The organism is Arthrobacter sp. 2MCAF15 (genome assembly GCF_052115605.1).
In the GTDB taxonomy this organism is placed as follows: domain Bacteria; phylum Actinomycetota; class Actinomycetes; order Actinomycetales; family Micrococcaceae; genus Arthrobacter.
On the sequence record NZ_JBFRGZ010000005.1, the window covers coordinates 56,106 to 171,448 of the forward strand.

The 115,343-nt window shown below is 65.9% G+C and carries 100 protein-coding genes, 2 tRNA genes, 2 pseudogenes and 1 riboswitch (2 of these 105 cut by a window edge); of the genes and pseudogenes, 74 read left to right on the forward strand and 30 right to left on the reverse strand.

Annotation, left to right across the window (positions count from 1 at the left end; all coding sequences use genetic code 11):
- From AB4089_RS07915 to AB4089_RS07935, 5 genes are all read left to right on the forward strand, one after another.
- On the forward strand, positions 1-47 hold the end of the coding sequence (locus AB4089_RS07915) for an ATP-dependent Clp protease proteolytic subunit (RefSeq protein ID WP_441408880.1). 589 nt of this gene lie to the left of the window's left edge; 47 of the gene's 636 nt are visible here — the last part of the coding sequence; the start codon falls outside the window, past its left edge; its stop codon occupies positions 45-47.
- 38 nt (positions 48-85) lie between these two features.
- The gene (locus AB4089_RS07920; RefSeq protein ID WP_026266422.1) at positions 86-745 is read left to right on the forward strand and encodes an ATP-dependent Clp protease proteolytic subunit; all 660 of its coding nucleotides are present in this window, start codon (positions 86-88) and stop codon (positions 743-745) included.
- 132 nt (positions 746-877) lie between these two features.
- Positions 878-2,158 (forward strand): ATP-dependent Clp protease ATP-binding subunit ClpX, encoded by a 1,281-nt coding sequence (clpX, locus tag AB4089_RS07925; RefSeq protein WP_229993382.1) that lies wholly within the window; start codon positions 878-880, stop codon positions 2,156-2,158.
- A gap of 170 nt (positions 2,159-2,328) precedes the next feature.
- Complete coding sequence (locus AB4089_RS07930) at positions 2,329-2,946, forward strand: mycothiol-dependent nitroreductase Rv2466c family protein (RefSeq protein WP_441408744.1); 618 nt, start codon at positions 2,329-2,331, stop codon at positions 2,944-2,946.
- A gap of 529 nt (positions 2,947-3,475) precedes the next feature.
- Positions 3,476-3,769 carry a putative quinol monooxygenase gene (locus AB4089_RS07935; RefSeq protein ID WP_441408745.1) on the forward strand — a complete coding sequence of 98 codons (294 nt, stop codon included), beginning with the start codon at positions 3,476-3,478 and terminating at the stop codon, positions 3,767-3,769.
- An 88-nt stretch (positions 3,770-3,857) separates the two neighbouring features.
- On the opposite strand, the gene valS is transcribed toward AB4089_RS07935, so the two are convergent.
- Positions 3,858-6,476, reverse strand: coding sequence for a valine--tRNA ligase (gene valS / locus AB4089_RS07940; protein WP_441408746.1), 2,619 nt, complete (start codon positions 6,474-6,476; stop codon positions 3,858-3,860).
- A gap of 95 nt (positions 6,477-6,571) precedes the next feature.
- Between valS and AB4089_RS07945 the strand changes: the two genes are divergently transcribed.
- Positions 6,572-7,372, forward strand: a complete 801-nt coding sequence (locus AB4089_RS07945) for an SDR family oxidoreductase (protein ID WP_441408747.1) — start codon at positions 6,572-6,574, stop codon at positions 7,370-7,372.
- Between the two features lie 10 nt (positions 7,373-7,382).
- On the opposite strand, the gene AB4089_RS07950 is transcribed toward AB4089_RS07945, so the two are convergent.
- The gene (locus tag AB4089_RS07950; RefSeq protein ID WP_441408748.1) at positions 7,383-8,483 is read right to left on the reverse strand and encodes an endonuclease/exonuclease/phosphatase family protein; all 1,101 of its coding nucleotides are present in this window, start codon (positions 8,481-8,483) and stop codon (positions 7,383-7,385) included.
- A gap of 410 nt (positions 8,484-8,893) precedes the next feature.
- Here AB4089_RS07950 and ileS point away from each other — a divergent pair, with 410 nt between their 5' ends.
- From ileS to ndk, 4 genes are read left to right on the forward strand one after another with little or no spacing between them, the layout of a single operon-like run.
- A complete protein-coding gene (gene ileS / locus AB4089_RS07955; RefSeq protein WP_441408749.1) occupies positions 8,894-12,235 on the forward strand; it encodes an isoleucine--tRNA ligase in 3,342 nt (1,113 codons plus the stop codon).
- A 3-nt stretch (positions 12,236-12,238) separates the two neighbouring features.
- Positions 12,239-13,597, forward strand: a complete 1,359-nt coding sequence (locus AB4089_RS07960) for a bifunctional folylpolyglutamate synthase/dihydrofolate synthase (protein ID WP_441408750.1) — start codon at positions 12,239-12,241, stop codon at positions 13,595-13,597.
- Between the two features lie 3 nt (positions 13,598-13,600).
- Positions 13,601-14,071, forward strand: a complete 471-nt coding sequence (locus AB4089_RS07965; RefSeq protein ID WP_441408751.1) for a DUF4233 domain-containing protein — start codon at positions 13,601-13,603, stop codon at positions 14,069-14,071.
- Between the two features lie 51 nt (positions 14,072-14,122).
- Positions 14,123-14,536, forward strand: coding sequence for a nucleoside-diphosphate kinase (gene ndk, locus AB4089_RS07970; RefSeq protein ID WP_441408752.1), 414 nt, complete (start codon positions 14,123-14,125; stop codon positions 14,534-14,536).
- A gap of 128 nt (positions 14,537-14,664) precedes the next feature.
- Here the strand turns inward: ndk and AB4089_RS07975 are convergent, their stop codons facing one another.
- The gene (locus AB4089_RS07975) at positions 14,665-15,336 is read right to left on the reverse strand and encodes a vitamin K epoxide reductase family protein (RefSeq protein ID WP_441408753.1); all 672 of its coding nucleotides are present in this window, start codon (positions 15,334-15,336) and stop codon (positions 14,665-14,667) included.
- 478 nt (positions 15,337-15,814) lie between these two features.
- On the opposite strand from AB4089_RS07975, the gene AB4089_RS07980 reads away from it, so the two are divergent.
- The 20 genes from AB4089_RS07980 to AB4089_RS08075 all read left to right on the forward strand — a co-directional run bounded on the left by AB4089_RS07980 (position 15,815) and on the right by AB4089_RS08075 (position 36,407).
- A complete protein-coding gene (locus tag AB4089_RS07980; protein ID WP_441408754.1) occupies positions 15,815-19,069 on the forward strand; it encodes an Rne/Rng family ribonuclease in 3,255 nt (1,084 codons plus the stop codon).
- A gap of 144 nt (positions 19,070-19,213) precedes the next feature.
- Positions 19,214-19,311, forward strand: a riboswitch (TPP riboswitch).
- The gene (locus tag AB4089_RS07985) at positions 19,294-20,928 is read left to right on the forward strand and encodes a bifunctional hydroxymethylpyrimidine kinase/phosphomethylpyrimidine kinase (protein ID WP_441408755.1); all 1,635 of its coding nucleotides are present in this window, start codon (positions 19,294-19,296) and stop codon (positions 20,926-20,928) included. Its footprint overlaps the riboswitch before it by 18 nt.
- Positions 20,929-21,297: 369 nt before the next feature.
- Complete coding sequence (gene rplU / locus AB4089_RS07990) at positions 21,298-21,606, forward strand: 50S ribosomal protein L21 (RefSeq protein ID WP_018773353.1); 309 nt, start codon at positions 21,298-21,300, stop codon at positions 21,604-21,606.
- Positions 21,607-21,667: 61 nt separating this feature from the next.
- A complete protein-coding gene (gene rpmA / locus AB4089_RS07995) occupies positions 21,668-21,931 on the forward strand; it encodes a 50S ribosomal protein L27 (protein WP_009372867.1) in 264 nt (87 codons plus the stop codon).
- Between the two features lie 116 nt (positions 21,932-22,047).
- Positions 22,048-23,637 (forward strand): GTPase ObgE, encoded by a 1,590-nt coding sequence (gene obgE, locus AB4089_RS08000; RefSeq protein WP_441408756.1) that lies wholly within the window; start codon positions 22,048-22,050, stop codon positions 23,635-23,637.
- Positions 23,627-24,814: a glutamate 5-kinase gene (gene proB, locus AB4089_RS08005; RefSeq protein ID WP_441408757.1), complete on the forward strand. Its 1,188-nt coding sequence runs from the start codon at positions 23,627-23,629 to the stop codon at positions 24,812-24,814. The genes obgE and proB overlap by 11 nt, the downstream gene beginning before the upstream one ends.
- Positions 24,815-24,840: 26 nt before the next feature.
- The gene (locus AB4089_RS08010) at positions 24,841-26,214 is read left to right on the forward strand and encodes a glutamate-5-semialdehyde dehydrogenase (RefSeq protein ID WP_441408758.1); all 1,374 of its coding nucleotides are present in this window, start codon (positions 24,841-24,843) and stop codon (positions 26,212-26,214) included.
- Positions 26,215-26,294: 80 nt separating this feature from the next.
- Positions 26,295-26,534, forward strand: coding sequence for a hypothetical protein (locus AB4089_RS08015; RefSeq protein ID WP_441408759.1), 240 nt, complete (start codon positions 26,295-26,297; stop codon positions 26,532-26,534).
- 55 nt (positions 26,535-26,589) lie between these two features.
- Complete coding sequence (gene nadD / locus AB4089_RS08020; RefSeq protein ID WP_441408881.1) at positions 26,590-27,270, forward strand: nicotinate-nucleotide adenylyltransferase; 681 nt, start codon at positions 26,590-26,592, stop codon at positions 27,268-27,270.
- 7 nt (positions 27,271-27,277) lie between these two features.
- Positions 27,278-28,546, forward strand: a complete 1,269-nt coding sequence (locus AB4089_RS08025; RefSeq protein WP_441408760.1) for a hypothetical protein — start codon at positions 27,278-27,280, stop codon at positions 28,544-28,546.
- A gap of 181 nt (positions 28,547-28,727) precedes the next feature.
- Positions 28,728-29,129 (forward strand): ribosome silencing factor, encoded by a 402-nt coding sequence (gene rsfS / locus AB4089_RS08030; protein ID WP_441408761.1) that lies wholly within the window; start codon positions 28,728-28,730, stop codon positions 29,127-29,129.
- Positions 29,130-29,283: 154 nt separating this feature from the next.
- Positions 29,284-29,356, forward strand: a tRNA-Ala gene (locus tag AB4089_RS08035).
- A 208-nt stretch (positions 29,357-29,564) separates the two neighbouring features.
- Positions 29,565-29,640: transfer RNA gene (locus AB4089_RS08040), tRNA-Ala, on the forward strand.
- A gap of 220 nt (positions 29,641-29,860) precedes the next feature.
- Positions 29,861-30,682 (forward strand): amino acid ABC transporter substrate-binding protein, encoded by an 822-nt coding sequence (locus AB4089_RS08045; protein ID WP_441408762.1) that lies wholly within the window; start codon positions 29,861-29,863, stop codon positions 30,680-30,682.
- Positions 30,683-30,718: 36 nt separating this feature from the next.
- Positions 30,719-31,384 (forward strand): amino acid ABC transporter permease, encoded by a 666-nt coding sequence (locus AB4089_RS08050; protein ID WP_441408763.1) that lies wholly within the window; start codon positions 30,719-30,721, stop codon positions 31,382-31,384.
- Positions 31,371-32,198, forward strand: a complete 828-nt coding sequence (locus AB4089_RS08055) for an amino acid ABC transporter ATP-binding protein (RefSeq protein WP_441408764.1) — start codon at positions 31,371-31,373, stop codon at positions 32,196-32,198. The genes AB4089_RS08050 and AB4089_RS08055 overlap by 14 nt, the downstream gene beginning before the upstream one ends.
- A 59-nt stretch (positions 32,199-32,257) precedes the next feature.
- On the forward strand, positions 32,258-32,638 hold the full coding sequence (locus AB4089_RS08060) for a zinc ribbon domain-containing protein YjdM (protein WP_441408765.1): 381 nt from the start codon (positions 32,258-32,260) through the stop codon (positions 32,636-32,638).
- 14 nt (positions 32,639-32,652) lie between these two features.
- On the forward strand, positions 32,653-33,786 hold the full coding sequence (locus tag AB4089_RS08065) for an NAD(P)-binding domain-containing protein (RefSeq protein WP_441408766.1): 1,134 nt from the start codon (positions 32,653-32,655) through the stop codon (positions 33,784-33,786).
- Positions 33,787-33,887: 101 nt separating this feature from the next.
- On the forward strand, positions 33,888-35,048 hold the full coding sequence (locus AB4089_RS08070; protein WP_441408767.1) for a class I SAM-dependent methyltransferase: 1,161 nt from the start codon (positions 33,888-33,890) through the stop codon (positions 35,046-35,048).
- A 156-nt stretch (positions 35,049-35,204) separates the two neighbouring features.
- Entirely contained in the window at positions 35,205-36,407 is a 1,203-nt protein-coding gene (locus tag AB4089_RS08075; RefSeq protein ID WP_441408768.1) for an ROK family transcriptional regulator, read from the forward strand.
- Positions 36,408-36,444: 37 nt separating this feature from the next.
- Here AB4089_RS08075 and AB4089_RS08080 read toward each other — a convergent pair whose 3' ends face one another.
- Positions 36,445-36,642 (reverse strand): hypothetical protein, encoded by a 198-nt coding sequence (locus AB4089_RS08080; RefSeq protein ID WP_441408769.1) that lies wholly within the window; start codon positions 36,640-36,642, stop codon positions 36,445-36,447.
- Positions 36,643-37,083: 441 nt separating this feature from the next.
- On the opposite strand from AB4089_RS08080, the gene AB4089_RS08085 reads away from it, so the two are divergent.
- Positions 37,084-38,100, forward strand: coding sequence for a methylenetetrahydrofolate reductase (locus AB4089_RS08085; protein WP_441408770.1), 1,017 nt, complete (start codon positions 37,084-37,086; stop codon positions 38,098-38,100).
- A gap of 46 nt (positions 38,101-38,146) precedes the next feature.
- Positions 38,147-40,480, forward strand: a complete 2,334-nt coding sequence (gene metE / locus AB4089_RS08090; RefSeq protein WP_441408771.1) for a 5-methyltetrahydropteroyltriglutamate--homocysteine S-methyltransferase — start codon at positions 38,147-38,149, stop codon at positions 40,478-40,480.
- 157 nt (positions 40,481-40,637) lie between these two features.
- On the opposite strand, the gene AB4089_RS08095 is transcribed toward metE, so the two are convergent.
- The gene (locus tag AB4089_RS08095) at positions 40,638-41,144 is read right to left on the reverse strand and encodes a DUF2004 domain-containing protein (RefSeq protein WP_441408772.1); all 507 of its coding nucleotides are present in this window, start codon (positions 41,142-41,144) and stop codon (positions 40,638-40,640) included.
- Positions 41,145-41,242: 98 nt separating this feature from the next.
- Here AB4089_RS08095 and AB4089_RS08100 point away from each other — a divergent pair, with 98 nt between their 5' ends.
- A complete protein-coding gene (locus tag AB4089_RS08100; RefSeq protein WP_441408773.1) occupies positions 41,243-42,637 on the forward strand; it encodes an aldehyde dehydrogenase family protein in 1,395 nt (464 codons plus the stop codon).
- On the opposite strand, the gene AB4089_RS08105 is transcribed toward AB4089_RS08100, so the two are convergent.
- Complete coding sequence (locus AB4089_RS08105) at positions 42,634-42,855, reverse strand: hypothetical protein (RefSeq protein WP_441408774.1); 222 nt, start codon at positions 42,853-42,855, stop codon at positions 42,634-42,636. The two genes, AB4089_RS08100 and AB4089_RS08105, sit on opposite strands and share 4 nt — an antisense overlap.
- 85 nt (positions 42,856-42,940) lie before the next feature.
- A complete protein-coding gene (locus AB4089_RS08110) occupies positions 42,941-43,861 on the reverse strand; it encodes a LysR family transcriptional regulator (RefSeq protein ID WP_441408775.1) in 921 nt (306 codons plus the stop codon).
- Positions 43,862-44,059: 198 nt separating this feature from the next.
- Between AB4089_RS08110 and AB4089_RS08115 the strand changes: the two genes are divergently transcribed.
- From AB4089_RS08115 to nrdF, 8 genes are all read left to right on the forward strand, one after another.
- On the forward strand, positions 44,060-45,469 hold the full coding sequence (locus AB4089_RS08115; protein ID WP_441408776.1) for an NAD(P)/FAD-dependent oxidoreductase: 1,410 nt from the start codon (positions 44,060-44,062) through the stop codon (positions 45,467-45,469).
- Complete coding sequence (locus AB4089_RS08120) at positions 45,466-46,230, forward strand: DUF1365 domain-containing protein (RefSeq protein WP_441408777.1); 765 nt, start codon at positions 45,466-45,468, stop codon at positions 46,228-46,230. The genes AB4089_RS08115 and AB4089_RS08120 overlap by 4 nt, the downstream gene beginning before the upstream one ends.
- A 2-nt stretch (positions 46,231-46,232) precedes the next feature.
- Entirely contained in the window at positions 46,233-47,729 is a 1,497-nt protein-coding gene (locus AB4089_RS08125; protein WP_441408882.1) for a class I SAM-dependent methyltransferase, read from the forward strand.
- A complete protein-coding gene (locus tag AB4089_RS08130) occupies positions 47,726-48,964 on the forward strand; it encodes a class I SAM-dependent methyltransferase (RefSeq protein ID WP_441408778.1) in 1,239 nt (412 codons plus the stop codon). Before AB4089_RS08125 ends, AB4089_RS08130 begins: the two co-directional genes overlap by 4 nt.
- Before the next feature lie 455 nt (positions 48,965-49,419).
- Positions 49,420-49,665 carry a glutaredoxin-like protein NrdH gene (gene nrdH / locus AB4089_RS08135; RefSeq protein ID WP_018773329.1) on the forward strand — a complete coding sequence of 82 codons (246 nt, stop codon included), beginning with the start codon at positions 49,420-49,422 and terminating at the stop codon, positions 49,663-49,665.
- A gap of 63 nt (positions 49,666-49,728) precedes the next feature.
- Entirely contained in the window at positions 49,729-50,235 is a 507-nt protein-coding gene (nrdI, locus tag AB4089_RS08140; protein ID WP_441408779.1) for a class Ib ribonucleoside-diphosphate reductase assembly flavoprotein NrdI, read from the forward strand.
- Positions 50,236-50,303: 68 nt separating this feature from the next.
- A complete protein-coding gene (gene nrdE / locus AB4089_RS08145; RefSeq protein WP_377985181.1) occupies positions 50,304-52,424 on the forward strand; it encodes a class 1b ribonucleoside-diphosphate reductase subunit alpha in 2,121 nt (706 codons plus the stop codon).
- Between the two features lie 99 nt (positions 52,425-52,523).
- Positions 52,524-53,498 carry a class 1b ribonucleoside-diphosphate reductase subunit beta gene (gene nrdF, locus AB4089_RS08150; protein WP_441408780.1) on the forward strand — a complete coding sequence of 325 codons (975 nt, stop codon included), beginning with the start codon at positions 52,524-52,526 and terminating at the stop codon, positions 53,496-53,498.
- A 201-nt stretch (positions 53,499-53,699) separates the two neighbouring features.
- On the opposite strand, the gene AB4089_RS08155 is transcribed toward nrdF, so the two are convergent.
- A complete protein-coding gene (locus tag AB4089_RS08155) occupies positions 53,700-54,125 on the reverse strand; it encodes an acyl-CoA thioesterase (RefSeq protein WP_441408781.1) in 426 nt (141 codons plus the stop codon).
- A 441-nt stretch (positions 54,126-54,566) separates the two neighbouring features.
- On the opposite strand from AB4089_RS08155, the gene AB4089_RS08160 reads away from it, so the two are divergent.
- Both AB4089_RS08160 and AB4089_RS08165 read left to right on the forward strand, forming a co-directional pair.
- On the forward strand, positions 54,567-55,205 hold the full coding sequence (locus AB4089_RS08160; RefSeq protein WP_441408782.1) for a DinB family protein: 639 nt from the start codon (positions 54,567-54,569) through the stop codon (positions 55,203-55,205).
- Between the two features lie 250 nt (positions 55,206-55,455).
- Positions 55,456-56,478: an LLM class flavin-dependent oxidoreductase gene (locus tag AB4089_RS08165; RefSeq protein ID WP_441408783.1), complete on the forward strand. Its 1,023-nt coding sequence runs from the start codon at positions 55,456-55,458 to the stop codon at positions 56,476-56,478.
- Positions 56,479-56,565: 87 nt separating this feature from the next.
- On the opposite strand, the gene AB4089_RS08170 is transcribed toward AB4089_RS08165, so the two are convergent.
- From AB4089_RS08170 to AB4089_RS08180, 3 genes are all read right to left on the reverse strand, one after another.
- A complete protein-coding gene (locus tag AB4089_RS08170) occupies positions 56,566-57,129 on the reverse strand; it encodes a DoxX family protein (protein WP_441408784.1) in 564 nt (187 codons plus the stop codon).
- A 419-nt stretch (positions 57,130-57,548) separates the two neighbouring features.
- Positions 57,549-59,156, reverse strand: coding sequence for a phospholipase D family protein (locus AB4089_RS08175; protein WP_441408785.1), 1,608 nt, complete (start codon positions 59,154-59,156; stop codon positions 57,549-57,551).
- Positions 59,157-59,373: 217 nt separating this feature from the next.
- A complete protein-coding gene (locus AB4089_RS08180) occupies positions 59,374-60,741 on the reverse strand; it encodes an alpha/beta hydrolase (protein WP_441408786.1) in 1,368 nt (455 codons plus the stop codon).
- Positions 60,742-61,086: 345 nt separating this feature from the next.
- On the opposite strand from AB4089_RS08180, the gene AB4089_RS08185 reads away from it, so the two are divergent.
- Entirely contained in the window at positions 61,087-63,600 is a 2,514-nt protein-coding gene (locus tag AB4089_RS08185; protein WP_441408787.1) for a bifunctional lysylphosphatidylglycerol flippase/synthetase MprF, read from the forward strand.
- A gap of 37 nt (positions 63,601-63,637) precedes the next feature.
- On the opposite strand, the gene AB4089_RS08190 is transcribed toward AB4089_RS08185, so the two are convergent.
- Entirely contained in the window at positions 63,638-64,807 is a 1,170-nt protein-coding gene (locus AB4089_RS08190) for an alkaline phosphatase family protein (RefSeq protein WP_441408788.1), read from the reverse strand.
- A gap of 867 nt (positions 64,808-65,674) precedes the next feature.
- Between AB4089_RS08190 and ggt the strand changes: the two genes are divergently transcribed.
- Entirely contained in the window at positions 65,675-67,504 is a 1,830-nt protein-coding gene (gene ggt, locus AB4089_RS08195; protein WP_441408789.1) for a gamma-glutamyltransferase, read from the forward strand.
- A 32-nt stretch (positions 67,505-67,536) separates the two neighbouring features.
- On the opposite strand, the gene AB4089_RS08200 is transcribed toward ggt, so the two are convergent.
- On the reverse strand, positions 67,537-68,745 hold the full coding sequence (locus tag AB4089_RS08200) for a serine hydrolase domain-containing protein (protein ID WP_441408790.1): 1,209 nt from the start codon (positions 68,743-68,745) through the stop codon (positions 67,537-67,539).
- A 370-nt stretch (positions 68,746-69,115) separates the two neighbouring features.
- Here AB4089_RS08200 and AB4089_RS08205 point away from each other — a divergent pair, with 370 nt between their 5' ends.
- The 5 genes from AB4089_RS08205 to AB4089_RS08225 all read left to right on the forward strand — a co-directional run bounded on the left by AB4089_RS08205 (position 69,116) and on the right by AB4089_RS08225 (position 75,273).
- A complete protein-coding gene (locus AB4089_RS08205) occupies positions 69,116-69,505 on the forward strand; it encodes a hypothetical protein (RefSeq protein WP_441408791.1) in 390 nt (129 codons plus the stop codon).
- Between the two features lie 139 nt (positions 69,506-69,644).
- Positions 69,645-70,106 carry a phage tail protein gene (locus tag AB4089_RS08210; protein ID WP_441408792.1) on the forward strand — a complete coding sequence of 154 codons (462 nt, stop codon included), beginning with the start codon at positions 69,645-69,647 and terminating at the stop codon, positions 70,104-70,106.
- Between the two features lie 226 nt (positions 70,107-70,332).
- Positions 70,333-71,328 (forward strand): patatin-like phospholipase family protein, encoded by a 996-nt coding sequence (locus tag AB4089_RS08215; protein WP_441408793.1) that lies wholly within the window; start codon positions 70,333-70,335, stop codon positions 71,326-71,328.
- A gap of 422 nt (positions 71,329-71,750) precedes the next feature.
- Positions 71,751-73,862, forward strand: coding sequence for a chloride channel protein (locus AB4089_RS08220; RefSeq protein WP_441408794.1), 2,112 nt, complete (start codon positions 71,751-71,753; stop codon positions 73,860-73,862).
- Positions 73,863-73,893: 31 nt separating this feature from the next.
- Entirely contained in the window at positions 73,894-75,273 is a 1,380-nt protein-coding gene (locus tag AB4089_RS08225) for a glutamate decarboxylase (protein ID WP_441408795.1), read from the forward strand.
- A gap of 799 nt (positions 75,274-76,072) precedes the next feature.
- On the opposite strand, the gene AB4089_RS08230 is transcribed toward AB4089_RS08225, so the two are convergent.
- Positions 76,073-76,696 carry a DUF2087 domain-containing protein gene (locus AB4089_RS08230; protein WP_441408796.1) on the reverse strand — a complete coding sequence of 208 codons (624 nt, stop codon included), beginning with the start codon at positions 76,694-76,696 and terminating at the stop codon, positions 76,073-76,075.
- A gap of 558 nt (positions 76,697-77,254) precedes the next feature.
- Here AB4089_RS08230 and AB4089_RS08235 point away from each other — a divergent pair.
- The 8 genes from AB4089_RS08235 to AB4089_RS08270 all read left to right on the forward strand — a co-directional run bounded on the left by AB4089_RS08235 (position 77,255) and on the right by AB4089_RS08270 (position 87,115).
- Positions 77,255-78,853 carry a glycoside hydrolase family 68 protein gene (locus AB4089_RS08235; RefSeq protein WP_441408797.1) on the forward strand — a complete coding sequence of 533 codons (1,599 nt, stop codon included), beginning with the start codon at positions 77,255-77,257 and terminating at the stop codon, positions 78,851-78,853.
- Positions 78,854-78,970: 117 nt separating this feature from the next.
- Positions 78,971-80,929 carry a glycoside hydrolase family 32 protein gene (locus AB4089_RS08240; protein ID WP_441408798.1) on the forward strand — a complete coding sequence of 653 codons (1,959 nt, stop codon included), beginning with the start codon at positions 78,971-78,973 and terminating at the stop codon, positions 80,927-80,929.
- Positions 80,930-81,048: 119 nt separating this feature from the next.
- Positions 81,049-82,485 (forward strand): glycoside hydrolase, encoded by a 1,437-nt coding sequence (locus AB4089_RS08245; RefSeq protein ID WP_441408799.1) that lies wholly within the window; start codon positions 81,049-81,051, stop codon positions 82,483-82,485.
- 71 nt (positions 82,486-82,556) lie between these two features.
- On the forward strand, positions 82,557-83,888 hold the full coding sequence (locus AB4089_RS08250) for an ABC transporter substrate-binding protein (protein ID WP_441408800.1): 1,332 nt from the start codon (positions 82,557-82,559) through the stop codon (positions 83,886-83,888).
- 43 nt (positions 83,889-83,931) lie between these two features.
- Complete coding sequence (locus AB4089_RS08255; protein WP_441408801.1) at positions 83,932-84,813, forward strand: carbohydrate ABC transporter permease; 882 nt, start codon at positions 83,932-83,934, stop codon at positions 84,811-84,813.
- Positions 84,810-85,715, forward strand: coding sequence for a carbohydrate ABC transporter permease (locus AB4089_RS08260; RefSeq protein ID WP_441408802.1), 906 nt, complete (start codon positions 84,810-84,812; stop codon positions 85,713-85,715). Before AB4089_RS08255 ends, AB4089_RS08260 begins: the two co-directional genes overlap by 4 nt.
- Before the next feature lie 38 nt (positions 85,716-85,753).
- Positions 85,754-86,830: a LacI family DNA-binding transcriptional regulator gene (locus tag AB4089_RS08265; protein ID WP_441408803.1), complete on the forward strand. Its 1,077-nt coding sequence runs from the start codon at positions 85,754-85,756 to the stop codon at positions 86,828-86,830.
- A gap of 15 nt (positions 86,831-86,845) precedes the next feature.
- Entirely contained in the window at positions 86,846-87,115 is a 270-nt protein-coding gene (locus AB4089_RS08270; protein ID WP_441408804.1) for a hypothetical protein, read from the forward strand.
- A gap of 135 nt (positions 87,116-87,250) precedes the next feature.
- Here the strand turns inward: AB4089_RS08270 and AB4089_RS08275 are convergent, their stop codons facing one another.
- Entirely contained in the window at positions 87,251-87,553 is a 303-nt protein-coding gene (locus tag AB4089_RS08275) for a DUF4193 domain-containing protein (protein ID WP_441408805.1), read from the reverse strand.
- Positions 87,554-87,717: 164 nt separating this feature from the next.
- Here AB4089_RS08275 and AB4089_RS08280 point away from each other — a divergent pair, with 164 nt between their 5' ends.
- Together AB4089_RS08280 and AB4089_RS08285 are read left to right on the forward strand one after the other, a co-directional pair.
- Complete coding sequence (locus AB4089_RS08280; RefSeq protein WP_441408806.1) at positions 87,718-88,098, forward strand: DUF7793 family protein; 381 nt, start codon at positions 87,718-87,720, stop codon at positions 88,096-88,098.
- Positions 88,099-88,277: 179 nt separating this feature from the next.
- Positions 88,278-88,664: a hypothetical protein gene (locus AB4089_RS08285; RefSeq protein ID WP_441408807.1), complete on the forward strand. Its 387-nt coding sequence runs from the start codon at positions 88,278-88,280 to the stop codon at positions 88,662-88,664.
- A gap of 77 nt (positions 88,665-88,741) precedes the next feature.
- On the opposite strand, the gene AB4089_RS08290 is transcribed toward AB4089_RS08285, so the two are convergent.
- The gene (locus AB4089_RS08290; RefSeq protein WP_441408808.1) at positions 88,742-89,152 is read right to left on the reverse strand and encodes a hypothetical protein; all 411 of its coding nucleotides are present in this window, start codon (positions 89,150-89,152) and stop codon (positions 88,742-88,744) included.
- A gap of 203 nt (positions 89,153-89,355) precedes the next feature.
- Between AB4089_RS08290 and AB4089_RS08295 the strand changes: the two genes are divergently transcribed.
- The 4 genes and pseudogenes from AB4089_RS08295 to AB4089_RS08310 all read left to right on the forward strand — a co-directional run bounded on the left by AB4089_RS08295 (position 89,356) and on the right by AB4089_RS08310 (position 90,665).
- Complete coding sequence (locus AB4089_RS08295; RefSeq protein WP_441408809.1) at positions 89,356-89,544, forward strand: hypothetical protein; 189 nt, start codon at positions 89,356-89,358, stop codon at positions 89,542-89,544.
- A gap of 127 nt (positions 89,545-89,671) precedes the next feature.
- Positions 89,672-89,905, forward strand: a pseudogene (locus AB4089_RS08300) (LLM class flavin-dependent oxidoreductase); the annotation flags it as partial.
- Complete coding sequence (locus tag AB4089_RS08305; RefSeq protein WP_441408886.1) at positions 89,889-90,119, forward strand: hypothetical protein; 231 nt, start codon at positions 89,889-89,891, stop codon at positions 90,117-90,119. The pseudogene AB4089_RS08300 and the gene AB4089_RS08305, both read left to right, overlap by 17 nt.
- 159 nt (positions 90,120-90,278) lie before the next feature.
- On the forward strand, positions 90,279-90,665 hold the full coding sequence (locus AB4089_RS08310; protein ID WP_441408810.1) for a nuclear transport factor 2 family protein: 387 nt from the start codon (positions 90,279-90,281) through the stop codon (positions 90,663-90,665).
- Between the two features lie 59 nt (positions 90,666-90,724).
- Here the strand turns inward: AB4089_RS08310 and AB4089_RS08315 are convergent, their stop codons facing one another.
- The 7 genes from AB4089_RS08315 to AB4089_RS08345 form a co-directional block, all read right to left on the reverse strand.
- Complete coding sequence (locus AB4089_RS08315) at positions 90,725-91,273, reverse strand: hypothetical protein (protein ID WP_441408811.1); 549 nt, start codon at positions 91,271-91,273, stop codon at positions 90,725-90,727.
- Positions 91,274-91,275: 2 nt separating this feature from the next.
- Positions 91,276-91,881: a hypothetical protein gene (locus AB4089_RS08320; protein WP_441408812.1), complete on the reverse strand. Its 606-nt coding sequence runs from the start codon at positions 91,879-91,881 to the stop codon at positions 91,276-91,278.
- A 77-nt stretch (positions 91,882-91,958) separates the two neighbouring features.
- Positions 91,959-94,160: a transglycosylase domain-containing protein gene (locus tag AB4089_RS08325; RefSeq protein WP_441408813.1), complete on the reverse strand. Its 2,202-nt coding sequence runs from the start codon at positions 94,158-94,160 to the stop codon at positions 91,959-91,961.
- 14 nt (positions 94,161-94,174) lie between these two features.
- On the reverse strand, positions 94,175-94,681 hold the full coding sequence (locus tag AB4089_RS08330) for an LURP-one-related/scramblase family protein (RefSeq protein ID WP_441408814.1): 507 nt from the start codon (positions 94,679-94,681) through the stop codon (positions 94,175-94,177).
- 84 nt (positions 94,682-94,765) lie between these two features.
- Entirely contained in the window at positions 94,766-95,569 is an 804-nt protein-coding gene (locus AB4089_RS08335) for a MetQ/NlpA family ABC transporter substrate-binding protein (protein WP_441408815.1), read from the reverse strand.
- 62 nt (positions 95,570-95,631) lie between these two features.
- Positions 95,632-96,333, reverse strand: a complete 702-nt coding sequence (locus AB4089_RS08340; protein ID WP_390205968.1) for a methionine ABC transporter permease — start codon at positions 96,331-96,333, stop codon at positions 95,632-95,634.
- Positions 96,330-97,310 carry a methionine ABC transporter ATP-binding protein gene (locus AB4089_RS08345; protein WP_441408816.1) on the reverse strand — a complete coding sequence of 327 codons (981 nt, stop codon included), beginning with the start codon at positions 97,308-97,310 and terminating at the stop codon, positions 96,330-96,332. The genes AB4089_RS08340 and AB4089_RS08345 overlap by 4 nt, the downstream gene beginning before the upstream one ends.
- Positions 97,311-97,674: 364 nt before the next feature.
- On the opposite strand from AB4089_RS08345, the gene AB4089_RS08350 reads away from it, so the two are divergent.
- The gene (locus tag AB4089_RS08350) at positions 97,675-98,283 is read left to right on the forward strand and encodes a TetR/AcrR family transcriptional regulator (RefSeq protein WP_441408817.1); all 609 of its coding nucleotides are present in this window, start codon (positions 97,675-97,677) and stop codon (positions 98,281-98,283) included.
- Here AB4089_RS08350 and AB4089_RS08355 read toward each other — a convergent pair.
- A complete protein-coding gene (locus AB4089_RS08355; RefSeq protein ID WP_441408818.1) occupies positions 98,280-99,311 on the reverse strand; it encodes an alpha/beta fold hydrolase in 1,032 nt (343 codons plus the stop codon). The two genes, AB4089_RS08350 and AB4089_RS08355, sit on opposite strands and share 4 nt — an antisense overlap.
- Before the next feature lie 173 nt (positions 99,312-99,484).
- Between AB4089_RS08355 and AB4089_RS08360 the strand changes: the two genes are divergently transcribed.
- Positions 99,485-100,825 carry a hypothetical protein gene (locus AB4089_RS08360; RefSeq protein WP_441408819.1) on the forward strand — a complete coding sequence of 447 codons (1,341 nt, stop codon included), beginning with the start codon at positions 99,485-99,487 and terminating at the stop codon, positions 100,823-100,825.
- 21 nt (positions 100,826-100,846) lie between these two features.
- On the opposite strand, the gene AB4089_RS08365 is transcribed toward AB4089_RS08360, so the two are convergent.
- A complete protein-coding gene (locus AB4089_RS08365) occupies positions 100,847-100,999 on the reverse strand; it encodes a hypothetical protein (RefSeq protein ID WP_441408820.1) in 153 nt (50 codons plus the stop codon).
- A gap of 154 nt (positions 101,000-101,153) precedes the next feature.
- Here AB4089_RS08365 and AB4089_RS08370 point away from each other — a divergent pair, with 154 nt between their 5' ends.
- Complete coding sequence (locus tag AB4089_RS08370; protein ID WP_441408821.1) at positions 101,154-101,669, forward strand: mycothiol transferase; 516 nt, start codon at positions 101,154-101,156, stop codon at positions 101,667-101,669.
- A 159-nt stretch (positions 101,670-101,828) separates the two neighbouring features.
- Positions 101,829-102,662 (forward strand): annotated as a pseudogene (locus AB4089_RS08375) (aminotransferase class V-fold PLP-dependent enzyme); the annotation flags it as partial.
- A gap of 182 nt (positions 102,663-102,844) precedes the next feature.
- Here the strand turns inward: AB4089_RS08375 and AB4089_RS08380 are convergent.
- On the reverse strand, positions 102,845-103,537 hold the full coding sequence (locus tag AB4089_RS08380) for a maleylpyruvate isomerase family mycothiol-dependent enzyme (protein ID WP_441408883.1): 693 nt from the start codon (positions 103,535-103,537) through the stop codon (positions 102,845-102,847).
- 115 nt (positions 103,538-103,652) lie between these two features.
- Between AB4089_RS08380 and AB4089_RS08385 the strand changes: the two genes are divergently transcribed.
- The 4 genes from AB4089_RS08385 (at position 103,653) to AB4089_RS08400 (ending at position 110,393) form a co-directional block, all read left to right on the forward strand.
- Positions 103,653-104,342 carry a nuclease-related domain-containing protein gene (locus tag AB4089_RS08385; protein ID WP_441408822.1) on the forward strand — a complete coding sequence of 230 codons (690 nt, stop codon included), beginning with the start codon at positions 103,653-103,655 and terminating at the stop codon, positions 104,340-104,342.
- Positions 104,343-104,956: 614 nt separating this feature from the next.
- Entirely contained in the window at positions 104,957-108,370 is a 3,414-nt protein-coding gene (locus AB4089_RS08390; RefSeq protein ID WP_441408823.1) for a choice-of-anchor D domain-containing protein, read from the forward strand.
- 199 nt (positions 108,371-108,569) lie between these two features.
- The gene (locus AB4089_RS08395; protein ID WP_441408824.1) at positions 108,570-109,541 is read left to right on the forward strand and encodes a dienelactone hydrolase family protein; all 972 of its coding nucleotides are present in this window, start codon (positions 108,570-108,572) and stop codon (positions 109,539-109,541) included.
- 54 nt (positions 109,542-109,595) lie between these two features.
- Positions 109,596-110,393, forward strand: a complete 798-nt coding sequence (locus AB4089_RS08400; RefSeq protein WP_441408825.1) for a glycoside hydrolase family 16 protein — start codon at positions 109,596-109,598, stop codon at positions 110,391-110,393.
- 9 nt (positions 110,394-110,402) lie between these two features.
- On the opposite strand, the gene AB4089_RS08405 is transcribed toward AB4089_RS08400, so the two are convergent.
- Complete coding sequence (locus AB4089_RS08405; protein ID WP_441408826.1) at positions 110,403-110,723, reverse strand: hypothetical protein; 321 nt, start codon at positions 110,721-110,723, stop codon at positions 110,403-110,405.
- 283 nt (positions 110,724-111,006) lie between these two features.
- On the opposite strand from AB4089_RS08405, the gene AB4089_RS08410 reads away from it, so the two are divergent.
- A complete protein-coding gene (locus AB4089_RS08410) occupies positions 111,007-111,660 on the forward strand; it encodes an aspartate/glutamate racemase family protein (RefSeq protein WP_441408827.1) in 654 nt (217 codons plus the stop codon).
- Between the two features lie 90 nt (positions 111,661-111,750).
- On the opposite strand, the gene AB4089_RS08415 is transcribed toward AB4089_RS08410, so the two are convergent.
- The 3 genes from AB4089_RS08415 to AB4089_RS08425 form a co-directional block, all read right to left on the reverse strand.
- The gene (locus tag AB4089_RS08415; protein ID WP_441408828.1) at positions 111,751-112,848 is read right to left on the reverse strand and encodes a glycoside hydrolase family 16 protein; all 1,098 of its coding nucleotides are present in this window, start codon (positions 112,846-112,848) and stop codon (positions 111,751-111,753) included.
- Between the two features lie 305 nt (positions 112,849-113,153).
- On the reverse strand, positions 113,154-113,951 hold the full coding sequence (locus AB4089_RS08420; RefSeq protein WP_441408884.1) for an esterase/lipase family protein: 798 nt from the start codon (positions 113,949-113,951) through the stop codon (positions 113,154-113,156).
- Between the two features lie 336 nt (positions 113,952-114,287).
- Entirely contained in the window at positions 114,288-114,905 is a 618-nt protein-coding gene (locus AB4089_RS08425) for a DUF4430 domain-containing protein (protein ID WP_441408829.1), read from the reverse strand.
- A gap of 125 nt (positions 114,906-115,030) precedes the next feature.
- Here AB4089_RS08425 and AB4089_RS08430 point away from each other — a divergent pair, with 125 nt between their 5' ends.
- Positions 115,031-115,343: the beginning of a DNA alkylation repair protein gene (locus tag AB4089_RS08430; RefSeq protein ID WP_441408830.1), read on the forward strand. It continues 386 nt past the right edge of the window; 313 of the gene's 699 nt are visible here — the first part of the coding sequence; it begins with the start codon at positions 115,031-115,033; the stop codon falls past the right edge of the window.

The following is a 115,343-nucleotide window of genomic DNA, read 5'->3' on the forward strand; positions in this document are numbered from 1 at the left end:
CCAACGGCTCCGGCAACAGCGGCGCTGCGACAGCCACCGAGAACTGACCGGCACGTAGACAGTAATGAATTCAGGAGCAATGAACATGAACTACAACTTCGGTTCGACTGCCGGCAACCTGCCGAGCAGCCGCTACGTGCTGCCCCAGTTCGAAGAGCGCACGCCCTACGGCTTCAAGCGCCAGGACCCGTACACCAAGCTGTTCGAGGACCGCATCATCTTCCTGGGCGTCCAGGTCGACGACGCCTCGGCGGACGACGTCATGGCCCAGCTGCTGGTGCTCGAGTCCACCGACCCGGACCGCGACATCACGCTCTACATCAACTCTCCGGGTGGCTCGTTCACCGCCATGACCGCGATCTACGACACCATGACGTACATCCGGCCGGAGATCCAGACCGTCTGCCTCGGCCAGGCGGCCAGCGCAGCAGCCGTGCTGCTCGCTGCCGGCACGCCGGGCAAGCGACTGGCACTGCCGAACGCCCGTGTCCTGATCCACCAGCCTTCACTCTCCGGTGGACAGGGCGGGCAGGCCTCCGACCTGGAGATCCAGGCCGCCGAGGTCATGCGCATGCGCTCCTGGCTCGAGGACACGCTGGCCAAGCACTCCGGCCGGACGCCGGAACAGGTCAACAACGACATCGAGCGGGACAAGATCCTCACCGCCGCCGAGGCCATGCAGTACGGCCTGATCGACCAGGTCCTGGATTCCCGCAAGATCAAGCCCCAGGCGATCGCGCGCTAACCAGCAATTCGCGACGCGCCGGTGCGGCACTTTACTTGGCCGCACCGGCGTCCGCTTTCCACCCAACGGGCCCAAAGTGACCTAGAGTGGAACATGTCACAGCCAGCAGCAAGCTACTAAAGGGGTTCACACATGGCTCGGATTGGCGAGAGCACTGATCTGCTGAAGTGTTCTTTCTGCGGAAAGAGCCAGAAGCAGGTTCGCAAGCTCATTGCCGGGCCCGGCGTCTACATCTGCGACGAGTGCATCGAACTCTGCAACGAGATCATCGAAGAGGAACTCGCGGAAGTAGCTGACCTGGGCAGTTTCGAACTGCCCAAGCCCCGCGAGATCTTTGACTTCCTGCAGGAATATGTGATCGGCCAGGAACCCGCCAAGCGGTCGCTCGCCGTCGCGGTCTACAACCACTACAAGCGGATCCAGGCCGGCCACGCCCCGAAGAGCGGCAGCCTCGCGGACGGCGTGCACCACGACGACGTCGAAATCGCCAAGTCCAACATCCTGCTGATCGGCCCCACCGGCTGCGGCAAAACCTATCTGGCCCAGACCCTGGCCCGCCGCCTCAACGTCCCGTTCGCCGTGGCCGACGCCACGGCCCTGACCGAGGCCGGCTACGTCGGCGAAGACGTCGAGAACATCCTCCTCAAGCTCATCCAGGCCGCCGACTACGACGTCAAGAAGGCCGAGCAGGGCATCATCTACATCGACGAGATCGACAAGATCTCACGCAAGAGCGAAAACCCGTCCATCACCCGGGACGTCTCGGGCGAGGGCGTGCAGCAGGCGCTCCTGAAAATCCTCGAGGGCACGGTGGCCTCCGTCCCCCCGCAGGGCGGCCGCAAACACCCGCACCAGGAATTCATCCAGATCGACACCACCAACGTGCTGTTCATCGTGGCCGGCGCCTTCGCCGGGCTCGAGGACATCATCGGTTCTCGTTCCGGACGCAAAGGCATCGGCTTCGGCGCGCCCCTCAACGAGGTCAAGAACACCACGGATTCCTACGGCGAGGTCATGCCCGAGGACCTGCTCAAGTTCGGGCTGATCCCGGAATTCATCGGCCGACTGCCGGTCATCACCACGGTCTCGAACCTGGACCGGGCAGCGCTCATCCAGATCCTGTCCACGCCCAAGAACGCCCTCGTCAAGCAGTACCAGAAGATGTTCCAGCTCGACGGCGTCGAACTCATCTTCGAGGACGAGGCACTGAACACTATCGCCGACCAGGCGCTGGAGCGGGGCACAGGGGCGCGCGGGCTACGCGCCATCATGGAGGAAGTCCTTCTTCCGGTCATGTTCGACCTCCCCAGCCGCGACGACGTCGCGAGCGTCGTGATCACCGAAGAGGTCGTGACCAAGAAGGCCGCGCCCACGATGATCGCCCACGACGTCAAGCGCCGCAAGTCCGCCTGACCGTCCTGAAGCCCGGAATAAATCAGGCCCAGCGATGGCTGTCATCTTTGGCGCGCTCTGCGTCTGATGTACGACTGGCATCTGACCTGACCTGATCTCATCCGACCTGCTTGCCGCAGCCCGCTTTCCCGCAGACTTCCATCCCGCAGACTTCCATAAGGAGAACACCTGTGCCTGAAACCCTGACCAATAAAGCCGACTTCTGGTTCGACCCCATGTGCCCCTTCGCCTGGGTCACCTCCCGTTGGATCGGCGAAGTCGAAGAAGTCCGCGACATCCAGACCGAGTGGCACGTGATGAGCCTTGCCGTACTCAATGAGGGCCGCGAGGAACTGCCCGAGCAGTACAAGGAGTTCATGAAGAAGGCGTGGGCTCCGGTCCGCGTCATCATTGCCGCCTCGGAACAGCATGGCGCGGAGTACATCAAGCCGCTCTACGACTCCATGGGCACCAAAATCCACAACGAAGGCAACAAGGACATTGACGAGGTCATCGCCAAGTCCCTGGCCGAGGCAGGACTGCCCGCCGAACTGGCCGCCGCCGGCCAAAGCGATGAATTCGACGCCCAGCTGCGCACCAGCCACGAGGCCGGCATCTCCCTGGTCGGACAGGACGTGGGCACCCCGGTGGTGGCATTCAACGGCACGGCCTTCTTCGGCCCGGTCCTGACCCGCATCCCTCGCGGTGAGGACGCCGGGAAGATCTGGGACGCCACGGTGACCCTGGCATCCTTCCCGTACTTCTTCGAAATCAAGCGCAGCCGGACCGAAAGCCCGGCCTTCAACTAAGCCTCCGGGCACCGCGCGGATACCTCCAGGAGCCCCCAAAAGAATTACTCTGATGTAGTTCTTCCGGGGCTCTTGTGCATGGCAAACAGGGGGATAACAATGGAACTTACCCACTTCGAAAGAAGAGGGACGCAGGAACCAAAGATTCAGTGACACTCATCCGACGCAGCCTTCGGCAAAGTCAGATGATGGCTACCAGTGACGAGGTAGGAAGACCTGGAAATCCAAGGATCCCGCCAGATTGTCTAAGACGTCACGTGACAATCGAAAAGTCGAAGCCCCACCAACGGCTAACGCTGATGGGGCTTCCCCTTTGCCCAAAATCTGGTCAGGGTCCAAAAACTGGTCAGAGGGTGTGGGGTCCTGACCTGGCAGCGACAGGCGAGCACCCCGGCCTGCGGATCAGGGCCGAAGGAACAAGCCCGATTGCACCGCTGTTGCTTCCAATGGCAGGGCCGCGGTTCCGTGATGTCCATACATCCGGCCGGTGCTGTCCTGTGTCCTGTCCGCCCGCGACCATTGGAGCGCCATGCCTATCACTGCCCACCTTGATTTGAACCTTAAAGCGGAATCCCTGCCCACGGCGCCTGACGTGCTCCGCGACATCCTCTCCGATACACGGGCGTTTGACGGCTGCCTCGGCGTCCATGTGCTGGTCGACACCAATGATCCGGCGCACTTTCTTGTGGTGGAGCAGTGGGCATCACTGGAGCACGATTCCGCCTACCGCGCGTGGCGGGCAGGGCCCGGCGCGAGCGGGCTGGGAGAGCTCCTGGCCGCCCCGCCCGTGCTGACGCGCTTCGAGACCTCCTTCGAGATCTAGGGCGCCCGGAAGGCAAAGACCCGAAAACAAAAGGGGCCTCCGCCCGGCCTGAGCCGGGCGGAGGCCCCCACGTGGTTGTCGCAGCCTGCTAGGACTGCGCCGGCGGCTCGGCCGGTGCCAGCACGACGTCGCTGACGGTCAGTTCGCCCTCGCCGGCAACCAGCGCCAGTTCCCGTGCGTTGGCGGCGGCCTTGAGGTCGGCGAGGCCGGCCTTCAGCTGCGTGGTGAGGGATTCCGAGGCCGTGATCGTCGCGGACAGCACCTCGGTGCGCTGCTTGACCTTGGCCTCGGACTTGGCCTTGCGGATGCCGCTGAGCGCGGTGCCGACCGTGGCGAGGAGGGTCGTATCGCCGTCGACCGCGATGGCGGACGGCCACTGGGCGCGGTGCACGGAACCGGTGCGCCACCAGCTCCAGACTTCCTCCGCGGCGAACGGCAGGAACGGCGCGAAGAGCCGCAGGAGGGTGTCCAGGCTCGTCGCGAGGGCGGCCAGCACGGACGCCTGCTGCTCCTCGCCGGCCGCACCATAGGCGCGGTCCTTGATGAGCTCCACGTAGTCGTCCGTGAAGTTCCAGAAGAAGCTCTCGGTGATCTGCAGGGCCCGGGCGTAGTCATAGCCCTCGAACGCCTTGGTGGCCTGCGCCACGACGTCGGCGAGCTGGGCCAGGACAGCCCGGTCCAGCGGGTTGCTCAGCACCGAAAGGTCACCGGAAACCACCGAGTCCTCGGTGGCGCCCAGGTTCAGGACAAACTTGGAGGCGTTGAGCAGCTTGATCGCCAGGCGGCGGCCGATCTTCATCTGGGCGATCTCGTAGGCCGTGTCCGCGCCGAGCCTGGCCGAGGCAGCCCAGTAGCGGACTGCGTCGGAGCCGTACTCGTCGAGCACATCCGTGGGCACAATGACGTTGCCCTTGGACTTGGACATCTTCTTCCGGTCCGGGTCCAGGATCCAGCCGGAGATGGCCGCGTGCTTCCACGGCGCCGTCTTCTGCAGCGCGTCGGCGCGGACGGCGGAGGAGAACAGCCACGTACGGATGATGTCGTGCCCCTGCGGGCGGACGTCGAACGGGTAGACCTTGGCGAAGAGCGCCTCGTCGGTGCTCCAGCCGCCCACAATCTGCGGCGTCAGCGAGGACGTTGCCCACGTGTCGAGAACGTCCGCGTCGCCGGTGAAGCCGCCCGGCACATCGCGCTGGGCTTCCTCGTATCCGGGAGCCGCATCCGCCGCGGGGTCCACGGGGAGCTGCGCGTCGGACGGGACGATCGGGGCGTCGTATACGGGGTTGCCGTCGGCATCCAGCGGGTACCAGACCGGCACCGGCACGCCGAAGAAGCGCTGGCGGGACACGAGCCAGTCGCCGTTGAGCCCCGAGATCCAGTTCTCGTAGCGGGAGCGCATGAAGGACGGGTGGAACTCGATCTCGTTGCCGCGGCCGATCAGCCGTTCGCGGCGGTCCTCGTCGCGGCCGCCGTTGCGGATGTACCACTGGCGGGAGGTGACGACCTCGAGGGGCTTGTCACCCTTCTCGAAGAAGTTCACCGGGTGCATGATCTTCTTCGGTTCGCCGTCGAGCAGGTCCGCGGCGGCCAGGAGCTCCACCACGCCCTCCTTGGCGCTGAACACCGTCTTGCCGGCGATGGCCGCGAAGTTGGCGCGGCCTTCTTCGGTGGTGATCCACTCCGGGGTCTCGCCGAGGATGCGGCCGTCACGGCCCACGATCGCGCGGGTCGGCAGCTGCAGCTCGCGCCACCACGTGACGTCGGTAAGGTCGCCGAACGTGCAGACCATGGCGACGCCGGAGCCCTTGTCCGCCTTGGCGAGCGGGTGCGCCTTGACCTCTACCTCGACGCCGAACAGGGGAGAGGTGACCTTCTTGCCGAACAGCGGCTTGTAGCGCTCGTCGTCGGGGTTCGCCACCAGCGCGGCGCAGGCGGCCAGTAGTTCGGGGCGGGTGGTCTCGATGTAAATCTTCTCGCCGTCTTCGGTGAAGAACGGGTAGCGGTAGTAGGCGCCCGCGACTTCGCGGTCCTCAAGCTCGGCCTGGGCCACCGCCGTGCGGAAGGTGACATCCCACAGGGTGGGCGCCTCGGCCATGTAGGCGTCGCCGGCGGCCAGGTTGGCCAGGAAGGCGCGCTGGGAGATAGCGCGGGACTTATCATCGATGGTCCGGTAGGTCAGGTCCCAGTCCACGGACAGGCCCAGGGTCTGGAAGAGGTGCTCGAAGACCTTCTCGTCCTCGACCGCGAGCTCTTCGCACAGCTCGATGAAGTTCCGCCGGGAAATGACGTCGAAGTCGCGCTGGTTCTTGGCGGGCTCCGCCGGGGGCCGGTAAGCGGCGTCGTAGGCGATCGCCGGATCGCAGCGCACGCCGTAGTAGTTCTGCACGCGGCGCTCGGTGGGCAGGCCGTTGTCGTCCCAGCCCATGGGGTAGAAGACGTTCTTGCCGGTCATGCGCTGGTAGCGCGCCAGGACGTCGGTCTGCGTGTAGGAGAACATGTGTCCGACGTGGAGGGATCCCGACGCCGTGGGCGGGGGAGTGTCGATCGAGTAGACCTGTTCCCGCGTGGTGTCCTGGTTGAACTTGTAGGTCCCTTCGTCAAGCCAGCGCTGCGTGAGCGTGTTTTCCAGCCCCTCCAGGGCGGGCTTGTCCGGAACGTTGATGGGGGCGGTGGTGGGCGTGTCTGTACCCTGTTTGTCTTCAGCCATGGGCTCAATTCTCCATTATTTCTACCCTCGAATACACCGGACCGTACTTTGGGCACGCGGCGCGGGGTCCCCGTCGTTGCCGCTAGGGTGGTGCCATGACTGAGGGAACCGATAACGCAGGAACTGCAAATACGGCAGCAGCCGACGCAAAAACAGCAAAAGCAGCACTGGTCACCGGCGCGAGCACCGGAATCGGCGAGGCCACAGTGCGGGCACTTCGCAGCGAAGGCTGGACCGTGTTCGCCGTCGCCCGCCGTGCCGACCGGCTCGAGGCGCTCGCCGCCGAAACCGGCGCCGTCGCGCTTCCGGCCGATGTGACCGACGACGCCGACGTGGCCCGCCTGCTCGATGAGGTGACGCGGGCCGGCGGCATCGACACGCTGATCAACATCGCCGGCGGAGCCCGCGGTGCCGACAGGATCGCCGGTGCCAAGACCGAGGACTGGGAATGGATGTTCCAGGTCAACGTGCTGGGCAGCATGAAGCTGATCCGGGCGTTCCTGCCGATGCTGCGTGCCGGCGGCGAGGGAACCGTGCTGAACCTGACCTCCACCGCCGGGCTCGGGGCCTACGAGGGCGGCGGCGGCTACAACGCGGCCAAGTTCGCCCAGCACGCCCTGACCGGGGCGCTGCGGCTCGAAGAGGCCGAGCACAACGTCCGCGTGATCGAAGTGGCCCCCGGCCTGGTCCAGACCGAGGAATTCGCCCTGAACCGCCTCGGCGACCAGGACGCGGCGGCCAAGGTCTACGCCGGCGTCGAGAAGCCGCTCACCGCCGAGGACGTCGCGGACGTGGTCCGTTACGCCGTCGTCGCGCCGCACCACATCAACCTGGACCAGATCGTGATCCGCCCGGTGGCGCAGGCGGCCAATTACAAGCTGATCCGCAAAGCCTGACGCCGGGCGCTCAGCCACCGGCCGGTGCGTAGAGCGTGGCGAGGACCGCCGCATGGTCCGACCCGGCGACCTGCAGCACGGTGTAGCCACGGCTGCGCACCTGCGGGCCGGTCACGATGTGGTCAATCACCACGCCCGGCAGCGGCGGGCCGGCCATGGGCCACGTCGGCACCAGACGGGCCAGGGCCGCGGCGCCGGCGTCAACGAGGGGTCCGTCCGGGCCGTCCCCGTCGGAACCTGCTCCGGCGGCCCCCGCCAGTATCTGGCGGAACTCGGCGTGGTCGAGCGTGGCATTGAAGTCGCCCAGGAGCAGCACGTTGCCGGGACGGGCGGCAACGCGGCCCAGGGCGGCCAGTTCGCTGCGCCACTGCCCTGCCCGGCCCCACACGGGAGCCTTGGTGTGCACGTTGGTGACGTTAAGGGATACGGCCCGGCCGCCGGCGTCGAGCTCCAGCTGCACCGTGGGCATGTGGAAGGCGGAACCGTCCACGGAATCCACCGGACGGAGCGGGCGCGAGGAGTACACGGCCCCGCCGCCCGCGCCGTCCCTCGTGCGGCTGATCCGGTATGGAAGCAGCGTGCCCAGCCCCGCCTCATCCATCCGGCTTTCCAGGGCCAGGGAGAGCTCCTGGACGGCAAGGAGCCCGACGCCGTTCTCGCGCACCAGCCGCACCACCTCCGCGGCGTCCGCCTGGCCCTTCCAGGCGTTGAGGCTCATGACTGTCAGTTCGGCCGCCGGCAGCGCTCCGCCGCCCCGGACGCTGCCTTGTGCGGCGCCCTGTGCGGTGCCCTGTCCGGTGGACTGCTCCTGCGGCGGGTCCGCCTGCCGCGCCAGGAGGCGGTCGGCCACGCGGTCGGGCGGGAACAGCCACAGCAGCTGCAGGGCCAGGAGGGCGCCGGCCGGGACGGCCAGCCAGGGACGGCGCGCGCGCAGCGCCAGCACGACGGCAGCGCCGGCGGGGAGCACGAACCAGGGCGTGAAGGCCACGAGCTGCACCACAGGGGCCGGCCATGGCACCGGGACCGCCCGGAAGATGGACACTGCCGCGACGGGTGCGGCGCACAGCGCAGAAGAGAGCTGCCAGCGGTGGCTCGAGCTGCGGCTCTTCACTGATCGGCCTGCGGCGGCCCAGGGGCGGTCATGGCACGAGTCTATGCAGTCGGGCCGCCGGCGTCGCCCCTCCCGGCAGAGTTTGCCGCGCTGTGAAACGCCGTATTTTCTCCGGTACCATCGTCTTAGCAGCTTTGACCCGGCCATCACCGGTGAGCTTCCGGAAGAACGCCCCCGCGAGGCATGCGATCGCTTAGCTTGAAATCGCTGGGGCCAGTAGAACCGGACGGGTAAGCCCGTCACAGCAGTAATGAGCGGCCGACGCCGGTGCAGCCCTTTCTTGAAAAGGCGCACCCCGGTGGCGGTAAGTGAGGTGGTACCGCGGTGCCGGTGTTGTCGAAAGACAGTGCAGGGCCGTCCTCGCATCCTGAATGAATACATGTGTTCGCCGCTCAACCCAGGATGTCGAGATGACTTATTACCCCAAGGCCTCCGCCGCACCCGCAGGCGCCGGTTCCACCAAAGCAGGCGTGTCCGCCTCCGTGAAGTTCCCGGAGATCGAAGAGCGCATCCTCAAATACTGGGACCAGGACGGCACCTTCCAGGCCAGCATCGACCAGCGGGACTCTGACCTTCCTGGCGGGAAGCCCGGCAGCAACGAATTCGTCTTCTACGACGGCCCGCCCTTCGCCAACGGCCTGCCCCACTACGGCCACCTCCTGACCGGCTACGCCAAAGACCTCGTGGGCCGCTATCAGACCCAGCGCGGCCGCCGCGTCGAGCGGCGCTTCGGCTGGGACACGCACGGCCTGCCCGCCGAGCTGGAAGCCATGAAGCAGCTGGGCATGACGGACAAGACCCAGATCGAGGCCATGGGCATCGACAAGTTCAACGACGCCTGCCGTGCCTCCGTCATGAAGTACGCCGACGAGTGGAAGAGCTACGTCACCCGCCAGGCGCGCTGGGTGGACTTCGAGAACGATTACAAGACCCTCAACGTCGAGTACATGGAGTCCGTGTTGTGGGCCTTCAAGCAGCTGCACGAAAAGGGCCTGACCTACAACGGCTACCGTGTGCTGCCTTACTGCTGGAAGGACGAGACGCCTCTTTCCAACCATGAGCTGCGCATGGACGACGACGTCTACAAGAATCGCCAGGACCAGACCGTCACGGTGACCTTCCCGATCACAGCGGGGGAGTCGGAGCTGTCCAAGCAGCTCGCCGGGGTGCAGGCGCTCGCCTGGACCACCACGCCCTGGACGCTGCCCACCAACGCGGCGCTCGCCGTCGGGCCTTCCATCACCTACGTGGTCCTGCCAGCCGGACCGCACGGGATCAAGGCCGCCGCTGCCGAGGCACCGGTCACGGGCAGCTTCCTGCTCGCCGCGGACCTCCTGGGCGCCTACGCCAAGGACCTCGGCTACGGCGATGGCGCCGAGGGAGTCGCCGCCGCGGAAGCCGCCATCACCTCCCGCCACACCGGCGCCGAGCTCGACGGACTGGCCTACGAGCCGCTCTGGGACTACTTCAACGACAACGAGAAGTACGGCAACCAGAACGCTTGGCGCTTCCTCGAGGCCGACTACGTCACCACCACCGACGGCACCGGCATCGTCCACCAGTCGCCCGCCTACGGTGAGGACGACCAGAAAATCTGTGAAGAGGCCGGGATCCCCGTGGTCCTCTCCGTGGACGAGGGCGCCAAATTCCTGCCGCTGTTCAGCCACGGCCCGCTGGCCGAAATCGCCGGGCTGCAGGTGTTCGAGGCCAACAAGCCCATCACCCAGGTGCTCCGCGCCCAGGGCCGGCTGGTCCGCCAGGCCAGCTACGAGCACAGCTACCCGCACTGCTGGCGCTGCCGCAACCCGCTGATCTACCGCGCCGTGTCCTCCTGGTACGTCGAGGTCACCAAGTTCAAGGACCGCATGTCCGAACTGAACCAGGACATCAACTGGATCCCGGGCAACGTCAAGGACGGCCAGTTCGGCAAGTGGCTCGCCAACGCCCGCGACTGGTCCATTAGCCGCAACCGCTACTGGGGCAGCCCCATCCCGGTCTGGCAGTCCACCGACCCCGACTACCCTCGCACCGACGTCTACGGCTCCCTGGCCGAGATCGAGGCCGACTTCGGCCGCCTGCCGCTGAACAAGGCCGGCGAGGTGGACCTGCACCGGCCGTTCATCGACGATCTCATCCGCCCGAACCCGGATGACCCCCGCACCCCGGAAGAGGGCCAGTCCGTCATGCGCCGGGTCGAGGACGTCCTGGACGTCTGGTTCGACTCCGGCTCCATGCCCTACGGCCAGGTGCACTACCCGTTCCAGAACGAGGAATGGTTCGACACCCACAACCCGGCGGACTTCATCGTCGAGTACATCGGCCAGACCCGCGGCTGGTTCTACATGCTGCACATCCTCTCCACCGCGCTGTTCGACCGGCCGGCCTTCCGCAACGTCATCAGCCACGGCATCGTGCTGGGCTCGGACGGGCAGAAGATGTCCAAGAGCCTGCGCAACTACCCGGACGTCTCCGAGGTCCTGGACCGCGACGGCTCCGACGCCATGCGCTGGTTCCTGATGTCCAGCCCCATCCTGCGCGGCGGCAACCTCGTGGTCACCGAGCAGGGAATCCGCGACGGCGTCCGCCAGGTCATCCTGCCGCTGTGGAACGTGTTCAGCTTCTTCACTCTGTACACGAACGCTGCTGCTAACGGGAACGGCTATGACGCGAAGCTCCGCTACGACGGCTACGCCGACACCCTGGACCAGTACCTCATGGCCAACACGGGCGACCTCGTCCGGAACATGACCGCCCAGCTGGACGGCTACGACATCTCCGGCGCCTGCGACGAGCTGCGCAGCTACCTGGACATGCTCACCAACTGGTACGTCCGCCGCAGCCGGCAGCGCTTCTTCGACGAGAACGTCGACGCCTTCGACGCGCTCTACACCGCGCTGGAGGCCGTCTGCCGCGTGGCCGCGTCCCTGCTGCCGCTGATCTCCGAGGAGATCTGGCGCGGCCTCACCGGCGGCCGTTCCGTGCACCTGGCCGACTGGCCGGACGCCGAGCTGTTCCCGGCCAACGCCGAACTGGTCGAGGCGATGGACCGTGTCCAGCAGATCTGCTCCACCGGCTCCTCGCTGCGCAAGGCAGCGAACCTGCGCGTGCGCCTGCCGCTGCAGGAACTCACAGTCGTGGCACCCGGCGCGGACGCGCTGGGAGGCTTCGCCGCCGTCGTCGCCGATGAACTGAACCTGCGTTCGGTCCGCCTGCTCGACGCCGAGAGCGCCTCCCCGGGGGAGTTCGGCATCGAGCAGAAGCTCGTGGTCAACGCCCGCGCCGCCGGCCCGCGCCTGGGCAAGAACGTCCAGCAGGCCATCAAGGGCTCCAAGTCCGGCGACTGGTCGGTCAGCGAAGCGGGGGTGGTCACTGCCGGCGGCCTCGAGCTCGAACCGCAGGAGTACACGCTGGAAACCGTCGTGGCCGAAGCCGCGGAAGGGGCAGGATCCCGCGCTGCGGCTGTCCTGCCCGGTGGCGGGTTCGTGGTCCTCAACACCGAGGTCACCCCCGAACTCGAGGCCGAAGGGACGGCGCGTGACATGGTCCGCGCCATCCAGCAGGCCCGCAAGGACGCCGGACTCAATGTCAGCGACCGGATCAGCACCTCCGTCACAGCCAAACCGGACGTCGTCGAAGCGCTGCTGGCCAACGCCGAGCTCGTCAAGACCGAAACCCTCACCATCGAGCTGGAAACCGTGACGGCCGACGTCAAGGACCCGCAGGTCAGTGTTGCTAAGAAAGTTGGGGCCTAAGCCATGACCGACGAATTCTCCGTAGAGAGCGTCTACGCCGAGCTGCTGGGCCGGGCGCCGGAAAACAAGATGGAACCAAGGCTCGCCCCGCTGTTCCGTGCCATGGAAATCCTGGGGGAGCCGAACAAGGCGTTCCCGATCATCCACGTCACCGGCACCAACGGCAAGACCTCCACGGCCCGGATGATCGAGGCCGGGCTGCGCGCCCACGGCCTGAGCACCGGCCGCTACACGAGCCCGCACCTGTCCAAGGTCACCGAGCGGATCAGCATCGACGGCGCCCCGGTGCCGGACGAGACGTTCGTCCGGATCTGGGACGAGATCCGGCCCTACCTGCAGATCGTGGACAGCGAACTCGAAGCCGCGGGCCAGCCGCGGCTGACCTACTTCGAGTGCCTGACCATCCTGGGCTTCGCGGTCTTCGCCGACCAGCCGGTCAATGTCGCCGTGATCGAGGTGGGCCTGGGCGGCATCACCGACGCCACGAACGTCGGCGACGGCCAGGTAGCCGTGATTACCCCGATCTCCCTGGACCACACCGACCTGCTCGGCGACACCACCGGTGACATCGCCTACGAGAAGGCCGGCATCRTCAAGCCCGGCGGCTTCCTGGTCAGCGCGGCGCAGCCCGTCGACGCGGCCCAGGTCCTGCTGGAGAAGGCCAAGGAGGTCAACGTCCCGTTCCGCTTCGAGGGCGTGGAGTTCGGCGTCGAAGCCCGCACCGTCGCCGTGGGCGGCCAGATGGTCACCATCCAGGGCCTTGCCGGCCGCTACGAGGACCTGCTGGTGCCGCTGCACGGCGCCCACCAGGCCGAGAACGCCGCCGTCGCGATTGCCGCCCTGGAAGCGTTCTTCGGCGGGGAAAAGCCGATCGACGCCGAGATCCTGCAGGAAGCCTTCGCCTCCGTCACGTCCCCGGGACGGCTCGAGGTGGTCCGCACGTCGCCGACCATCATCGTGGACGCGGCCCACAACCCCGAAGGCATCCGGGTTTCCGCCGAGGCCATCCACGAGGCCTTCAACTTCACCAAGCTGGTGGTGGTGGTGGGCGTCCTGCGTGAAAAGGACGCCGAGGAAATCCTCCGCCAGCTCAAGGAATCCCTGGGCGGCCTCGCCACCGAATACTGCTTCACCGAGTCCAACTCGCCCCGGGCCGTCCCGGCCGAGGACCTCGCCGAGATCGCTGTTGACCTTGGCTTCGGCGAGGACAACATCCACGTCGCGGCGAAGCTTGACGACGCCCTCGAATGGGCCGTGGAACGCGCCGAAGCCGACGACGAACTCGCCGGCGGGGTCCTGGTGACCGGCTCCATCACGCTCGTCGCGGACGCCCGGATCCTGCTCGGAAAGGCGGATGCGTAAGCGATGGCAAAACTCACCAAAGCCCAGCGCGAGTGGCGCCCGGGCATGCCCAAAAAGCGGCGGTCCACGAAAGTCATGTTCGCCTCCACAGTCCTGCTGCTGGAAGCATTCGTGGTGCTCTTCGGGACGCTGGCCGTCTTTGGGCTGCACCGCAACGAATACCCGGCCGGACTGGTCTTCTCCGTGGGGATTGGCCTGTGCCTGGTGTTCATCTTCACCTGCGCCGTCCTCTCCAAGCCCTGGGGAGTGGCCCTGGGCTGGGTCCTGCAGGTCGTCCTGATCCTGGCCGGCCTCGTGGAACCAGCCATGTACCTGGTCGGCGCCCTCTTTGCCGTGTCCTGGTGGTACGGGATCCGGACCGGCATCCGGATTGACCGGGAAGCCACCCAGCGGGAACGCGAGCAGGCTGAATGGGACGCGGCCCACCCCGCTGGCTCCGGRCCGGAACAAACGCCCGGCACCGCGASCCCCTAGCCCGCACCCCTTAGACTTGATCCGAATCCCACCCAACACATTGGAGCAACTGTGAGCATTGAGCGCACCCTCGTCCTGATCAAGCCCGATGGCGTCGCCCGCAACCTGTCCGGCGCCATCCTGAGCCGGATCGAAGCCAAGGGCTACACCCTGGCCGAGCTCAAGAAGGTGGACGCGAGCCGCGAGCTGCTGGAACAGCACTACGAGGAGCACATCGGCAAGCCGTTCTACGAGCCGCTGGTTGAGTTCATGCTCAGCGGCCCGGTGGTTGCCGCGATCTTCGAAGGACACCGCGTGATCGAGGGCTTCCGCGTCCTCGCCGGCACCACGGACCCGACGACGGCGGCGCCCGGCACCATCCGCGGCGACTTCGGCCGCGACTGGGGCCTGAAGGTACAGCAGAACCTGGTCCACGGCTCGGACTCAGTGGAGTCCGCCGAGCGCGAGATGAAGATCTGGTTCTAACGCCCAGGCGACAGATCGAAAAAACAGATAAGGCCAATGTTCACTGCGAACATTGGCCTTATCTGTTATCTGGATGCGTCTGGTGCCTTGTGTCTGGGTGCGTTGCGTCTGGGTGGGTTGCGGGGCGCCTAGTATCCGGAGGTCCCGATGAAGACCTGGATGAAGGCGAAGAAGATCGTGGCGATCACGGCGACGTACAGCAGCGCCGTGATGATCCAGCCGGAGTCGCCGAGGACCTTGGTGGGGCCCGCCGGCAGCGCGATCACGCCGTGGGAAATGTTGCGGACGCTCACCCAGACGAACAAGGGGATCATCACGGCCCAGACCACCATGCAGAACGGGCAGAGGATGTGGATGGAATACAGGGCCTGGGACCAGAGCCAGACCACGAAGGCGAAGCCCAGCGTCACGCCGGCCTGAAGCCCCAGCCAGTACCACCGGGCGAATTTTGCGCCGGCCAGGATGCCCATGGCTGTGGTGATGATCACGGCGAAGGCAACGATGCCGATGAACATGTTCGGGAAGCCGAACACCGAACTCTGCGGTGTCTGCATGACCTGGCCACAGGAGATCCACGGGTTCACGTCGCAGACCGTGACGTGGTTCGGATCCTTCAGGACTTCCAGCTTCTCCAGCACCAGGGCCCCGGACGCGAGCCAGCCGATGGCGCCGGTGATCAGCAGGAGCCAGGCGAACGGACGGTCGCGGGTCATCGGGGGGAGGGACCGGTCCGCAGGAGCCGGACCGGAGCCTGGCTGGTGCACGGTCGCGTCGCCGGCGGTGCTGGAGATGCTGGGCATGGAATATGAGTCCCTCTAGTCGTGGTGGTCGAGTGCTTCTGGCCCGATTGTAACGCCGCAGACTGGACAGTGCCGGAGAACAGCCCGGCCGCCGCTCCCCGCGGCGGCCGAAGCACTTCCGGGCTTGCCTACGCCAGCTTTGACGCCTCCTGTGAGACAATGATCGTGGCTGGAACCCGATCCACATCCGGATTCCGGTCCGGCGATTTTGTTTCAAGACCGCCAATGATGAGCAGGGAGCTGCGGATCCTCTGATTCCAGCTGTCCCGCAATGCCATTGGACGGCACCTGGTTGTGGCATGTAGGTCAACGGGTTCCAAGACAATCTCGCCGGCCTTCCAGGGCTGCCGCACCCCACTGCCGGTGCGAACCTGAGGGTATTCAATTGACTTCTGTCAATGCCTGCGGGTGTTGACGCATATTTGCCCCAACGGGCGCCGAATGTGGCGGCGCATCAGGGGCAGGAGTGTCGCCACATATGGATAATGACCAGGTTGTAACCGGTAACGAAGACGTAGTAGCCGGGGAAGTAGAACTAACTGCGGAAGCAGAAGGAACTGCGGAAGCAGAGGCTCCGGTAGCGCCGAAGAGGGCCGTCCGGACCCGCCGGAAGGCCCCCGTACCAAAGATGGACGCCGCAGCTGCCGCGGAGGCGGTGGCTGAAGCCGCAGCCCTGGCCGAGGCAGCCGGCTCGGATGAGCCCGTCGCCGCTCGCGGCAAAGCAGCCGGCGCCAAAACCCCCGAGGCCGCTGCTGCCGAAGCTGCTGCTCCCGAAACTGCAGTCAAGGCGCCCGCACGGCGCACCCGTGCCCGCAAGAGCGTGGCCGCCCCGGAACCGCTCCCTGCCTTCGCCGAAGAGCCCGAGGCCAGCGCGACGGCCGCCGCAGAGGCTCCCGCCGCAGAAGCTTCTGAGGCATCGTCCGCAGCCGAGAAGGCAGCAGAGAAGCCGGTCCGTCGCCGGGCCAGCCGTGCAAAGGCCGCACCGAAAACCGAAGAAGTACCCGCAATAGCCGTTCCGGCCGAAGAAGCCGCCCCGGCTGAAGCTCAGCAGGCCGAAGCCACCGCCGAGACCACGGCGGAAACCCAGCCCGCCGTGGCCGCGCCCGAAGAAACCCCCGCCGATGGGCCGCAGGTCCGGCCCGAGGAAAGCCCGGCCGCCTCGCTGTTCATGGAACCCGGTGCCCTGACGTCCGTGATCTTCCAGGCCCCCGACCTCAGCACCGTGGTGCGCCCGGCCCCCGTTGCCGCAGCGGAGCCCGAAGACGAGGAAGGCGACGAGGACGAGGACGCCGGCAGCCGGCGTCGACGCCGCAGCCGCGGCCGGCGCGGGCGTACCCGCACCTCCGGCGAGTCCGAGACGGATTCAGAAGGCACCGACGAAGAGGGCGAGGAAGGCTCCGAGGCAACCCTCGAAGACGGCGTGACCTCCCGTCGCCGTCGTCGCCGCCGCCGCGGTGACCAGGATCTGGAACTGACCGGCGGGGAAGGCGACGACCCGCCCAACACGGTGACCCGGGTCCGCGCGCCGCGGGCCATGGCCGAGGCGCCGGTGAACAACCGCGTCACCTCCGTCAAGGGCTCCACCCGCCTGGAAGCCAAGAAGCAGCGCCGCCGCGAATCCCGCGACACCGGCCGCCGCCGCACCGTCATCACCGAGGCCGAGTTCCTGGCCCGCCGCGAGTCCGTGGACCGGCAGATGATCGTCCGCCAGCGCGACGACAGAATTCAGATCGGTGTCCTCGAAGACGGCGTCCTGGCCGAGCATTTCGTGTCCAAGACCCAGCAGGATTCCCTGATCGGCAACGTCTACCTGGGCAAGGTCCAGAACGTTCTCCCGTCCATGGAAGCCGCTTTCGTGGACATCGGCCGCGGCCGCAACGCTGTGCTGTACGCCGGCGAAGTGAACTGGGAGTCCGTCAACCTCGAAGGCAAGCAGCGCCGGATCGAGAACGCGCTCAAGTCCGGCGACTCCGTACTGGTCCAGGTCACCAAGGACCCGGTCGGCCACAAGGGCGCCCGCCTCACCAGCCAGATCTCGCTGCCCGGACGCTACCTCGTGTACGTGCCCGGCGGTTCCATGACCGGCATCTCCCGCAAGCTGYCCGACGTCGAACGCAACCGCCTCAAGCGGATCCTCAAGGACCGCCTGCCCGAGGACGCGGGCGTCATTGTCCGCACCGCGGCCGAGGGCGCCTCCGAGGAAGAGCTCACCCACGACATCAACCGGCTCCGCGCGCAGTGGGAAGGCATCGAGAGCCAGTCGACGTCCACCAAGATCCTCGCCCCCGAGCTGCTCTACGGCGAACCTGACCTGACCATCAAGGTGGTCCGCGACGTCTTCAACGAGGACTTCTCCAAGCTGATCGTCTCCGGCGAGGAAGCCTGGGACACCATCGAGGCCTACGTCACCTACGTGGCTCCGGACCTGGTGGGCCGGCTCGAGAAGTGGACCAAGGACACGGACATCTTTGCGGCCTGGCGCATCGACGAGCAGATCCACAAGGCCCTGGACCGCAAGGTCTTCCTGCCCTCTGGCGGGTCCCTCGTGATCGACCGCACCGAAGCCATGACCGTGGTGGACGTCAACACCGGCAAGTTCACCGGCTCCGGCGGCAACCTCGAGGAAACCGTCACCAAGAACAACCTGGAAGCGGCCGAGGAAGTCGTCCGGCAGCTGCGCCTGCGCGACATCGGCGGCATCATCGTGATCGACTTCATCGACATGGTGCTCGAATCCAACCGCGACCTCGTGCTGCGCCGCATGGTGGAGTGCCTGGGCCGGGACCGGACCAAGCACCAGGTGGCTGAGGTGACCTCGCTGGGCCTCGTGCAGATGACCCGCAAGCGGATGGGCACCGGCCTGCTGGAAGTCTTCGGTGAGCAGTGCGAAGCGTGCGCGGGCCGCGGCATCGTCACCCATGACGAGCCCGTGGAACACCGCCGCGCCAACACGGTCGCCGCGGAGCACTATGTGCCGCGCACCGAGGCGGCCCAGCCGGCTGCCCGCACCGAGCGCAAGAGCCGCCGCCGCGGCAGGGGAGGCCAGGGCCCGGAGTCCGCGCCGTCCACGCCCGCGGCCGTCCACGCCGAGCCCACCGAGGCTGAACGCCACGCCAAGGCTGAAGCCACCCGGGCCGCGCTGGCGAACATTGCCGCCGCCGCGCACGCCGCGCACCTGCACGACGGGGAGGCAGCCGCGGCCAGCGACGCCGGGGCCCGGCAGGCCGCCGTCGACGCCGTGACGCATCTCGCCGCCGCGGACGAGGCAGCCGGACGTCCCGCGACCGTCCTGACGTTTGGCGGCGAGCAGGTTGCCCTGCCCTTCGTCGAGCACGCCGAGGACACCCAGGCACCGGCCTTGACCCTGGACCTGCTGACCGAGGCCTTCGCCAACCTGGGCGAGGCCGACGCCGGCAAGCAGGCCGACAGGCAGGATGCAGCCCAGGCACCGGCGGCCCCCGAGGCGCCGTCAGCCTTGCCCGCCGCGGAAGCCCCGGCTTCACCGGCAGCGGACACGACGACTCGTGGCCGCCGCGGACGCCGCAACCGCAGCGCCAGCCGCGCCCAGGGCGCAGCCAACGAGACCTCCGTGGAACACCGCGAGGCCACACGTCCGGCCGCGGCAGGGTCGGTTCACGAGGCCAAGGCGCCCGCCGCGGCCCAGCGGGCGTCCATCCCTGCCGGCAACGAGCCGATCATCCTCGGCGTCGGGGTACCGGCCTCGGAGCTGTAGCCATCCGCGGCTGATCACGTCCCCGGCCGGTCACTTCGACTGGTTGGGTTGCGGGTCCGGGCCGAGCGGGCGTAACAATACGTCCGCTCGGCCCGGGCCCGCACGTGCGTTAACGGGGCAGCCCGGTGGCAACGGCTAGGCTGGAACACTGACACGGGGTGCCGCGCATCGGGCCGGCTGAGATCCAGACCCGTTGAACCTGTCCGGTTAGCACCGGCGAAGGGATGTCTGACTTGTCCGCGAAATCCAATCCGTCCAAATTGCCGCCCAGTGATCTTCAGCCGGGCAGTTTTCTGCCCGGCGGTTTCTTGCCCTCTGGGGTCCGCCCGTCCGCGCCGCCGCGCATTCCCCGCGTGCTGGCGATTGCGGGCTCCGATCCGTCCGGCGGGGCCGGGATCCAGGCCGACCTAAAAAGCATCGCGGCGAATGGCGGTTACGGCATGGCCGCCATCACGGCCCTGACCGCCCAAAACACCCAGGGCGTGCGCGCCGTCCACGTACCCCCGGCGGCGTTCCTCACGGCCCAGCTGGACGCCATCAGCGAGGACATCGACATTGACGCCGTCAAGATCGGCATGCTCGGCGACGCCGGTGTGATCGACGCCGTCCGCACCTGGCTGGAGAAGGTGCGCCCCGCCGTCGTCGTCCTGGACCCAGTGATGGTCGCCACGAGCGGTGACCGGCTCCTGCAGGAATCGGCCGAGGCCGCCCTGCAGGCCCTCCTGCCGCTGGCGGACCTCATCACCCCGAACCTCGCCGAACTCGGCATCCTGCTCAAGGAACCCGTCGCGGCCGACTGGGCCGAGGCCCTGGCGCAGGGCAAACGGCTGGCCGCACTGACCGGCGCCACCGTCCTGGTCAAGGGCGGACACCTCCAGGGCGGGCTCGCGCACGACGACGCCGGCTGCCCGGATGCGCTGGTCAACACCGGGGGCCTGCTCGGCACCGAAACGGTGGTGGTGCCGGGGGCGCGGATCGCCACGCGCAACAGCCACGGCACAGGCTGCTCCCTGTCCTCGGCCATGGCCACCGTGCAGGCCCGGGTGGGGGACTGGGAAGCGGCGCTGCGGGAGGTCAAGCCGTGGCTGCTGGGCGCACTCCGCGAAGCCTCGGTCCTGGACGTCGGCACCGGCAACGGCCCGGTCCATCACTTCCACCACGTCGGCCACGCTCATGTGGGCGACGCTGACGCGGGCCACGCTCCGGGGGAGGGCGAGTTCGCCGCGGCCCTGCACGCGGGGGCCACCGCCGATCTTGACGCCATCTACGCCCTGGACTTCATCCGCGGCCTGGCCGACGGGACCTTGCCCGAGCACGAGTTCGCCTACTACCTCGCCCAGGACGCCATCTACCTCAACGGCTACTCCCGGGTCCTGGCCCGCGCCGCCGCGATCGCCCCCACCGAGGCCGAGCAGCTGTTCTGGGCGAGGTCCGCGCAGACCTGCCTGGAAGTCGAGTCCGAGCTGCACCGTACCTGGCTCAGCACCCGCCCCACGGCGGCCACCCTGGGCCCGGTAACGAAGTCCTACGTCGATCACCTGTTGGCCGCCTCGGTGTCCGGCAGCTACGGGGTCCTCGTGGCAGCGGCCCTCCCATGCTTCTGGCTCTACGCCGAGGTCGGCTCCACGCTGCACCGGGAGTTCCTTGCCGGCGGCGCACCCGCCGGGCATCCCTACGCCGACTGGCTGCGGACCTACGCCGATGAGGACTTCGCCGCGGCCACCCGGCAGGCCATCGCGTACACGGACACGGCGGCCCGGCAGGCATCCGGGGGCGAGCGGGAAGCCATGGCCCTGGCCTTCCGGCAGTCCTCACGCTACGAAGTGGACTTCTTCGACGCGCCGCGGCTGCACGCCTGACGCGAGCTGGCCTGTGCAGCCGCTAGGATGGTGGGGCACGGTTCCGGAAGTCGTTGCGGCAACACAACATCAAGAACGCAGAGTCTAGGCGTTGTGGCGCCTGTCACGGACTGCCCCCGGAACCAGCCTCATTTGCGGCCGAAGGCAAAATTAGCGTATTCTAGATCTTCGGTGCTTACGCCAACACTTGGGTTATGACCCTGAGAACTGTCCGTTTGGAATTTCAACTGGATTTGTTCCGGGGATAGCTCATGGGTTCCCCCGGGGAATCCACCGGCGTTGAGGCACAGCGTGAGCCGGTCCAAACAATTTGGCCCCAGGTTCCGCACGCAAATCTAGTAATAAACGTCGAGAGAAGTGAGTTCCCCAGTGGTGTACGCGATTGTCCGCGCAGGCGGCCGCCAAGAGAAGGTTTCCGTTGGAGACTTCGTTACCCTGAACCGCGTCCCCGGTGGAGCCGGCAGCACCTTTGAGTTGCCCGCACTGCTCCTGGTGGACGGTGACAAAGTCACGTCTGCTGCTGCGGACCTGGCCAAGGTAACGGTTACGGCTGAGATCCTCGAAGACCTCCGTGGTCCGAAGATCGTCATCCAGAAGTTCAAGAACAAGACCGGTTACAAGAAGCGCCAGGGTCACCGTCAGGAATTGACCAAGGTCAAGATCACCGGTATCAAGTAACCCTTCGTTACTGTTCAGGTTCCAGCAGATTTCCCAGAATTTTTGAAGGCAGGCATTTCAAATGGCACATAAAAAAGGCGCGAGTTCCACTCGCAACGGTCGTGACTCCAACGCCCAGTACCTCGGCGTCAAGCGCTTCGGTGGCCAGGTAGTTTCCGCAGGCGAGATCATCGTCCGCCAGCGCGGCACCCACTTCCACCCGGGCGCCGGCGTCGGCCGCGGCGGGGACGACACCCTGTTCGCCCTGACCCCCGGTGCTGTCGAGTTCGGCACCCGCCGTGGTCGTCGCGTTGTGAACATCGTGGCTGCTGCAGCTGCAGAGTAGCAATAAGTTCTAAATCGGTGGAGCGGGCCATTAGGTCCGCTCCACCGGTGTTTTAACCGCATTACAATCATCTTGGGCCTCTTGGGGGTCCGGGGAACAGCACTGAGGAGATTTACGTGGCGAGCTTTGTAGACCGGGTAGTACTGCACGTATCCGGCGGTACCGGCGGCCACGGCTGTGTCTCCGTTCACCGGGAGAAGTTCAAGCCCCTCGGCGGTCCCGACGGCGGCAACGGCGGCAACGGCGGCGACGTCATCCTGCGCGTCGACTCGCAGACCACCACCCTGCTCGACTACCACCACGCCCCCCACCGGCACGCCACCAACGGCGGCCCCGGCATGGGTGACTGGCGCGGCGGCAAGAACGGCGAAACCCTGATCCTTCCGGTGCCTGTGGGCACCGTGGTGAAGTCCAAGTCCGGCGAAGTCCTCGCCGACCTCGTGGGCGAAGGCGACGAATACATCGCCGCGGCCGGCGGCATCGGTGGCCTCGGCAACGCGGCACTGTCCTCCCAGAAGCGCCGCGCCCCCGGCTTCGCGCTGCTCGGCATCGAGGGCGAATCCAGCGACGTCGTCCTGGAACTGAAGTCCATCGCTGACATCGCGCTCGTCGGCTTCCCCTCCGCCGGCAAGTCGAGCCTGATCGCCGCGATGTCGGCCGCCCGGCCCAAGATCGCCGACTACCCCTTCACCACCCTGATCCCGAACCTGGGCGTCGTCCAGGCCGGCGAGATCCGCTTCACCATTGCCGACGTCCCGGGCCTGATCGAGGGCGCCAGCGAGGGCAAGGGCCTGGGCCACCACTTCCTGCGCCACGTAGAGCGCTGCGCCGCACTCGTGCACGTGCTGGACTGCGGCACGCTCGAATCGGACCGCGATCCCCTCTCCGACCTCTCCATCATCGAGGCCGAGCTGGAGAAGTACGCCGTGGACATGAGCTACAGCGGCGCCGACGGCGAAGTCGTTCCGCTGAACCACCGCCCCCGGCTGGTCGCCCTGAACAAGGTGGACCTGCCCGACGGCAAGGACATGGCCGAGTTCGTCCGTCCGGAACTGGAATCCCGCGGCTACAAGGTCTTCGAAATCTCCGCGACGAGCCACGAGGGCCTCCGCCAGCTCGGCTTCGCCATGGCCGAAATCGTCCAGGCCGCCCGCGACGTCGTCGCCGCGACCCCGCCGAAGGTGGCGGCCCCCGTACTGCGCCCCCGCGCCGTCAACGAGACCGGCTTCAGCATCCGCCGCGAGGAAAAGGGCCTCGAGCCGCTCTTCCGCGTCCAGGGCGAGAAGCCCGTGCGCTGGGTCAAGCAGACCGACTTCACCAACGAGGAAGCGATCGGCTACCTCGCCGACCGACTGGCCAAGCTGGGCGTCGAGAATGAGCTGTTCAAACAGGGCGCCAAGCCCGGCGACATGGTGGTCATCGGCGATGACGACGGCGTCGTCTTCGACTGGGAGCCGACCATGATGGCCGGCGCCGAACTGCTCGCCTCGCCGCGCGGCACCGACGTGCGCTTCGCCGACATCGGCGACCGCCCGACGCGTGGCCAGAAGCGCGACGAACAGCAGGAGCGCCGCGACGCCAAGGCAGCCGCCCGCGCCGAGCTCGAAGCCGAACGCAAAGCCGGCATCTGGACCGAATCCGTCAGCGGCCGCCGGGCGCGGCAGCCGCTCAAGGAGAGTGGACTGGGCGCAGAAGATGACGAGTAAGACCGTCGTCGAGCACCGGTTACAGCCGCTCAAGGCCCAAAGCATCAGCGCCCACACCCGCAGCGCCCCCGACCGCACCGCGCTGTCCGGGGCCCGCCGGATCGTCGTCAAAGTCGGCTCGTCCTCGCTGACCTCCATCAAAGGCGGAATCTCCGACGAGGCCCTGACCGGCCTCGCGGACGCGCTGGCGCACAAACGCAACGCCGGCACGGAAATCATCCTGGTGTCCTCCGGCGCGATCGCCGCCGGCCTGGCCCCGCTGGGGCTGGAGAAGCGCCCCCGCGACCTCGCCACCCAGCAGGCCGCGGCGAGCGTCGGCCAGGGCCTGCTGATGGCCCGCTACACCCACGCCTTCGGGGCGCACGGGGTCACCGTCAGCCAGGTGCTCCTGACCGCGGATGACTTCATGCGCCGCAGCCAGCACACCAACGCGTTCCGCGCCCTGGACCGCCTGCTTAACCTCGGCGTCGTCCCGGTGGTCAACGAAAACGACACCGTGGCCACCCACGAGATCCGCTTTGGCGACAACGACCGCCTCGCGGCCCTTGTGGCCCACCTGGTCCGCGCCGACGCGCTCGTGCTGCTCTCCGACGTCGACTCCCTGTACGACGGTCCGCCGTCGCACGGGGCCAAACGGATCCCGCACGTCTCGGGCCCCCACGACCTCGACGGCGTCTCGATCGGCAGCACCGGAAAAGCCGGTGTGGGCACCGGCGGCATGGTCACCAAGGTCGAAGCCGCCACCATCGCCGCGGGTTCGGGCATCCACGCCCTGGTCACGTCCACGGCCAACGCGGCTGCCGCGCTGGCGGGCGAGGACGTGGGCACGTGGTTCTCCGTGAACGGCGCCCGCAAGCCGATCCGGCTCCTGTGGCTGGCCCACCTGGCGTCCGTCCGGGGCACGCTGGTGCTCGACGACGGCGCGGTCCAGGCCGTCCGTGACCGCCACACCTCGCTGCTGCCGGCCGGGATTGCCGAGGTGAAGGGCGACTTCGAGGCCGGCGACGCCGTGGAGATGGTCTCGCTGGACAACACCGTGATTGCGCGCGGGCTGGTCAACTATTCCGCCGCCGAGCTGCCCCAAATGCTGGGCCGCTCCACACGGGAGCTGGGCAAAGCACTGGGCCGCGGATATGACCGCGAAGTTGTTCATGTTGACGATCTGGTGCTGGTCTAGGTCCACTGGACGCCTAAACTGGAAGCATGACTGAGGCCCTGACTTCCGCTGCCGTGCCCGCTGACGCTATCCCCGCTGGCAATCCTGTGCCCGCCGAGGGTTTCGCGGCGCCGGATCCGGCGGAAACGCCGGCCACGGCCACGGACATCGAAGCTGCCGTCCATGCGATCGCTGACCGCTCGCGCCACGCAGCCCGAAAGATGGCGCACGCGAACCGGGCCTGGAAGGACCGTGGCCTGCGCGCCATCGGCAAGGCGCTCGTGGAGCACAAACACCAGATCCTGGCCGCCAACGCCAAGGACGTCGAAGCCGGCCGGGCCGCCGGAACCAGCCCCGCCCTCCTGGACCGCCTGACGCTGACCGATCCGCGCATCACGGCCCTCGCCGCGGCCCTGGAAAACCTTGCCACCCTGCCGGACCCCGTCGGGAACGTCGTGCGGGGCCAGACCCTGCCCAACGGGCTGCGCCTCCGCCAGATCAACGTGCCCATGGGCGTGGTGGCCGCGATCTACGAGGCACGCCCGAATGTCACGGTCGATATCGCCGGCCTGGCCCTCAAGAGCGGCAACGCCGTCATCCTGCGCGGCGGATCCGCCGCCGCAGCCACCAACGCCGCCCTCATCACCATCCTCCGGGACGCCCTGGAATCGGTGGGCCTGCCCGCCGACGCCGTCCAGACCGTCGACCAGTACGGCCGCGAGGGCGCCAACGCCCTGATGCGGGCGCGTGGCCGGGTGGACGTGCTCATTCCCCGCGGCGGGCGCGACCTGATCCAGACCGTGGTGACGAACTCCTCCGTACCGGTCATCGAAACCGGCGAGGGCAATGTCCACATCTTCGTGGACGCGTCCGCCAGCGAGGACATGGCCGTCGAGATCCTCCTCAACGCCAAGACCCAGCGGCCCAGCGTCTGCAACACGGTCGAAACGCTGCTGGTGCACTCCAAGTCCACCGTCCTGCCCGCCATCGCCGCCGCGCTGCGGGCCGCCGGGGTCACCCTGCACGTGGACCAGCGCGTCCGCGCCGCGCTGCCGGCCTCGATCCCCTCGGTGCCGGCCACCGACGAGGACTGGGCCACCGAATACATGAACCTGGACCTGGCGGTGGCCATGGTGGACAGCCTGGACGAGGCCGTCAGGCACATCCGCAAGTGGTCCACGGGCCACACCGAGGCGATCCTGACCAACGACCTCGCCAACGCGGAGCGCTTCATCGCCGAGATCGATTCGGCCGCCGTGATCGTGAACGCCTCCACCCGCTTCACCGACGGCGGCGAGCTCGGACTCGGCGCCGAGGTGGGGATTTCCACCCAAAAACTTCACGCCCGCGGCCCCATGGGACTAACGGAACTGACCACGACCAAGTGGATCGTGCAGGGCGAGGGCCAGATCCGGGGCTAGCAACGCTGTAACATGGAACGGAAGACCGGAACGGCGGACACCTCCGCCGTCGTCAAATTTTGAACTCATTAGGGGAGAACATGCTGTCGCAGCAGATCGCCACTTTCGTCGCCGCCGCCGGCGAATCGGGCCACGAGGAACTCGCGCCGCTCATTGCACCGCCGTTTGTCATTGGCGGAACCATGTTCGCGATCCTGGTGGTCCTGTTGTTGATCACGCTGTCTTACTCCAACCTGGGCAGGCGCCACGTGGCCGTCGAGGAACACTCGGATCCGCACCGCCAGCACCCGAACAAGCACGATCACAGCCAAGGTCACTAATATTTCCGCCACCATGAGGCAGCGCGGCGCCCAGCGCCGCCTGCGTCTGGGTGTGATGGGCGGCACGTTCGATCCCATCCACCACGGACACCTTGTCGCGGCCAGTGAGGTCGCGGCCAAGTTCGACCTCGACGAAGTCGTGTTTGTGCCCACCGGACAGCCCTGGCAGAAGTCGGCCAAGAAAGTCAGCGAAGCCGAGCACCGGTATCTCATGACCGTCATTGCCACGGCTTCGAACCCCCGCTTCACTGTCAGCAGGGTGGACGTGGACCGGCCGGGACCAACCTACACGATCGACACGTTGCGCGACCTCCGCACGCTGCGCCCGGACGCGGACCTCTTCTTCATCACCGGCGCGGACGCCCTGGCACAGATTTTGTCCTGGAAAGACATCGACGAACTGTGGTCGCTCGCCCACTTTGTGGGCGTCACCCGGCCGGGCCACGTCCTGGACGGTATGGGCCGCAAGGATGTCAGCCTCCTGGAGGTCCCGGCCATGGCCATTTCCTCCACGGACTGCCGCACCAGGGTGGCCGAAGGCAATCCTGTCTGGTACCTCGTTCCGGACGGGGTGGTCCAGTACATCGCAAAGTACGGCCTGTACCACACGAGCCCCGACGCGGTCCGCCTCGATGCCGGACACACTGAGGCCAACAGCGCCCGCGGCGCGGCAGGATTTGACCCGGCACAGCACGATCCAGCCTTCGAGATTACCCAACCAGCCAGCACTGAATGAGTTTGCCATGAGTCAGGAACAGCCTCCCATCCGCAGCCGCCGCGAATTGCGACAGGCCAGAGATGAACGCTTGGATACTGCGGGACCGGGCGAGCCGACCGAGGCCGAAATCACCGGCCGGAGCCGTCGTGTTGCCGACGCTCCGGTGGATTCTGTGCCTGGCGGTGCCGAGCGGTCCTCCCAGGTCCGGGCACGGGACCGGGCCACGCTGCGCACCATCAAGGAGCTCGCTGAGAAGGAAGGCCAACTGGCGCAGGGAGGGCCACCCACCCGTCGCCAGCTGCGGCTTCTGGAGCTGGCGACCGAAACCGCCCCCGCCACCCAGGCCAACACCATTGTCCCGGTGTCCCCGCGGACCAGGGCCAACCCCGTGGTTTCCCCAGCCCAAAATAACCCGGCCCAAAAGGACCCAGCACCTGCCCCGGCCGTGTCAGGCGCCGCGGCAGCAAAGGCTCCCACGGCAGGTCCCGACGGCGTCGGCCCGGGCGGGAAGACGCCCGAGGGCATGAGCGTGGAGCAGGCATTGGCCGCGCGGGAACTGCTCGCCGAGCAGGCCAAGAACCAAGTGGCCAAGATGGAGCACATCGCGGCGACGGATCCCGACGCCGTCGATCCGGCCGTCCTGGCCGAGCAGATCGCCCTGGCCGAGCGCGCCGCGGTGCTGAACCGCCGCGCCGCCGCCAAGCAGAAGCTGGCCGAGCAAAACAGCCAGCCCGCAGTGCCCCGCAACGATCCCACCACGGCCAACAACTTGGCCATGGTCACACCCCTGGAATTTGAGAAGGTTCCCGGCGTGGAGCGGCCCGTCATGAAGCGCCCTGCCACGTCGTATGTTCCGGTCGTCACCAACCCGGGTCCCCGGGTGGATGCGACACGGAAACCCGGTGGTCGGCGCCCCGGCCTGTCCCGCCAGCGGCCCGCAGGTCCTGCTGCGGGTTCAGCCGCTGGTTCTGCAACGGGTTCTGCCGCTGGTTCTGCAACGGGTTCTGCCTTCGGCAAGAGCGGTGTCCTGGCCCGGGCGGAAGCAGCCGCCAAAGCCGGAAAGGCCCGGCCAACCGGCGTTTCGGCAATTTCCGCGGGCGGGACCGACGAGGCCCTCGTTGGCGGGGAGCCCGTGGCAGCGAATTCCGCTTACGGACTGGATCCCCTGGACGCCGCTACCGCCGGACTGGGCCGGGCACGGCGCCTGCGCTTGCTCCAGCTCGGCGTCCTGGCGTTGGGGGTCGTCGCCCTCATCGCCGGCATCACACTGATCGTCACCGGGCTGGCCCGCTAGGCCGCCACATGGGCGTCGAGCTTCACCGTCGAATGGCGCGGGAAGTGTCACCCCAGCCGTTCGGCCGATACCCGGCGGAGCAATTCACCTACGGCGTCCCAGCCCAGGTTTTAGTTTCATGACCATGAATTTTCATCACTAGGTTTTTCATTACCAGGTTTTCATCACTACAAGGAGTCCCGTGTCTGCAACCGATTCATCCATCATTACCGCCCGCCACGCAGCCCGCGCTGCCTCGGAGAAGCTCGCCGAAGACATCGTGGCCCTGGACGTCAGCGAACGGCTGGCCCTGGCCGACGTCTTCCTGATCGCCTCGGCGCCGAGCGAACGCCAGGTCAACGCGATCGTGGACGGCATCGAGGACGAACTCTCCAAGTTTGACCAGAAGCCCGTCCGCCGCGAGGGCCGTTCCGGCGGCCGCTGGGTGCTGCTGGACTACTCGAACGTGGTCATCCACGTCCAGCACGAGGAAGACCGCGTCTTCTACGCCCTCGAGCGCCTCTGGAAAGACTGCCCCGTCGTTGACCTGCAGCTCGGTGACGACGCCTCCGCCAAGGCCACCGCCAGCACCGACACCGAGTAGCAATGCGGCGCACGGCCAGCCCGATCGGGGCGAATATGCCCGATTTGGAATTTTCGGAATGGCTGGTCTAAGATATTTGAGTTGCTTCGGAGAGATCCGAACGAAAGACCGGAACTTTACGCGTCAGTAGACGTGCTCGGAGCAGCGAAAATTCGGGGCTGTGGCGCAGCTGGTAGCGCACCTGCATGGCATGCAGGGGGTCAGGGGTTCGAGTCCCCTCAGCTCCACCGGATGATCCGCCGGAATCGAAAGATTCCGGCGGATTTTTTTCTGCCCGGAACGGGGGAGCGAGTTGCCCGGAACGGGGGAGCGGGGGTTCCCGGGGGCGTACCGGCCACAAATTTGACCGGCCGGCGCGCCGATTAGCGCGAACGCGGTTTGTGGTTTAAGCTAGACAGGTTGCTTCAGGGAGGACAAAACTTCCAGGGCAAATGAGGGGCTGTGGCGCAGCTGGTAGCGCACCTGCATGGCATGCAGGGGGTCAGGGGTTCGAGTCCCCTCAGCTCCACCACGAAAGGGAATCACCGCTTGGCGGTGGTTCCCTTTTTCGTACCCTGCGCAGGAGTGCGGGACTGCGGTTGGCGCAGCCGTCAAGACTGTCTCATGACTGGACGTCACAAACTGTCATTTAAGCTCTGCACCCCGGGCGGGACCTTGCTATCGTCGCTAGGAGAGAGCCGCCACGCGGCTTAGCTGGAAGGCCATTTCCGGCTCCACGACTAAGGACCATCATGAAGCGCACTCGACTTTCCGTTATCGGCCTCATTGCGGCAGCAGGACTCGCCCTGGCAGGCTGCGGCTCGGCGTCCACCACACCTGCCAGTTCGGCGCCCGCCGCCGGTGCGGACACATCCCTCAGCGACGTCAAGAGTGCGGGTGTGCTCAAGGTCGGCACGGAAGGCACCTACCGGCCGTTCACGTTCCACGCCAACGGCAGCGGTGACCTGACCGGCTACGACGTGGAGATCATCAACGCCGTGGCCGAGAAGCTGGGCGTTAAGCCGTCCTTCCAGGAAACGCAGTTCGACGCCATCTTCGCCGGCCTCGACGCCAAACGCTTCGACGTCGTCGCAAACCAGGTTTCCATTACGGACGAGCGCAAGGCGAAGTACGACTTCTCCACCCCCTACACGGTGAGCACCGGCGTCGTCGTCACCAAGGCTGACAACAACGACATCAGCTCCTTCGACAGCCTGAAGGGCAAGACCACCGCACAGTCACTGACCAGCAACTGGTACAAACTGGCGCAGCAGAGCGGCGCAAACGTCGAGGCCGTGGAGGGTTGGGCACAGGCGATCACCTTGCTCAAGCAGGGCCGTGTGGATGCAACCATCAATGACAAGCTGACGTACCTGGACTACCAGAAGACGGACCACGACACCGGCATCAAGGTTGCCGCTGAAACCACTGACAAGTCGCTGAGCGCGTTCGCCCTGCGCAAGGGCTCGACCAGCCTCACCGACGCCATCAACAAGGCCCTCGGCGAGCTGGCGGCCGACGGCACGCTGACGAAGATCTCGCAGAAGTACTTCGACGCCGACGTCTCGAAGTAGCCCTGTGGAAGCCGCCGAGGGACGCAGCGTCCCGGCATGAATATCAACTGGGAACTCGTGTGGTCCTCACTGGGCCCCCTCCTGGCGGGTGCGATCACCGGCACCATCCCGTTGGCGCTGGCATCCTTCGGCCTGGGCCTGCTGCTGGCCCTGGTGGTCGCCCTTATGCGGCTGAGCCGCAACCGCCTGGTCTCCGCGGTGGCGCGGATCTACATCTCCGTCATCCGCGGGACCCCGCTGCTGGTCCAGCTGTTCGTCATCTTCTACGGGCTGCCGTCCATCGGCATCACCATCAGCCCCTGGCCCAGCGCCATCATCGCCTTCTCCCTGAATGTGGGCGGCTATGCCGCAGAGGTCATCCGGGCGGCCATCCTGTCAGTTCCCAAGGGGCAATGGGAGGCCGGCCACACCATCGGGATGTCCCGCCACCAGACCCTGGTGCGGATCATCCTGCCGCAGGCCGCGCGGGTCTCAGTCCCGCCGCTGTCCAACACCTTCATCAGCCTGGTCAAGGACACCTCGCTGGCGTCCCTGATCCTCGTCACGGAGTTGTTCCGGGTGGCGCAGCAGGTGGCCGCGTTCAGCCAGGAATTCATGCTGCTGTACCTCGAGGCGGCAGTCATCTACTGGATCATCTGCCTCGTCCTTGCCAGCGGACAGTCCGCCCTGGAGAAGAGATTGGACCGCTATGTCGCCCACTGAGCTCCCTCCCAGGCAGCCCCCGCTCCCTGGCGCCCCCGTTCCGGAGGCTGCTGTTCCGGCGGACGCACTGCTGACCGTCAGGGGCCTGAAAAAGGCCTTCGGCCAGCATGAAGTGCTGAAATCCATTGACCTCGAGGTCCGCCGCGGCGAGGTGGTCACGCTGATCGGGCCCTCCGGATCAGGCAAGACGACAGTCCTGCGGTGCCTGAACGGGCTCGAAGTGCCCGACGCCGGCGTCGCCGAATTCGCGGGGCAACTGACCGTCGACTTTTCCACGCCGGTGGCGAAGAAGCAGGTGCTCGCCCTGCGGGACCGCAGCGCCATGGTGTTCCAGCACTACAACCTCTTCCCGCACAAAACCGTCCTCGAGAACGTGATCGAAGGCCCGGTCCAGGTGCAGAAGCGGCCCAAGGCGGAGGCGGTGCAGGAGGCCCGGGACCTGCTGGCCCGCGTCGGCCTGGCCGGTAAGGAGAACAGCTATCCGTTCGAGCTCTCCGGCGGCCAGCAGCAGCGTGTGGGGATTGTGCGGGCCCTTGCCCTGCGCCCGCAACTGCTGCTGTTCGACGAGCCAACCTCGGCGCTGGACCCCGAACTGGTCGGCGAGGTCCTTGCCGTCATCAAGGAACTCGCGGACGAAGGCTGGACCATGGTGGTGGTTACCCACGAGCTGGCGTTCGCACGCCAGGTGGCCGACGAAGTCATCTTCATGGACGGCGGCGTSGTGGTCGAACGCGGCCACCCGGACACCGTGCTGCGTGACCCCCGGGAGGAACGCACCCGGCAGTTTGTGGACCGCCTGCTGAACCCGTTCTAGGGCAACGGCGAGCAGCAAGCGAATACAGGGAAGCAACCGCGGCGACTAAACTTGGGCGGGTGGACGACACTCTGCCCCCGTGCCCCGAATGCTCCAGCGAATACACCTATGAGATGGGGGCGCTCCTGGTCTGCCCGGAGTGCGCGCACGAATGGTCGGCATCCGCGGAGACTGACAAAGACTCCGTCGCCGACGCCCCGGAGGCAGGGGCAGACGCCGACCCCGTTATTAAGGATGCCGTTGGAAACGTCCTCGCCGACGGCGACACCGTCACCGTGGTCAAGGACTTGAAAATCAAGGGCAGCTCCACGGTCATCAAGGTTGGCACCAAGGTTCGCGGCATCCGGCTGGTCAACGGCGTGGGCGACCACGACATCGACTGCAAGGTCGATGGCGTGGGCCCCATGCAGCTCAAGTCCAGCGTCGTCAAAAAGATCTGACCGGGGCCCTGACGTTGACTGCGGAACCGGTGCGGCTGGCCGACGTCGTGGTGGTTGGCGCCGGCCAGGCAGGACTGTCGGCGGCCTACCACCTGCAGCGCCGCGGCTTCGTCGCCGTCGGCACTATACGGCCGGGCGCAGCAGGGCAGCCGGCAGCAGGGGACCGGCCCGCGGGGACGTACATCGTGCTCGACGCCGAGGACGGCCCCGGCGGGGCCTGGCGCCACCGCTGGAAGAGCCTGCTCATGGCCACGGTGAACGGCATCAGCGACCTCCCGGGAATCCCGCAGCCCGCCGTGGACCCCGCCGAGGCCAGCTCCAGTTTCCTCACCCGTTATTTCGGCGGATATGAACACGATCTTGGCCTCGCGATTCAGCGGCCCGTGAAAGTACGGTCGGTGAGCCGGGAGGACGGGAATCCCGCCGGGCGGTTGAACGTCAAAACGTCCGACGGCGGCTGGTCGGCCCGCGCCGTGATCAACGCGACCGGCACCTGGACCCGGCCGTTCTGGCCCATCTATCCGGGCCAGGCCAGCTTCCGCGGCCGGCAGCTGCACGTCGCCGACTACGTCTCCGCCGAGGAATTCCGTGGCCTGCATGTCATAGTGGTCGGCGGCGGGATCTCGGCCGTCGGGCTGCTCGACGAAATCTCCCAGGTCACCAGCACCTCCTGGTTCACCCGCCGGGAACCGGTCTGGCGCGAGGCTGCCTTCGACCGGCAGGCGGGCCACGACGCCGTCGCCCTTGTCGAGGACCGGGTGCGCCAGGGCCTCCCGCCGCATAGCGTCGTCTCGGTCACGGGGCTTGTCTGGACCCCAGCCCTGCGCGCCGCCGCGGCGCGCGGCGTCCTGGACCGGCACCCCATGTTCACCGCGATCGAGCCCGACGGCGTCCGGTTGGCCGACGGCAGCTTCCTTCCAGCCGGGGCAATCCTGTGGGCCACGGGATTCCGGGCCGAACTCGAACACCTCGCCCCGTTGCACCTGCGCGGACCCGGCGGCGGCATCGCGATGGAAGGCACGCAGGTCGCGGCCGAGCCGCGGGTCCACCTGGTCGGCTACGGACCCTCATCCTCCACCATCGGCGCCAACCGTGCCGGCCGGGCCGCCGTCGCGGGGATCGTCGCGCTGCTGGCCGGTCCGGGATAACGTAGGAAAGCGTAAAACGCAGCACTGCAACACCGCTGAGTCCGGCCACCCGGCCTCCTCGGCCCAGAACCAAGCCCGAACAGAACGGCGGCACAACGCGCGTGGCGGACACCAGCTTCGATTCCCTCTTTGCCCGGCTGAGAAGATTCCCGGATGTCGAGGCCGCCAACCTGCAGGCCTGGGACGCCACCGACCGGCTCCTGCTCGAGACCGCCCTTGAGATGCGCTCGGCCGGCCCGCTCCGGCCCGGCGGACGGCTCGCAGTGGTGGGGGACCGGTACGGCGCCCTGACGCTCGGAGCACTCATGCTGGGGGCCGGGACGCTCGGGGCGCAGGCCGTCCGGGTCCACCAGGACCTCATCACCGGTGAACGGGCGCTGCGGGCCAACGCCGAGGCCCTGGCCATCGACACGGGCTATGAAAACCTCCCGCTGGGCGCCGGCCTGCTGGCGGGGGCCTCCCTGGTACTGCTCCAGTTGCCCCGCTCCCTGGCGGAACTGGAGGAAATCGCCGACGCCGTGGCCCGCTACGCGGCGCCCGACGTCGTCGTGCTGGCGGGCGGACGCGTCAAACACATGAGCCTGGGCATGAACGCCGTGCTGGCGCGCTACTTCGAGGACGTCCAGCCGCAACTGGCCCGGCAGAAATCACGGCTCCTGCTGGCCCGGCGCCCCAAGCAGGTCCCGACCGAACCTCCCTTCCCGGTCACGGAGGTCAATGAGGAACTGGGGCTCGCAGTCTGCGCCCGGGGCGCCGTCTTCGCCGGCACCGGGCTGGACATCGGGACCCGGTTCCTGCTCGACTTCCTGCCCCGGATGCCGCACGCCACCCATGCCGTGGACCTGGGCTGCGGCACCGGAATCCTCGCCGCGACGTACGCCCGCGCCAACCCCGGCGCCCGCGTCACCGCCACCGACCGGTYCGCGGCCGCCGTCGACTCGGCCCTCGCCACGGCCCGCGCAAACGGCCTGGACAGCCGGATCGGGGTGCTCCAGGACGACGCCATGAGCTCCCTGCCGGAGGCCAGCGTGGACCTGATCCTGCTCAACCCGCCCTTCCATCTGGAGGCGGCCGTCCACTCCGGCGCCGGGATCAAGCTGATCGAAGCCGCCGGCAGGGTGCTTGCCCCCGGCGGTGAACTCTGGACCGTGTTCAACAGCCACCTGCACTACCGGCCGGCACTCGAACGCCTGATCGGGCCCACGCACGAGGCCGGCAGGAATCCGAAATTCACCGTGACAACCAGCACCCGGCGGCCATAAAAGGTGAAACATAATGTCTGTAAAGCACAAGTGTGGGCGCACGCCTGCACGTAACGTACGATTCTGACAACTGCTGTGCGTGGCCAAAGACGTTTAGAGGTATCAGTGACCGAGTTCCGGCAACCCTCGCCGAGGCGAGGGACCAACCTACCGAAGATGGGTGATTTCAACCTCACCGTCATCCTGGACGCCATCCGCCGCACCCCGGGCGGCCTGAGCCGCGTGGAGCTCGCCCAGATCGTCGGACTTTCCCCGCAGACCATCTCCAACATTTCCCGCCGCCTGCTGGACCAGCGCCTGATCGTCGAGGCAGGCAAGGAAGGCACCGGCCCGGGCAAACCACGGACCATGCTCCGGCTGAACCCGGCGGGGATGTATGCGGTAGGCGTCCACCTGGACCCCGCTGTACTGACGTTTGTCCTGCTGGACCTGCTCGGCGCCGTCGTCAGGCACTCGCGGATCTCCACTCCGCCCGGTACCGACCCGCGCGCGGTCATCGACACCATCGCGGCCGAAATCAAGAGGCTCATCTCGGACTCCGGGGTGGACCCGGAACGGATCGCCGGGCTGGGGGTGGCGTCGCCGGGTCCCATCGACCTGAACGAGGGCGCCGTCGTGGACCCGCCGCTCCTGCCGGGGTGGGACCATGTGGGGCTCCGGGACGCCCTCGCGGAGGCCACGGGCCTGTCCACCCTGATGGACAAGGACGTGACCAGCGCAGCCGTGGCCGAAACCTGGGCCGGCGGCCCCAGCGGCGAGGGCAGCTTTGTCTTCATGTACATGGGGACCGGGATCGGCTGCGGGATCGTTCTCAATGACGAAGTGGTCCGCGGGACTTCGGGCAACGCCGGGGAAATCGGGCACATCATCGTGGACCCCGGCGGCGCCCTCTGTGACTGCGGTCAGCACGGCTGCGTGAAGTCCTCCGCCATTCCGCAGGTCCTCGTGGCGCAGGCCGAGGCGGCCGGGGTCCTGGACGGTTCGCTCCAGGACAGGAGCGCACCGGCGGTCCAGGAGCGCTTCGCCGAGCTGTGCGCGATCGCCGAAGCCGGCAACGATGAGGCCAGGGAAATCATTCGCCGCTCCGCCGTGCTCGTTGCCCGTGCGGTCTCGGCCGTCACCAATGCCCTGGACGTGGACCGTGTGGTGTTCGGGGGCCCGTTCTGGACGTGCCTGTCAGAGGCCTACCTCGAGCTGATCCCTGCCCTGGTGGACGCGAACAGTGCCACGCGGAAGATCCATGGAATCGAAGTGGTGGGCACAGGCGTGGGCGAGGACGTGGGCGCCGTTGGTGCGGCCTGCCTGGTGCTCGAACACACGCTGGCGCCGAAGTCGCAGCGGCTGCTCCTGGGTGACTAGGCGGGGGACTAGGCGGGACCGGTAGGACCAGCCGGCGTCAGTCGATGTCCTCAACCACCGTCCCGTACGGGATGGTGTCATCCAGATGCGCCTGGTGGCCATGGGGAAGCACGAGGATCCGGACCCCGTGCAGCTGGTCCGCGGCCGACTGCATGAGGATGGGCCGGACTGTGTTGATGAAACTCTCGCTCTTGCCGGCGAGGTATTCCTGATAGCTGGCTGGAAGCTGGATCATTGCAACAGGATAGCCCTGACCGGGGGCGATGGGGAGAGCAGCCGGCGCCGGCCGAAAAAGGCCCCGCCGGGCGAACATTATTCTGCCGGGCATCGCAAACGTCCGTAAAGGTGCGTCTTAATTCGGGGACGGACTTGAAGGGCGCCGCGGCCGGGCCTTAGAGTTCTAAACAAGTTACCTCAGTAACGTGTCAGCGATCCTCCGCTGAAGGTCGCCCTGGAAAATTTCACGGGCGGTCCAGGAGGGTGTGGGTGCCCCCATGTGGGCCTGACATTTGCTCACGGACAACTTCGCTTTTCGGGCGTACCAGTCGCGGCTGCGCCCTGTTGAAGTTCCCTCCGTGTTCCCCAACTCAATTCACTGACGGCAGTGTTTCCGTTTCTGTTCCCGGTCATCCGGGTCCCGGTCACCTGAGATCAGTGTTCACAGCCAAGGACGCAAATGTCACCACCAAGTCTTATCGATACCCATCCCAATCTTGCCGGCGCGGCCCCTGTTGCGCTGTCCTATGAGCTGTTCCCGCCGCGGTCGCCCGCGGCCGCGGAATCCCTCTGGACCACCATCGGCGAACTCGAAGCCACCGACCCGGACTATGTGTCCGTGACCTACGGGTCCAACGGTTCCAACCGCAGCACCGCCGTCGACCTCATCAACCGGCTCGTGCAGGAAACGACGCTGCGGCCCCTGGCCCACCTGACCTGCGTCGGGAACTCCCCGGAGGAACTGGCGGAGATCATCGGTGAACTGCTCGACGTCGGCGTCCGCGGCATCCTCGCCCTGCGTGGCGACCTGCCCAAGGACGGCGCAACCCCGCCGCCGGGATCGCTCCGGTACGCCCAGGACCTGATCGAACTTATCCGCCGCGTGGAACAGCGCCGCTCGGCACTTTTGTGCGCCGGCCGGGTCGCGGTCGGCGTCGCCGCCTACCCGACCCGGCACCCGGAATCACCGAGTGAGGCGCACGACGTCGAGGTCCTGCTGGCCAAGCAGCGCTCCGGCGCCGACTTCGCCATCACCCAGGTCTTCTTCCACACCGAGCAGTACGCGGATCTCCTGACCCGGGCGCGCCGTGCCGGGGTCACCATCCCGATCATTCCCGGGGTCATGCCGCTGACCAGCCTCCGGCGGCTCGCGCGGCTCGGCCAATTGACCGGCGTGGAACCGGCACCGGAACTCATCGAACGCCTCGGGGCCGCCGATACCGACGCCGAGCGGACCCGGATCGGCGTGAGCGCCACGGTTGATCTCGCCAACGCGGCCCTGGATGCCGGGGCGCCCGGCATCCACCTGTACACGTTCAATGAGCACGCCGCCGCCCTGGACGTGCTGGACAAACTTGCTTTGCCCCGCCCGCGCAGCGGCAACAAGAACAGCGGCAACCGGCACAGCGGCAACCGGCAGGGCGCCGGCCGCATCAGCGCTTCCCGGCCTGCCGCCGGCGCCCAGCTCGCCAGCTGAGCACCCCCACCTTCGTCATCTGTCAACGACAACTCAAGGACTCCCCATGACTGAACAGCTCACCACCCCCTTCCCGTCCGCCTCGATCCTGGGCTACCCCCGCATCGGCCGCCGCCGCGAACTCAAGAAGGCCGTCGAGGCCTACTGGGCCGGCAAGATCGATGCCGCCGCCCTGGACGCCGCCGCCAAGGAAATCCAGCTCGGCACCGCCAAGCGCCTGCAGGGCCTGGGCCTGACCGAGGCCGCGGCCGTCCCCGGCACCTTCTCCTACTACGACCAGGTGCTCGACGCCGCCGCCCACCTCGGCGCCGTGCCGGCCCGCTTCGGGAACCTCCTCAACGCCCAGGGCCAGCTGGACATCGACGGCTACTTCACCCTGGCCCGCGGCAACAAGGACCAGCAGCCGCTGGAAATGACCAAGTGGTTCGACACCAACTACCACTACCTCGTCCCTGAGATCGGCCCGGAGACCAACTTCGCGCTGACCTCCAACCGGATCGTCGAGGAATTCGCGTACGCCCTCGCCAACGGCGTGGAGACCCGCCCGTACATCGTCGGCCCGGTCACCTTCCTCCTGCTGAGCAAGGCCTCCGACGACGCCCCCGCCGGCTTCAGCCCGCTGTCCCGCCTCGAGGACATCCTCCCGGTCTACACCGCACTGCTTCAGAAGCTCGCCGCCGCCGGCGCCAGCTGGGTCCAGCTCGACGAGCCCGCCCTCGTGGTGGACCAGGACACCCCGGCCGTGGAAATCCAGGCCGCCGTCGCCCGCTCCTACGAGGCCCTCGCCGCCGCGGCCCAGCGCCCGCAGCTGTTCGTCTCCACCCCGTACGGCGCGCTCAACGGCCAGCTCGGCACCCTCGCCGCCACCGGCATCGACGCCCTGCACCTGGACGTCTTCAAGGGCGAGGTCCCCTCCGCCGCCGCCCTGGCCGCGCTGGGCAACAAGACCCTCGTCGCCGGCGTCGTGGACGGCCACAACATCTGGCGCAACGACCTCGCCGCCTCCGCCGCCAAGATCGCCGAACTGCAGAAGTCGGTGGCCAAGCTGGCCATCAGCACCTCGACCTCCACCCAGCACGTCCCGCACGACGTCGACGAGGAAGTCCAGCTCTCCGAGCAGCTGCGCAGCTGGCTCGCGTTCGCCGACCAGAAGGCCGTTGAGGTTGTCACCCTCGCCGGCCTGCTGACCGATCCGGCAGCCGTCCAGCCGGCCATCGACGAAGCTGCCCGCGTCATCGCCTCCCGCGCCGAGGCCGAGGGCGTCCGCCGCGGCGACGTCCGGGCCCGCACCGCAGCCCTGACCGACGCCGACTTCAACCGCTCCGCCTACGCGGTCCGCGAGGCGGCCCAGGAGAAGGCCCTGCACCTGCCGCCGCTGCCCACCACCACCATCGGGTCCTTCCCGCAGACCTCGGAAATCCGCACCGCCCGGGCCCGCGCCAACCGCGGCGACCTCACCACGGAGCAGTACGAGCAGCTCATGAAGGATGAGATCAAGCGCGTCGTAGACCTCCAGGAAGAGCTCGGCTTCGACGTCCTGGTCCACGGCGAGCCCGAGCGCAACGACATGGTCCAGTACTTCGCCGAGAACCTCGAAGGCTTCGACGTCACCGTGCACGGCTGGGTCCAGTCCTACGGCTCGCGCTGCACCCGCCCGTCCATCCTGTGGGGCGATGTCACCCGCAGCGCCCCGATCACGGTGGAGTGGGCCAAGTACGCGCAGTCCCTGACCAACAAGCCGATGAAGGGCATGCTCACCGGCCCGGTCACCATCCTCGCCTGGTCCTTCGTCCGCGATGACCAGCCGCTCGGCGAGACCGCCAACCAGGTGGCTCTGGCCCTCCGCGACGAGATCGCGGACCTCGAAGCGGCCGGCATCAAGGTCATCCAGGTCGACGAGCCCGCCCTGCGCGAGCTCCTGCCGCTGCGCAAGGCCGACCAAGCCGCCTACCTGGACTGGTCCGTGAAGTCCTTCCGCCTCTCCACCGCCGGCGCCGCGGACGCCACCCAGGTCCACACGCACCTGTGCTACTCCGAGTTCGGCGCCATCATCGACGCGATCGACGGCCTCGACGCCGACGTCACCTCGATCGAGGCGGCCCGCTCCCGCATGGAGGTTGTCCACGACCTCGAGTCCCACGGCTTCGGCCGCGGCGTGGGTCCGGGCGTCTACGACATCCACTCGCCCCGTGTCCCGGGCGAGCAGGAAGTCACCGAGCTGCTCAGCACCGCCGTCAAGCACGTCCCGTCCCGCCAGCTCTGGGTCAACCCGGACTGCGGCCTGAAGACCCGCGGCTACGCCGAGACCGAAGAGTCCCTGCGCAACCTGGTCACGGCCACCAGGACGGTCCGCGCCGAACTGCTGGCAGCCGCCAAGTAGCACCCAGCTGAACTAACCCGCTTCACCCCGTACGACGCCGGCCGGTCACCTCGCAAGGTGGCCGGCCGGCGTCGTACATTCTTAGTCATCGGTTGCTAAGCAGGTGCCGTTTTGAGCGCTCAAAAGGGCAGCTGTGGAGCAATCGATGGATTCCGAGTCAGGACTCCCAGAGGATTTCGTCGTCCACGACGCCGTCCTCATCCGCGGAAGCGACGAGGACCTCGTCGGTGAAGTGCTGGCCCAGCGTGAAGTCGAGGACGAAATAGCGTTCCGGCTGGCCGGGGTAGATGCCCACATGGCCCAGTTTGAGCGCCTTGAGGAAGACCTCGTCGGTCAGCTGGCTCTTGTTCTCAACGCCGAAGACCTTCTTGAGGTGTTCTTCCTTGATCGCGTTGCAATGGAAGTGGCGGTACTCCTGCGGGCTGGTGCCTTCCTGGTCCAGTTCCTCGGCGATCATTTCGCGGACCTGGTCCACGAGCTCGGGCAGGAAGCGCAAGCGGTAGTCAACTTTATGCATAGCGGCTTCGTCGAAGTGGTCATGCGCGTTGACGTTCAGGTCAAGCTCCACGGTCTGTCCCGCCAGCTCATGCGTGGCGGTCAGATTATGGTCCCTTCCGTGGTTGAGCTCGACCTCGCCGAAGTGCTTGCTCGCTACCTTGTTCATACCTTCAACATAGTCCTGAAAACCGGACCATTCCAGCGTTGGAAAGGTTTTATCCGCTTCCAGACCGGCCAGGTGCGGTGTGACTGTACATTGATCGGATGCAGCATGTAACCTCACCCGTTCTCCGTGCCCGGGCCGTGTTCGACGCCGGGTCCACCCGTCCGCTGGCCTGGCGGCTGGATCGATTGCGCGGCCTGCGGCGCATGCTTGCGGAACAGCAGGCGGCCCTCGCTGACGCCCTGGCGCTTGACCTCGGCAAGCACCGCACCGAGGCGCAACTGGCTGAGATCGGGTTTGTCGACGCCGAGGCGGCCCACATGGAGCGGCACCTCGAAGAGTGGCTGCGCCCCCGCCGCGTGCCGGTGCCGCTCACGGTGCAGCCGGCCCGGGCCTGGACAGAGCTCACACCGCTGGGCGTCGTGCTGGTGATCGGGCCGTGGAACTACCCGGTGCAGCTGCTGCTCGCCCCGCTGGCCGGTGCCCTGGCCGCCGGGAACACCGTGGTGCTCAAGCCAAGCGAACACGCCCCGGCCACCTCGGCCGCGCTGGCCCGGTGGATTCCCGAGTACCTCCCCGGCGCCGCCGAAGTGGTTGAGGGCGGAATCCCGGAGACTTCGGCGCTGCTGGCCGAACGCTTCGACCACATCTTCTTCACCGGGGGAGATGCCGCGGCCAAGGTGGTGATGCGCGCCGCGGCCGAGCACCTGACTCCTGTGACGCTGGAGCTTGGCGGCAAGTCCCCGGCCTACGTTGATGCGTCCGCGGACCTGGCCGCGGCGGCCAAGCGGATCGCCTGGGGCCGGTTCATGAACGCCGGGCAAACCTGCGTCGCCCCGGACTACGTCCTGGCCCAGGAGGAAGTCCTGGAGCCGCTGCAGGCCGGACTGATCAAGGCCGTCGCAGCACTCTTCGGACCGGATCCGGCGGCGAGCCCCTCCTACGGCCGGATTGTCGATGACCGCCACTTCGCCCGGATCGCTGCGCTGGCGGACGGGAGCACGGTGGTGCACGGCGGGCAGCGCGACGCCGCCAGCCGCTACTTTGCGCCGACCCTGCTCCGTCCGGCGCCCGGCGACGCCGTCATGGCCGAAGAAATCTTCGGGCCGCTGCTGCCGCTGGTGCCGGTGGCCGGGCTCGAGGAGGCAATCGCGTACGTCAACGGCCGTGCCAAACCGCTGGCCCTGTACGTCTTCAGCAAGGATCAGCAGACGCGCCGGGCCTTCGCCGACCGGACCTCCTCCGGGGCCTTATGCTTCGACGTTCCAGCGGCCCACCTGTCCGTCCCGGGCCTTCCCTTCGGCGGGGTCGGCGGCAGCGGCCTGGGCGCCTACCACGGGGAGCATTCGGTGCGTACGTTTTCGCATGAGCGTTCCACCCTGGACAAACCGTTGTGGCCGGACACGCTGGAACTGATCTACCCGCCGTACACCAGGACCAGGCACCGGCTCATCAGCACCCTGATCGCGCCCGTCGGAAAGCGGCTCCGACCCTAGCCGGCCTCCGGACCGTCCCACTCGACGTGGACCCAGCGCTGCCCCTCGTTGTCAAAGGACTCGGAATGGCCCAGCAGGGCGATGTCCTCGAAKCTCGATTCGATACCCTGGCGCTGCAGGGTGTCCCGGAGTTCCTCGGTGGCGGCCCGGACGGCCGCGGCCACGTCCTCCGGGGTGTCGGCGGAGACGGGACGGGACGCTGAATAGGTTTTGCTCATGGACCCCATCCTTGTGGATCGGCCCCGCCAAGGGAACCCCCGCCGTCGTCGTCCGGCTCAGCCCTTCCGCCTCAGTCCTTCCGCCTCAGTCCTTCCGTGTTGTCCCGAGCTTGTGCATCGTTTCGGCCAGCAGCTCCACGAACAGCTGGACCTGGGCGGTCCGCTTCTCGTTGAGCAGCAGGGCGAAGACGTTCCGGGCCAGCCGGATCTCCGGCACATCCAGGACCACCACGCCGGCCGGCCGGTGCCGCAGCGCGAGCTCGGGAACCAGGGCGGCGCCGAGCCCCGCGGCCGCCATCTCCAGGCTGGCGTGGAAGTCATCGCTGTACGCCACCACACGGGGGTGCAGATTGCAGCTCGCGAAGAGACGCTCGATCACCGTGGCGTCGGAGGTGCCCGGATGGTGCAGGATCCAGGGCATGTCCGAGAGATGTGAGGCCGCCACCTTGGATTCGGTGCCGATGCCCCAGGCCGCCGGAAGCACCACCCGGAAGTCGTCGTCGCCGATCCACTGCCGGTCCACCGTGTGCGGCCAGGCGAGGCCGGACTGGCCCACCTGGTACACCAGGGCGACGTCGAGTTCCCCGCCGGTCCGCAGCCCCTGGATGGTCTGGGCCGGTTCCGCGACCGAGACCCGCAGGTCGATGCCGAGCTTCTTCCAGGCCGGGTTCTGCAGGATCGGCGGGAGCACATAGGTGGCCAGGCTCGGGAAAATGCCCAGCCGCAGCTCCTGGCTGGGGCTCTCCTGCGCCCGCGACGCGGCAGCCATGAGCGTCTCGATATCGGTGAGCACCTTGGCGGCGTGCCGGGTCATGACGACGGCGGCTTCCGTCGGCTGGATGCTGCGCGCGGCCCGCTGGAACAACGTGACGCCGGTGTCGCGCTCCAGCGCCGACATTTGCTGGGAGACGGCCGAGGCCGTGTAGCCGAGCCGGGCGGCGGCGGCGGCAAACGATCCGAGCCGGATCACTTCCACGAGGGTCCGCAGATGGACGGGGTTGATCAAGGGCTGCCCTTCGCCTGGTAGCGGGTCCGCGGAGGCGGGACCGGAATTCCCGCTTCATTCTATCCGGCACCACCCGCCGGGCCGCCGAAGCCAAAAGATTGCCAAAGTCAGACACATCCGGCCGCGCGGCGGCGACGAATTGTCCATAAGAGGTTTCGGACCAGGGATCATTTCGGGCTAAACAACAGGAGCAGACCAGTGTCGCAAGCAGCAGGGATTCCGGCAGGCCGGCGGGTCGCCGTCATCGGCAGCGGCGTGGCGGGGCTGACGGCCGCGTACGTGCTGAATGGGCAGGACCGGGTGACCCTCTTCGAGGCGGACTCGCGGCTCGGCGGACACGCCCACACCCACGATGTCCCGCAGCAGGACGGGCCCACCCTGGGCGTGGACACCGGCTTCATCGTCCACAACGAGCGGACCTACCCCACGCTCCTGCGCCTGTTCGCCGAGCTCGGCGTCCAGACCCAGGACTCAGAAATGAGCATGTCCGTCCGCTGCGACGGCTGCGGCCTGGAATACGCCGGCGCCCGGCCCAAGGCGAGCGGCATCATTCCCCGCCCGTCCACCCTGCTGCGCGGCCGCTACCTGCGGATGCTGCTGGAAATCACCCGGTTCCACCGCCGGGCCCGCGCGCTGCTGGCGGAACGCCCCAGCGGCACGGAAGCAGGCACCGACACCGAACTCACCCTGGGGGAGTTCCTGGCCCGGGAGAAGTTCAGCGGCTACTTCGTCTCGCACTTCATGACCCCCGTGGTCAGCGCCGTCTGGTCCTGCGACCCCACCACCGCGCTGGCCTATCCGGCCCGCTACCTCTTCACGTTCCTGGGCCACCACGGCCTGCTCGGCGTCAAAGGCTCCCCGCAGTGGCGGACGGTCACCGGCGGCTCGCGCAGCTACGTCGACAAAGTCGCGGCGACCCTGCCGGACATCAGGCTCGCCAGCCCTGTCACCGCCGTGCACCGGCACGCCGACGGCGTCGAGGTCACCTCCGCGCCGGGCAGCGGAACCGTGCGCGAGAAATTTGACGCCGTCGTCATCGCCACCCACCCGGCCCAGGCCCTGGGCATGCTGACCGACGCCACGGCCGCCGAGAGCGACGCCCTTCGTGGCATGCCGTACTCGGTGAACCAGACCGTCTTCCACCGCGACCAGGCTGTGCTGCCGGAGAGCCCCAACGCCCAGGCCTCCTGGAACTACCGACTGCCCTCCTGCGACGCCCGGCCGGACAAGGTCCTGGTCAGCTACGACATGACCCGGCTGCAGCGCCTGGAACCGGTGGACGGCGGCCGCTACATCGTCAGCCTCGGCGAATCCGAGCTGATCGATGATGCCACGGTCCTGGACCGGATGGTTTATGAGCACCCGCAGTACACCCCGGACTCGCTCAAGGCCCAGGAACAGATCCTGCGGCTCGGCGACGATCGGCTGGCCTTCGCCGGCGCCTACCACGGCTGGGGATTCCATGAGGACGGCGCCCTGTCCGGCCTCAAGGCAGCCGCCAGGCTGGGCCGGGACTGGGACCAGCTGCCGGTCAACATCGGCACTGTTGCCGTGGACCCGGACCTCCAGCCGGCCGCTGTTCAATTCAGCACAGCGGAGGCGCCATGAGTGCCCAGGACTCCAGCCACCGCACCGCGATCTACCGCACCGCCATTTCGCACGTGCGGCGCACCCCGCTGCGCAACGCCTTCACCTACCGCAGCTACAGCTGGTACGTCGACGTCGACCACCTACCGCAGCTGCCGCGCGTGCTCCGGCCGCTGGCCGGCTTCCGGGTGGAGGACCACCTCGGCGACCCGGACGGCACCCTGCGCGGCAACGTCGAACGCTACCTCGCCACCCGGGGGATCGGTCCCGACCAGGGGACCGGGCTCGACGGCGGCCGCATCACGATGCTCGCCAGCGCCCGGGTCTTCGGCCATGTGTTCAACCCGCTGAGCGTGTTCTGGTGCCATGACGGCGCCGGCGCGCTCCGCTGCGTCGTCGTCGAGGTCCACAACACCTACGGGGAGCGGCACTGCTACCTCCTCGAAACCGACGGAGCAGGCCGGGCGAGCGTCCCGAAAGCCTTCTACGTCTCGCCTTTCAACGACGTCGACGGCGAATACCGGATGAAGCTGCCCGCACCGGGCGAACGGCTCGCCGTCTCGATCGTCCTGGAACGGGAGGGCCACCAGCCCTTCATCGCCACCATGGACGGCATCCGCCGCGACGCCACCGTGCGGAACATCCTGTCCGCGGCGCTCGCCGTTCCACTGGCCCCGCTGCGCGTCGCGGCGCAGATCCGCTGGCAGGGCATCAGACTGTGGGCGCGCCGCCTTCCGATCATCAAGAAACCACACCACCCTTCACAGGAGGCAGTTCAGTGACAATGACCGAAGCGACCGGATCCGGTACGGGACGGGCACAGGGCACCACGCGCAACAGCGCCGTCACCGGCCGGGCCGTAAATAGCAGTGTCGTAAACAGTGGGGTGCCCTACACCGTTCCCCAGCCGCCCGCCACCATCGACGCCGCCATCTGGCCCAGCATCGCGGCCGTGCCCTCGAGCCTGAAGGCCCGGGTGGCCGGACGCGCCGCGGACGCCATTTTCAGGGCGGCCGTGCGCAGCCTGCCGCTGGCGGTCCGTTACCCGGACGGCACCGTATTGGGCAGGGCAGCCTCGGGTGGGGCAGCCTCGGGCAAGGCGGCCTCGGGTGGGGCCGCCTCGGGCGACGCGCCCGCCGGCACCGTCTACCCCGTCATGACCATCAACCGGCCGGAGGCCTTCGCGGCCCGGCTCGGCGACGGCGGCCTGATCGGCCTGGGCGAGTCCTTCATGGCCGGCGATTGGGATGCCGATGACCTCACCGCCGTCATGGAGGTCTTCGCCGCACGGGTCGGCACGCTCGTGCCCGAGCCGCTGCAGAAGCTGCGCGGCCTGTACCTGCCGCACCAGCCGCGCCGGGAACGGAATACCGAAAAGAACACCCGCTCCAACATCTCCCGGCACTATGACCTCTCCAACGAGCTCTTCGCCTCCTTCCTGGACAGCACCATGACGTACTCCAGCGCCCTCTTCCCGGAACGCGGAGACGCCCTGAGGAACGTGACCTGGGACGGACTGGCCACCGCGCAGCAGGCCAAGATCGACCGCCTGCTGGACAAGGCCGGCGTGAAGTTAGGCACCCGCGTCCTGGAAATCGGCACCGGCTGGGGCGAGCTCGCCCTGCGCGCCGCCGCCCGCGGCGCCACGGTCTACTCCGTCACGCTCTCCAGCGAGCAGCAGGAACTGGCCCGCCAGCGCGTGGCCGAGGCCGGCTACGCCGACGCCGTCACGATCGAGCTCAAGGACTACCGGGCCGTGGAGGGCGAATACGACGCCGTCGTGTCGGTCGAAATGATCGAGGCCGTCGGTTTCCAGTACTGGGCCACGTACTTCCAGACAATCGAGCGGGTCTTGGCCCCCGGCGGCAAGGTGGCCATCCAGGCCATCACGATCGCCCACGACCGGCTCATGGCCACCCGCACCAGCTACACCTGGGTGCACAAGTACATCTTCCCCGGCGGTGTCATTCCGTCCGTCCGCGCCATCGAGGAAATCACCGAGAAGCAGACCGGACTGCGGGTCCGCGAACGCCTCGCCATGGGCGAACACTATGCCCAGACCCTGCGGCTCTGGGAGGAACGGTTTATGGCCCGCGCGGATGAGGTCGGCGCCATGGGCTTCGACGCCGTCTTCCAGCGGATGTGGCTGTTCTACCTGTGCTACTCCCGGGCCGGCTTCGAGACGGGCTACCTCGACGTGCAGCAGATCGTGCTCGACCACGCTTCCACGAAGAGCGCCGCCGGCAAGGCCGCCGCCGGCAAGAAGGGCGCCGCCGCATGACAGCGCAGCTCGCGGACACCATTGCCGAGGCCCTGCGACCGGTAGTGGGCGGGGAGCTGCCCGTCCGGCTCGTCGTCTGGGACGGCAGCGAGGCAGGCCCGTCCGGCGCGCCGGTGGTCCGGCTGAACTCGCCGGACGCCATCCGCCGCCTGTTGTGGGCGCCGGGGGAGCTGGGTGCCGCCCAGGCCTACGTCACCGGGGAAATCGACGTCGACGGCGACCTCAACTCCGCGCTGGAGCACCTGTGGAAGGTGGCCCGCGACCGGGGCCTTTCCGGCGTCCGCCCGACGCCGGCCCTGCTGGCCGGCGTCGCCCGGATCGCTACGTCAGCGGGCGCCCTTGGCACCCCGCCCCAGCCGCCGGCCAGCCAGGCGCGGGTCCGGGGCCGGGTGAACAGCCTGCTCCGGGACCGGGCGGCCATCAGCCACCACTATGACCTCAGCAACGACTTCTACGCCCTGATCCTGGACCCGCAAATGGCCTACTCCAGCGGGTACTGGACCGATTCCGTACCCGGGTACGGGCTCCAGGACGCGCAACGGGACAAGCTGGACCTCGTGTGCCGCAAGATCGGGCTGGCGCCGGGGATGCGGATTCTCGACGTCGGCTGCGGCTGGGGCTCGCTGAGCCTGCACGCGGCACAGTACTACGGCGTCGACGTCGTCGGCGTCACCCTCTCCGTGGAGCAGAAGGCGTTCATCGACGCCCGCGTCACGGAGCGCGGGCTGGAAGGGCACGTCGAGATCCGGGTCCAGGATTACCGCGAGATCCCGGACGGCCCCTTCGACGCCGTCGCCTCCCTGGAAATGGGCGAGCACGTCGGCCAGCGCAACTACCCCGTCTACACCGCGGCCCTGTTCGGCAACGTCAGCCCCGGCGGCCGGGTCCTGGTCCAGCAGATGTCACGGCAGGGCAAGCACCCCGGCGGCGGCCCGTTCATTGAATCCTTCATCGCTCCGGACATGCACATGCGCCCGGTGGGGGAGACGCTGGGCTTCCTCGAGGATGCCGGGTTCGAGATCGAGGGCGTGCAGGGCATGCGCCGCGACTACGTCCGCACGCTGGAAGCCTGGTACGAGAGGTTCGAGCAGAACCACGACGCCGCCGTAGCCATGATGGGTGCGGAAATCGCCCGGGTCTGGCGGCTATACCTGGTGGGTGCGCTGCGCAGCTTCGCCGAGGCCCGGATGGGCGTGGACCAGATCCTCTGCAGCCGTCCGGAGCAGCTCAGCTAAGTCCCCCGGTTCCGCATGCCGTGGCACCGGTCACGGAGCACATGGAACACCGGCTGTTAGAACAATCACGATTCCCTGAGGCGGGCACCACGGTGCCCGCCTCTTTCGTGTGCCCGGACACCACATGTAGTGGCCGGCGCCACCGTTTCGCCTCCCCGCAATCGGGCGCGACACGCCGTCTGCGGTGCGACACGCGGGGGTGATTAATGTGGCTAACTACTCCACAGGGTGTGGATTTCGTCCGCCAAAATGGCGGAAATCCGGACATTTGGCGGACCCCCTCCTGTGGATTAACGGTGGGTTAAATGACATACTTGTAATACATCATCTTGGGGTCCGCGTGAGGCTCTTGCACTACATGTAGTATCGACATACAGTTCCAGCAGAGCATCAGCGCGGGACGGTCGGAGCCGGGGAAGCGCTCCGAAGAAGACTTCAACAAAGGGGACAGGACCATGACCGTTACGGTTTACACGAAGCCGGCCTGCGTTCAGTGCAACGCGACCTACCGCGCGCTGGACAAGAAGGGCATCGCCTACCAGAGCGTCGACATCTCCCAGGATGCCGAGGCCCTTGAGCGCCTGAAGTCCCTGGGCTACATGCAGGCCCCCGTTGTCGTCACCGACCAGGATCACTGGTCCGGTTTCCGCCCGGACAAGATCGAAGAACTGGCGCAGGCCGCCGCCGTCGCTGTAGCCTGAAACGCCCAATAGCCTGAAGGTTCYGGGACGCCGCTACCAGGCAAGATTTTCACGGTAGATGAGGTGACCACCGTGGTTGTAACAACTGAAGATCGGGTAGCCGCTACGGCTGACAGCGGGGAAGCGGTCAGCACAGCAGTTCCCGAGCTAACCCACTGCCGCCTCGTCTACTTTTCCTCCACCTCCGAAAACACGGCACGCTTCGTTGCGAAGCTGGGCGTCGACGCCGCCAGGATCCCCCTCTACGCCAGGGACGCTCCGCTGGTGGCCGGGGAGCCGTATGTGCTGGTGGTGCCGACCTACGGCGGCACCGGGGGAGAGGGATCTGTTCCAAAGCAGGTCATCAGGTTTTTGAACGATCCGGGCAACCGGAAGCTGATCCGCGGAGTGATCGGCGCAGGAAACACCAACTTCGGGGACAACTACTGCATGGCCGGGGACATCATCGCCGCCAAGTGCAAGGTCCCGCACCTATATCGCTTCGAACTCATGGGGACGCCGGAAGACGTCAACCGCGTACAACAAGGATTGGAAGAGTTTTGGACACGACTGTCGCAGACACAGCAGTAACTGAGGGCGCAGGCCTGCCCACCGGCACCGGCACCGCCACCGCCGCTGAGAAGCAGGAAAAGCACGAGATGCCGGCCGCCTACAAGGGCCTGGGCTACCATGAGCTCAACGCCATGCTGAACCTCTACGGCCCCAACGGAGAGATCCAGTTCGAGGCCGACCGCGAGGCCGCGCACCAGTACTTCCTGCAGCACGTGAACAACAACACCGTGTTCTTCCACGACCTCGAGGAAAAGCTCGACTACCTCGTCAAGAACGAGTACTACGAGCGCGAAACCCTCGACCAGTACACGATGAACTTCATCCGCGAGCTCTACAACCGCGCGTACAAGAAGAAGTTCCGCTTCGAGACCTTCCTCGGCGCGTTCAAGTTCTACACCTCCTACACGCTGAAGACGTTCGACGGAAAGCGCTTCCTGGAGCGCTACGAGGACCGCGTCTGCATGGTGGCCCTGCACCTGGCCCGCGGCGACGAGAAGCTCGCCACCCAGATGGTGGACGAGATCATCGAGGGCCGCTTCCAGCCGGCCACGCCGACGTTCCTGAACGCCGGCAAGAAGCAGCGCGGCGAGCTGGTCTCCTGCTTCCTCCTCCGCATCGAAGACAACATGGAGTCGATCGGCCGGTCCATCAACTCCGCCCTGCAGCTCTCCAAGCGCGGCGGCGGCGTGGCCTTCGCGCTGACCAACATCCGCGAGGTCGGCGCGCCGATCAAGCAGATCGAGAACCAGTCCTCCGGCGTCATCCCCGTGATGAAGCTCCTCGAGGACAGCTTCTCCTACGCCAACCAGCTCGGTGCCCGTCAGGGTGCCGGTGCGGTGTACCTGCACGCGCACCACCCGGACATCTACCGCTTCCTGGACACCAAGCGCGAGAACGCGGACGAGAAGATCCGCATCAAGACCCTCTCGCTCGGCGTCGTCATCCCGGACATCACCTTCGAGCTGGCCAAGCGGGACGAGGACATGTACCTGTTCTCCCCGTACGACGTCGAAAAGGTCTACGGCATGCCGTTCTCCGATGTCTCGGTCACCGAGAAGTACTACGAGATGGTGGACGATTCCCGGATCAAGAAGACCAAGATCAAGGCGCGCGAGTTCTTCCAGACCCTCGCCGAGATCCAGTTCGAATCCGGCTACCCGTACATCATGTTCGAGGACACCGTGAACCGGGAAAACCCGATCGACGGCAAGATCATCATGTCCAACCTGTGCTCGGAGATCCTCCAGGTCTCCCAGCCCACGACGTACCACGATGACCTGTCCTACGACCAGACCGGCAAGGACATCTCCTGCAACCTGGGCTCGCTGAACATCGCCAAGACCATGGACTCGCCGGACTTCGGGCTGACCATCGAGACGGCCATCCGGTCCCTCTCGGCCGTCTCGGACATGTCCAACATCACCTCGGTGCCCTCGATTGCCCGCGGTAACGACCAGAGCCACGCGATCGGCCTCGGCCAGATGAACCTGCACGGCTACCTGGCCCGCGAGCGGGTCCACTACGGCTCCGAAGAGGGCCTGGACTTCACCAACATCTACTTCTACTCGGTGGTGTACCACGCGGTCCGCGCCTCCAACCTGCTGTCCATCCAGACCGGCCAGACCTTCGGCGGCTTCGAGAAGTCCAAGTACGCCTCCGGCGAGTTCTTCGACAAGTACACCGAGCAGGAATGGGTCCCGCAGACCGAGAAGGTCGCGGAGCTGTTCAAGAACATCCACATCCCCACGCAGGATGACTGGCGCGAGCTGAAGGCTTCCGTCATGGAGCACGGCATCTACAACCAGAACCTGCAGGCCGTCCCGCCCACGGGCTCGATCTCCTACATCAACAACTCCACCTCCTCGATCCACCCGGTGGCGTCCAAGATCGAGATCCGCAAGGAAGGCAAGCTGGGCCGCGTGTACTACCCGGCGCCGTACCTGACGAACGACAACCTGGAGTACTACCAGGACGCGTACGAGATCGGCTACGAGAAGGTCATCGACACCTACGCCGCTGCCACGCAGCACGTGGACCAGGGCCTGTCCCTGACGCTGTTCTTCAAGGACACCGCCACCACGCGTGACATCAACAAGGCCCAGATCTACGCCTGGAAGAAGGGCATCAAGACCATCTACTACATCCGTCTCCGCCAGCTCGCGCTGGAAGGGACGGAAGTGGACGGCTGCGTTTCATGCATGTTGTGATCAACTGATTTAGGTTGATAACTGCTTGAGTACGACGGCGGGCAGCCGCCCGCCGTCGTACGCTTAACTTAACGAAGAACCCAACTTTTAGGGGATGACATGACCGAAAAGGTCAAGCTGCTTAGCCACGTCGAGGCGATCAACTGGAACCGCATCCAGGACGACAAGGACGTGGACGTCTGGAACCGCCTGGTCAATAACTTCTGGCTTCCGGAGAAGATCCCGCTGTCCAACGACGTCCAGTCGTGGGCCACGCTGACCCCGGACGAGCAGCAGCTCACCATGCGCGTGTTCACGGGCCTGACCCTGCTGGACACGATCCAGGGCACCGTGGGCGCCGTCTCGCTGATTCCGGACGCTCTCACCCCGCACGAAGAGGCCGTCTACACGAACATCGCGTTCATGGAGTCCGTGCACGCGAAGAGCTACTCCTCGATCTTCTCCACGCTGGCCTCCACCAAGGAGATCGACGAGGCCTTCCGCTGGTCCACCGAGAACGTGAACCTTCAGAAGAAGGCCCAGATCGTCATGGACTACTACCAGGGCGACGACCCCCTCAAGCGTAAGGTGGCCTCGACGCTGCTGGAGAGCTTCCTGTTCTACTCCGGCTTCTACCTGCCGATGTACTGGTCCTCGCGGGCCAAGCTGACGAACACGGCCGACCTGATCCGCCTGATCATCCGCGACGAGGCCGTTCACGGCTACTACATCGGCTACAAGTTCCAGAAGGGCCTGGAGAAGGTCTCCGAGGAGCGCCGCCAGGAAATCAAGGACTACACCTTCGAGCTGCTCTTCGAGCTGTACGAGAACGAGGTCCAGTACACGCACGACCTCTACGACTCCGTCGGCCTGGCCGAAGACGTCAAGAAGTTCCTGCACTACAACGCCAACAAGGCCCTCATGAACCTGGGCTACGAGGCCATGTTCCCGGCCTCCGTCACCGACGTGAACCCGGCGATCCTCTCGGCCCTGTCGCCGAACGCTGACGAGAACCACGACTTCTTCTCGGGTTCGGGTTCTTCTTACGTCATTGGCAAGGCCGTCAATACTGAGGACGACGACTGGGACTTCTAGTCTCCGGTGAGATGTCGACCTAATTGGAAAAATGGCACCCCTATTGGGAAGAAACGCATCGTCTAGTTGGAAGTCTTCCGAGTAGCTGCCACTAAAGCGGGCCCCGCACGGTAAATCGTGCAGGGCCCGCTTTGTGTCTGAATCAGCTCATGGCTCGATGACGACCGCGCAGGGAGTTGGGTTCAGCGCTGGGGGCGGCGCTCACAAGGCTTCTTTTTCGAAGAACAGCGCCATGACATCGGCCGGCCAGTCCGACGAGCGACTCGTTTCCTTGTCGACGTGGGCAACGGTCATGACGCAGCGCGACACGTTATTTCCGCGGGAATCGACCATGGCGCACTCGATAAGCGCATCGGGCCCGCGGAACTCGCGCACGAACGACGTGATGGTGATCTCCTGATCGCCCCGAGCAGGCCGCAGAAAGTCGATCTCCATCCTCCGGACCCAGACCATGAATGGCAACGTGCCCAGGGTCTCCAGATCCCAACCAACATAGTCCCGCAGGCCCTCCATCCGGTGATCTGCGTAATAGGTCGCGTATATCCCCGTGCTCACGTGGTTGTAGGGGTCGAGCTCGGAGAACTTGACCCTGTGCGTGCTCTTGTAAACGATCGGTACCTTCGCCATACAGCGCCCCTTCGCTTGCCTTAATATTGCTCGCTGAACCCGCAAGCGAGCCAATCCGCCAGCCATTACCGAGCTGGTGAGCCATCAAGCGGTCACGCCGCCGTCCATGAGTACCTCATTTTCTCAACAAGACAACTCGCAACAGTAGCCCCTGACGACATTGTGAGGAAGAGGCGCCTGACCCTCCGGACACTCAGGCGATCCCACTAACGGGACGATGCTGCAGCCCGACGTTGCATCGTGTCTAGACCCTCGCCCAATCGTGTTGCGGAGGCCGGAAAAGGACCCTGTGGATCGCAGCGGTAAAAGGCGTGGTTTCCGCAGCGCTTTATGGCCGACGGACGCACGCAAGCGGATCCCTTGGCGGGCACTTGGTCGTGGACAGCCAGCAGATGCCCCAAAGACGAACATCGACCGTGCGTAGGCGCCTAACGGCATCTCGTGGAGTATAGGCTACATGCCATGATGACCAACCAGCGCCTCAAGCCACTGCTCGAGCAGTACGACTGGGCGACGGAACGACTTCTCACTCGCCTCGCCGGGCCCACCAGCAACTCGGGTGATGACAGCGACGTCAAAGTACCGGTACTGACGGACGCCGAGTACCTCTGGGAACCGGTCGCCGCGTGCTGGTCGGTACGGAGGCGCGCCGATGGGCCCGGATCGGGCGCCATCAAGCTCATCGGCGCGGGTGAGTGGGGGCGAGACGGCGCCCCCGAAAGTCCGTGGCCTCCGCCCCTCACGACGATCGCCTGGCGGCTTGACCACATCTCCGAGACGCTGTTGGGCCGATCCAACCACCTCGGGGGCGACCGAACGTTCGATCGAGCGACGTACGAATCACGACCAGATGCAGCCGGCGCTATCGAGAGGTTCCGTCAGGCCGCAGCCGACTGGCGCCGGGTACTACTCAGTGTCGATGAGTCCGACTATGACCGGACCGGGCTGAGCAGCTACCCGTACGGCAGCGATGCCGAGGAGACGTTTCCGTCGATCGTGTGGTGGGAGAACCAGGAGATCCTGCACCACGGAGCCGAGATCGCGCTGCTCCGCGACCTCTACGTTCACCTAGCTCAGTAGCGACGAGCGTGCACCGCGGACAGCTCAGCCGGCGGAGTCTCTACGTAGACGGCAATTCCATGAATGTGTCCCGCGTCCTCCGCCAGGAAACCGCGACCCTGAACGATTGACTGCCCCTGTGCGACCCGTAAGGGAGGCGACGGACGGGTCGCATCTCCGGCCGTGGCGGAAGCGGCCCGTGCCGCTTGCGGGGGTGCGAGGCTGAGGCCCCGCGGGAATAAGAACCCCCGCCACTATGTTGGTTCGTGGTGTGAAAAACATCGGATTCCTGTCCTTCGGCCATTGGACCGACCACCCCGAGTCCGGCACGCGCAGCGCGTCGGACGCGCTGTTGCAGGCGATCGACCTCGCGGTCGCGGCCGAGGAGTTGGGGGCGGACGGCGCCTACTTCCGCGTCCACCACTTCGCGCAGCAATACGCCTCCCCGTTCCCACTGCTCGCGGCGATCGGGGCACGGACAAGCCGCATCGAGATCGGTACCGGCGTGATCGACATGCGCTACGAGAACCCGCTCTACATGGCGGAGGACGCCGGCGCGGCCGACCTGATCTCGGGCGGCCGGCTGCAGCTGGGCATCAGCAGGGGTTCACCCGAGCAGGTCATCGACGGGTGGCGTCACTTCGGCTTCGCCCCCGCCGAGGGAGAGTCGGACGCCGACATGGGCCGCAGGCACACCGAGCGTCTGCTCGAGGTGCTCACTGGCGAGGGCTTCGCGGCGCCGAGCCCGCGCCCGATGTTCCCGAACCCTCCCGGCCTGCTGCGCGTGGAGCCGCACTCGGAGGGTCTGCGCGAGCGCATCTGGTGGGGTTCCGGCTCGAACGCCACGGCCATCTGGGCGGCGAAGCTTGGCATGAACCTGCAGAGCTCCACGCTCAAGGATGACGAGAGCGGCAAGCCCTTCCACGTCCAGCAGGCCGAGCAGATCGAGCTCTACCGGCAGGCCTGGAAGGAGGCGGGGCACGGGCGGGAGCCGCGCGTCTCGGTCAGCCGCAGCATCTTCGCACTGACGGACGAGCGCGACTGGCAATACTTCGGTCGCGACCGCCACAGCTCCGACCAGGTGGGCAACATCGACGAGAAAACGCGCGCGGTCTTTGGCCGGTCCTACGCGGGTGCCCCGGACGAGCTGGCCGCGAAGCTGGCCGAGGACGAGGCGATCGCCGCGGCAGACACCCTACTGCTCACGGTCCCGAACCAGCTCGGTGTCGACTACAACGCCCACGTCATCGAGTCGATCCTGAAGTATGTGGCGCCGCAGCTCGGCTGGCGCTGACCCAGGGTGGCAGATTCCCCTAGGCGACTGCTCAATTAGTGGCTTGGTTGGCCAATGCATGGGTGGCTAAGGCGTGATGGGGTGAGTTTAGCCTTGTTCCACCGGGGATCCGGAATCCGTTGCCACCGTGTCGTTGGCCAGGGCTATACGCCGGCGGTAGATCTGGATCCCGATGGCTGCAGGTATCACGGCTAAGGCAGCCGCCCGCATCCAGGGCCGGTCCAGGATATGACCGGTGAGCGAGTCCAGGGAGAAGGGTCCGGGGCCGCCGATGGTGAACGATGCTGCCGCCAAGCCCAGCACCGCGGGGTACTCAAGGCCGCCCTCGGTGGCGAAGAAGCCGTTAGGGGCATGGACGCTGGCCGCGACGCCCATCGTGGTAGCAGCGGCGGCGCCGGCGGCCGGAGTGGCCAGCCCCAGGGCCAGGGCAACACCGGCTCCTGCTTCACCCACGCCTGCGAGGATGGCACTGGGTTTTGCCGGGCGAAAGCCCATAGCGTGCATGCCCTTGCTGGTGCCTTCGATTCCTCCTCCGCCGAACCACCCGAAGAGTTTCTGGGATCCGTGAGCGATGAGCACGCCTCCGAGTGCGACCCGGAACAGGGTCTGTGCGGCGGCGGCAGCCTCAGGGCTGGTCGGTGCATGGCTCATAGGGGTCCTCCTTGGATGCGCTGTGACGCTGCGCCGGCCGGCGCTCTTTGTCCAGCACGATTCTACGTCGGCGGGACGTGCCGGTCACGGGAAGGAGCCTTTAGGAAGTCTTTCTCCCGCCGCAGGCGGCAACAGGATTCACAGGTACTGCACGAAAACGTGCAGCGACATGACACCGCGGGTTGGGCGCGCCTGGCGGGTGATGTTCCCCTAGTCGTTGAGTTCGAAGCCGAGATCAAGGTCCTGCAGTGTTGGCACACCGTGACTCGTGAAATCAGCACCGAGGCCGAATGGGAGTCCCTCCCTGTCTAACTCATGGTCAGCTTCGACTACCGCTGGCCGGACAAACGGCGCCAATCCCTTTGAGGCCGCGGAGAACCAGCACGCTGGCCATCCCGTTGTCGATCAGGCGTACTCGCCTAGAACTCTGTCGTGCCACGCAGCCGGCGGGGGCGTCCATCCGGGTCCACGACGAGGCGGCTCATCGGGACCGCCCAGAGGCGTTGCAGGGCCCGCACGGGCTCTGGAGTGTGGTGGCGCACGTGTCCGGTGGGGCGGGGCGAGCGGTGCCCGGTTTCATGCCACTGGTCGAGGGCGTCTGCGGTGGCGTTCCAAAGCTTGAGCCCGGCCGCCGGATCCTGGAGCTGGCGATCGTTCTGGTCCAGGCCCAGATGTTCGGCCCAGAGCTGGAGGCGGAGGCGTTGGGCCAACGGCCGGGAAGCGTCGTGGCCCATGCCGGGTGGTTCGCTGTTGTCGGCAGTGGTGTCGAGTACGGCGCAGGTGAGCTCGCTGTCGGTGGTCCAGGATCGGCGATTGAAGTTGTCTGAGCCGCAGGTCATCCAGGTGTCGTCGATGATGCAGATCTTGGCGTGGACGTAGATCGGAGTTCCGGCGCTGTTCTCCAGGTCGAACACGCCCACCCTGTCCGGAGCAACCCGGCGCAGCATCCTGATGGCACGCAGTTGCCCGATCCGGATGGCCGGTCCTGCGATCGGACCATCGGAGTCGGGGTAACGGGGCACGACGGCGATCACTTTCAGTTCAGGGTTCCGTTCGAGGGCCTCCGCGATTCCTGCTGCGACCTCTGTTGACCACAGGTACTGGTCCTCGATGTAGATCAGCGAGCGGGCGAGGGCGAAGGCTTTCGCGTAGCCGCGAGCGATGCTGCGTTCCCCGTCGGGTGCGAACGGGAACGGGGGACGTTTCACCCCGTAGGTGCGCAGCAGCTGCACAGCGTGAGGGCCCGCCGGTGGCGGCGGCGGTGCAGCGGCCGGGAGCGGTTTGGGGTTCCGGGGCATCCGGGCCAGACGTTGAAGCAGCATCCGGTAGGGGGTGCGGCGGTCCAGCGGATGCGGGTCGTTCCACCGTTCAGCGAACACCGCCAGCACATCCGCCACCACGGGTCCACGGAGTTCGAGCGTCGCATCGTGCCACGGTGGTTGGTCCCCGTACCTGGAATCCATGCTCACCGCCTGCGGGTCTCCCGCATGGTCGACGTCGTCTCGACGGGTGTGGGATAGATCGATCCCGCCGACGAACGCGACGTCCCGCGACGGATTGTCCCGATGGCGGATGACGACGAGTTTTTGGTGATGGGAGCCGAACATGCGTACACGCTGATCCAGCAGCACCTCTCCACCGGCGTCGTTGACCTGACGACTTAGGAGCTCGTTGGACCGGTTGCTGATCGGGGACGACACGCTCTCTCCGTGGGATCTCCAGACAAGGCCCCGCACTTCCACCCCTGCGCGGGCCAACCCCGCGAGCACGTCCCCGATCGACGGTCCGTCCGCCAGCAGCCGCTCATCGGCGTCGCCACGCCAGTCGGTGAACCACACGCGGTCTCCCGCCTGCAGGGCCGTCAACTCCTCGTGCAGCCGGGCGAAGTAGGTCGCGCCATGAATCAGGGGCCGCACCAGGTTGCCCTCCGACCACGACGGCGATCCGGCACCGCCCGCGTGCACGTCTGTGGCCAGATTCCCCCGCTCAGCACGACTCAGAAACCACGTGCCAGTATCGCTGTCCACTCAGTCCTTCTTTCGAGCCCGGGGCCAGGCCGCTAGTGTCCGGTCTCCAAAGTAGCCTACGACCATGCTGACAGCGACCGTGTCGCAAGCTCCAGGTACTAGCGGGCAGCAGCCGCGCGGCCCGGCGGTCCGAAGAACCCCCCGGCCCAGCCAATGTCCAACCAGGACGCTCACGCTGAGTCCGCGGCTGCTACGGTGTTGTCCAGCCGGTGGCTGTTCAGGGCGGGGCTAGGCCAAACCGTTGGTACAGGACGGGCAGCCCGGTCTTGAGACCGTATTCGAGTGCATCGCCGCGGTGCCCGATGCCGGCGCCCACGAACCGCCTGGTGGTCATCCCTGCGGCCTTCGCGTCCGCCTGGGCGGTGGCGGCCTGGGGCCCGTACAGGGTGTCAACGGCACCGTGGGTGAAGATGGCCAGTTCGTCGCTGTACTTGTGTGCCTTCAGGATATTGGCGGGCTTCTCCGCATTGAAGGCGGCTTGGTTTCCACCGAAGATGGTCTTCACCGTGTTGTCCGCGGAGCCGTCAATCGGTTCCAGCTCGCCCGAGATATCCAGCAGCGAGCCGAAGACTTCAGGCCTTTTGGCCCCGAATGAGAGCGCGCACTCCCCGCCATTGGAGTAACCGGCCACGGCCCACTGGATCCGGTCGGGTGGGACGTTGAGGTTCGTACGGATGAAATTGACGACGTCGGTGGTCACGTAGGTATAGACGTTGCCTTTGGCCGAATCCACGCAGACGGGGTTCCGATAGGGATTGCCCAGCTGGTCGATGGTGAGGAACAGCGGCGCCAGTCCGTGGTTCTGACGGGCCAGGGTGTTGAGCTCCTGAACGGCAGACTTGTTTTGCTCAGGTCCTCCCGGCTGGCCCATCATCATGATGACAATGGGCAGGGCCGGCGGATTATCGACCAGGGCGGCGGGCGGCAGGTACAGGTAGGCGTCCCGGGCCTGGAACCCGGAGACGGGCGCCGGGATCGATACGGGCCCGCTTTGCCCGGTGTCCGGCATCCCTGCAGGGGGATTCCAGGTCTGCCATAAGGGGTTCCCGTTATTCTGCGGCAGGTTTGGGTTCAGCCTGGGCAGTGCCAGATGGCCGGTCTGGGTCATGCCCAGCAGGGCCCCAAGAGTCGGGTTCAGGCCGTACGCGGCGTTGATGCCCAGTGCCGCCGTCGTGATGAAGAGCAGGACGGCAAGGATGGCACCGGCTTTCCGCCACCAGTGTGAGCGCCACAGGTTCACGACAGCGAGGCCGGTACCGGCGAACGCGGCGATCACCCAGGCGCGGGTGTCAGCGTCCAGCGGCAGGCCGAAGACGTTCAGCAGGAATTCGCAGATGACCAAGGTGATGGCGCCTGCCAGGGCACCGACGCACACTCCCGCCCCGGCCACGATGAGCCACGTCCGGCGTCCCAATGGCTTCGGCCGGTCATTCTTTCGGGTACGGGCCGGGAACCGGGAACGGAGCACCGAGCCTGGCAGCAGGACCCGGCGTATCAGCAGGGCGAGGGCTGTCAGGAGGGCGACGGCATAGAAAGCGTGCAGCAGCGGTTCATCGACGATGCTGAGGCTGAGAAACTGCTCCACTCCGCTCTCCTGCCCTAGGATGTGGTCCTGCCTGCCGCCTGGGCGCTGCTTACAACCGCGGCTGCGGGTGGCCGATGAAGTTTTTATAGCACGTTCATCGGAGGGGAAGCTGGGAATTCCGGGTCTTCCTTGCCGTCCACCGTGGGCGTTCTCCGTGCCGCCTGTGTTGCTGGGCGGGCGGAAGTGGTGCAATGGAACTGACAGGGTGGGCCAGCCTAAAACTCCTCACCATCCTGAAAGGAATTCCGCGTGCCAGTGTCGCCGCCCGTCGAACGAGACAGCCCGCCCCGTCCCCGCTGGCTAAAGCGGTGGATGTTCCCGGTGCTGAGGAATGCTCCTGTCTCTATGGGATTTGTGGTCCTCTTCTGGATCCTGGGCGCCGTGTCGTCGGCTATAGTCTCCGGTCCCGGGCCAGGGTGGAGGTCCAGTGTCGCGGCGTCCGCGCATTCCTTGCCCGAAGCTTGGTGGACGGTGCTGACGTCCGCGTTCTGGGCCCGGGATCTTCCCGGTTATGTGCTGGGAACGGTCCTTGTGCTGGTCGCCGCCATACCGTTGGAACGGCAGATGGGGAGTCTCAAATTTTCGCTCTCGGCGGTGCTGGCGCAGACGGCGGGTGTCCTGGCCGCCTGCGTGTTCTGGGCCGCAGCCAGGGCGATGATGGGGTCCTGGGCCGCGGGTATGAGCGGCACATACTTTCTCGGTCCCAGCGCGATGGTCTGCGGGGCGGCCATGGCGGCTACGGCTTCTATGGGTGCGTTGTGGAGGCGCCGGATCCGGTTGGGCACCTTTGGGCTGCTGATACTTCTGGCCCTCTACAGCGGGGGTTTCACAGACCTTGTCCGTCTGGGAGCCGGCATTGCCGGGGCGCTGCTGGGCCCGCTGCTGCTGGGCGACCGGCCTCGGCTTGTGCGCCCGGTGAGCAGCCGGCATGAGGGCCGTGTGCTCATAGCCGTCCTGGTCGCGGTATCAGCGGTGGGGCCGGTCGTTTCCGGCCTGCTCCCGCACGCTGTGGGTCCGTTGTCGGTGTTGCGTTATCTGTTCACCGACATCGAGCCGGTCGATCCCAACACGTTGCAAAATGTGTGCGCCGTCCCGGCCCAGCACAGGTACTGCGAGGCCTTGCACCTGCAGCTGAGGGCCGGCGCTGGCGGCATCTTCATGGCGATTGTCCCGTCGCTCATGTTGCTGCTGCTCGCTGAGGGGCTCCGCCGCGGACGACGGTTCGCTTGGGCCGCGGCACTGCTCGTCCTGGCCGGACTGTCGGCGCTGGCGCTCATCACCTTGGTCGGCGTCCTGCAGTCCGCCGGTCCGAATACCGTCGCCGGCGAGCTGGTAAACGCAAGCCAACCAGGCAACAGCACCCAGCCGCTGGCACTGGTGGTGCCGCTCCTCATGCCGGTGGCGCTATTCGGTGTGCTGCTCGCGTGCCGGAAGTTGTTTCCAGTCGCGGCACCCCGGGGGACTTACACGCGGCTCGGTCTGCAGGTACTGGGCCTGGTCTGCGCCCTGGGTCTGGTCTATGTGGCTTCCGGACTGGTCCTAGCGGCGGGCTTTACCCCTGTCCCTGGTCCGGTGGATCTGCTGGCCGATGTCCCGGACAGGTTCCTGCCCCTGGGGTTCACCGTGGATGTCCCGCCCGCGTTTTTCCCGCAGAGCACCCCGGCCGTACTGCTCTATGAGGGAGTCGGCATCGCGTTCTGGGCCGCCACGGGTGTGCTGGTCCTTCGAACTTTTCTGCGACCCGCTCCGGACGGACGCGGTAACGACAAAGACCGGGCTCTGGCGATCCTCAAAGAACAGGAGAACAGCTCCATTTCCTGGATGACAACCTGGTCCGGGAACACCTACTGGTTTTCCGGAGCCGGCGAGAGCTTCATCGCTTACCGCGTCATCGCCGGGATCGCCCTGACGCTCGGTCCACCCGTGGGGCCTCCGGCCCGGGCCTCGGCAGTCGTGGAGGAATTCTCGCAGTACTGCCAATCGAACGGGTGGACGCCGTGTCTTTACTCGGTACCCGCAGAGGTCCGGGACGCGGCATCCGGACTCGGCTGGGATTCGGTTCAGGTTGCCCAGGAAACCGTCCTGCCATTGGAATCGCTGTCCTTCAAAGGGAAAAAATTCCAGGATGTCCGCACTGCCATGAACAACGCGGCCAAGGCCGGAATCCACGCAGAATGGGTTCGATACCCCACCGCCGGACTGAACGTCCAGACCCAGATCCAAGCCATCTCCGAAGAATGGGTCGCGGATCGGAAGCTGCCGGAAATGGGCTTTACCCTTGGTGGCCTGGAGGAACTCAACGACCCCGAAGTGCGTTGCCTGCTGGCCATCGACACCCATCACGTGGTGCACGCGGTCACATCATGGCTTCCGGTCTACCGCGATAGGAAAATCGCCGGCTGGACCTTGGATTTCATGAGGCGGCGCAACAGTGGTTTTCGGGCAGCGATCGAGTTCCTTATCGCCTCGGCCGCAACGGGACTCAAAGACGAAGGATACGGGTTCATCAGCCTTTCCGGTGCACCTCTGGTCCGCGTACCCCCGGAGGGACATCCGGGCATGGCGCCGAAGGGTCTGCCGCCGGCCGCCGGCCTGGACCGGCTGCTGGACGCTCTCGGAGCCGCACTGGAACCCGTCTACGGATTCCGGTCCCTGCTGGCCTTTAAACGCAAGTTCGACCCCCGCTACGTCCCGCTCTATATGGTGTATCCGGACTCCGCGGCCCTGCCGGGCATTGGAAACGCCCTCGGCCGGGCCTACCTTCCCGGTCTCTCCCTCGGAGAAGGATTCCAGCTCCTGCACCGGATCCTCAAGCGGGGCAGCATGGCCGCCGGGCGCTCAAGCAGCAGCCCGGAATGAGACTCCGTGCCGCCACACCGGCGGCCCCCACGCTGCATCAGGAGCCCGTGGCGGCGGGGACCGCCCAGACGTCGGAGCCGAACCTGGCGAGACCGGGGGCGGCGGCGTAGCCAAGGTGGGGGAGTGCGAACAGGTCCTCGATGCTTTTCAGGAGCGAGTAGTGGTTGTAGGGTGTCGCGCTGGTTGTCCCGGGCCTGACGAAGGGGGAAAGGATGAGCGCACCGATTCGGCCGCCGCCCTTGCCGGCGCCCGGCCCGGCCGCGAAGGTCCCGTCCTCGGCAGCCGACGGCGGCAGTCCGGGATAGGGGACGCTCGGTCCGGAGGGCTCCTTGCAGCATGCACTGGTATCGCCCCCGGCCTCGTCATTGACGATGATGATGGCCCCGTCCTGCTGATAGGCAGGGGACGCCATGACGCGGGGGATCCACGTGCGCAGCCATGCATCTTCGGCTCCCGGACCGGCTGCCTGGCCAGGGCAGTTCGCGTCGTGTCCGTCGTTGCACAGGCTCGGGGAGACCAAGGAGAAGTTAGGCGTGGTCGAGACCGCTGCCAGGTCCTGGGGCAGCCGGGACAGCGGAAACACGTTCGCGGCGCACGCGGGGGTTGCGGCGACCGAGGCGAAATAGAGGAACGGGTTGTGCCGGGCCGTGTAGGCATCGCCGGCCGTGGCTTTCTGCGTTAGGTCTGCCGATTCCGGGCCCAAGGCGGGCTTTCCGCAGGTGGGTTCTTCCCGGCCTGGGATGTTGCCCATGTCCTCCATATATCCCTTCCAAGACAGATTCTTGGCCGTGAGCTGACCAGCCAAGGTGGGTACAGGCGCGGGAAAGATGCAGCCGGCGGCGGCCTTGACCTGGCCGCCGGGTGCCGCGGAGGGGTTCACCATGTCCTGGTATGCAGGGCAGTCCATCTGGATATCCGCGTTCGGGGCGACACCGCCGAGGATGGCCAGATAGTTCCCCAAGCTGTAATGCGCGGTCCCGTAGTACTGGCTCAGCAAGACGCCCTGGCCTCGCAGCGGTTGAGCAAGATAAGGGATCTGCGAGGTTGGGCCGTACGACTGGGCAAAGGACGCGTTCTCCAGCGCAATCACAAATACGTGGCGAATGGGCGGGACCCAGCCCGCAGGACCGGCCGGCTGGTTGCCACCAAGCCCGGCCAGTAGCGCAAAGACCATGGTCATGCCCAGCAACAGCGATTTCCGGCGCATCAGACTCCTTGCCACAACGGTCGTGACAATCCCGCACGGCGCGCGCCACGCAGGACGGTGTTGATTCTGTGCCCATAATCGTCTCCCCGTACCGAACCACGGTCAACGCCTGCCGGTGCACCTCATTGCTACGCCAGGATTTGCGCCCAGGCCGCTTGATTCCGTACGTCGAATTGAGCAGCGGCACGCCAGTGCTCGTCGCTGCCATTGACATGCATCTCGGCCCAGGGGCTGGAAACCGGTCCCGTTCGGGGACGTCAGCAGACTGAACATCGCTGCTGTTCGTTTCGCCATAGCGGCCGGGAGCGCTTTGCGTGGTGCGTCGTTGGCTCCGGTCTTCGCCTGTCGGCGCGGTTGCTGAGTGAGCAGGTCGCGGAAGATTGCCTCAGGCGCCTCCAGTTCGTTGGCGGCATTCCGTTCGACGAGCCCAGACTCCAAGCAGGGCGGCGATGGTCCGGTTTCGCCGTTGGTTATTCAGATCGTCAACCACGTCTGGGAGCTTGGCGCCGAGCACCATTTGCGCGTAGGCGGTCCGCGCGTCGTTGTTGGCGAGGGCTGCCACTACTCGCCGCCACTGCGGTCCGCTCAGCCTCGTCCCTCCGGTCCCAGCGTTTTCCTCACTCTGCGTCTGCCTATGCGCCTGCCCCCCGCCGGTGCTGGTCACTGCGTGCTTGGCCAACAGGCAAAATCCTAGCCCTGCGCGGGTGCGGCGGACAGGGGCTGCGGGCGGCGCGAGGACCTGGCCGACCTCTTCGGAGGGCCACCCAATGGCGTCTACTACCGAGGCCGCAAGTGTTGAGTGTTGCAGATCGGCGTAGTAGCGTGACAGCAATTGTCAATATGCATAACACGGACTCGGGAGCGATCATGGCACATATGACACGTGGGCTGGTGGCTGTCACGGCGGCTCTGGCATTGAGCGTGACGGGCGGCGTCGTCGCTGCCCCTGCGCTGGCCGATCCGCGGGAAACAGCAAAGACGCCCACCGCCACCGGGTACGGCGGCGCGGTGAGCACCGTGGACCCGGAGGCGTCCGCTGCGGCCATCGAGGTCCTCCGTAAGGGCGGCAACGCGGCGGACGCCGCCGTCGCCGCGGCCGCGACCCTTGGCGTCACCGAGCCATACAGCGCCGGGATTGGCGGCGGAGGCTACTTCGTGTTCTACGACGCGAAGACCGGCACGGTGGGCACGATCGACGGCCGGGAGACCGCACCGGCAGGCATGCCGCACGACGCGTTCATCGACCCGGCGACCGGGCAGCCCTACCGCTTCACGCCCGAGCTCGTCACGAGCGGCGTATCCGTCGGCATCCCCGGCACGCCGGCAACCTGGGCGCGTGCCCTCCGGCGCTGGGGCACGCTCAGCCTTGGCGATGCCCTCAAGCCTGCCATCAACGTGGCGAGCCGAGGTTTTGTGGTCGACCAGACGTTCCGCCAGCAAACCCTCGACAACAAGGCCCGGTTCGAGGCATTCCCCTCAACGAGCAACCTCTTCCTCCCGGGCGGCGACGCCCCCGCCGTCGGCAGCGTCTTCCAGAACCACGACCTCGCCGAGACATACCGGCTCCTCGCGAAGAAGGGCACGGGAAGCTTCTACGGCGGCCCGCTCGCGGCCGAGATCGCGGCCACGGTGCAGGCTCCGCCCAAGACGGCCGGCACAACGCTGCCCGTTCCGGCAGGCCACCTGACGACGGCGGATCTCGCCGCCTACCGCGCCCTGGACCAGGCGCCCACCCACGTGGACTACCGCGACCTGGACGTCTACGGCATGGCGCCGTCCAGCAGCGGCGGCACCACGGTCGGCGAGGCACTGAACATCCTAGAGCCTTCCAACCTGTCCGGGATGTCCACGCCCGGCGCCCTCCACCATTACCTCGAGGCCAGCGCGCTTGCCTTCGCGGACCGGGGCAAGTACGTCGGTGACCCCGCGTTTGTCAGCGTCCCCACCGCCGCGCTCACCGACCCGCTGTTCGGCAAGGAGCGCGCCTGCAAGATCGACCCAGTTCACGCGGCGACGAAGCCCGTTGCTCCGGGGGACGTGTCGGCGTACGACGGCGCGTGCCCGGCTGCCGCCGTCGCGCCCGCCGAGGAGAAGGACACCGAGAACATCTCCACGACCAACCTGACGGTCGCGGACAAGTGGGGGAACGTGGTCGACTACACGCTCACGATCGAGCAGACCGGAGGGTCCGGCATGGTGGTCCCCGGCCGCGGCTTCCTGCTCAACAACGAGCTGACCGACTTCTCCACCGTCTACAACCAGGCCGACCCGAACCGGATCGAGCCCGGGAAGCGCCCCCGCTCCTCCATGTCGCCCACCATCATCCTCAAGGAGGGCAAGCCCTTCCTCGCTCTCGGCTCGCCCGGCGGATCGACCATCATCACTACCGTCCTGCAGACCATCCTGAACCGTGTGGACCTGGGCATGACCATCTCCGAGGCGATCGCTGCGCCGCGTGCCTCGCAACGCAACACGGCCAAAGTCACGGCCGAGCCGGAGTTCATCGCCGCGTACGGAAGCCAATTGACGCCCTTTGGCCATCAGTTCACGCCGTCGGGGGACGCGTTCACCTCGGCAGCGGAGATCGGCGCCGCGACCGCCATCGAATTCCTGCCCGACGGCGGCATGATCGCCGCCGCAGAGCCCGTCAGACGCGGCGGCGGATCCGCGATGGCACTCAAGCCATCGCCGAAGTAGGGGCTCCACCCGGGCCCGGCTCCACGGTCTGTTTACTGGCAGAGGCGGTCGAGGGTTTGCTGGGCGGCCTGTTCCATCTGCGTCTGGAGCAGGTCGATGCGGCGTGTAGTGGCAGGGTCCTGCCACTGCAGCGGGGCGTGCGCCATGGTCATCGTGATCTGGTTGCCGCCGTCGGCGCTCGTGATGGAAATACTCATGTAGCCGAATATGTGCCCTGTATGGCCGTAGCGGAAGTCGCCGGAACATGCATCAGGAAACCGCTCTAGACCGAGTCCGTAGTCCCAGAATTCGGTCTTCTTCTTCATTTCCTCAAGCATGGCGGGGGAAAGCAGCTGGCCGCGCAGGAGGGCCCGGTAGAAGTTGTTTACGTCCTGCGTGGTGGAGATGACGCCGCCTGCGGGGGAGCCGACAAAAACCTCGGGCTGGGTGAGATCGACCCGTTCGCCGCCGTCAATGACGTAGGCGTGGATGTTGTCCGGAGCCCCGCGGTCCGGTTCGGCCAGCGACGTGTGCCGAAGTCCAAGAGGAGCGAAGATGTCTTGATTGAGCACGTCGGCGACGGGACGTCCGCGCAGCTTTTCGATCAGCTGGCCGAGAGCCAGGTAATTGGAGCTCGAGTAAGAAAAGCGGTCCATATTCTTGGACTCCCAGGGGAGCGTGGCGGCCAGTTCGAGTCCTCGTTGCATGCTGAGCCGTGTGTTCGCAACCTGCTTCAGTGGTCCCGCCGCGTATTCTGAGTTCCCGTAATCGGGCATGCCGGAGTTATGGTTCAGCAACTGGCGGACGGTGATCGGTCCGGGCGGCCGCAGCGTGGTCCTGAAGCTCTCCAGGACACCGTTCACCGGGTCATCGAGCCCGATAAGACCCTGGTCGACGAGTTTCAGGACGGAGACGGCGACCATCGACTTCGTAATGCTGGCAACGGATACCCGGTCCTGCGGCCGCGCCGGGTCCTTGCTGACCAGGTTTCGCACCCCGTAGGCCTTGGACCATTCGCCGCCAGACCATCGCACCTGCACAACAAGGGACGTCGCTCCGCCATCCATGAAGTGCTGGACCCTTCGTTCCAGGGAATCCGTTGCTGCCTGGATCGCGGCGACGCTCGGCGGAGCCGGCGTCGGAGGGGCCCCTACGGGAGGGGCCCCGACGCAACCGCTCACCGCGACAACCAAAGCCGCGGAGAAAGCTACCGCACCGAGCGGACCAAAACCCGTCCGCAACCAAGCAGCCAAGGCGCCCATGATTTGGTTTTACGCTCAAACGCCTCCTGTGGATAGGTCGGGCTCGTAAAGTCGCTCCCAGACAGCCCGCTGACTATTGGAAAGAGCGCCCGACGTTGCTGGGAAAGCCCGCCTTTAATCCCTGTCCGGGGACCGGCTAAGTGGGTAAACTGGAAAGGTGCTCGGGGCAACTAACCCCGTGCGGCACCGGTTCTGCAGGCCCCGGCCGGAGTCCGCCGGCTAAGCTCGGCCGAACAACTCCACTGAATATCATTGGCCTCCCGCAGCGCTGTCCGGAATGGCGTCCGGGGACGCCCAAGCCGTTACCGCCGGAGGGTGGCTGGTTCCGGCAGGAGCAGTGCGGAGGACGAGTCCTCAAAGGATGAAGTTCATGAACAAGGCTATTCGCATCATCGGAACAACTGCTGTGACGGCGACTTTGGGCCTGGGCGCCAGTGCGATGCCAGCCAGCGCTGCCGTTACGACCTCCACCACCGCCGCCAGCTCGTGGAGCCAGTCGTCGTTCGAGCACAGGCACGAGATGCGCGACGTCAACCGGCACGATTCCAACCACGGCTGGTGGGATGGAGAGAACCGGTGGCATGACAACTCCGACGGCTGGGGCTGGCGTGACGACAACGGCAACTGGCGTGGCGACAACGATCACAGCGGCTCCTGGACGGGCCGGGACGGCTGTCGGCATGACAGGGAGGGTTTCTGGGACCATAACGGACACCGGCACGACGACAACAGGCGCCATCACCACTCAGGCACCTGGTGAACGCACACCCCTTGGATCCGGCGATCGGGGCTCGGCAAAATCTGCCACCCCGATCTCGCCCGTTTTCTGACTGGGGATTGGGGTTCGCGGCACGTCCTCGCGTTAGCATTGGTCCCAATATGTCTGACCAGGAGGGTCCATGCCGTACACCGTTGACTTCGAGAACGTTTCCACTGTTGGCTTGGAATCGTCGCCGTTCGCCGAGAGCCTGGCAGGGTTGCGCGCCAACGAGGCCCGCTATTTCCGGAACAAGTACGGCCACGCGTTCACAGTAAGCCCCGTGAGCGAGGTTCCGGAGGTGGTCGACCGGGTAAGCCGGATACTCCAGGACGAGCGTGAGATCGTCATCGGCTCCCGCCCGCTGGAAGCGACCGCCTTCGAAGTTGACGGCACCCGGATGGCCTACGTCTTCTACGAGTCGGGGCTGTCGGTCAACGTCATGTACGGCATCGACGGCGGGAAAAGGGCAGTCGGTTTCAAACTCGCCGAAGGCATGGAAATTCCGGAGGAACTGGCGTCCAGCTTCAAGTTTGCCCGCCAAAAATCGAAGCTGGCGGGCGTTATCCGAGGCTCCTACTTCGTGATCAAGGGCGAGTACTGACATTCTCCGGCACGCAGCTCCGCCGCCCTGAGGCCCGAAGGATCGGGCCGGGCATAGAGATCCAATCGCGGGCGTGCTAGCTTTTCACTAATCGTGATCTTTCGGCAGGAGGTGAGTCCCATGTACGCAGTATCCACAGTGGGTGCTCCCTTGCAGTTCACGATCGCGCGACTGAGGTAGTCGCCACCGGGAGCGCCCAACAGGCAATTCGCGAAAGGCGACTCCCATGAACACAACACCTTCTTCACCTCTGCACTCCACTTCGACGACGTCCTCCAACCTGCCGAGGACCGACCAGGATCAGCCGCAGGCCGACGCCACAAGGCAGCCACGCGCCGCGGGCGAGCGGGCGTTGGTCCTCGGCGGTGGCGGATCGACAGGCAACGCCTGGCTGATCGGCGTCATCGCCGGCCTGTTTGAAGCCGGGCTGGATGTAACCGACGCTGACCTGGTCGTCGGCACGTCGGCCGGATCGACGGCCGCGGCCCAAATCACTGGCGCGCCCCCGACCGAACTGCTTGCCACCATCCTTGCTGCCGCGCCCCAGCAACGGACTGGTCCGGCGGGATCCGACAACGGAAGCGCTCCGGTCAGGCCGGCGGTGAACCACATGGGGCGAACCGGCCGAATCATCGCCGCCGCTGAGGACGCGGCCGATATGCGCCGCAGACTGGGCGCGGCGGCGCTCGAAATAGACGCAGCGTCGGACGGCTCCGGCCAAACGCGATGGCGCGATACCGTCGCCGCCCGGCTGCCCAGCCAGCACTGGCCGGAACAGACGGTGCACATCACGGCGGTCAATGCCAATACGGGTGAACCGGTCGTGTTCGACCGTCACAGCGGGGTCGACCTCGTGGACGCCGTGGCCGCCAGCTGCGCCAGTGGCTTCGCCTACAGAATCGGCGGCAGCGGATACATCGACGGCGGCTACCGGTCCAATGCCGAGAATGCCGATCTTGCAGCAGGCTACGCACGCGTGTTGGTGCTCTCACCATTTGGCGGCAGATCACGGACTCCGGTGGACTGGGGCATGCATCTCGGAACACAGGTCGACGAGCTACGCGCACACGGCAGCCATGTCCAAACGATCTTCCCGGATAGCGCCTCCGAGCATATGTTCGGCGCCAATGCCATGGACCTGTCGTTGCGTCCGCCCGCTGCTCGCGTGGGCTACGAGCAAGGCAGAGCCCTTGCCGGGCAGCTCACCGAATTCTGGCGCTGACGCCTACGAACCTGATCGCTCCGGCCAGCCGTTGGCCGTTCTATCGGCCGGCCGGGGCGCTGTCTGGAGAGGTGGTCACCGTCTAGGGAATGACTGCTTCTTCGCGGAGGAGCAGGCGTTCTGTGTTGAGCTGCATCTCCCCATCATGCCGGACCCTTTAGTTCTCTTTCACCCGCATTGGGTGAAGACTGCCCCCACTGGAAGCGTTAGCTTGGAGAACATCCGATTGACCCGCCTCTATCGCTTGTGAGACCTCACTAGAGGCTCCCGCCGTCTAGCGGACGGCCAGCGGAAGGAGAAGCGATGCTCAGCTGCTACCACGGGCGAACCGAACCCGTCCTCTCGGCGGCTTCGTTTGCTGGTGGCCCACTTTCGGGCGGACGGTGGCTGAGTACGGCCACATGCACGCAGGGTTGCCGGCCATGAGCGGGCCTGCCGCGTCGCCGCCAAATTTCGATCCCGCCGTCGTAATTCGTTCGAAGCAGTACATCTCTGCACTGGTGCTGGCGGCGGTGCTGGGCGTTCCCATCTCGGCCATTGCCTACGGCTTTCTCGCGTTGGTCGCGGCGGTCCAGCGTTACGTCTTCGGCGGGCTGCCGAATCAAGTCCTCGGGGGTCCTGCTCCTGCGTGGTGGCCGGTTCCGTGGTTGGTGCTGTGCGGGTTGTTGACGGCGTTGACCATCCGGTACCTGCCGGGAACCGGAGGCCACTCACCTGCTTTCGGATTCAAGACGGGCGGCGGCCCGCCGAGCGGGCGGGAGCTCGTGGGCATCATTCTCGCGGCGCTGACCACGCTCAGCCTGGGGGCGGTGCTCGGGCCCGAGGGGCCGCTGATCGCGATCGGTGGCGGCCTCGGGGCGTTGGCGCTGCACCTGGTGAAGAAGGACGCCCCGCCGATGGCCCTGACGATCATGGCATCGGCAGGCAGTTTCGCAGCGATCAGTACCCTGCTCGGGTCTCCCGTGCTCGGTGCATTCCTGATCATGGAAGCCGCCGGGATCGGGGGAATGACGCTGAGCCTGATGGCCCTGCCCGGGCTTCTCGCTTCTGGCGTCGGGGCGCTGGTATTCGTCGGCTTGGACGGCTGGACCGGATTGGGCAGCTTCTCGCTGGCGCTGCCCGTGGTGCCGCCTGCGGAGCCGCCGACGTTGGCGACGTTGGGCTGGGCGGTGGTCATGGGCCTGGCCGGCGCGCTGTTGGGATGGTTAATCCGCTGGGTCGGACTGTCGCTTCGTCCGGTCGTACATCTGAACCGGGTGTTGGTGACCTCTGCGCTCGGCTTGCTGATCGGTCTAACCGCGATGACGTACCAGTTGATCTCTGGCCAAAGCTTCACGCAGGTGTTGTTCTCGGGGCAGGACGCACTTCCGGAGCTGGTCGAACGCGCCGCGGACTACTCCCTTCCTGTGCTGGTCCTGCTGATCGCTTGCAAGACCTTGGCCTACGGACTCTCGCTGAGCGCATTTCGTGGTGGTCCGGTGTTCCCGTCGATGTTCATCGGTGCGGCGCTCGGCATTGCCTCGAGTGGATTGCCCGGAATGAATCTTGCGGCAGCAATCGGCATGGGCATAGGAGCCATGTGCGCGGCTATGCTGCGGTTGCCGTTGACGTCGACGCTACTGGCCACGCTGCTGCTGGGAGTGGACGGTGTGGCCGTAACACCCCAGGTGGTGGTGGCTGTGGCGGTGTCCTTCGTGATCTCCAATGTGCTCCCGGTCCCTGGCCCGCGCGGCCCTGGCTCGGACCCGGGCTCTGGTCCAGGCACGACGGCGTCGGCGGCGCCTGAGGATGCCGGCGGCATCCAACATCCGCCCCCCTCGAGCGCCGACCGTGCAACTGAGTTCTCAAGCGCGGGACGTTCGACGGCGGGGGGCCGGCGGATCGCCTGGTTGTTCATCATTGGCTCGAGCCTGTTCGCCTTGGGGGCGGTGCCGCAATACGCCGAGGCCGTGGGACTGCGCTGGTGCGCCGCCACATTCTTCGCCGGTTCGCTGTTCTTCACCGGCGCGGCGTTCCTGCAGTACCGCGGAGCCGTTGACGCGCTTCCGGCCGTGGGTTCCACGCGGCGCAACTCGTTTTGGGCGTGGGCGCCGCGGAATCTCGGCTGGCTCGCTGGCGCGGTTCAACTTGCCGGCACACTGTGGTTCAACTGGAGTACTGGAAATGCGCTGCGTGAAAATCTCAGTGCGGCGCTGACCGATCAGCGGGTCTGGCGCCCCGATGCTCTGGGATCAGTAGCCTTCCTCGTTTCAAGCGGTGTTGCGTTACGCGATGCCGGTCGCGGCGCAATTGCCGGGCTGCCCAGACCGCGGACGTGGAAGATCGGCATCATCAACGTGGCCGGCTCTGTTGCGTTCGGCATCTCGGCCATCGCGGCCTTTGTCATACCGTCGAGCGGCAATATGTGGAACGCCGAGCTGTCTAATCTCGGCACACTCGTGGGAGCCCTGTGCTTCCTCACCGGCGCCATCCTGATGCTGAGTCCACAATCCACCGATGCCGCGGTTCCCGCGGACCGGGGAACTCATCCGTAATCCCTTTTCAACAGTCTCTGGAGGAGAAGTGATGTCAGAAAATTTCCAGCCGACGGATGCCGACGTGGCGCTGTTTGGCAACCGATTCGTCACCCAGGAAGTTCCGAGCCGGGAGTTCCCGGAGACCGGCATTCCCGCCGAGGACGCTTTGCGGCTGGTGTCGGAGGACCTGGCGCTGGAGGGTGATCCGGCCCGGAACCTGGCGACCTTCGTCACGACGTGGATGGAGCCGCAGGCCCAGCAGATCATCGCCGCGAACCTGCACCGCAACTTCATCGATCACGCCGAATATCCCCGCACGGCAGAGATTGAGCAGCGCTGCATTCGGATGCTCGCCGACCTCTTCCACGCGCCAGGCGAGACGACCGGCGCCCGCACCCAAGGATCGTCCGAGGCGATCATGCTCGGGGGCCTGTCCCTGAAGTGGAACTGGCGCAAGCGCCGCGAGGCTGCCGGCGCGTCGACGTCGAACCCCAACCTGGTGTTCGGCGGCGACGTTCACGTGGTGTGGGAGAAGTTCTGCCGCTATTTCGACGTCGAGCCGCGGATCGTGCCGCTGCAGCCGGGGAAGTACACGATCGGCCCGGAGGACGTGCAGGCCCACATCGATGAGAACACCATTGGAGTCGCAGCCGTGCTGGGTACCACCTTCACCGGGCACAAAGACGACATCGTCGGCATCAACGACCTGCTGCTGCGGATCAAGGGCGAACGGGGCCTGGACGTTCCGTTGCACGTGGACGGGGCTAGCGGGGGATTCGTCTGGCCCTTCCTTTACCCGGACTCCGAGTGGGACTTCCGGCTCGAGCAGGTCCACTCGATCAATGTCTCCGGGCACAAGTTCGGGCTGGTCTATCCCGGCATCGGCTGGCTGATTTTCCGGGAGAAGGCCGACCTGGCCAAGGACCTCGTCTTCGAGGAGAACTACCTCGGCAAGACCGACTCAACCTTCACCCTGAACTTCTCCACTGGATCGTCGATGGTTCTGGCCCAGTACTACAACTTCGTGCGCTATGGTCGCGCCGGCTACACCTACATCATGCAGAACATGCAGACCAATGCCCGCGTCCTCGCCGAGAAGTTGGAAGCCATGGGAAGGTTCGAGATCATCGGCGCCGACGAGGAGCAACTTCCCTTGGTCGCGTTCCGGCTCGCCGCCGACCCCGGGTACGACGAGTTCGACATTGCCTGGCAGCTCTCGGCCGAGCGCGGCTGGATGGTGCCGGCATACACCCTGCCTCCGAACGCCCAGGGCGTGACGATCATGCGGGCCCTGGTCAAGGAAACGATGAGCCGCGAGCACGTCGACACGCTCGCCCGCGACATCGAAGAGGCGTGCTCCACGCTGGCGAAGAAGGGTGGAGCGCACGAATCCGAACGAAACAAGATCATCATCGGACCCGGCCATTGACCCAGCCCACCGGTGACGCGCCGGGCCCGACACCTCCGGGACGATCGCAATAACGGGTTCTGCACATTCATTTCCGGCAGCCGCACAAACGTGGCATGACACTCATTCCCGCCCCATGCCGAGTTCGCATCTATTAGCACTATTTGGCGCGTCCAGTGCTGTAGGCTCCGATTCGAACCTTGGGGGATTTATGCTGAACTACTTTCGCGAGACGCAAGAGGCACGATTTGCGAACCCTGCGCGCCGAATCTATTGCTATGTTTCTTCCGGCTTAGTGGTTGCAGTCATGGCCTTGGTTTTTGCGGGCCTCGTGCCTATATCGGTTTCCTGGGTGACATTCGCCGTTTCTTGCGTCCTGGACGCTTTCCTGACCAGAAAGTGGATCAGGGAAGATGCACTCAAAGCCTATCGAGCAGGCCAGCCCGGGTGACTTAGTTCCGGGCTGAGGACAATGTACTGACAGTGGCTGAAGCGGCCACCATCGCGACGCAATAGGGGGAAGGTTTGGTCCAAACAAAACAAACGGGAAAGCCGACGGTACTGTCCGTCGTCCAACTCGTCCTCAGCCTCTGGGCCCTGGTTGCAGCAAGCCTGGCGGCTATCCTGTGGGATCCGATCGACTTAGACTTTATTAATCGCGCCGATAATGCGGGGTGGGACCAGACAATGCTCCTACCTCACCAAATGGAGCTTTCGCTCGCCGTTAGGGCATCAGTTTTCGCAACGTTTGTTCTTGTCGTGGTCGCGTTCTACGGCGTGCTGGCCTCACGCCGTCGGGCTGAAGCAGCAAATGCATGAGCTACGGAATCAATATATATCCCTGGCCGGGTGATAGTTGGCTAAAGGATATCGATAGGCTGAATGAACCAGTTTCAATGTAGAAACGCATCGCGAAATGTCGCTCTTGTGTCAGTGTTCTTCCTGCCGGGAGTAGGAGGAGCCCGACGGCGTCCGTTCCAATAGTCCGAAGTCGATCAGGTAGCGGCGCAGCATCACGACAGCTGAGGAGCCGCTCGTTGACCTGCTTTTCCGTCAGGTGTTCGCCGGGCTCGATCGCCTCGTTGACAATCCAGGCCAGGAGCTCACGCCGTTCCGTCATGTTGGCCGGATACCGTTCGATCCTGCCCAGGCGCATGAAGCGGGCCGATCCGGTCTGGGCTTGTCGCCGGGGTTGCTGCGTGAGAAGGTCGCGGAAGATCGCCTCAGACGCCTCGAGTTCGTCGGCCRCATTCCGTTCGACCAGTCCAGCGTCAAGCAGGGTGGTGATGGCCCGGCTTCGCCGTCGATCATTTAGATCAGCAACCACATCGGGAAACCTGGCACCCAACACGATTTGCGCGTAGGCGGTTCGGGCATCTTTGTTGGCGAGGGCTGCCACCACTCGCCGCCAGTGCGGTCCGCTAAGCCTGGTCCCTTCGGTCACAGCTGTCCTTACTTTGCGTTTGCACCCGCCCGTGCCGCTCGCCGGGCGTTTGAGAATCGTAGTCCTGATCGAGTGCGACGGACAGGGCCCCGCGGGTGGGGGATCCGTTCAGTCATCGGCCCGAGGGCGAACAGCGAGCCGCCGCAGCACCGCCGTCGGGATTGAACAAAGAGCCGGCCGTCCGGCAAAAATCGGGTAAACGCACGGGTAATTCCCAGCTTTTTTCAGCCATCCTCCGCAACATTTGACTCGATTTTCCTGCTGTGGCACGCGCGCGTGGACGTTAATGTAAGCGCTTGCGCACGGTTGCCTGGAATCGCGAAGGGGACCCGGAAACAGGGTTTGGCGACCTGCCCCGGACTGCCTAACGTGTTTCCCGGCGACAGGACGCGACCAGCTCCTGCCGCCACCAGGCGGGGCCCTTCCGAGGTCCCGTCTCCTCGACACGATGGCGTCCTCGATGACGCCTGCGGTGTCATTGGGGCTGTCGGAGTTTCGGGGAATGAGGGCATATGCCCGTCTTCCACGAATGGTCTCACTCCGCGAGAAGAGCAAAAAATGCACGAGCACCCCAATACACCCCGGAAGCTGCGGTGGCGTTCTGTCGCCGCGGCCCTGGCGGCGGCCGTGGCGGCCTCCGTCTTCCTTTCGGTTCCGTCGGCGCAGGCAAACGCGCCCTCGGATCCGCCGAGCGGCGGGCAGATGCCGGCTCCGACCCCCGGTTTCCCACTGCCCACCAAGCACACCCAGCAGCCGTTCGACCCGGCCGCGGCCTTCACCTCCAAGTGGACACGTGCGGATGCCAAGCAGATCATGGCCCAAAGCAGCAAGGACGTGACCCCGGGCCAGAACTCCATGAGCCCGAACGTCACCATGCCGGAAATTCCGCAGGACTTCCCGGCCATGAACGACGACGTGTGGGTCTGGGACACGTGGTCCCTGACGGATGAGAACGCCAACCAGATCAGCTACAAGGGCTGGGACGTCATCTTCTCACTCGTCGCCGACCGGCACGCCGGCTACGGCTTCGACCAGCGGCACTGGAACGCCCGGATCGGCTACTTCTTCCGCAAGACCAACGCCGACCCGGCCAAGGACAAGTGGAACTACGGCGGACACCTCTTCCTGGACAACACCTCCATCGGAAATACCGAATGGTCCGGGTCCACCCGCCTCATGCAGGGGAACCAGGTCAACGTCTTCTACACCGCCACCACGTTCTACGACGTTGCCGAGCGCAACGCCGGCGGCGGCGGAATCGCCCCGGATGCCGTGATCGCCAAGGCGCTGGGCAATATCCACGCCGACAAGAACGGCGTGAGCTTCGACGGCTTCGAGCACACCAAGCTCCTTGAGCCGGACGGCGTCATGTACCAGAACAAGGCCCAGAACCCCGGCTTCGCGTTCCGTGACCCGTACACGTTCGCAGACCCGGCCCACCCGGGCCAGACCTTCATGGTCTTCGAAGGCAACACCGGCGGGCAACGGGGCAGCTACAAGTGCACGGACGCGGACCTGGGCTACCAGCCGGGGGACCCGAACGCCGAATCCACGAACACCGTGAACACCACGACCGGCTCGTGGTTCCAGACCGCCAACGTGGGCCTGGCCGTAGCGGACAACAAGGACCTGACCAAGTGGCACTTCCTGCCGCCGATCCTGTCCGCGAACTGCGTGAACGACCAGACCGAGCGCCCGCAGATCTTCATCCAGAACGAGGGCGGCAAGAACAAGTACTACCTCTTCACCATCAGCCACCAGTTCACCTACGCGGATGGAATGCGCGGCCCTGACGGGGTCTACGGCTTTGTGGGCGACGGTGTCCGTTCCGACTACCAGCCCATGAACAACAGCGGCCTGGCCCTGGCATCCCCCACGGACCTGAACATGCCGGCCAACGCGCCCGAGGGGCCCGACCCCCGCCAGAACGGCCGCCAGTTCCAGGCGTACTCGCACTACGTGCAGCCCGGCGGCCTGGTGCAGTCCTTCATCGACAACGTCAACGGCGTCCGGGGCGGCTCGCTCTCGCCCACCGTGAAGATCAACTTTCGCAACGGCGTCTCGGCGGTCGACCGCAGCTTCGGCCGGAACGGCCTCGGTCCGTTCGGCTACCTCCCCACCAACGTCAACGTCGGCGGGGCTGGCCACTACAAGTAGTGATGTAAGCGGGCAGTAACAGGGAGGAAGCGCCCGGATTCCGGGCGCTTCCTCCTCCGTACTCGCAGGCCATGGATGGGGCCGGATGACGCCCACCAGAACCAGGAATGTTGAATTGTGAAAAACCTTGTACACGCGCTGAGCGCCCGCAGGATCTGGATTGTGGCGGCAGCAGCAGCCGCAGCCCTGCTTGTCGCGGTGGCTCTGGTCCAGCCGGCCGGGTCCCGTCAGGCTCCCCAGAGTCCGGCCTGGCAGGCACTCCGCGGCATCGCCGACGCGCAGGGCCAGGCCAAGGAAACCCGCGGGCATTACGGCTCCTTCTGGCTCAGCGGCGGTGACCGCACTCTCGAGAAGCTGGCCCATCCGATCCGGACCGATGGAGTGGCGGACCTGCGGAGCATCGAATGCGGAAACGGGTGGGTGGCGGCCGCCCGGAGCGGAGACGACGTCGAGGTCATGTCCAGCCGGGCGGACCGCGTGGTCCGTGCGGGAACAGGTGACCTCGTCCGCCCGGACTGCATGACCTCCGAGGCGGTGGAGTCCATGCTCTCGGACTTGGGCGTGCGACAGCAGGCCCCGGCGCCCGCCGTCGCAGCTTTCGATCGCCCCGACGGGGCATCCAGGTTCCGGCCCAGCTACCACATCACGCCCGCGAAGAACTGGATGAACGATCCGCAGCGGCCGATCCTGATTGACGGGCTGTGGCACTACTACTACCTCTACAACGCCGGGTATCCGAAGGAAAACGGTACCGAGTGGTATCACCTGACCAGCACAGACTTGGTGCACTGGAAGGACGAGGGGGTTGCAATCGCCAAATACAAAAACGGGCTCGGCGACGTCGAGACCGGAAGCACCGTCGTAGACACGGACAACTCGGCCGGCTTTGGCAAGGGAGCCGTGATCGCCGTCATGACCCAGCAGGACCAGGGCATCCAGCGGCAGTCCTTGTTCTATTCCACCGACAACGGATACTCCTTCACCGCATACGCGCAGAACCCGGTCATGGACAACCCCGGCCAACCGAACTGGCGGGACCCGAAAATCATCCGCGACGAAGCCCACGGCCAATGGGTCATGGCCCTGGCCGAAGGCGAAAAAATCGGCCTTTACACCTCGCCGGACCTGAAGCATTGGAGCTACGCGTCGGGCTTTGAACGCACCGGTTTGGGCACTCTCGAATGCCCGGAACTCTTCCAGCTGGACCTCGACGGCGATCCCGCCAAACGGACCTGGGTACTGGCCGCCAGCGCCAATGGGAGCGGGGAGGGATTCACCACCGGCGTTGCCTACTGGACCGGCGAGTGGGACGGAACCCGCTTCACGGCCTCCGGCAAGCCGCATCAGTGGCTCGACGCCGGCTCCGACTTCTACGCCGCCGTGACCTGGGATGATCCCAGGCTCACCCAAAGCCAGCGGATGTCGTCCCGGCACGCCATCGGGTGGATGAACAACTGGGCGTACGCCCGGCTGCTGCCCACCGAGGATTGGCATGGGGGAGCGGACTCGATGGTGCGCGATATCAGGCTGGAAACCATCAGGGGGACGCCGAGCCTCGTGTCTCAGCCCACCGCCGCGATGGAGTCACTTGGCGGCCCGGTGGCAACGGTCGGGGAACGCCGGATGACCCAGGAAGGCGCAGGGGAACTGCCCGTTCCGGAGGGCGGTGCGTACCGGCTCGATGTGACTCTGGAGCGCACTCCGGGCGATGACGGCTCCGTTGCCAGGATTGAGCTGGGAGGCGAAGGGAGACCGTTCGCGACGGTCGGGTACGACTTTGTGAAGGAGTCGGCTTTCATCTCCCGCGACGCCGATGCTGCCGCCACCGGCAACGCTGAACTCAGCCCTGACTACCGGGCGATGCGACACGCAGCCAGCCCGCCGCGCAACGGGAAAGTCGAGCTAACGATCTTCGTCGACTATTCCTCGGTAGAGGTCTTCATCAACGGCGGTGAAAAGACGCTGACGTCGCTCGTTTTCCCCACAGCGGCGACGCCGGGCTTCCACGCCGCCACGACGGGGGGCACCCTGACGCTCAAGTCCATCAGCTACAGGCGGCTGGCCTCCGCGCACTGACCGGTGACTCGGCCCCGTCCGTCGGTTGCAAAAAATTTTGCTTAAACGCTTGATCAGTCGGAATTGGCACGTTATCTTTACGTTGGTCAAACGCTTAAGCAGATGGGACATCAGTGCCGATGAAACGCTCAGTATTCTTCCAACCGACCGACGGCTGGGTTGGAGACCTCATCCCCTTCGAGAAGGACGGGGAGTTCTGGCTCTTCTACCTGCACGAGGTCCGCACCGCACCCAAACCCGGGACCTCCTGGAACCTCGTCACCACCAAGGACCTCACCCAGTTCGAAGACCACGGCGTCGCTCTGCACCACGGAGGCGAGAATGACCTGGACTTCAACGCCTACACGGGAAGCATTGTGCGCGACGAGTCCGGCAGTCACCACCTGTTCTACACCGGCCAAAACCCCCGGAACCTCGACCCCGGCGGCGCGCCGCTGCAGCTCGTCATGCACGCCACCAGCACGGACGGCATGAAGACCTGGGTCAAGCACCCGGAACTGACATTCGGCGCGCCGGACGGCTATGAGCCCGGCGACTGGCGGGATCCCTTCGTCTTCCGGGATGAGGCGGCCGGGCAGTGGCGGATGCTGCTGGCCGCCCGCCACGCAAGAGGGCCCGAGCGCCGCCGGGGCGTCATCGCCCAGTGTGTGTCCTCGGACCTGACGGCCTGGGAGCACACCCAGCCCTTCTGGGACCCCCGGCGCTACATCACCCATGAATGCCCGGACGTTTTCGCCTGGGGCGACTGGTGGTACATGGTCTACTCGGAGTTCTCGGAGTCATTCACCACCCGCTACCGGATGGCCACGGGCCCCGACGGTCCCTGGACCGTGCCGGATCTGGACAGCATCGATGGACGCGCTTTTTATGCCTCCAAGACCGCCGAACGGGATGGGCGCCGCTTCTTCTTCGGCTGGATCGCCAGCAAGGAGGACAACCGGGACGACGGCGCATGGCAGTGGGCCGGCACCATGTCAGTCCTGGAGGCACGCCAGAACCCCGATGGCACCCTGGCGTTCTCGTTCGCCGACGAACTCGTGGACACTTTCTGGGACGAGGTCCCGGTGTCCTTCGACCGGGACCTTCCTGCGGCCCTTACCGTCCCGGACGGATTCGCGGCCGTCGTGTCCGAAGAGGACCTGCCGCCGCAGTTCTACGCCAAGGCAGTTCTGCAGATCGCACCCGGCACCACAGAGTGCGGCCTGCTGCTCCGCTCCAGTGCCGACGGCGACCGGTCCTACGTTCTCCGGCTGGAACCCAAGCGCGGCCGCATGGTGTTTGACCGGTGGCCCCGAAAAATCACCGGCGATGCCCAATGGCATGTCTCGGGCGACATTCCGTTCGACATTGAACTGGAACGCCCCTGTGACCTGGAACCCGGCGAACACACGCTCGAAGTGGTGGTGGACGGAGACCTCTGTGTCGCCATCCTGGACCGGCACGTCTCCCTCAGCACGAGGATATATGACCTGTCCGAGGGGCGGATCGGGATCTTTGCCGGGGAAGGAGCCGTCACCTTCACCGAATTCGAAACACGCCAGCGCACCGTCACCTAAACGAACGGCCAACTAAGACGCACCGTCACCTAACTCAACCCATCCTCAGCTAATCAAGGGAGATTGCCGTAATGATAAAACTGTTCCGAACTGCCGCCGTGGCGGCCGCCACCGCACTGGCCCTGGCAGCTTGCGGCGGAGGGGCCACCAACCCCTCCAACGTGAGCCCCACCGGGGAAATCAAGCCCCGGGAAATCTCATGGTTGCTCTCCCGCCCGGCCGACGGCGCCGTCATCAACATCATGAAGAAACTCGCGGACGACTACGCCAAGGACCACCCAGGCTTCTCGCTGAACCTGATCACCACACCGGACAGGCCCTCCTATATCCAGAAACTGGAGACCCTCGCCGCGGCGAACAAGCTGCCCGAGCTCTTCGACACCGACGCCACTCCGTTCGCCCAACAGTTGGCGAAACAGGGAAAAATGGTCGACGCCGAGAAGTTGCTCAAGACCCTGAACGTCTACGACAGCTACCGGCCCGGCGCCCTTGACTACCAGCGGTTCGACGACGGGTCGCTTTACATGATCCCGTTCCAGTTCGAGCTGGAGTTCATCTGGTACAACAAGGCTCTCCTGCAGAAAGCCGGAGTGTCCGTCCCGACGTCCCTCGATGACCTCCCCGCCATGTGTACCGCCCTGCGCCACGCCGGCATCACCCCCATCGCCATCGACGGCCAGGACCAGTGGCCACTCGAACGGTACATCGCCTACCAGCCGTTCAGGGAAGCCGGCCCGGACTTCATCCAGAAGCTCAAGAAGGGCGAAGCCAAGTTCTCCGACCCCGCAGGCCAGAAAACCGTTCAGTGGCTCGCCGCACTCGGCAAGGCCAAGTGCTTCCAGGACGGCTTTTCCTCCCAGGGATACTCCGATGCCCAGAACCAGTTCACCTCCGGCCAGGCCGCCATGTACAACATCGGCACGTGGGAACTGCCCAGCCTGGCAACGGACAAGCTGAATCCGGCGGTGCGCGATGACACCGATTTCTTCACCCTCCCGACGACTCAGGGCGCCGTCACAGCGGCCAACGAATTCGTCTCCCCGTCCGGCATCGGCATGGCGGTCAACTCCAAGACCTACGACCCGCTGGTGAGCGACTTCCTGAAGTTCGCCCTGGCGAAGTACCCAGCCGAATACGCAGCCACCGGTGCGCTTTCACCGACGACCACCGTGGAAACCGTCCTGCCGGCCAACGCAACACCGCTGTACAAGAAGGCCCTTGAGAAGGCGAACGACCTCGGGGACAAGCAGGCCATGCCGTGGGACACCCAGCTCGATCCCACCACCAACGGCAGGCTGCAGCAGGAACTCGTGCTCCTCGTCCAGGGCAACATCACGAACGAACAGTTCACCACCACCATGGACAACGCCGTCGCGCAAAACGCCCCGAAATTCTTCAAATAACCGCCGCGGTGGGGGCTCCGGCCCCCACCCGAAAGGGCCAATCATGCTTCCCAACAGGTCACGACTCTCAGTCCTGGTGTTCCTCCTCCCGCCACTGTTGCTCTACGGCGCGGCAGTGCTGTTCCCCATCCTCCAGTCCCTGGTCCTGAGCTTCTTTTCATGGAACGGGATCAGCGACATGGAATTTGTGGGACTGGCAAACTACGTGCGGATGTTCACCGGAGACGACATCTTCTGGCGCTCCTTCTTCAACGCCCTCGGCTACCTGGCCATCTGCCTGGTCCTGCAGCTTGGCGGCGCCCTGCTGGTTGCCAGCCTCCTGACCTCCCTGCGCCGGGGCCGGGAGCTCATTAAGACCCTCTACCTCCTGCCCGCAGTGATCTCGACGGTGGCCATCGCGTTCCTCTTCGTCCGCATCTACTCGATCGACCCGGTGGGCCTGCTCAACCAGATCCTGCAATGGATTGGCCTCGGCGCCCTCGAACGCCCCTGGCTCTCGGACATCAACACCGTCCTGGCCGCGGTTTCGGCGCCGGAAGGATGGCGGTTCACCGGCCTGTACATGCTCATCCTCTACGCTGCCTTGCTCTCCGTTCCCCTGGAACTGGAGGAAGCCGCCCGCCTCGACGGCGCTTCGCGGTGGCAACTGTTCACCAGGATCCGTTTCCCGCACATCCGGCCGGTCTGGATCACCACCACCATCATGGCTACGACCTACGGGCTGCGCGGATTCGACATCCCCTATCTGATGACCAACGGCGGCCCCGGACAGTCCTCGGAACTCCTGACCACCTATATGTACAAGACGGCTTTCACCAGCACTGACTTCGGCTACGCCAGCACCATCTCCGTGTTCATCGTCGTCGAATGCCTGGCCGCCGTCGGGCTCATTCTCTTCATGCTCAAACGAAAGGCGGACGCATGACCGCTCAAGCAGCCCCGATCACCAGGCCCGTTGCCACCCCGCCGGACAACCAGCCTCCGCCGCGAAGGCGGCGGAGGCCCAGCCTCCACGGCACGCTGTCCAAAGTATTGATCGCCCTCATCGTCATCGTGCAGGTCTACCCGCTCGCCTGGCTTTTCATCACCAGCCTGCGCACCGAGCAGGACTTCGCCACCGGCGATCCGTTTGCGCTGCCCACGTCCCTGACCTGGGAAAACTATGCCCGTGCCTTCGAAACGGGCAACCTCGGGCTGAACATCCTCAACAGCTTCATCGTCACCATGGGAGCCAACCTCCTGATCGTGCTGCTGGGAATGATGGCAGCCTACGCGCTCCAGGTCCTCGGCTTCCCCTTCAGCAAGGTGGTCCGCAGCCTGTTCCTGATCGGCATCATCGTGCCCGTACAGATCGCCCTGGTGCCGCTGTTCATCGACTACTCGGCCATAAACCTGCTCGACACCTACCCCTCAATGATCATTCCCCTCGCCGGCTTTGCCCTTCCGATGTCGATCTACCTGTTCTCCTCGTTCTTTGAATACATCCCCCGGGAAACGTACGAGGCCGCATCCCTTGACGGGGCCGGGCCTTATCGCATCTTCGGGCTCATCACCGTGCCCCTGTCGGTCAACACTGTCGTGACTGTTGTGCTGGTCAACAGCATCTTCATCTGGAACGACTTCATCTTCGCCAACACGTTCGTCCTCTCCGAGGAACTCAAGACCATCCCGCTTGGTCTGCAGAACTACATCGGAGCCATGGGCAAGACCGACTGGACCGCCACGTTCGCCGCCGTCTGCGTCACCATCACCCCGCTGCTGCTGGTCTTCCTGGTCCTCAACAAGGCCATGATCCAGGGACTGGAAAGCGGGGCGACGAAGGGATGACAGCAGCAACAGCCGGTTATACTCCTGACGGAGGGCAAATGATTTCGCAGGAGAATAGTTCGGGCACGCCATCGATTGAGGCTGCGCCCCCGAAGCGGCCGACGCGCGCCCAGCCCGTCACGCTGCGCCAGGTCGCGGAAGCCGCCGGAGTCTCCACAGCCACCGTCTCGTTGATCGTCAACAAGAAAAAGGACGCCCGCATCTCCGCCGCCACGCGCAACCGGGTCCGGGACGCGATCCGGGACCTTGGCTACCGGCCCAACGCCATGGCCCAAACCCTGGTCAGCGGCAGCTCCCGTTTCATCGGCCTCGTCGCCGACGCCATCGCAACAACGCCCTTCGCCGGCCAGATCATTCACGGCGCCCAGGATGAGGCCTGGAAACATGGCTACGCCCTCCTGATCGCCAACACCGAAGGCAACAGCGAGCTCGAGACCGATGCGATTTCCATGATGCTTGAGTACAAAGTGCGCGGAATCCTCTACTCGACCTGGTTCCACCGCGCCACGGACATACCCGCCACCCTCCGCGAGGCGGACTTCGTCCTGGTCAACTGCTTCTCGACCGAACCGGGCACACGGGCAGTGGTCCCCGATGAGGTACAGGGCGGCCGTTCAGCGACGGAAGTCCTGCTCAAGCACGGTCACCGCCGCATTGCCTTCATAAACGCGACCATCCCCGCGCCGGCAAAAGACGGACGCCTTCAGGGCTATCGGGAAGCTCTTGAAGCTGCCGGCATCGACTTCGACGAAAGCCTGGTCCTGGAAGCCTATCCAGACCAGGAAGGCGGGTACGGGGCTACCGGGGAACTCCTCAAACGGGACATCACGGCCGTGTACTGCTACAACGACCGGATGGCGATGGGACTGTATGACGGGCTGCGCGAGCACGGCCTGTCCATCCCGGAGGACATCGCGGTGGTGGGGTTCGACAACCAGGAAGTCATCGCGGCCCACCTCCGGCCGCCGCTGTCCACGGTGTCCCTCCCGCACTACGAGCTGGGTGCAGCCGGGGTGCGGATCCTGCTGGGCCTGGAAGAACCACCGGAAACCGCCGCAAAAATCTACTGCCCCACCGTGGAACGAACCTCGGTACAGGCGCTGGCCCCGGCTTAGCCCGGGGGAGAACCCATGCTGGATTTCATCATTGACATTCTCGGCGCAGTGTTGGAAGCGGCCTGGGGTAATTGGGGGCCCACAGCCAAGCAACGCGTCAAGCGCGGGCTCCGGCTCTCGCGCCGCCGGAAGCTGTCCGCGAAGAGCAGAGAGTTCGCGCAGATATGGCTGGACTACGGACTGCAGAATCTTGCGGACCTCGGACTGCAGGCGCGGGAGGCGGAGGTCCGGATGGCGCTGGCCACTGTGAACGAAGCCGCGCCGGAGCCTGACAGGAAGATCTGAAAACGGGGAATCTCACATGGCATCCATTGTTCAACAAACGTATCGCCGCGCCCGCGCAGGCGCTCGGCTGCAATGCATGCTCGCCGGCGCCATCGAAGCGCGCGGACGCGGAGAAGTTCTGCTTGGGAGACTGGTTCAGCCCTCGCAGTCCGTGCAGTAGGCGTGGGTGCCGACCTGCCGGGCGATCTGGGAGCGGTGCCGGACCAGGAAGCACGAGTAGCAGGTGAACTCGTCACCGGCCTGCGGGATGACCTGGACGATCAGCTCTTCGGCGATGAACTCGCCGCCCGGGACCCCGGCGCCGTCCAGGCCGTCGGCTTCGTCGAGTTCCTGGACAACGCTGCGGGCGTCAGGAGCGTTTGCGGACTGCAGCGCTTCCAGGGAATTCTCCTGGGATTCCTTGACGTCGGAGCGGACTTCATCGTAGTCGGTTGCCACGTGGGTTGATCTCATTTCTCGTCTGGTGACTGGGCTCAGTGCAACGTACAGCACCGCGCAGCTATTCCACAGTCATCGGGCGGAAAAACCGCCTATATTGCGCCGGGGGACACGCCATGCGCCGGTGCGGGGGCCCGTGGCTGTTCAGGCCTAGGATCAACGGCATGATGCCGGGACGAATCGACGCCGCAGACGGGAAGAACACCGTCAGCGTCAGCGCAGGGATACTTGAGAGCGTCTGGCGTCCCGGTTCCTTTGTGGACGTCGATGACGCCCGGGACGCCATGCTTGCCGTGGAGCGCATCAGTGGCGGCACGCCGATGCCGATGATCTCAGAGATGACCGACGTCGTATTCAGCGCGGCGGCCAGATACCAGTTCGCACAGAGTACGGGTGTGGTGGCCATCGCCGTCCTCGGATCCAGCACCGTGGACAGGGTCATCGCCTCGGCCACGAGCCGGGAGACGCAATATCCGCACGAGTTCTTTACGTCCCGGAACGCCGCAATCGCTTGGTTGGAAGACGTCGCCAAGAGCCGCGAGTAGTACTCGGCCGCAGCTGGCGATGTTCGGAACAATTTGGAATCGACCAGAGACAGACCGGTCTTTCCCGATGTAAAGTTGCTTCACGGTCTTCCGCTCCATTTCCCGAAGATCATCTGCAGGGCCTTGGGCGCCATCGCCGGTGCCAGGCTCGGCCGGAACGGGCACAAAGGAATAGCCAAATGTCCATGGATTTGTCGTCGCGTCCGGAAACCTCACGGGAATACGCACCGATTAGCCCGTCGGTGAGCAATCAGGGCGACGGCGACGCGCGGCTGCGGCTGCAGGCGGCCGAGATCATCGCCGCAGTGCTGTCCGATTCCACGCCGGGGCACGCCGCTGCCAGGGAACAGCTGTGGCAGTGTCTGCAAGCCCATCCTGATCGGCCGGAAATTGCCCTGGTGGAGCACCTGATCGCCCTCCGGGAGGAAGCTGGTGGCGGGACGCCCGGGCTCCATTCCGTACGCCGACCCATCGTGCACCAGCGTCCGACACTGCGTGTGCGCTATGGCCGCCCGGATCGGGGCGGACGCGGCGGGCTCGGCGGCCTGGCCGCAGACGGAGCCTAGCGAACGGATGCGGCAACCGCGCGTGTGTCCTGCAGTCGTGCACTATGTGCACAACCGGCAGCCCTGCACGTGCTGAATTATTCCTGCTTGTCAGTCTCGCTGTCAGTATCGGGCCCGGCGCCAGCACCCGGTTTGCGGACGGGATCCACGGTTCCGCTGGCGCCGTAGTCGCCCTCTGAGTACCGGCCGACTTCGGATTCTGCGGTGCGGCCCGGCGTCGTTCCGGCATCGCCGTAGTCCGCCTCCACGTAGCGCCCCGATTCCCTGGCTTTGCCTCCCAGCGGTTCGGGCAGACCGCCTTCACTGCCTGCCAAGCCGTAGTCGCCTTCGACGTACTGGCCTTCCTCGTCGTCAGCATGGCGGCCGCGCTGCACACCGGCCTTGCCAAAATCGCCTTCGACGTACCGGCCCCGCAGGTCTGGTTCCTCTGGCTTCTTTTCCGAGCCTGCCTCATCCGCGGTGTCTTCGAAGTCGCTGCTATCGGTCATGATCGTGCCTTTCCCGAGACGAACTATGCGTCTTCTGCGGCGCAACTTAAGTCTAGCGAGGGGCGCAGTTCCTCAACAGAATGCCTCCCCTCACCATCGATACAGCGGTCCTTTGCGGCCTCCCGCGGCGCGACTGACGGCAGCCCGGTTCCCGCCCAAAAGCGGTGCTTTTCTGCCGCCGCGCACTGTGGGATCATCCCGATATGGGCGAAAATACTGAACCGCGGGTGACCTTGCCCTCGGACCCCGAGCGTATGAAGGGCACGCATCACCACGACGTGGATGGCTACGGAAATCCGATCACTCTACAGCTGCGCATTATCGGCCAGCGGCGCCGCGAGGCCGAAGAAAAGCTCGACCGGCACCTGCAGGACGCACGCAAGAGACACTAAGCGCGGCATGGGCGACAGGAAGGGCGGGCACCCTGTTGGCGCCTGCCTTTCGTGTGTCGCCTGCCTTTCCTGTGTGGCCAGCGAGGATACCGAAAGTCCGGTCTCTCATGAGGAGGTGTGAGTTCTTGTGAAAAAGATCGGGTTCCTGTCCTTCGGCCACTGGGGCGAGGTCCCCGGTTCGCGCGTGCGGTCCGCAGGGGACGCACTCCTGCAGGCGATTGAGCTGGCCGTTGCTGCGGAGGGCGTCGGCGTCGACGGAGCGTTCTTCCGGGTTCACCACTTCGCCGAGCAGCAGGCCTTGCCCTTTCCGTTGCTCGCCGCAATTGCCGCGCGCACGTCTCGGATTGAGATGCGCCCGGGACCAGGTGGGCTACCTCGACGGCGGCGGCCTGGCCCGCTTTGGGCGCAGCTACATCGGCGAACCCGAACTGCTCGTTGAGGAGCTCGCCAGGGACGCTGCCGTGGCCGCGGCGGACACCTTGCTGGTCACCGTCCCCAACCAGCTTGGGGTCGACTTCAACCTCCGGCTTCTCGAGTCGATTTCCCGCGACCTCCGCCCCGCCTTGGGGGAGTGACAGGCGGTCAGAGTGACCGGGAGGGCCGGACCCTGCGTGGACCTTCCCGTCTCAATCCCCGGCCGCTAGGCTTCTGGGAAACGATGTGGCCACCTGCTGGATACTTGGCTTGCCCGTAGGTCCTTGGCGGGCCCCTCCGCTGCTCAGGAAAGGTTTCTCATGCCGGAATCCAGTGTCGAAGGGATCGCACGCTCGTACATCCAGGCCGTTGGCTCCCACGATGTGAACGCCCTCGAAAACCTGCTCGGTGAGGATCTCGTAGCGACGTTTGCCGGCGCCACCTTCGACAAGGCCGGGTGGACCACTGCGCTCAAGCGCCTTCTCCCGGCGCTGGTCCGCAACGAGATCCGGGAAGTCTTTACCGGGCAGGACCGTGCCTGCGTCGTGTATGACTTCATCACCGACACCGCTGCTGGTGCCGTGAGGTGCATCGAGCTGCTCACCATCAACGCTGGCAAGATCCGCGAGATCGAGCTTGTCCTGGACCGGGTTGCCTTCGCCCCCGTCAACGAGGCCCTGAAGACGCGGGTGCCGCCAGCCCAATAAAGGTCACGTCCGGCGGGGTGCGTGCGGCAAAGGGGCCGCAGCAAATCTCCCTTCGCGCGCTACGCGACGTTGGTGCCGGTGTTGCCTGGCCCGGCATTCATTGCCGCGGCCAACAGCCGATCGAAGCTGGCAGTCCCGTTCTCGGGAGGGGCTACGGTAAAGACCGCAACCCACTTCTCGGGGACATGTTTCTCCAGCGTTGAAGCCTTGGCAACATGCAGGTTTAGCCCGGGCACGCCGCTGACAACGAGCGGAAGTTTCTCGCCGCTCTTGGCCATGTGCCGAAATTGCCTGACCGACAGTTGGTCGCCCGGGCTGCTCGTTACCTCGGCGATGGTTTCATTGATCCTCTTGGTCAGCCCCCGCATGAATTTTCTCTGGGCCATGACTGAACGCAGCGTCAGAAGCGCGGCGAAGCAGACGGTAAACAGGACCAGGGCACCGAAACTTCTGAGGCCGGACAGGAAGATCATCAGGAACAGGCACAGGATCAAGCCCAAAATACTGGACATGATGAACTTGGCGACGGTGTTTTCGCCCGGTTGCTTTTTCCAGCGAACAAGAACGACGGTGTTCTTGCGGGGCTGATCGCGCCTTGAAATTTCCATGATTAGTAGCCCTTCACTTCGATCAGCGCTTCGGCCAGGATGATTGCCTCGCGTGCTTCCTTGAGATCGCTCAGCAACCCCATGTCGGGAATGGCTCCCGTGGCAACGGTGGAGCCTGCGAGTTCGGAAAAGATGGTGCTCAATTCTTGGCGGTCCTGTGACAGCATCCGAGACGACGTCAGCTTGATTTTGCTCAGCTCAAGCTCCAGTAGCGACTTGTCGATGGCCTCGCGACGCCCTTGAATGACCGCGAGTTTTTCCGTGACCCGCTCGACCCGGCCGCGGAGCATCGACTCCATCTTTCCTGCCACGACGTGAAGCTCGCTCAGCGCGGTGTAGGACTGCGGCGACCCGGAATGCGCGGCGAGCTGCTGGCTGACGTAATGCCGACGGCGCTCCCATTTCCGGACAGCTGACTCATATGGTTCCAACAGCAGCGAGACGGCCTCCAGGGCCTTGTCCAACGACCCGGCCCGAGTGCTCAGGCTCGTTGTGGCGGCGTCCAGCCTCGACAGGAAGGCGTCGTAATTGTCATGGGGCTGGTCAGCGGTATTCACAGGCCACTCGCGCGCGGCGGCGCGATTCCCCTCGCCGGAAATTGCCCCCATCCTTCATGGCAAGAGAATAAGCGTTCCGGGCCCGATGGGATAGGGTGCGCACGTGGATCTTGACAATTTCTGGCCTGCTACCCGCACAGCGCCCGGTCAGCCCGGGGGGAACAGGGGATCCGCGTGTTGAAAGGAGTCCGGGTCATGGACTCGGGCGGCTTGGGGAAGGCAGCGGCGGGGTAGTACCCGGCAACCTGCAGCATGTAGTTGGCCCATTGCGGACCGGCGAGCATGTACCCGTCAATGGCCTTGTAGAACTTGCCGTTGACGGTGACGTTCTGGCCGGGGCGCTTTTGACCTTCCAGGGCGTCGCCGAAGAAGGACGCGGTGGCCATCCCGGTGGTGTAGCCCACCACCCAGGTCGAGCCGTTGGTATTGGACGTGCCGGTCTTGGCCGCGACAGGAAACCGGTCGTAGAGCTTGGGCTTGATGTAAACGCCGGACCCGCGCTTCAGCACGTCCTGCAGCACGGAGTTCACGCCGCGGGCGACCTCGGGCTTGAACGCATCCCGGCAGGAGCTGCTCTCGGCCGGAAGGTTTCGGCCCGCCGCGTCGGTTACGGCCACAATGGCGATCGGTGCGCAGTACCTGCCGTCATTTGCGAACGTGGCAAAGGCGTTGGCCAGATTGAGCGGCGCCACGCCAATGGCACCCAGCAGATTGCCCAGCTGGTGCATGTTTATCTGGGCGTTGTCCACGCCGCTGTGGAGCCCCGCGGCATCGACCATTTTCTGGATGCCGCAGAAGTCGAGTTGGGAGGCCTCTGCGAAGGTGGCCGTATTGATGGAGTTATACAGCCCGTAGTCAACGCGCATGCGGCGGTAGTATCCGGCGTCGTTGTTCTGGAGGTCGTCCGCCGCGCCGAGGCTCTTCTCCCGCGAGCTGTAGGCACCGAGCACCCTGCCGCAGCTGGATCTCCAGCGAAACCCGAGCGGATAGGAGCGGCGGGAGGCGTCCACCACGGCGCCGAGGGATTTGCCCTCGTTGAGCCATTCCGCGAACGTGAACGGCTTCATGGTGGAGCCCGGCTGGAACCCGCCGGCGCCGTTCAGATCGTTGCCGTTGGCGTCCTTGGAATCGACATTGAAGTTCAGCTGGGTATCGAATTTTCCGGGCGCCGGCAGGAAGACGGTGTTCTGGGCCATCGCCAGGATCTTGCCCGTTCCGGGAACGATCGAGACCATCGATGCGCCCCATTTGTCCGGGTTGGCCCCGGCCGTGGCATCCACCTGCGCCTGGGCCGCCAGTTGGAGCCGGCTGTCCAGGGTGGTCGTGATGGTCAGGCCGCCGCGGAACAGCTTCCGCTCGCGCTCGGCGACTTCCGCGCCGTATGCGGGGTTGTTGAGGATGAGGTGGGAGACGTAATCGCAGAAGTACGGTGCCATTTCCGCGCCGGCGCATCCCTGCATCCCGGGGGTGATCTTTAGATCCACCGGGGCGGCGACGGCGGCGTCATGCTCTGCCTGCGAGATAGCCCGGGAGCTGAGCATCCTGGCGAGGACCTGGTTGCGGCGCTGGACGGCGTTGTCCGGGTGGACGGCGGGGTTGTAGAAGCTGGGGCTGTTCACGAGGCCGGCGAGCAGCGCAGCCTGCGGCAGGGTGAGGTCCTTGGCTGTGGTGTTGAAGAAGTAGCGGGACGCGGCCTCAATGCCGTAGGCGTCGCGGGCGAAGAACACGATGTTGAGGTAACCCTCGAGGATCTGGTCCTTGGTGTACTTTTTCTCCAATTCGACCGCGAGCTTCATCTCGCGAATCTTGTCGGCCATGCTCTTCTGTCCGTTGAGGACAATTTGATCGCCCCTGTCCGCGGAGACGAGGGATTCATTGAGCACGTTGGTGACGTACTGCTGGGTCAGTGTGGAGGCGCCCTGCCTGCCGCCAGTGGTCAGGTTGGACACCACGGCCCGGAGAATCCCCTGGGGGTCCACGCCGGCGTGCTCGTAGAAGCGGCGGTCCTCGATCGCGACGATCGCGTTCTTGATGTACGGGGACATCTGCTCAAGCCGGACCTTGACACGGTTTTCCGCGTAGAAGGTGGCGATCGGCTTTCCGTCGGCGGTGAGCACCCGGGTGGACTCCGACGGCGGATCCACGGTCAGTTCCGACGGAAGGCTATTGAACAGTTTGATCGAATCGCTGACGGCGACGCCGGTCGCAGCCACGGTGGGCACCAGGAGGCTGGCCGCCAGTACGCCGCAGACCGCGCTCGCGGTGAAGAAGCCGAAGAGCCCCCAGAGGGTCACGGCCAGTTGGGAGCGGGTTCGTTTCCTCGGCGCCATGTTCGCTCAACGGGTCAGGTCAACGAGTCGATAGCGACGGTGATCGCCAGGAGGAGCGGAACGTCCTCGCCCTCCATGACTTCCACGCCGTAGGACTCACGCACGCGGAACCATTTCTTGGAGATGGTCGCAATTGTGTCGCCGTCACGTTCGATCTTGTATTCGTGGTCAACGATGTTGCCGTGCGCCTTCAAATCGGCGCCGTCCTTCACATCGATGGCGAAGCGGTCCCGGAGCCCGACCAGTGCCTTGTGGACCGTCGCCGCGGTGTCCCCGCCGCGCTCGACGGAGACCTTGTCCCGGATCGAGAGTTTGCGCTCCTGGATGCGCGCCACCTCGTTTCCCGAGGCGTCCTCCAGGACAAACGTGTCCCGGACCCGGACGGCCTTGCCGTTGACCTTGTAGGCGCGTCTGCCCTGGTCGTCCTCGATCCAGAAATCGTCCCCAATCGAGAGCAGCTTCTCGCGCATCTGAAACCGCTGGGCTGCGGGTTCGTCATGCCTGTGCCGTAAAAGTCCCATGCCCTGACCATAGAACCCGATCGCCGGGCGGCGCCTCACCCGAATCGGGTGGTCCGGGGGAGGCGCCAGGGAGGCGACAGCCGGTCAGCTGGCCGGGATGACCAGACCCTTGAACTTGGTCTGGATGAAGTCCTTCATGTCCTGGGAGGTCAGGATCTTGTAGAGCTTCTGCACGCGCGGGTCATCCTTCATCTCGGCCTTCACGGCCAGGACGTTGTAGTAGGCGCTGTCCTTGCCCTCGACCAGCAGCTGCTTGTCCGCGCTCAGGCCGGCGGGAAGGGCAAAGGCCAGAGTGACGATTGCCGCGTCCTTGTCGTTGAGGGCCTGCGGGAGGCTGGCGTTTTCGATTTCCGTGAACTTGAGGTTCTTCGGGTTCGCTTTGACGTCCTTGAGCGTGATCGGGTTCTCGGTGACCTCGATCAGCCCTTTGGACGCCAGCAGTTTCAGGGCGCGGGACTCATTGGTGGGGTCGTTGGGGATGGCGACCGAGGCGCCGTCGGGAAGCGCCGCAAGATTGGCCACATCGTTGGAGTACAAGGCCATCGGCGGCAGGTACACCTTACCCACGCTGACGAGGTTCTTGCCGGCAGCCTTGTTGTAGGTCTCCATGAACGTGGTGTTCTGGAACAGGTTGGCGTCGATGTCGCCGTCGCTCACGGCCGGGTTGGGCGTGTTGTAGTCGCTGAACTCCTTGTACTCCACGGTCAGGCCCTGCTTGGGGGCGAGTTCGCGCTGGACCTGCTTGAGCATGTCCCCGGCCGGTACGGCCAGGGCGCCGACCGTGATGGTCTCGGCCGGGGTGCTGGAAGCGGCCGCGCCGCAGGCGGACAGGGCGAGGATAGCGGCCGCACCGGTTGCGGCGGCCTTCAGGATTTGTGCGCGGAACATGGGAACTCTTTCGCAGAACGGAGGGTGATGGGAAAAGAAAATGGTGAAGCCGGAGTCGGCAGCTATCGGTGGGACAGCCGGCGCGCGGCGAAATTGCCCAGGGACTGGAACAGCTGCACCAGCAGGACCAGGAGGATGACGACGCCGAACATGTACTCGGGGCTGTACCGCTGGTAGCCGTAGCGGAACGCGACGTCCCCGAGGCCGCCGCCGCCCACTGCGCCCACCATGGCCGAGTAGCCGATGAGGCCGACCACGGTGGTGGACAGCCCGAGCGCCAAGGCCGGGACTGCCTCGGCAACCATGACCTTGGTCAGGATGGTCCACCGGGTGGCTCCGAGCGACTGGGCGGCTTCGACGAGTCCTACCGGTACTTCGCGGACCCCGATCTCCACCAGGCGGGCGAAGAAGGGAATGCCGGCGATGGTCAGCGGGACAATGGCAGCGGTGGGCCCGATAAAGGACCCGACCAGCAGGCGGGTGAAGGGAATGAGCAGGATCATGAGGATGATGAAGGGGACGGACCTGCCGATGTTCACCACCACGTCCAGCAGCCGGTTGACGAAGAATCCGAGCGCCCGGCTGCCGAAGAGCTTCGCCAGCAGGCCGCCGGACTCGGTGGTTACAAGCAGGACGCCGGCCGCGAGGCCGAAAACGACCGTGAACAGCAAGCTCAGGCCCACCGTGTAGAACGTCTCACCGGCGCCCTTGAGGATCGTGTCCAGCAGGTCCGACCAGAAATACGGGTCATTGCGGTCGATCACTTGACTACCTCCACGAAGAGTCCCTGGGAACGGAGATCGGCGACGGCGGCTGCCACGGTGCGCGCGTCACCGGGCAGTTCCAGCCGGGTGCGTCCTGTCTGGAGTCCGCGGACGGTTTCAACCGCCGCCCCCAGGATGCCGACGTCGATGCCGTGTTTGCGTGCAAGCCGGGCGATCACGGGCCGGTCGGCGGTGACGCCGCTGAAGGTGATGTCAACGACTGCGCTGGAGGTCGCCGGGACCTCGCCCATGGGGAACAGCGCCTGGCCCAACAGGGATTTCTCCGTGGCCAGCAGTTGTTCCACGGGACCCTGCTCGAGGATCCTGCCTCCGCTCATGACGGCAGCCGAGTCGCAGATCCGCTTGACCACGTCCATCTCGTGGGTGATGAGCAGTACGGTCAGTCCCAGGTCCCTGCTCAGGTTCCGAATGAGATCGAGAATCTGTGCCGTCGTCTCGGGATCCAGCGCCGAGGTCGCCTCGTCGCTCAGCAGCACCGAGGGGTTGGACGCCAGAGCGCGGGCGATTCCGACACGCTGTTTCTGCCCGCCGGACAACTGTGCGGGATACGCGGAGGCCTTGCCGTTCAGGCCCACAAGTTCGAGGATCTCCAGGGCCCGGGTGCGCCGGGCCGCACGCCCTGCGCCGGTGATCTCCAAAGAAAGTTCCACATTCGCCTGCACGGTCCTGCTGCTGAGCAGGTTGAAGTGCTGGAAGATCATGCCGATGTTGTGGCGTGCCGTGCGCAGCTCTGCGCCGGACAGGGTGGTCATCTCGCGGCCGTCGACGCTGACGCTTCCCGAATCGGGGAGCTCCAGGGAATTGATGGTGCGGATCAGTGTGCTCTTGCCGGCGCCGCTCTGGCCAACGACGCCGAATATCTCGCCTCGGGCGACGGACAGGGAGACGTCGTCAAGGGCACGGACCGCCGTCGTCCCCGAGCCGTAGCTCTTCGAGACCCGGCTGACGGAAATCATGGATAGGGCTCCCTGTGGTGGCTGGAATCGTCACGGAAGCGCTTCCGCAAAATTGGGTGCGGATATCGCCCGCATTCCGCCTTAAATTCTTCCAACATGGGGTTAGCGGCGCAAAATCCGAATATTCACCCTAGAATCACGCTCTTGTTCCGCGATAATTCATCCATTCCGAAGCGAAAGGCACGGAAGGGCCTGTGGTAACCCGGAGTGCCCGGCGAATCAGGTTTCCAGCCGGCGGCCGCAGCGGGGTGAGAGATTCCTCACAGGCGCCAGCCTGTGTCGTCCTGCAGGGAAGTCTGCGCTGGCGGCCCCGCTGGTAACCTGAACATCGGTGTTTGAGTAGTCGGAAAGGCGGGTCGGGCCTGTGCCGGAAGTCCAGAAGGGGCGCGTCAAGCGTGCGGACGCTGTCCGGAACAAGGACGTCATCATTGACGCCGCACTGACCTGCCTGGGTGAGAATCCAGGGGCCAGCATGGCTGAGATTGCCCGGGTTGCGGGGGTGGGCAGGGTGACCCTCTACGGACACTTCGCGGACAGGCGTGAGCTGGTTGTTGCTGTTTTTGCCGTGACTATGGACCGCGCCGAGGCCGAACTCGCCGCGGTGGACATCGGGCAGGACGCTTGGGGCTGCCTGCTGGAACTCATCCAGTCGTCCTGGCGGGTCCTCCAACAATTCAACTCGCTTTTGGCGGCGGCCGATCGATACTTGACGGCGGAGGAAATCAGGGGGTACCACGACAAGCCACTGGCGCGGGTAGTTTCCGTGCTTGAAAAGGGCAGGATCGAGGGGATCTTCCGCACCGATCATTCCCTCGCGTGGCAGGCGGCCTGCTTCTACGCCATCCTCCACGGCGCGGCGGCTGAAATTCGGGGAGGGCGACTGGACGAGGTCGCGGCAGCAAAGGTCCTTCCGTCTACCATCCGTGCCCTCTTAGCCCAGCCCGGCCCGCCTGCGGATCCGGCCCCGCACTAGGGGAGTTTCGGGCTGAACTGGCGCAGGAATTGGCTGATCTTCGCAGCCATGGCCTTGGACTGCGTCCAATGCAGGTAATGCTCGCCCTGAAGGACAACCAGCTCGCAGTGTCTTACATTGGCCAATTGCCGTTCGTGCAATACGTACCAGTCCGGCTGCTGGTTCATTGTGTCTTGGGACAGGAATTCGAGTACCGGAAGGGTGTCCGAGTAGCGGACGTCCTGGAGTTTGGCGGCGTTCTCGCCCATCCGCAGTGTTTCGTCAATGACGGCTTGGTTGCCGAAGTTCCAGCTGGTCATTTGACGCATTTGCTGGCGTTCAGCAGTCGTGAAGCCGTCGCCCCCAGGCTCCCCAAAACCCAGCGCGGTGGCCCAGCGGACCAGGCCTGCCGTGGAAGGTGTGTGCGCCCACCAGTAGTCCGCTGCCGGCATCTCATTGGGGCCGGGAGTTGCGCCCGTGGACCTCTGGCGGGTCGGGACGGTGGGGTCGATGCCGATAACCGCGGAGACCTCGGCGGGATATTTGTTCGCGTAGTACAGCGTGGAAAAGCCGCCAATCGAGTGGCCCGCGAGGACGTAAGGCGCGCTGATGCCGAGCTTTGACAGCACTTCATGAAGTTCTTCGGCGATGTTTTCCACGGTCCGCGGCCGGGCTGCCATGTCGCTGTAGCCGTAGCCGAATCCCTCAACAACCACGGTTCGGAAGCCGCGCAACTCCCGGACCAGCGGTGCGAAATCGAGCGCCGGGGCCGGGGTGCCGAGCCCGCTGAGCAGCACGATCGTAGGACCGGCGCTGCCGGTTCGACTGACGTTGACGGTGCCCTCGCGGATGGAGACCCTCTCGCCGTAGGCGACCGAGTTGGACTTTTCGTGCCATTCCAACAGGAGATTGGCCGACGTCGAGGCGACAAGTAGGCAGGCCACGATCATAGCCACCACCACTGCCGCGCGGAGGGCCCGTTTCCACGGGTTCTTGCGGTGCGGCCTGGCCGCCGCTGAGGTGGCGTGGCGGGGGTGGCGCAGCAGCATGGCAGGACTCCAGTCAGAAGGGGGCGACGTATGCGGTGCGACGTCTCCGCGCTGGGACCGGGCTGGGCAGGCACTTTGGATAATCAATTGAAAGTATACAGTGCTGTTTGAGATAAATCTCTGGCAATCTTTGCCCCAGCTTTTTGCAACCGTCGCCCACTAGGGTTTGCGGGATGAACCCGCGAGGCATAAGGAAAATCGCTTCCACCGTCACCGCCCTCCTAGCACAACTGCTCACCGTGGGCTGGTTGGCGGCGGGACTCGCGGCGCCGGCCCACGCCGCGGGTGCCACATACTTTGTCAGTGCCTCTGGGAGCGACACCAATTCGGGAACCTCGAGCGCCGCACCGTGGAAGTCACTGGCAAAGGTCAACTCGACAGTCCTCCAGCCCGGAGACACCGTGAGTTTCCGCCGGGGAGACACCTGGACCGGAGGTGTTGTGACCACCCAGAGCGGGACTGATGCCGCGCCCATTACCCTGAACGGCTACGGGAGCGGCAGTGCCCCGACCATAACGGGCGGGAAGTCAGGGAACTGTATCCGGATCAACGGCAACTTCACCACGGTTGACGGACTGCGCGGCGTCTCCTGCGGCTATGCGGGCATCAGCGTCACGGGGGACCGCAACACGGTCCGGAACTCCAGCGCCTCCAACAATGCCGTGGGCATCAAGGCGGGAACCGGGTCCGACTTCGGAAAATACACCGGCAACATACTCACAAACAACAACGTCATGAACGTCCTGACGCAGGGCACAAACTGCGGAACACCCCAAGCAGTGAACTGCAATGACGACTCCGGGGCATCCGGCGTGCTGGTCAACGGCAACGACAACGAATTCTCCGGCAACACCGTCAGCGGCTCCACCGCTTTTTCCTACGATTACAACCGCGACGGCGGTTCTTTCGAAATCTACAACGGTAACCGCAACTACATTCATCACAACGTGGCCCTGGACAACAACAATTTCTCCGAGATCGGCAAGTCTTCCGGAACTGCCGATGGCAACACCTACCGCTACAACCTGGTCCGGTCCACCTGTGGCGCCAACTGCGCGCAGGCCAAGGGCTTGATCGCCCGCGGACCGGGGACCTCGTTCGGACCCACGAACGGCACTGTTTTCGAGTTCAACACCATCTACCTGAACGGGCCGCAGTCCCAGGCCATCGTCTGCCATGCGAGCTGCCCGTCATCAACCGTGATCCGCGCCAACATCCTGGCAGGTGTCAAGAACTCCTTGTGGATCAACGGTTCCGGCTGGACCGAAAAGCAGAACGTCCTCAACGGTCCAGTCAATTTCGTGCCGAACAGTACGTCCACCACTGCGTCCGCACGCTTCGTGAACGCCCCGGCCGACCTCCACGTGACCGGCACCAGCCCGGCCATCGACCGCGCCGGAACCAGCCCTTCCGTCGTCGACCTCGCCGGACTGGCCGTGCCCCAGGACGGCGACTGCAACGGCACGGCCGCCGCCGATTCGGGGGCCTACGAGTTCGACTCGCCCAACTGTTGACCACTCCCGCAGACACCAGCCTCAGCGGCTGCCGGGATGCCGGATCGGTCCGCCAAGCAGCAGGGCCAGGAAGCCCCGGTCGTTGAGGAGCCGCTCAAGCTCTGCCTCATCCAATTCGCCGGTCCCCATCCCGCGGAACACCCGGACGATGCCAACGCCCGAGACCAGGTTCATCAGCCGCCGCGGCCGAGACCTCGCTGCTAAGTCCCGCCGGCTGGACGCTCGGCCCTATCCGCCGGAACGGCCTCCGTGCAAGCATGGGGCTCACCGAACATGAAGAGCTCACCGAATATGTACGGCCCACCGAATATGCACAGGGAGGGACTTGATGAAATCCAATGAACTGCTGCTCGACTCCTTCGGCAGGATCCATGAGTGCGTTGCCGCTGCCCTGGCGGGGGTAGACGACGCCGCGCTGAGGCGCCGGCCGGCAGGCAACGGGAACTCGATGGCCTGGCTCCTCTGGCACCTGGGCCGGGTCGAGGACGCGCAGGTGGCCTCCGCTGCAGGCCTGGACCAGGTCTGGACCTCGCAGGGGTTCGCCGGCCGGTTCGATCTGCCGCTGCCCCAACGCGACACCGGCTACGGCCATACGAGCCGCCAGGTCGATGCGGTGCAGGCACCGGCGGAGCTGTTGCTCGAATACTACGACGCCGTTCACCGGCAGACTGTGGAATTTCTGAAGACCCTCGGCGGCGACGACCTCGACCGCATCGTCGACACCCGCTGGGACCCGCCCGTCACGCTCGGGGTGCGGCTGGTCAGCATCATTGCCGATTGCCTCCAGCACGTAGGGCAGGCGGCGTACGCGAAGGGCCTGGACTCCGCGCGTTCAAAAGTCTAGGAAGCAAAAGCCATGCAAGCCTCCGACATCCGCCGGCTCTTCCCGGGGCTCAAGGACATCATCTATCTGAACACCGCGACAATGAACGTTGGCTCGGCCCCGGCACGGGAGGCCTACAAACTGGCGGTCGAGCGCTGGTCCGCCGGCCGGTTCGATTGGATGGAAGCCGAGCGGGCAGGGGAGGAGGCCCGCGCCATATTCGCGGAGATCGTCGGCGCCACCGCCGCAGAGATCGCAATCGTTCCGGCAGTGAGCACGGCCGCCGGGATCGTCGCCGCCAACCTGCCGCCCGCGAAGCACGGCGAAAACGTCGTGATCGCCGGGAACGAATTCGCCTCGAACTACTACCCGTGGCTGCTGCTCCGGGGCCGCGGCTACGAGGTCCGCACACTGGCTCCCGACGGCGACGGAACTGTTGACACCGAGGCTTTCGGCCGGGCAGCCGACGGCGGCACCCGCCTGATCGCCGTCAGCGCGGTACATTCGGCCAACGGCTACCGGGCCGGCCTCGCCGCGCTCAGCGGGGTCGCTGCCCGCTCCGGTGCCTGGTTCTTCGTCGATGCCTGCCAGGCGGCCGGCGCGGTGCCGCTGGATGTTGTGCGCGACGGCGTGGACTTCCTGGCCGCCGCGAGCCACAAGTTCCTGCTCGGTTCGAGGGGCATGGGCTATCTGTACGTCCGCAGCGGGCTGCTTGACCGACTCCAGCCCGTCGGCCCGGGCTGGAAGGCTGCACGCACCCCGGCCGAGAGTTTCTACGGACCGGCCATGGACCTCTCGCCCACGGCTTCGAAGCTCGATGCCTCGCTGGCATGGTTTCCTGCCCTGGCAGAGCAGGCGGCCCTCGGCATTTTCCGCCGTTTCGGCATTACTGCCTTGCTTGACCGCAACGCCCGGCTCGCCCTTCGCCTGCAGGACGCCCTGGCGGCGGAGGGCTCCGGCTTCCGCCCGTTCGCCGCCGATCACCGATCGACCATCATCTCCGTGCCCGTGAGAGACACCGAGGCAGTCATGGCCCGGTTCCGCAAGGCGAACGTCGTGTCGTCAGTCCGCGAGGGCAGGATCCGGCTGGCCGTCCACTTCTACAATCTGGACGAGGAGATCGACCACGTGGCCGGGCTCATCGGTCCGGGTGATCGGAAGCGCCTGCACCTCGACCTATTCCGCAGATCCTGGACTCACGGCGTGAGCGGGCCGCGAAGCAGGCGACGGGCGGCGGCGTCGTCGCCTTCAATGACAGCAATCTCCTCGAGGCTGGACCGTCCCCAAAGACCCAGATACATGCCGTGCAGCGGGGCGGTAATGGATGCCACCGCGGGACCCGGGCCGACGGTCCAGCCGGCAGCCCCCGGCACCTGGAAGATCACGCCCTGGTCTGGGTGCGGCATCCGCCCCAGAAGTTGGCGGGGAGTGAACATGGCCAGGACCTCGTCCACGCCGTCGAGCATGAAGTCCTCATCAAGAGGCGGGATCTCCAGACCGAGCGCCTGGCAGGCGTCGACCAGGTGGATGGCGTGTTCGTGGGCCTGGCGTCGAAGCCAGAATCCCGCCTTGCGCGGTGGCGGACCAAAGTTCCAACAGTCCTGCTCCGGATCCAGCGCCGTCATCGTCCCGAGGAAGGGCGCCGTCCCGTCGAGAAACCAGGCCGCGGCGTCGACGGCGGGTGGAGGGGTTTCCTCGACGAAGGTGCCCCGACTGACCACCGCGGCCGCCCACCGCTCGATGGAGCCGAGGTGCCCGAATAGTTGCTCGAGAGTCCAGCCGGGGCACGCCGGAACGGCGCGGGAAAGCAGGCCAGCCGGCTGCCGGGCGAGCGAGCTGAGTTGGTCCAGGGATCCGGCCAGTTCGGCCAGGTAGCGATCGGGCGACATGGGACGAGCCTAGCGCGGCGGCTGAGGCGAGGGCACGCGAGGGCGCTCCCGGCCCGGGGCGCCCTCCGGGGGCGGGCGCGGGGGCTCAGTCGCGGACCTCCGCAAGCATTGGGCTTTGAGCGAGGCCAGCTGGCCGTGGTACCGGGGCGCGCTGGGCGAGATTGCTGTGGGCCGGATTCTGGCAGGGCTCGGGCCCGAGTGGCTCGTGTTGCATGCCGTCCCGGTCGGCTCAGGCTGGTCGGATATCGATCATGTGCTGGTCGGTCCTGCCGGCGTCTTCACCATCAACACCAAGAACCATGCCGGCCAATCGATCTGGGTGGCCGAGCAAACCCTGATGGTGTCGGGAAACAAACACCGCCACCCCTACAACTCGGCGCGCGAAGCCGCCCGGGCCTCGACGTTGCTCAGCACGGCAGCGGGTGCGGCGGTGGACGTAACCGGCATCGTGGTGATCGTTGACCCGCGACGGCTCACGATCAGGGACAAGCCGAGCCAAGTAATCGTCCTGAGCGATCTGCAGCTCCTGAGCTTCCTGCAGAGGCGCCAGGCCGTGCTGAACGCGGAACAGGTCCAACGCGCCGCCGCGGCCGCCGTGAACGCCCGGACCTGGCACACGAAGCCGACGCCGCCACACAATGCGGACGAACTCATGAGGAACTTCGCAGCCCTCCGGTGCCTGGTGGATGAGGCACGACGGCGACGGCTGTCCTGGGTGCTGGGTGTCCCCGCGGTTGGCTTTTCGGTGCTGGCCGCTACGGGTCCGCTGGGCGCAGCTGTCCTGCACGCATTGATGAACCGGTAGGCGAGACCCACTAGCGGCGGGCGCACGCCGCCGTCTCGAAACAACCCACCGGACCGGAACGCTGAGACGCTTCCGCCTACCCTCTTCGTCCCCGTTGGGAACGCTCGAAACACCCCGGCAATTGCTCACGCCTGCGCCCGGAGCGGCCTCTGCCGGCGTTGCCTGACAACCATGCGCATGGCCCCAGACCGCGGGTCTCCGCCCTGAGTTTTCCCGGGGCAGGTAGGAAGCCGCGACAGCCCACGAGGCGATCAAGTAGTGCCAGCAAAAAGACGGGAATCGCGCCCAAAAACTCGAGTAGCGACCACTCGCGCGCCCACAAATCCCCGCTCCTAGGCTCCTGATTACTGGGTTAATAAAGTCAATGTAATGATCAGGAACAGGTCTCAGCCATGCGTGATCAAACAGATTCTCGGGTGTTTTCTGGCCAATTTAAGGGCCGTCCTCGCGGTGGACGTCAGGGTGGGGCGCCACATCCGCGGAAACATCGGGCGGCCACGAAATTCGCAGCATGGTCCCTGCCACGCGCATCGTCCCGGGGCGCGTGGGCGTCTCTGCTATCGGCGTCGCTCGCACTTGCTGGGCTGACCCTTAGCGGGCCCGCGGTCGCGGATGTGGCGACCGTCGCCTACGATTCACTGCGGACGGGCTGGGACAAGAACGAACCAGGGCTCTCGCCGTCGGCTGTCGCCTCTTCGAACTTCGGCAAACTGTTCTCTGCAACCGTGGACGGACAGGTCTACGCCCAGCCGCTCGTAGTAGGCGGTACTGTGATTGCCGCGACGGAAAACAATGCAGTGTACGGGCTGGATAGCGAGACGGGCGCGGCGAAGTGGACGCGCCAGCTCGGGCCGGCCTGGCCGGCGTCGACCGTTAATTGCGGTGATCTCACGCCCAATATCGGAATTACTTCCACTCCCGTCTACGACCCGGCCACTAAGAGCATCTTCCTGCTGGCTAAGACGAATGACGGAGCCAGCAAGTATTTTCCGCACTGGTACATGCACTCCTTGGACGTTGCGACCGGCGCGGAGAAGCCCGGGTTCCCTGTCACAATCCAAGGCGCCCCGACAAATGATCCCACCCGCCCGTTCAACCCAATGACGGCGATGCAGCGCCCAGGGCTGCTGCTCCTTGACGGCGTGGTCTACGCAGGATTCGCCAGCCATTGCGACTACACCCCCTTCGTCGGCTATGTCGTCGGCGTATCGACCGCCGGCCGGCAGACGACGATGTGGGCCACTGAATCAGGCAACGCCAACGCGGAAGGCGGCGTCTGGCAGTCCGGCGGAGGACTGGTGTCCGACGGTGCCGGTCAGATCTTGCTGGCGACGGGGAACGGCATCTCCCCGAATCCTGGCCCGGGCTCGAAGCCTCCCACTACCCTGGCCGAAGCCGTGGTCAGGCTCCGCGTGGGCAGCGACGGCAACCTGAAGCCAACCGACTTTTTCAGCCCGGCGGACAACGCCCGGCTGAACCGAAACGACGCTGACCTGGGAGCCGGCGCCCCCCTCGCCATCCCGGATGGCTATGGCACAGCGAAGCACCCCCATCTGTTGGCGCAAGTGGGGAAGGACGGCCGCGTCTACCTGTTGGATCGGGACAACCTGGGCGGCATGGCGCAGGGGGCCGGTGGAACTGATGCCGTCCTCGACAAAGCCGGTCCGTACAACGGAGTGTGGGGCAAGCCCGCGTTCTTCGGGAGCAGCAACGGTGGTTACATCTATGTCGTAGAGAGCAATGGATACCTTCGCGCATTCAAGTTGGTGACGAGCGCGGCGGGCGGCGTCAGCCTCGCCGCCGTCGGGACCTCCGCCGGCACGTTCGGGTTCAGCTCCGGTTCGCCGGTGGTGACTTCCTCCGGCAATGACGGGTCCTCCGCCCTTGTCTGGGTGGTCTATGTCAGCGGAGGAACCGGGGCCGGTGCGGAATTGCGGGCATACAAGGCGCTTCCGGACGGCACTGGCCAGCTCAAAGAGGTCTTCAGCGCCCCGTTGGGGATCGGCGCCAAGTTCTCCTCGGTGGCAACTGAGAAAGGCCGTGTGTACGTCGGTACCCGAGACGGGCACGTGGTAGGGTTCGGCGCCCCGACAACAGCAGCGGTAGGGGCGACGGACACTGACCTGGGCAACGCCAAGGTGGGTACCCCTGCAGCCGGAACTGTTACGGTCACCGCGTCCCGGACCGTGACGATTAGTTCCATCACAACAACTGCACCGTTCAAGGTTGGAACCTCTCTGACGTTGCCTCGGAAGGTGGCTAAGGGAGGAAATCTCGCAGTTCCGGTGACGTTTTCGCCCACGTCCGCGGGACAGATCGATGGCACACTGATCGTCAAGACAGCGGACGGCGAGACCGTCCTCCTCGGCGTCCATGGTGTAGGGACGAAAGACGGCCTGGGCGCTACCCCGGCGTTGGCCCAGTTCACCGACGTGCCGACGAAAACCACCAGCCGGTTGACCGTCAACATCGTCAACACCGGCACAGCGCCCGTCAAGATCACTGGCGTCACCTTGCCGGCCAACGCGGCGCTGAAAGTGGATGCAGGCACGGCGCCAGTTGTGGGGCAGACGATTCAACCCCTCGCGTCAGTGCCGGTGTCCCTGACCTTCAGCCCCACCACGGCGACGCCGGTGGCCGACTCGCTGGTCGTCGTCAGCGACCGCGGCGGGGTGACCGTAAAGATAACCGCGACCGCCATCTCCGGTACAGCGCACCTGGAGTTGCCGGGCTCGCTGGACTTCGGTGACGTCCCCACCGGGACATCGGCCACCAGGGTTTTCCCGATCAAGAACACCGGCAACGTCCCGATGACCATCACGAAGGCGAAAGCGCCGCAGGGTGTCTTCTCCACTACAACGCCCATCTCCGAGGGCCTGAAAATTCCCGGCGGTGAAACCGCATACCAGACCGTGACCTTCGCGCCCACGGCCACAGGGCAAGCCGGCACGAAGGAGACCTTTTACCTCATTACAGCGGACGACGGCCAGACCGCTCAGAAGGTCATGCTCACCGGGAACGGAACTGACGACCCCATCGCTGCCTACGGGTGGAAGATCAACGCAGGCCGCCCCGGGTCGAGCCTTGGCCGGTCGCTGACCGCGGAGTACGCCGTAGCGGGAGGAAAGTGCCAAGACTACGTCAGAGGAGTGATCTGCTGGTCAGCCAAAACAGGCGCGCATGCGGTGCTCGGTGAGATCAACAAACGCTACAAGGCCGCCGGCGGTCCGGCCGGCATCCTGGGCTTCCCTACTTCCGATGAGAAACCATCGCCGGACAAAGTGGGGCTGTACAACCACTTCGCCGGTTCGGGCGGGTCTTCGATCTACTACTCCCCGACAACCGGAGCGCACTATGTTGTGGGTGCGATCCGGTCGAAATGGATGGCACTCGGCGCGGAAACAGGGCCGCTAGGCTATCCGATCAACGACGAAAAGCAGTCCCCGGACGGCGTGGGGCGGTATAACCACTTCTCCGGTGCAGGAGGTGCGTCGATTTACTGGTCAACCAAAACCGGGGCGCACTCGGTGACAGGTGCGGTACGAGCCAAGTGGGCGTCACTGGGCTGGGAGACCGGGCTTGGCTATCCGACCTCTGACACGAATGCATCGGCGGACAAGGTGGGGCAGTACAACCATTTCGCCGGTTCGGGTAGAAGCTCGATTGTCTGGTCGCCGAAGACCGGGGCGCACGTTGTCCAAGGTGCAATCCGTGCCAAATGGATGGCAATGGGCGCGGAGACTGGCGCGCTGCGATATCCGATCACGGACGAGAAGGGAACACCGGACAAGGTGGGGCGGTACAACCACTTCTCTGGTTCTAACGGGTCGTCGATTTACTACTCGCCAGCTACCGGGGCGCATCCGGTAACAGGTGCGATCCGGTCTAAGTGGGCGTCACTCGGCTGGGAGACGAGCCGGTTGGGCTATCCCACGAGCGACTCGTACGCGGTTTCCGTGGGCCGGGCAACGGATTTCCAGCACGGGCGGCTGACTTGGAACGCGACGACCAAGAGAATTTCCGGATAGCCGAAACCCTAAAGGAGCCGCATGCGGAGTACGCGCGTGCGGCTCCTTGCTGGCTTGCCGAAAGACTTGGGCCGGATTTAGCTGGCGCTCTGGGGTCGAGTGCTGCCGTGATGGACCTGGCCTCAGCGCAGGTACCTTGTGGACTCTTGCCGGAAATCTGACTTCGGAGGAGGATGATCGGCACCGGAGGAGGCCCTTCATGACCGAGCTTGGCAAGTTTGAGAAGTATCTGATTGAGGAGTTCTTCGACGACTACCGCTCCGGCGATATGAGTCACCGGGCATTCACGCGGCGGGTGGCGTTCATCATGGGCAGCATGACGGCGGCATCGGCAGCCATGCTCCTGGTTGGCTGCACGGCCGAGGAAGTTCCCCGCAGCACTGATCCCATGCCGACGCCGACGCCGACGTCGTCGGGTTCCGGTGGTGCGTCCGCTGGGGCAGTACCTGGAGCCAAGAGCCCGTTGTCCGTCCCGGAGGGCGCGGCAGGACTCTCGACGGCGACCGTGCAGTTTGCTTCGGGTGGCACAAATATCAGTGGTTATCTCGCCCGGCCGGAGGCGGGTCAGGCCGGGCCGGCCGTGCTGGTCTGCCATGAGAACCGCGGGCTGACACCCCATATCCAGGATGTGGCGCGCCGCTTCGCCAAAGCAGGCTACGCGGCACTGGCCCTGGACCTGCTGAGCCGCGAAGGCGGTACCGCGGGCATGGACCCCGACGCCGTGCCGGGGGCGCTCACGCAGGCCGGTGCCCAGCGGCACGTCTCCGACTTCGCCGCCGGTTTCGACTATCTGAACTCCCAGGACTTCGTTGACCCCGGGCGGATCGCCATGAACGGCTTCTGCTTCGGCGGTGGCATCACTTGGCAGTCGGCGACGGCGATCCCTGGCCTGAGGGCGACGTCAGCGTTTTATGGGCCAGCACCTGATCTGGACAAGATCTCGGCCATCAAGGCGGCCGTGTTCGGTGTCTACGCCGAACTGGACCAGCGGATCACCGGCGCCATGCCGGCCTTCCGGGATGCTTTGGACAAGACGGATGTCCGCCACGAACTCAAGGTCTATCCCGGCGTGGACCACGCCTTCCACAATGACACTGGGCCTCGTTACAACCAGGAGCAGGCGACGGCGGCGTGGAACGACACGCTCGCCTGGTTCGGCAAGTATGTGTGAAGGCAAGTCTGCGTGAAGCATGGCCCGGACATGTCCCGACCGGATGGAGACGCGATGTTCGCAATCCGCAGGACCGCGGCGTTGAGCGCTGCAGGCGCCTTGGCCCTTGCCGGGTGTGGTGCCGCACCAGTGTCCAGGGAACGGGCGCCGGCGATAGACCGTGCGGCCGCCGTCTCCGCCGGGACGCAGGCCGCCGGTTCAGACGGGACGCAGGCCGCCGTCGCCCGCGGATGGGGCCCCGTGGTGGCGGGGGACGAATTCGATTACGCCGGGCCACCTGACCCTGCGAAATGGAAGGTCTTCAAGGGTCCGGGGCACGCGGGAAAGGGGATCCGGAGTCCGGATGCGCTGGTTGTAGGCGGCGGCATCTTGACGGTCAGCGGCGACGCCGCGGGCACCACCGGCGGAATGTCCGCCAGGTTTGCCCAACAGCGGTACGGCCGCTGGGAGGCCAGGATGAAAATTGGCCAGCGGGATCTGCAATATCACCCTGTCCTGATCCTGTGGCCGAACAACAACATCTCGTCCACGTGCGCCGAGATTGACTACGCCGAGGGCAGCGCCAACACCGCCCAAATCAAGTTCTTCCTGCACTACGCCTGCGGTGGCCCGAACTTTCAGACCACCTCGGCCAAGACAATCGACACCACGCAGTGGCACAACTATGCCGTGGAGTGGACTCCCGCCGGGATCACGGGATACGTCGACGGTTCATTGTGGTTTGCGGACACGAACCCGGCACATCAGCCTACGGTCGGGATGCACCAAACGGTGCAACTTGACTGGTTCCCCAACGGGACCCCTACCAAACCCAGCCAGATGCAGGTTGACTGGATCCGCGTCTATCAGTGAGCCGGGCGCTTACTCGCCCGAGGCCCAGTCGCGCTGGACCGGTACGGCGTCGTCCGGCGTTCCCACAAACAGCCCACTCAGGGCTTTCAACGCCGTGAGGTGTTCCATCAGGGCCAGTTCCGGGCGTCCGGGATGCGCAGCCATATGCTGGCGAAGCAGCTCCCGGGCCCGGTCGTGTTCCGGGGCGGTGTCGGCGAGGACGGCATCGATGATCCTGGCGGCCTGATGTTGGATTCCGGCGGCAGAAGCGGCATGCTCCGCACCGGATCTCAGTCCGTCTGGATCCTGTTCTTCGGGGCGTCCGGGTGTGGACGAGGGCTCCACCGACATGGCTATTCCTTTGTTCATCGTTCCGGCTGAGCCCGGAACCGGCCTGCCGCCTTCCCCCCATCCCGGGTCAGGGACCCGGATCCAAAGACGGACCACCGAGACAAACGATACAACGACGCCGGGCGGGCAACCTTAACATGAGCGAAGTTTTCGCCAAGGTGATGCACAAGTCGGGGTTTGGACCAACCGAGGCAGCACGTGGATTGGTCATCTCCCCGAAAAGACCCGGAAATACTTGCCGGGTAGCCTCGCACCAAGGAAGCCGTTCGAAAGGTAGTGCGTCATGCGTGTTGGACTGATCCGGGTGATGACGACGTCGGACCGACGCCTGCTCCACGCCCACGGGAAACTCCTGCAGGAGGCATTCGGATTTACCGTCACCTCCCGCTGCATTCCGGACCAGCCGTCCGGAGTCTACGACCAGGCGTCGCTGGAATCTGCGGCACCGAAAGTAGTCCAGCTGGCCCGGGAAATGGCCGGGGCCGCCGACGCCCTGATTGTCAGCTGTGCGTCCGACCCCGGGCTGGCCGCCGCCAGGGCGGCCGTGGATATCCCGGTCATCGGGGCGGGCTCCGCTGCCGCGGCCGCCGCACTGACCTTTGGCGGACGGATCGGTGTCCTGGGACTCGGCGCCCATGTGCCGGGCCCCATCTCGGACGCGCTGGGTGACCGCATGCTGCTCATAGACGGGGCCGGGCGCGTTGAAACACCCGACGAGTTCCTCATGCCGGCCGGGATCTTTGACGCACTCGCCGCTGCCCACATGCTGGTTGATGCCGGCGCCGACGTCATAGTGCAGGCCAGTACTGGCCTGAGCAGCATCGGCATGGCGGACGTGCTCCGCCGCCGGCTGGGGGTTCCGGTCATCGACGCCGTGACGGCAGCCGGTTCCATGCTGGTCGCGGCGGTGGTTGCCCGGGAGCTGCAGGCGGTTTGAGTTTGGCTGCCGACGGTGCGCCGTCGGCCAGGAACAAGACAGCCCCGCGCCCTTTTGGGGTGCGGGGCTGTCGGGTTGCTCGAGCCGGTCCTACTTGTAGACGCGGACCCAATCGACCTGCATCTGTGAAGGCTTGGTGGCCGATCCGTCAGGGAACCAGTCCAGCTGCAACGTCTGGTGCATGCCCACGGAGGGCAGGTGCGCGGGGTTCGTGTCGGAGAAGGTCTTCACGCCGTCGATGTAGCCGGTGATGCCCGACGGGGTCCACTCCACGGCGTAGTTGTGCCACTGCGTGGTGTCGATCGTCTTGGCCGCGGTGGTCTGGAAGTTCGAGCCGCCGCAGGCGTAGTGCAGGAAGAACTTCATCTGCGCGGTGTTGGTGCTGCCCTCGGCGTAATCAATCTCGGCGCAGTTGGGGGACGTGTTGTTGTTCGGCCACAGGATCAGCACGGGGTGGTACTTCGGGTCCCGGGCGCTGGTCCGCATGCGCGTCTCCCACTTGCCGTATTTCTGCTGTGCAAACTTCGCCGACATGCCGCCAGTGGTGCCGGCCGAGTCGCCGCTGACCGTGGCCACGCCATTGGCAACCGACCACGCCTGCGGGCTACGTGCGCCCTTGCCTGAATGACCGGACCCCTTGAAGACGCTCCACTTCGTGGAATCTGGGGCGCCGGCCTTGGTGAACTCGTCGCCCGCAACAACCGCACCCCAGCCGCGCGCCGTGGCCGCCTGCGAGCCATCGCCTGTCGCGGCGACGGCAGCCTGGGCAGCAACCGGAGCGGGGGCAGCAACCGGCGCCGCGGCCGGAGCGGGCTTCGCGGTCGACGTCGACCCCGCAGCGGGTGCCGCCTGGACGCCAGCGCCGACGGTCGGAGCTTCCGGTGCCGCGGGCGCGACGGCGGCCTCCGCTGCCGCTTCAACTCCGGCAGCCGCCGGTGCGGCTGAGGCGCTGCTGACGGGTTTGGCGGCAGACCGCGTCGCCGCCACCTGGGGGCTGGTGGCCGCCGAGGACGTGGAAGCGGCGGCGTGGCCCGAAGGCTCGGTAGCCGGGGAAGCGGCTGCGGCTCCGGCCGTGGGCGCGGCGCTGCACCCGGTCAGGGACAGCGCACCCAAGGTCAGCGCAATGGCGACCTTGTTGAGCTGCTGGTTCTTGGGCTGTGCTTTTTTGAACGGTGTTTGCTTAAACAACGGACCCCTCCGGGCTTGGTGACTGGCACACACAACCGTCGCAGCCAGGGCGTCGGCGAGTGCTGGAAGCTTCATCCGGCCCGTGCCTCAAGGGCATGGGCGAGCAGACGCCGAACGGCGCAACCGGGGCCGGCATACGGGCGTCCGGGGGCCCTGCATTCGGGCCGGGCCTTCACGGCCAGTCGCTTACGTTACCGGAACGTTACCTAGGTCCGCAAACCTCCCAACCACCTCACGGCACGGGGACGCCCGGCCGCCTTCTGCATGCTGCCGGCGCCCCCGGCCCCCGCCGCTACAAACCGCCGCTACAGACAGCTGGGCTGATATGCCGGGTTGCCCGGGTGGCCGGCCGGCTGCCCAAGTGCGTCGGAGACGAGGCGCTGGGTGACCGGGTCGTTGGGGGCCTGGTCATGGTCAATTACGTCGGCCGGGCACTTATCCTGGATCGTGATGTTGGTAACCCGCCCGGCAGGGCCGGTGAGGAATTGGCTGGAGTACGGGGTCACCACCTCGTCGTGCGTCGTGGAGATTACCGTATACGCGGGACCGGGAACCGTGTCGCCAATGGAGTTGAGCTTGGTGAGGAATGGTGAACCTGCCTGCTGGTCGGCGCAGGCCTGGCAATTGGACCCTCCCACTGAAGTCGCCGGCGGAACGTCGCCCGGCGCGGGGGTGATCAGCCCGCGGGTGCCGTGGTTGGACGGCGCGATGCCCACGAGGTGGTTCACCTTGCCAGCGCCGGCAAGGAATCCAAGGTAGTAGCGCGGCATCATGCCGCCCTGGCTGTGGCCCACGAGATCAACCTTGGCCGCACCCGTCGAGGCCAGCACCTTATCGACGAACGGGGCGAGCTGCCGGGCCGAGTCTGCGACCGGCCCGGTGGCGTCGATGCCGTTGGTGGCGCCGTAGTTCAGAGCGTAAACGCAGTAGCCCTGGTTCTTGAGCGCCGGCGAAATCGTGGCCCAGTTTTTTGCCATGCTCTCAAAGGTCCCCGGTACCAGGATTACCGGGTAGGGGTGGGCTGCCGAGGGCTTGCAGGTCCAGTCGTTGGCGCCCGGTGGCGAAACGTCGCTGGTAGCGGCCTGGGCTGCCGGCATGCCCATCAGGGCTGCGGAAACCAGTGCCAGGGTTGTGGTTGCCAGCGCGGCGAGTGCTGCGGGCGTTCTGGGGTAGGACACGGAGTACCTCTTCGGTTGGACGCGTCATCAGTGACGGTCTGTGTGATGGGAAGCGAGGTAGGGGATCAGCCCCCGCAGTGATCCGGCTCACTTCTATCACTTCATGCTAGGAAGGGCGTTCCGCAGATATCGCTACATTGCACGTTCGTGCAGGCTTTTAGGGCGGGAGTGCTGCCTGTGGGGCTAAATGGTCAGACTGCTGCACAATTGTGCATAGCTACGGCGCGGCGGGCGTGCAGCCTGCGGCCGCCCTTGCTCGCTTCACTCTCCAGGCGGGAAATCGTAGGAGGCCTGGATCTTCGCCGGCGCGGTGCCGTAGGACAGGACGATCTCGTCGTGCGCCCTCAGAGGCAGGTCCCGGATCCCGGCGTTGTACTTCTCGCCGTTCACGTAGAGGGTCCAGCCGTCCAGCGGACCCGTTCCGGTGCCCGGGGCGCCGCTGCCACCGAGGACACCCCATTCCGTCAGGAGCTGCCCGAGGCTGAAGACCTGGCCCGCGGTGGGGGATTCGATGTGCACCACGCCTGTGGTGTCGTGGGTGTGCAGCGCCGAGATGCCGTTGGCCCTGTGGTCGGGTCCCGCCGTTATGCCGATATTGGCCGGCACCGCGACAGGCTTGCCGTCTTTCAGCACGTCCAGATGCGCGTGATAGTGGTCCACGTTGCCCTCCGCCGTCAGCACCGCGAGACCGGCCTGGGCGATCCGACCCGGCGCCCCCGCGATGTCCAACGCAAAATCCGGGGCCGGCGCCGCGGATGTCGCGGGAGACTCAGACGGCGGTGCGGTAGAGGGTGCAGTAGACGGCCCGGGGCCTGCGCACGCTGCCACCGCCAGCGTCATGGCGGAAAGTGCGGCGGCGAGTGTCAGTTTGGTGTGCATGGTTGCGTGAACCGCTTTCGATCGGAGACTTGCCATATCAGTCTAGGCAGATAAGCTCGGCCGGCCGATCAAGGCGAAGATGCCCCGCGTTTCCACCCCGAGCCGCTAGGGGAAAGAATGGACACGTGAGTGATGCTGGCGAATTCATTGACCTCGCACTGCAGCGGGAGGGCTCCTGGCGCCGTGCCGACGAGCTGCAGTCCCGGCTGGAACAGGAGCCGGGAGGCCGGGGACTCCGGTACTACGGTGCTTCCGTGGGTGCCGTGCGCGGGACCGTTCGGGATGCCGGCCGCCGCTATCCCGGGCTGTCCCGCGATGAGATCGCTGCGCTGAGCTCCGAGCTGTGGGGCGCGCAGCTGTCGACGGCGCCGGTTTTCGAGCGCCGCCTGGCCGCCGTGGTGCTGCTGCAGGCCAATGTGAAGCTGCTGACCAATACCG

Excerpts from the sequence above, each read along its gene's own strand:
- AB4089_RS07920 (WP_026266422.1), top strand. The coding sequence starts at position 86 with ATGAACTACAACTTCGGTTCGACTGCCGGCAACCTGCCGAGCAGCCGC.
- clpX (WP_229993382.1), top strand. The coding sequence starts at position 878 with ATGGCTCGGATTGGCGAGAGCACTGATCTGCTGAAGTGTTCTTTCTGC.
- AB4089_RS07935 (WP_441408745.1), top strand. The coding sequence starts at position 3,476 with ATGCCTATCACTGCCCACCTTGATTTGAACCTTAAAGCGGAATCCCTG.
- valS (WP_441408746.1), bottom strand. The coding sequence starts at position 6,476 with ATGGCTGAAGACAAACAGGGTACAGACACGCCCACCACCGCCCCCATC.
- AB4089_RS07945 (WP_441408747.1), top strand. The coding sequence starts at position 6,572 with ATGACTGAGGGAACCGATAACGCAGGAACTGCAAATACGGCAGCAGCC.
- ileS (WP_441408749.1), top strand. The coding sequence starts at position 8,894 with ATGACTTATTACCCCAAGGCCTCCGCCGCACCCGCAGGCGCCGGTTCC.
- AB4089_RS07975 (WP_441408753.1), bottom strand. The coding sequence starts at position 15,336 with ATGCCCAGCATCTCCAGCACCGCCGGCGACGCGACCGTGCACCAGCCA.
- AB4089_RS07985 (WP_441408755.1), top strand. The coding sequence starts at position 19,294 with ATGTCTGACTTGTCCGCGAAATCCAATCCGTCCAAATTGCCGCCCAGT.
- rpmA (WP_009372867.1), top strand. The coding sequence starts at position 21,668 with ATGGCACATAAAAAAGGCGCGAGTTCCACTCGCAACGGTCGTGACTCC.
- proB (WP_441408757.1), top strand. The coding sequence starts at position 23,627 with ATGACGAGTAAGACCGTCGTCGAGCACCGGTTACAGCCGCTCAAGGCC.
- AB4089_RS08010 (WP_441408758.1), top strand. The coding sequence starts at position 24,841 with ATGACTGAGGCCCTGACTTCCGCTGCCGTGCCCGCTGACGCTATCCCC.
- AB4089_RS08015 (WP_441408759.1), top strand. The coding sequence starts at position 26,295 with ATGCTGTCGCAGCAGATCGCCACTTTCGTCGCCGCCGCCGGCGAATCG.
- nadD (WP_441408881.1), top strand. The coding sequence starts at position 26,590 with ATGGGCGGCACGTTCGATCCCATCCACCACGGACACCTTGTCGCGGCC.
- AB4089_RS08025 (WP_441408760.1), top strand. The coding sequence starts at position 27,278 with ATGAGTCAGGAACAGCCTCCCATCCGCAGCCGCCGCGAATTGCGACAG.
- AB4089_RS08045 (WP_441408762.1), top strand. The coding sequence starts at position 29,861 with ATGAAGCGCACTCGACTTTCCGTTATCGGCCTCATTGCGGCAGCAGGA.
- AB4089_RS08050 (WP_441408763.1), top strand. The coding sequence starts at position 30,719 with ATGAATATCAACTGGGAACTCGTGTGGTCCTCACTGGGCCCCCTCCTG.
- AB4089_RS08075 (WP_441408768.1), top strand. The coding sequence starts at position 35,205 with ATGGGTGATTTCAACCTCACCGTCATCCTGGACGCCATCCGCCGCACC.
- AB4089_RS08080 (WP_441408769.1), bottom strand. The coding sequence starts at position 36,642 with ATGATCCAGCTTCCAGCCAGCTATCAGGAATACCTCGCCGGCAAGAGC.
- AB4089_RS08085 (WP_441408770.1), top strand. The coding sequence starts at position 37,084 with ATGTCACCACCAAGTCTTATCGATACCCATCCCAATCTTGCCGGCGCG.
- metE (WP_441408771.1), top strand. The coding sequence starts at position 38,147 with ATGACTGAACAGCTCACCACCCCCTTCCCGTCCGCCTCGATCCTGGGC.
- AB4089_RS08095 (WP_441408772.1), bottom strand. The coding sequence starts at position 41,144 with ATGAACAAGGTAGCGAGCAAGCACTTCGGCGAGGTCGAGCTCAACCAC.
- AB4089_RS08100 (WP_441408773.1), top strand. The coding sequence starts at position 41,243 with ATGCAGCATGTAACCTCACCCGTTCTCCGTGCCCGGGCCGTGTTCGAC.
- AB4089_RS08120 (WP_441408777.1), top strand. The coding sequence starts at position 45,466 with ATGAGTGCCCAGGACTCCAGCCACCGCACCGCGATCTACCGCACCGCC.
- AB4089_RS08125 (WP_441408882.1), top strand. The coding sequence starts at position 46,233 with ATGACCGAAGCGACCGGATCCGGTACGGGACGGGCACAGGGCACCACG.
- AB4089_RS08130 (WP_441408778.1), top strand. The coding sequence starts at position 47,726 with ATGACAGCGCAGCTCGCGGACACCATTGCCGAGGCCCTGCGACCGGTA.
- nrdH (WP_018773329.1), top strand. The coding sequence starts at position 49,420 with ATGACCGTTACGGTTTACACGAAGCCGGCCTGCGTTCAGTGCAACGCG.
- nrdE (WP_377985181.1), top strand. The coding sequence starts at position 50,304 with ATGCCGGCCGCCTACAAGGGCCTGGGCTACCATGAGCTCAACGCCATG.
- nrdF (WP_441408780.1), top strand. The coding sequence starts at position 52,524 with ATGACCGAAAAGGTCAAGCTGCTTAGCCACGTCGAGGCGATCAACTGG.
- AB4089_RS08155 (WP_441408781.1), bottom strand. The coding sequence starts at position 54,125 with ATGGCGAAGGTACCGATCGTTTACAAGAGCACGCACAGGGTCAAGTTC.
- AB4089_RS08170 (WP_441408784.1), bottom strand. The coding sequence starts at position 57,129 with ATGAGCCATGCACCGACCAGCCCTGAGGCTGCCGCCGCCGCACAGACC.
- AB4089_RS08185 (WP_441408787.1), top strand. The coding sequence starts at position 61,087 with ATGGGATTTGTGGTCCTCTTCTGGATCCTGGGCGCCGTGTCGTCGGCT.
- AB4089_RS08190 (WP_441408788.1), bottom strand. The coding sequence starts at position 64,807 with ATGCGCCGGAAATCGCTGTTGCTGGGCATGACCATGGTCTTTGCGCTA.
- ggt (WP_441408789.1), top strand. The coding sequence starts at position 65,675 with ATGGCACATATGACACGTGGGCTGGTGGCTGTCACGGCGGCTCTGGCA.
- AB4089_RS08200 (WP_441408790.1), bottom strand. The coding sequence starts at position 68,745 with ATGGGCGCCTTGGCTGCTTGGTTGCGGACGGGTTTTGGTCCGCTCGGT.
- AB4089_RS08205 (WP_441408791.1), top strand. The coding sequence starts at position 69,116 with ATGAACAAGGCTATTCGCATCATCGGAACAACTGCTGTGACGGCGACT.
- AB4089_RS08210 (WP_441408792.1), top strand. The coding sequence starts at position 69,645 with ATGCCGTACACCGTTGACTTCGAGAACGTTTCCACTGTTGGCTTGGAA.
- AB4089_RS08215 (WP_441408793.1), top strand. The coding sequence starts at position 70,333 with ATGAACACAACACCTTCTTCACCTCTGCACTCCACTTCGACGACGTCC.
- AB4089_RS08220 (WP_441408794.1), top strand. The coding sequence starts at position 71,751 with ATGAGCGGGCCTGCCGCGTCGCCGCCAAATTTCGATCCCGCCGTCGTA.
- AB4089_RS08225 (WP_441408795.1), top strand. The coding sequence starts at position 73,894 with ATGTCAGAAAATTTCCAGCCGACGGATGCCGACGTGGCGCTGTTTGGC.
- AB4089_RS08235 (WP_441408797.1), top strand. The coding sequence starts at position 77,255 with ATGCACGAGCACCCCAATACACCCCGGAAGCTGCGGTGGCGTTCTGTC.
- AB4089_RS08245 (WP_441408799.1), top strand. The coding sequence starts at position 81,049 with ATGAAACGCTCAGTATTCTTCCAACCGACCGACGGCTGGGTTGGAGAC.
- AB4089_RS08250 (WP_441408800.1), top strand. The coding sequence starts at position 82,557 with ATGATAAAACTGTTCCGAACTGCCGCCGTGGCGGCCGCCACCGCACTG.
- AB4089_RS08255 (WP_441408801.1), top strand. The coding sequence starts at position 83,932 with ATGCTTCCCAACAGGTCACGACTCTCAGTCCTGGTGTTCCTCCTCCCG.
- AB4089_RS08260 (WP_441408802.1), top strand. The coding sequence starts at position 84,810 with ATGACCGCTCAAGCAGCCCCGATCACCAGGCCCGTTGCCACCCCGCCG.
- AB4089_RS08265 (WP_441408803.1), top strand. The coding sequence starts at position 85,754 with ATGATTTCGCAGGAGAATAGTTCGGGCACGCCATCGATTGAGGCTGCG.
- AB4089_RS08270 (WP_441408804.1), top strand. The coding sequence starts at position 86,846 with ATGCTGGATTTCATCATTGACATTCTCGGCGCAGTGTTGGAAGCGGCC.
- AB4089_RS08280 (WP_441408806.1), top strand. The coding sequence starts at position 87,718 with ATGATGCCGGGACGAATCGACGCCGCAGACGGGAAGAACACCGTCAGC.
- AB4089_RS08285 (WP_441408807.1), top strand. The coding sequence starts at position 88,278 with ATGTCCATGGATTTGTCGTCGCGTCCGGAAACCTCACGGGAATACGCA.
- AB4089_RS08290 (WP_441408808.1), bottom strand. The coding sequence starts at position 89,152 with ATGACCGATAGCAGCGACTTCGAAGACACCGCGGATGAGGCAGGCTCG.
- AB4089_RS08295 (WP_441408809.1), top strand. The coding sequence starts at position 89,356 with ATGGGCGAAAATACTGAACCGCGGGTGACCTTGCCCTCGGACCCCGAG.
- AB4089_RS08310 (WP_441408810.1), top strand. The coding sequence starts at position 90,279 with ATGCCGGAATCCAGTGTCGAAGGGATCGCACGCTCGTACATCCAGGCC.
- AB4089_RS08315 (WP_441408811.1), bottom strand. The coding sequence starts at position 91,273 with ATGGAAATTTCAAGGCGCGATCAGCCCCGCAAGAACACCGTCGTTCTT.
- AB4089_RS08320 (WP_441408812.1), bottom strand. The coding sequence starts at position 91,881 with ATGGGGGCAATTTCCGGCGAGGGGAATCGCGCCGCCGCGCGCGAGTGG.
- AB4089_RS08325 (WP_441408813.1), bottom strand. The coding sequence starts at position 94,160 with ATGGCGCCGAGGAAACGAACCCGCTCCCAACTGGCCGTGACCCTCTGG.
- AB4089_RS08330 (WP_441408814.1), bottom strand. The coding sequence starts at position 94,681 with ATGGGACTTTTACGGCACAGGCATGACGAACCCGCAGCCCAGCGGTTT.
- AB4089_RS08335 (WP_441408815.1), bottom strand. The coding sequence starts at position 95,569 with ATGTTCCGCGCACAAATCCTGAAGGCCGCCGCAACCGGTGCGGCCGCT.
- AB4089_RS08345 (WP_441408816.1), bottom strand. The coding sequence starts at position 97,310 with ATGATTTCCGTCAGCCGGGTCTCGAAGAGCTACGGCTCGGGGACGACG.
- AB4089_RS08355 (WP_441408818.1), bottom strand. The coding sequence starts at position 99,311 with ATGCTGCTGCGCCACCCCCGCCACGCCACCTCAGCGGCGGCCAGGCCG.
- AB4089_RS08360 (WP_441408819.1), top strand. The coding sequence starts at position 99,485 with ATGAACCCGCGAGGCATAAGGAAAATCGCTTCCACCGTCACCGCCCTC.
- AB4089_RS08365 (WP_441408820.1), bottom strand. The coding sequence starts at position 100,999 with ATGAACCTGGTCTCGGGCGTTGGCATCGTCCGGGTGTTCCGCGGGATG.
- AB4089_RS08370 (WP_441408821.1), top strand. The coding sequence starts at position 101,154 with ATGAAATCCAATGAACTGCTGCTCGACTCCTTCGGCAGGATCCATGAG.
- AB4089_RS08380 (WP_441408883.1), bottom strand. The coding sequence starts at position 103,537 with ATGTCGCCCGATCGCTACCTGGCCGAACTGGCCGGATCCCTGGACCAA.
- AB4089_RS08395 (WP_441408824.1), top strand. The coding sequence starts at position 108,570 with ATGACCGAGCTTGGCAAGTTTGAGAAGTATCTGATTGAGGAGTTCTTC.
- AB4089_RS08400 (WP_441408825.1), top strand. The coding sequence starts at position 109,596 with ATGTTCGCAATCCGCAGGACCGCGGCGTTGAGCGCTGCAGGCGCCTTG.
- AB4089_RS08405 (WP_441408826.1), bottom strand. The coding sequence starts at position 110,723 with ATGTCGGTGGAGCCCTCGTCCACACCCGGACGCCCCGAAGAACAGGAT.
- AB4089_RS08410 (WP_441408827.1), top strand. The coding sequence starts at position 111,007 with ATGCGTGTTGGACTGATCCGGGTGATGACGACGTCGGACCGACGCCTG.
- AB4089_RS08420 (WP_441408884.1), bottom strand. The coding sequence starts at position 113,951 with ATGGGCATGCCGGCAGCCCAGGCCGCTACCAGCGACGTTTCGCCACCG.
- AB4089_RS08425 (WP_441408829.1), bottom strand. The coding sequence starts at position 114,905 with ATGCACACCAAACTGACACTCGCCGCCGCACTTTCCGCCATGACGCTG.